Annotated in this window: 86 protein-coding genes and 1 pseudogene (2 of these 87 running past the window's edge); 39 read left to right on the top strand and 48 right to left on the bottom strand. The window is 41.3% G+C overall.

The window, feature by feature from the left end; translation table 11 throughout:
* From recJ to N7U62_RS18525, 3 genes are all read left to right on the top strand, one after another.
* A protein-coding gene (recJ, locus tag N7U62_RS18535) for a single-stranded-DNA-specific exonuclease RecJ (protein WP_264139587.1) crosses the window boundary here: on the top strand, nt 1-1,587 show its 3' portion. Its footprint begins 144 nt before the window's first position; the window shows 1,587 of its 1,731 coding nt (coding positions 145-1,731); its start codon lies off the left edge, out of view; its stop codon occupies nt 1,585-1,587.
* 65 nt (nt 1,588-1,652) lie between these two features.
* On the top strand, nt 1,653-2,384 hold the full coding sequence (gene lptB, locus N7U62_RS18530) for an LPS export ABC transporter ATP-binding protein (protein ID WP_264139586.1): 732 nt from the start codon (nt 1,653-1,655) through the stop codon (nt 2,382-2,384).
* A 6-nt stretch (nt 2,385-2,390) separates the two neighbouring features.
* Nucleotides 2,391-3,914, top strand: a complete 1,524-nt coding sequence (locus N7U62_RS18525) for a GH3 auxin-responsive promoter family protein (RefSeq protein ID WP_507173260.1) — start codon at nt 2,391-2,393, stop codon at nt 3,912-3,914.
* Here the strand turns inward: N7U62_RS18525 and N7U62_RS18520 are convergent, their stop codons facing one another.
* The 17 genes from N7U62_RS18520 to N7U62_RS18445 form a co-directional block, all read right to left on the bottom strand.
* Nucleotides 3,915-4,541, bottom strand: a complete 627-nt coding sequence (locus N7U62_RS18520; protein WP_264139584.1) for a hypothetical protein — start codon at nt 4,539-4,541, stop codon at nt 3,915-3,917.
* A gap of 1 nt (nt 4,542) precedes the next feature.
* Nucleotides 4,543-5,073, bottom strand: a complete 531-nt coding sequence (locus N7U62_RS18515; protein WP_264139582.1) for a hypothetical protein — start codon at nt 5,071-5,073, stop codon at nt 4,543-4,545.
* Nucleotides 5,074-5,077: 4 nt separating this feature from the next.
* On the bottom strand, nt 5,078-6,202 hold the full coding sequence (locus N7U62_RS18510; RefSeq protein ID WP_264139580.1) for a DUF4097 family beta strand repeat-containing protein: 1,125 nt from the start codon (nt 6,200-6,202) through the stop codon (nt 5,078-5,080).
* Nucleotides 6,195-6,698: a hypothetical protein gene (locus N7U62_RS18505; RefSeq protein ID WP_264139578.1), complete on the bottom strand. Its 504-nt coding sequence runs from the start codon at nt 6,696-6,698 to the stop codon at nt 6,195-6,197. Before N7U62_RS18505 ends, N7U62_RS18510 begins: the two co-directional genes overlap by 8 nt.
* Nucleotides 6,685-7,242 (bottom strand): RNA polymerase sigma factor, encoded by a 558-nt coding sequence (locus N7U62_RS18500; RefSeq protein ID WP_264139577.1) that lies wholly within the window; start codon nt 7,240-7,242, stop codon nt 6,685-6,687. The genes N7U62_RS18505 and N7U62_RS18500 overlap by 14 nt, the downstream gene beginning before the upstream one ends.
* Nucleotides 7,243-7,345: 103 nt before the next feature.
* A complete protein-coding gene (locus N7U62_RS18495) occupies nt 7,346-7,960 on the bottom strand; it encodes a class I SAM-dependent methyltransferase (RefSeq protein ID WP_264139575.1) in 615 nt (204 codons plus the stop codon).
* Nucleotides 7,957-8,793: a UbiA family prenyltransferase gene (locus N7U62_RS18490; RefSeq protein WP_264139574.1), complete on the bottom strand. Its 837-nt coding sequence runs from the start codon at nt 8,791-8,793 to the stop codon at nt 7,957-7,959. Before N7U62_RS18490 ends, N7U62_RS18495 begins: the two co-directional genes overlap by 4 nt.
* 68 nt (nt 8,794-8,861) lie before the next feature.
* Nucleotides 8,862-9,758: an ATP synthase F1 subunit gamma gene (gene atpG, locus N7U62_RS18485; protein ID WP_264139572.1), complete on the bottom strand. Its 897-nt coding sequence runs from the start codon at nt 9,756-9,758 to the stop codon at nt 8,862-8,864.
* Between the two features lie 9 nt (nt 9,759-9,767).
* Nucleotides 9,768-11,351 (bottom strand): F0F1 ATP synthase subunit alpha, encoded by a 1,584-nt coding sequence (gene atpA, locus N7U62_RS18480; RefSeq protein ID WP_264139571.1) that lies wholly within the window; start codon nt 11,349-11,351, stop codon nt 9,768-9,770.
* 41 nt (nt 11,352-11,392) lie between these two features.
* Nucleotides 11,393-11,950 carry an ATP synthase F1 subunit delta gene (gene atpH, locus N7U62_RS18475; protein ID WP_264139570.1) on the bottom strand — a complete coding sequence of 186 codons (558 nt, stop codon included), beginning with the start codon at nt 11,948-11,950 and terminating at the stop codon, nt 11,393-11,395.
* Between the two features lies 1 nt (nt 11,951).
* Nucleotides 11,952-12,446: a F0F1 ATP synthase subunit B gene (gene atpF, locus N7U62_RS18470; protein ID WP_264139568.1), complete on the bottom strand. Its 495-nt coding sequence runs from the start codon at nt 12,444-12,446 to the stop codon at nt 11,952-11,954.
* Nucleotides 12,447-12,519: 73 nt separating this feature from the next.
* On the bottom strand, nt 12,520-12,762 hold the full coding sequence (atpE, locus tag N7U62_RS18465; protein ID WP_099600625.1) for an ATP synthase F0 subunit C: 243 nt from the start codon (nt 12,760-12,762) through the stop codon (nt 12,520-12,522).
* Between the two features lie 32 nt (nt 12,763-12,794).
* Nucleotides 12,795-13,814 (bottom strand): F0F1 ATP synthase subunit A, encoded by a 1,020-nt coding sequence (atpB, locus tag N7U62_RS18460; RefSeq protein WP_264139566.1) that lies wholly within the window; start codon nt 13,812-13,814, stop codon nt 12,795-12,797.
* A 6-nt stretch (nt 13,815-13,820) separates the two neighbouring features.
* Entirely contained in the window at nt 13,821-14,198 is a 378-nt protein-coding gene (locus N7U62_RS18455; RefSeq protein ID WP_264139565.1) for a hypothetical protein, read from the bottom strand.
* A gap of 1 nt (nt 14,199) precedes the next feature.
* Nucleotides 14,200-14,487: an AtpZ/AtpI family protein gene (locus N7U62_RS23290; RefSeq protein ID WP_404818028.1), complete on the bottom strand. Its 288-nt coding sequence runs from the start codon at nt 14,485-14,487 to the stop codon at nt 14,200-14,202.
* The gene (locus N7U62_RS18450; protein WP_264139563.1) at nt 14,396-14,821 is read right to left on the bottom strand and encodes a bactofilin family protein; all 426 of its coding nucleotides are present in this window, start codon (nt 14,819-14,821) and stop codon (nt 14,396-14,398) included. Before N7U62_RS18450 ends, N7U62_RS23290 begins: the two co-directional genes overlap by 92 nt.
* Before the next feature lie 11 nt (nt 14,822-14,832).
* Nucleotides 14,833-15,534 (bottom strand): M23 family metallopeptidase, encoded by a 702-nt coding sequence (locus tag N7U62_RS18445; protein ID WP_264139561.1) that lies wholly within the window; start codon nt 15,532-15,534, stop codon nt 14,833-14,835.
* Nucleotides 15,535-15,808: 274 nt separating this feature from the next.
* On the opposite strand from N7U62_RS18445, the gene porW reads away from it, so the two are divergent.
* The 3 genes from porW to uvrC are packed head-to-tail and all read left to right on the top strand — an operon-like array spanning nt 15,809 to nt 22,519.
* Entirely contained in the window at nt 15,809-18,415 is a 2,607-nt protein-coding gene (gene porW / locus N7U62_RS18440) for a type IX secretion system periplasmic lipoprotein PorW/SprE (RefSeq protein WP_264139560.1), read from the top strand.
* Complete coding sequence (locus N7U62_RS18435; protein WP_264139559.1) at nt 18,412-20,694, top strand: transglycosylase domain-containing protein; 2,283 nt, start codon at nt 18,412-18,414, stop codon at nt 20,692-20,694. Before porW ends, N7U62_RS18435 begins: the two co-directional genes overlap by 4 nt.
* Nucleotides 20,695-20,707: 13 nt before the next feature.
* Entirely contained in the window at nt 20,708-22,519 is a 1,812-nt protein-coding gene (uvrC, locus tag N7U62_RS18430; RefSeq protein WP_264139558.1) for an excinuclease ABC subunit UvrC, read from the top strand.
* A 29-nt stretch (nt 22,520-22,548) separates the two neighbouring features.
* On the opposite strand, the gene porN is transcribed toward uvrC, so the two are convergent.
* The 9 genes from porN to N7U62_RS18385 form a co-directional block, all read right to left on the bottom strand.
* Nucleotides 22,549-23,415 (bottom strand): type IX secretion system ring subunit PorN/GldN, encoded by an 867-nt coding sequence (porN, locus tag N7U62_RS18425; protein WP_264139557.1) that lies wholly within the window; start codon nt 23,413-23,415, stop codon nt 22,549-22,551.
* 11 nt (nt 23,416-23,426) lie between these two features.
* Complete coding sequence (gene porM / locus N7U62_RS18420) at nt 23,427-25,013, bottom strand: type IX secretion system motor protein PorM/GldM (RefSeq protein ID WP_264139555.1); 1,587 nt, start codon at nt 25,011-25,013, stop codon at nt 23,427-23,429.
* 34 nt (nt 25,014-25,047) lie between these two features.
* Nucleotides 25,048-25,878: a type IX secretion system motor protein PorL/GldL gene (gene porL / locus N7U62_RS18415; protein ID WP_264139554.1), complete on the bottom strand. Its 831-nt coding sequence runs from the start codon at nt 25,876-25,878 to the stop codon at nt 25,048-25,050.
* A gap of 49 nt (nt 25,879-25,927) precedes the next feature.
* A complete protein-coding gene (gene porK, locus N7U62_RS18410) occupies nt 25,928-26,983 on the bottom strand; it encodes a T9SS ring complex lipoprotein PorK/GldK (RefSeq protein WP_264139553.1) in 1,056 nt (351 codons plus the stop codon).
* A 182-nt stretch (nt 26,984-27,165) separates the two neighbouring features.
* On the bottom strand, nt 27,166-28,137 hold the full coding sequence (locus N7U62_RS18405; protein WP_264139552.1) for a PorP/SprF family type IX secretion system membrane protein: 972 nt from the start codon (nt 28,135-28,137) through the stop codon (nt 27,166-27,168).
* 90 nt (nt 28,138-28,227) lie between these two features.
* Complete coding sequence (locus N7U62_RS18400; protein WP_264139551.1) at nt 28,228-29,013, bottom strand: uroporphyrinogen-III synthase; 786 nt, start codon at nt 29,011-29,013, stop codon at nt 28,228-28,230.
* 27 nt (nt 29,014-29,040) lie between these two features.
* A complete protein-coding gene (locus N7U62_RS18395; RefSeq protein WP_264139549.1) occupies nt 29,041-29,925 on the bottom strand; it encodes a DUF4271 domain-containing protein in 885 nt (294 codons plus the stop codon).
* A 235-nt stretch (nt 29,926-30,160) separates the two neighbouring features.
* Nucleotides 30,161-31,183 (bottom strand): glycosyltransferase family 4 protein, encoded by a 1,023-nt coding sequence (locus N7U62_RS18390; protein WP_264139548.1) that lies wholly within the window; start codon nt 31,181-31,183, stop codon nt 30,161-30,163.
* Nucleotides 31,184-31,227: 44 nt separating this feature from the next.
* The gene (locus N7U62_RS18385; protein ID WP_264139546.1) at nt 31,228-32,898 is read right to left on the bottom strand and encodes a BamA/TamA family outer membrane protein; all 1,671 of its coding nucleotides are present in this window, start codon (nt 32,896-32,898) and stop codon (nt 31,228-31,230) included.
* 20 nt (nt 32,899-32,918) lie between these two features.
* Here N7U62_RS18385 and hemW point away from each other — a divergent pair, with 20 nt between their 5' ends.
* The 7 genes from hemW (at nt 32,919) to N7U62_RS18350 (ending at nt 40,531) form a co-directional block, all read left to right on the top strand.
* The gene (gene hemW, locus N7U62_RS18380; protein WP_264139545.1) at nt 32,919-34,043 is read left to right on the top strand and encodes a radical SAM family heme chaperone HemW; all 1,125 of its coding nucleotides are present in this window, start codon (nt 32,919-32,921) and stop codon (nt 34,041-34,043) included.
* A gap of 84 nt (nt 34,044-34,127) precedes the next feature.
* Nucleotides 34,128-34,496: a hypothetical protein gene (locus tag N7U62_RS18375; protein ID WP_264139544.1), complete on the top strand. Its 369-nt coding sequence runs from the start codon at nt 34,128-34,130 to the stop codon at nt 34,494-34,496.
* Between the two features lie 403 nt (nt 34,497-34,899).
* Nucleotides 34,900-35,172, top strand: a complete 273-nt coding sequence (locus tag N7U62_RS18370) for a hypothetical protein (protein ID WP_264139543.1) — start codon at nt 34,900-34,902, stop codon at nt 35,170-35,172.
* 154 nt (nt 35,173-35,326) lie between these two features.
* Nucleotides 35,327-37,945, top strand: coding sequence for a TonB-dependent receptor (locus N7U62_RS18365; protein WP_264139542.1), 2,619 nt, complete (start codon nt 35,327-35,329; stop codon nt 37,943-37,945).
* 3 nt (nt 37,946-37,948) lie between these two features.
* The gene (locus tag N7U62_RS18360) at nt 37,949-39,073 is read left to right on the top strand and encodes a DUF4249 domain-containing protein (RefSeq protein WP_264139541.1); all 1,125 of its coding nucleotides are present in this window, start codon (nt 37,949-37,951) and stop codon (nt 39,071-39,073) included.
* Between the two features lie 15 nt (nt 39,074-39,088).
* Nucleotides 39,089-39,889, top strand: coding sequence for a dienelactone hydrolase family protein (locus tag N7U62_RS18355; RefSeq protein WP_264139540.1), 801 nt, complete (start codon nt 39,089-39,091; stop codon nt 39,887-39,889).
* Nucleotides 39,890-39,982: 93 nt separating this feature from the next.
* Nucleotides 39,983-40,531: a hypothetical protein gene (locus N7U62_RS18350; RefSeq protein WP_264139539.1), complete on the top strand. Its 549-nt coding sequence runs from the start codon at nt 39,983-39,985 to the stop codon at nt 40,529-40,531.
* On the opposite strand, the pseudogene N7U62_RS23285 reads toward N7U62_RS18350, so the two are convergent.
* Nucleotides 40,524-41,617: pseudogene (locus tag N7U62_RS23285) on the bottom strand (ISAs1 family transposase). The gene N7U62_RS18350 and the pseudogene N7U62_RS23285 sit on opposite strands and share 8 nt — an antisense overlap.
* A 42-nt stretch (nt 41,618-41,659) precedes the next feature.
* Here N7U62_RS23285 and N7U62_RS23280 point away from each other — a divergent pair.
* Entirely contained in the window at nt 41,660-42,025 is a 366-nt protein-coding gene (locus N7U62_RS23280) for a TlpA family protein disulfide reductase (protein WP_404818040.1), read from the top strand.
* A gap of 1,231 nt (nt 42,026-43,256) precedes the next feature.
* Here N7U62_RS23280 and N7U62_RS18335 read toward each other — a convergent pair.
* From N7U62_RS18335 to N7U62_RS18320, 4 genes are all read right to left on the bottom strand, one after another.
* The gene (locus N7U62_RS18335; protein ID WP_264139538.1) at nt 43,257-44,006 is read right to left on the bottom strand and encodes an immunity 49 family protein; all 750 of its coding nucleotides are present in this window, start codon (nt 44,004-44,006) and stop codon (nt 43,257-43,259) included.
* A gap of 7 nt (nt 44,007-44,013) precedes the next feature.
* The gene (locus N7U62_RS18330; RefSeq protein ID WP_264139537.1) at nt 44,014-44,406 is read right to left on the bottom strand and encodes a hypothetical protein; all 393 of its coding nucleotides are present in this window, start codon (nt 44,404-44,406) and stop codon (nt 44,014-44,016) included.
* A 160-nt stretch (nt 44,407-44,566) separates the two neighbouring features.
* Complete coding sequence (locus N7U62_RS18325; protein WP_264139536.1) at nt 44,567-45,061, bottom strand: transposase; 495 nt, start codon at nt 45,059-45,061, stop codon at nt 44,567-44,569.
* 258 nt (nt 45,062-45,319) lie between these two features.
* Nucleotides 45,320-45,859, bottom strand: a complete 540-nt coding sequence (locus N7U62_RS18320; RefSeq protein ID WP_264139535.1) for a hypothetical protein — start codon at nt 45,857-45,859, stop codon at nt 45,320-45,322.
* A gap of 487 nt (nt 45,860-46,346) precedes the next feature.
* On the opposite strand from N7U62_RS18320, the gene N7U62_RS18315 reads away from it, so the two are divergent.
* The 3 genes from N7U62_RS18315 to N7U62_RS18305 all read left to right on the top strand — a co-directional run bounded on the left by N7U62_RS18315 (nt 46,347) and on the right by N7U62_RS18305 (nt 49,121).
* Nucleotides 46,347-46,634, top strand: coding sequence for a YgaP family membrane protein (locus tag N7U62_RS18315; RefSeq protein ID WP_264139534.1), 288 nt, complete (start codon nt 46,347-46,349; stop codon nt 46,632-46,634).
* A 211-nt stretch (nt 46,635-46,845) separates the two neighbouring features.
* Complete coding sequence (locus tag N7U62_RS18310) at nt 46,846-48,447, top strand: MBL fold metallo-hydrolase (protein WP_264139533.1); 1,602 nt, start codon at nt 46,846-46,848, stop codon at nt 48,445-48,447.
* An 89-nt stretch (nt 48,448-48,536) separates the two neighbouring features.
* On the top strand, nt 48,537-49,121 hold the full coding sequence (locus N7U62_RS18305) for a Crp/Fnr family transcriptional regulator (protein WP_264139532.1): 585 nt from the start codon (nt 48,537-48,539) through the stop codon (nt 49,119-49,121).
* Nucleotides 49,122-49,247: 126 nt separating this feature from the next.
* Here N7U62_RS18305 and N7U62_RS18300 read toward each other — a convergent pair whose 3' ends face one another.
* Nucleotides 49,248-49,568, bottom strand: a complete 321-nt coding sequence (locus N7U62_RS18300) for a DUF6686 family protein (protein ID WP_264139531.1) — start codon at nt 49,566-49,568, stop codon at nt 49,248-49,250.
* Nucleotides 49,569-49,773: 205 nt separating this feature from the next.
* Between N7U62_RS18300 and N7U62_RS18295 the strand changes: the two genes are divergently transcribed.
* Together N7U62_RS18295 and N7U62_RS18290 are read left to right on the top strand one after the other, a co-directional pair.
* Nucleotides 49,774-50,376 carry a hypothetical protein gene (locus N7U62_RS18295; RefSeq protein WP_264139529.1) on the top strand — a complete coding sequence of 201 codons (603 nt, stop codon included), beginning with the start codon at nt 49,774-49,776 and terminating at the stop codon, nt 50,374-50,376.
* 132 nt (nt 50,377-50,508) lie between these two features.
* Nucleotides 50,509-51,669, top strand: coding sequence for an iron-containing alcohol dehydrogenase (locus tag N7U62_RS18290; protein ID WP_264139527.1), 1,161 nt, complete (start codon nt 50,509-50,511; stop codon nt 51,667-51,669).
* A 66-nt stretch (nt 51,670-51,735) separates the two neighbouring features.
* Here N7U62_RS18290 and N7U62_RS18285 read toward each other — a convergent pair whose 3' ends face one another.
* The gene (locus tag N7U62_RS18285; RefSeq protein ID WP_264139526.1) at nt 51,736-52,872 is read right to left on the bottom strand and encodes a lactonase family protein; all 1,137 of its coding nucleotides are present in this window, start codon (nt 52,870-52,872) and stop codon (nt 51,736-51,738) included.
* Nucleotides 52,873-53,032: 160 nt separating this feature from the next.
* Here N7U62_RS18285 and N7U62_RS18280 point away from each other — a divergent pair, with 160 nt between their 5' ends.
* The 4 genes from N7U62_RS18280 (at nt 53,033) to N7U62_RS18265 (ending at nt 58,890) form a co-directional block, all read left to right on the top strand.
* Entirely contained in the window at nt 53,033-53,473 is a 441-nt protein-coding gene (locus tag N7U62_RS18280; RefSeq protein WP_264139524.1) for a hypothetical protein, read from the top strand.
* Between the two features lie 9 nt (nt 53,474-53,482).
* A complete protein-coding gene (locus N7U62_RS18275; protein ID WP_264139523.1) occupies nt 53,483-56,215 on the top strand; it encodes an outer membrane beta-barrel protein in 2,733 nt (910 codons plus the stop codon).
* Between the two features lie 59 nt (nt 56,216-56,274).
* Nucleotides 56,275-57,681, top strand: coding sequence for a UvrB/UvrC motif-containing protein (locus tag N7U62_RS18270; protein ID WP_264139522.1), 1,407 nt, complete (start codon nt 56,275-56,277; stop codon nt 57,679-57,681).
* 114 nt (nt 57,682-57,795) lie between these two features.
* On the top strand, nt 57,796-58,890 hold the full coding sequence (locus N7U62_RS18265; RefSeq protein WP_264139521.1) for a porin: 1,095 nt from the start codon (nt 57,796-57,798) through the stop codon (nt 58,888-58,890).
* 3 nt (nt 58,891-58,893) lie between these two features.
* Here the strand turns inward: N7U62_RS18265 and N7U62_RS18260 are convergent, their stop codons facing one another.
* Together N7U62_RS18260 and N7U62_RS18255 are read right to left on the bottom strand one after the other, a co-directional pair.
* On the bottom strand, nt 58,894-62,256 hold the full coding sequence (locus N7U62_RS18260) for a methylmalonyl-CoA mutase family protein (protein WP_264139520.1): 3,363 nt from the start codon (nt 62,254-62,256) through the stop codon (nt 58,894-58,896).
* A 155-nt stretch (nt 62,257-62,411) separates the two neighbouring features.
* A complete protein-coding gene (locus tag N7U62_RS18255; RefSeq protein ID WP_264139519.1) occupies nt 62,412-63,650 on the bottom strand; it encodes an aspartyl protease family protein in 1,239 nt (412 codons plus the stop codon).
* Between the two features lie 185 nt (nt 63,651-63,835).
* Between N7U62_RS18255 and hemB the strand changes: the two genes are divergently transcribed.
* Nucleotides 63,836-64,810 carry a porphobilinogen synthase gene (gene hemB, locus N7U62_RS18250; RefSeq protein WP_264139518.1) on the top strand — a complete coding sequence of 325 codons (975 nt, stop codon included), beginning with the start codon at nt 63,836-63,838 and terminating at the stop codon, nt 64,808-64,810.
* A gap of 310 nt (nt 64,811-65,120) precedes the next feature.
* Here the strand turns inward: hemB and N7U62_RS18245 are convergent, their stop codons facing one another.
* The 3 genes from N7U62_RS18245 to N7U62_RS18235 all read right to left on the bottom strand — a co-directional run bounded on the left by N7U62_RS18245 (nt 65,121) and on the right by N7U62_RS18235 (nt 68,007).
* Nucleotides 65,121-65,339 (bottom strand): hypothetical protein, encoded by a 219-nt coding sequence (locus tag N7U62_RS18245; protein ID WP_264139517.1) that lies wholly within the window; start codon nt 65,337-65,339, stop codon nt 65,121-65,123.
* Between the two features lie 70 nt (nt 65,340-65,409).
* Nucleotides 65,410-66,321: a bile acid:sodium symporter family protein gene (locus N7U62_RS18240; protein WP_264139516.1), complete on the bottom strand. Its 912-nt coding sequence runs from the start codon at nt 66,319-66,321 to the stop codon at nt 65,410-65,412.
* A gap of 39 nt (nt 66,322-66,360) precedes the next feature.
* The gene (locus tag N7U62_RS18235) at nt 66,361-68,007 is read right to left on the bottom strand and encodes a S41 family peptidase (RefSeq protein ID WP_264139515.1); all 1,647 of its coding nucleotides are present in this window, start codon (nt 68,005-68,007) and stop codon (nt 66,361-66,363) included.
* A gap of 163 nt (nt 68,008-68,170) precedes the next feature.
* Here N7U62_RS18235 and N7U62_RS18230 point away from each other — a divergent pair, with 163 nt between their 5' ends.
* The gene (locus N7U62_RS18230; RefSeq protein WP_264139514.1) at nt 68,171-70,276 is read left to right on the top strand and encodes a PDC sensor domain-containing protein; all 2,106 of its coding nucleotides are present in this window, start codon (nt 68,171-68,173) and stop codon (nt 70,274-70,276) included.
* Here N7U62_RS18230 and N7U62_RS18225 read toward each other — a convergent pair.
* Nucleotides 70,267-71,106 carry an ion transporter gene (locus N7U62_RS18225; RefSeq protein ID WP_264139513.1) on the bottom strand — a complete coding sequence of 280 codons (840 nt, stop codon included), beginning with the start codon at nt 71,104-71,106 and terminating at the stop codon, nt 70,267-70,269. The two genes, N7U62_RS18230 and N7U62_RS18225, sit on opposite strands and share 10 nt — an antisense overlap.
* Before the next feature lie 219 nt (nt 71,107-71,325).
* Here N7U62_RS18225 and N7U62_RS18220 point away from each other — a divergent pair, with 219 nt between their 5' ends.
* Entirely contained in the window at nt 71,326-74,250 is a 2,925-nt protein-coding gene (locus N7U62_RS18220) for an FAD-binding and (Fe-S)-binding domain-containing protein (protein ID WP_264139512.1), read from the top strand.
* A gap of 1 nt (nt 74,251) precedes the next feature.
* On the opposite strand, the gene N7U62_RS18215 is transcribed toward N7U62_RS18220, so the two are convergent.
* Both N7U62_RS18215 and N7U62_RS18210 read right to left on the bottom strand, forming a co-directional pair.
* A complete protein-coding gene (locus tag N7U62_RS18215; protein WP_264139511.1) occupies nt 74,252-75,061 on the bottom strand; it encodes an arylamine N-acetyltransferase family protein in 810 nt (269 codons plus the stop codon).
* A gap of 31 nt (nt 75,062-75,092) precedes the next feature.
* Complete coding sequence (locus N7U62_RS18210) at nt 75,093-75,839, bottom strand: ion transporter (protein WP_264139510.1); 747 nt, start codon at nt 75,837-75,839, stop codon at nt 75,093-75,095.
* Between the two features lie 120 nt (nt 75,840-75,959).
* Between N7U62_RS18210 and N7U62_RS18205 the strand changes: the two genes are divergently transcribed.
* The 3 genes from N7U62_RS18205 (at nt 75,960) to N7U62_RS18195 (ending at nt 79,041) form a co-directional block, all read left to right on the top strand.
* A complete protein-coding gene (locus tag N7U62_RS18205; protein WP_264139509.1) occupies nt 75,960-76,871 on the top strand; it encodes an SDR family oxidoreductase in 912 nt (303 codons plus the stop codon).
* 119 nt (nt 76,872-76,990) lie between these two features.
* On the top strand, nt 76,991-78,433 hold the full coding sequence (gene rpoN, locus N7U62_RS18200) for an RNA polymerase factor sigma-54 (protein WP_264139508.1): 1,443 nt from the start codon (nt 76,991-76,993) through the stop codon (nt 78,431-78,433).
* Nucleotides 78,434-78,483: 50 nt separating this feature from the next.
* Nucleotides 78,484-79,041 carry a phosphatase PAP2 family protein gene (locus tag N7U62_RS18195; protein ID WP_264139507.1) on the top strand — a complete coding sequence of 186 codons (558 nt, stop codon included), beginning with the start codon at nt 78,484-78,486 and terminating at the stop codon, nt 79,039-79,041.
* Here N7U62_RS18195 and N7U62_RS18190 read toward each other — a convergent pair.
* From N7U62_RS18190 to N7U62_RS18170, 5 genes are all read right to left on the bottom strand, one after another.
* Nucleotides 79,038-79,760, bottom strand: coding sequence for a porin family protein (locus N7U62_RS18190; RefSeq protein ID WP_264139506.1), 723 nt, complete (start codon nt 79,758-79,760; stop codon nt 79,038-79,040). The two genes, N7U62_RS18195 and N7U62_RS18190, sit on opposite strands and share 4 nt — an antisense overlap.
* 93 nt (nt 79,761-79,853) lie before the next feature.
* Nucleotides 79,854-80,573 (bottom strand): tyrosine-protein phosphatase, encoded by a 720-nt coding sequence (locus tag N7U62_RS18185; protein ID WP_264139505.1) that lies wholly within the window; start codon nt 80,571-80,573, stop codon nt 79,854-79,856.
* A complete protein-coding gene (locus N7U62_RS18180; protein ID WP_264139504.1) occupies nt 80,573-82,960 on the bottom strand; it encodes a GumC family protein in 2,388 nt (795 codons plus the stop codon). Before N7U62_RS18180 ends, N7U62_RS18185 begins: the two co-directional genes overlap by 1 nt.
* Nucleotides 82,961-82,963: 3 nt before the next feature.
* On the bottom strand, nt 82,964-83,656 hold the full coding sequence (locus N7U62_RS18175) for a polysaccharide biosynthesis/export family protein (protein WP_264139503.1): 693 nt from the start codon (nt 83,654-83,656) through the stop codon (nt 82,964-82,966).
* 165 nt (nt 83,657-83,821) lie between these two features.
* Entirely contained in the window at nt 83,822-84,928 is a 1,107-nt protein-coding gene (locus tag N7U62_RS18170) for a glycosyltransferase family 4 protein (protein ID WP_264139501.1), read from the bottom strand.
* Nucleotides 84,929-85,002: 74 nt separating this feature from the next.
* Between N7U62_RS18170 and hflX the strand changes: the two genes are divergently transcribed.
* Nucleotides 85,003-86,169, top strand: a complete 1,167-nt coding sequence (gene hflX, locus N7U62_RS18165) for a GTPase HflX (RefSeq protein WP_264139500.1) — start codon at nt 85,003-85,005, stop codon at nt 86,167-86,169.
* Here the strand turns inward: hflX and N7U62_RS18160 are convergent.
* Nucleotides 86,166-86,747 (bottom strand): FISUMP domain-containing protein, encoded by a 582-nt coding sequence (locus tag N7U62_RS18160; RefSeq protein WP_264139499.1) that lies wholly within the window; start codon nt 86,745-86,747, stop codon nt 86,166-86,168. The genes hflX and N7U62_RS18160 overlap by 4 nt on opposite strands.
* Before the next feature lie 244 nt (nt 86,748-86,991).
* Here N7U62_RS18160 and N7U62_RS18155 point away from each other — a divergent pair, with 244 nt between their 5' ends.
* The 9 genes from N7U62_RS18155 (at nt 86,992) to rodA (ending at nt 96,318) form a co-directional block, all read left to right on the top strand.
* Nucleotides 86,992-87,678: a hypothetical protein gene (locus N7U62_RS18155; protein WP_264139498.1), complete on the top strand. Its 687-nt coding sequence runs from the start codon at nt 86,992-86,994 to the stop codon at nt 87,676-87,678.
* 7 nt (nt 87,679-87,685) lie between these two features.
* Nucleotides 87,686-88,558: a geranylgeranylglycerol-phosphate geranylgeranyltransferase gene (locus N7U62_RS18150; RefSeq protein ID WP_264139496.1), complete on the top strand. Its 873-nt coding sequence runs from the start codon at nt 87,686-87,688 to the stop codon at nt 88,556-88,558.
* A gap of 2 nt (nt 88,559-88,560) precedes the next feature.
* Nucleotides 88,561-89,142 carry a phosphoribosylglycinamide formyltransferase gene (gene purN, locus N7U62_RS18145; protein WP_264139495.1) on the top strand — a complete coding sequence of 194 codons (582 nt, stop codon included), beginning with the start codon at nt 88,561-88,563 and terminating at the stop codon, nt 89,140-89,142.
* A gap of 77 nt (nt 89,143-89,219) precedes the next feature.
* Nucleotides 89,220-90,746, top strand: a complete 1,527-nt coding sequence (gene purH, locus N7U62_RS18140; RefSeq protein WP_264139494.1) for a bifunctional phosphoribosylaminoimidazolecarboxamide formyltransferase/IMP cyclohydrolase — start codon at nt 89,220-89,222, stop codon at nt 90,744-90,746.
* A 104-nt stretch (nt 90,747-90,850) separates the two neighbouring features.
* Nucleotides 90,851-91,879, top strand: a complete 1,029-nt coding sequence (locus N7U62_RS18135) for a rod shape-determining protein (RefSeq protein ID WP_264139493.1) — start codon at nt 90,851-90,853, stop codon at nt 91,877-91,879.
* Between the two features lie 3 nt (nt 91,880-91,882).
* On the top strand, nt 91,883-92,752 hold the full coding sequence (mreC, locus tag N7U62_RS18130) for a rod shape-determining protein MreC (protein WP_264139492.1): 870 nt from the start codon (nt 91,883-91,885) through the stop codon (nt 92,750-92,752).
* Nucleotides 92,739-93,254, top strand: a complete 516-nt coding sequence (locus N7U62_RS18125) for a Rod shape-determining protein MreD (protein WP_264139491.1) — start codon at nt 92,739-92,741, stop codon at nt 93,252-93,254. The genes mreC and N7U62_RS18125 overlap by 14 nt, the downstream gene beginning before the upstream one ends.
* Nucleotides 93,255-93,256: 2 nt before the next feature.
* On the top strand, nt 93,257-95,056 hold the full coding sequence (locus N7U62_RS18120; protein WP_264139490.1) for a peptidoglycan D,D-transpeptidase FtsI family protein: 1,800 nt from the start codon (nt 93,257-93,259) through the stop codon (nt 95,054-95,056).
* Complete coding sequence (gene rodA / locus N7U62_RS18115; RefSeq protein WP_264139488.1) at nt 95,053-96,318, top strand: rod shape-determining protein RodA; 1,266 nt, start codon at nt 95,053-95,055, stop codon at nt 96,316-96,318. The genes N7U62_RS18120 and rodA overlap by 4 nt, the downstream gene beginning before the upstream one ends.
* A gap of 62 nt (nt 96,319-96,380) precedes the next feature.
* Here the strand turns inward: rodA and N7U62_RS18110 are convergent, their stop codons facing one another.
* Nucleotides 96,381-96,800 carry the end of a DUF8457 domain-containing protein gene (locus N7U62_RS18110; protein WP_264139487.1) on the bottom strand. It continues 777 nt past the right edge of the window, so the window shows 420 of its 1,197 coding nt (coding positions 778-1,197); its start codon lies beyond the right edge, outside the window; its stop codon occupies nt 96,381-96,383.

Below are 96,800 nucleotides of genomic sequence, written 5' to 3'. Positions count from 1 at the left end.
GGAATAGAAAGCTTTGATGAAGCTAAGGCTTTCTTCCGACCTGACCTAAGTCTTATTCATGATCCATTCGAAATGAAAAACATGGCCATCGCTGTTGAACGCTTGACACAGGCTATATATAATAATGAGAAGATCCTGATATATGGTGACTATGATGTGGATGGCACCACTTCGGTAGCTTTGACTTACAATTTTCTAAAAGAGTTTAGTTCTAATCTCTTTACCTATATACCTGACCGATATACTGAAGGCTATGGTGTTTCAAAAAAAGGAATCCAATGGGCCATCGACCATCGAGTCGATCTGATCATCACCTTGGACTGTGGGATCCGAGCTGTAGAGACTACCCAGATGGCAGTAGACGAACATATAGATGTAATCATATGTGACCACCATTTGCCTGGAAATGTTCTGCCTGCCGCTATTGCTATTTTGGATCCCAAACAAAAGGACTGTAGCTATTCATATAAGGAACTGTCTGGCTGTGGTATTGGGTTCAAGTTTTTACAAGGCTTTTGTATCCAAAATGGAATAGAAGAACAAAAGCTGCTCCGACACCTTGACTTGGTGGCTGTTAGTATTGCTTCGGACATCGTGCCAATTACAGGAGAAAACCGAATCCTTGCGCACTTTGGAATCAAGAAGCTGAATGTAGATCCTAGTCCGGGATTGCTAGCGCTCATGAACAAAGCTGGAATGCAAAGACCTGTCAATATTTCAAATGTTGTTTTTGGGATTGGGCCGAGAATCAATGCGGCTGGTAGGATCAGTCATGCCAGTGCAGCGCTCAACCTGTTGACCCAGGACAACGAAGCAGACGCCAAAGTCTTTGCTGAAAAGCTAAACCTGGAAAATGAGGAAAGGAAATCCTATGATGAATCAATCACTCAAGAGGCGCTTGCACTGATCCAGGAAGAAGGAGTGAATAAAAGTGCCAACGTACTATTCAAAAAAGACTGGCACAAGGGCATCATAGGAATAGTAGCCTCTCGATGCATCGAACACCACTATAAACCTACCATTGTACTAACTGAATCCAATCAAAAAATCACTGGCTCGGCCAGATCGGTAGATGGTTTTGATATATATACCGCAATAGAAGCATGTAGCGAACATCTCGAACAATTCGGCGGGCACCGATTTGCCGCTGGACTGACTATGAACAAGTCTCAATTAGGCGCTTTCAAAGATCTATTCGAAAAGCAAGTGGGTGCTACGATCACTGAAGAAGAAAAAGTACAAAAGATCATAATCGATAGAGAAGTGAAGTTGGGCGATATTGATTTCAAATTCAATAGCATTCTCAAGCAGATGGGGCCCTTCGGTCCAGAAAATATGCAACCTGTATTCGTTAGTCGTGGAGTGAAACTGCACGGTGATGCGCGGATACTAAAAGAGAAACATCTGAAACTGGCCGTGGTTCAAGAAGATAGCATGGTATTTGATGCCATAGGATTTGGTATGTTCCAATTGGAGTCTCTGACTAGTGACTCCTTTGATTTGGTATATACTGTAGAAGAAAACAATTTCAGAGGAGAGACCTCTTTGCAGCTGATGATCAAAGACATCAGAGAATGCCAGAACTGAACTCTGAATTGAAATTTTATCGTTAAAATTGCCATCAAATCAAAGCGGCACGAAGCAGGGAAAATATGCAACTCAGAGCTGAGAATTTAATCAAGAAGTACAAAAGCAGAACCGTAGTAAAAGGAATCTCGGTCACCGTAAACCAAGGCGAAATCGTGGGTCTGTTAGGACCAAACGGAGCAGGTAAAACGACTTCCTTTTATATGATCACGGGTCTGATCAAACCCAATGAGGGACATATCTATCTAGATGATCAGGAAATTACTGATCTGCCCATGTACAAACGTGCCAAACTAGGTGTAGGCTATTTGGCTCAAGAAGCCTCGGTGTTCAGAAAACTAACTGTGGAAGAAAACATCCTGTCCGTATTGGAGATGAGAAATATCCCAAAATCTGAACAAAAAGAAAAAACTGAATTTCTACTCGAGGAGTTTAGCCTCACCAAAGTAAGAAAGAATCTAGGCCAATCTCTGTCAGGTGGTGAAAGACGAAGAACCGAAATCGCACGTGCCCTGGCTATTGATCCACACTTTGTATTGCTCGATGAACCCTTTGCCGGTGTGGACCCCATTGCAGTAGAAGAAATTCAAAGCATCGTTGCTCAATTAAAAAGCAAGGATATTGGTATATTGATAACAGACCACAACGTAAACGAAACCTTATCGATCACGGATAGAGCTTACCTGATGTTCGAAGGGAAACTTCTCAAATCAGGCACAGCCGAAGATCTTGCTGCTGACGAACAGGTTCGTAGAGTTTACCTGGGTCGACATTTTGAATTGAAGAGGAAAATATAGCAGCCCTTGGAAATACTAAATTCTATTTTAACCTGGGTCATGAAAAAGCGGATTCACCAAATCGAGCTTTTCATGAAATATCCGCACGAAGTTCAGGAAGAGCTTCGCAACCGCCTGATCCATACCGCCAAAAAAACCGAATTCGGTAAAAAGCACAATTTCGAAGGTATCAAATCTGTTGAGCAATTCAGAAACGAAGTGCCAGTGCATACCTATGAGAAGCTATTCCCATATATAGAACGAAGGATGAAGGGGGAAGAAAAGTTGCTTTGGCCAACTGAAATCAAATGGTTTGCCAAATCCTCTGGCACAACCAATGCCAGAAGCAAGTTTATCCCTGTATCTACCGAAGCATTAGAAGAATGTCATTTCAAAGGCGGAAAGGATCTTATATCCATCTATGTAAACAACTATCCTGATAGTCGAATGTTTTCTGGAAAAGGTCTGGGCATCGGAGGAAGCCATCAAGTCAATGAACTAGATCCTACAGCCAGTTCCTACTATGGCGATGTGTCTGCAGTGATCATGGCCAATCTACCTATGTGGGCGCAGATCATCAGGACTCCCTCGCTAGATGTGGCACTAATGGACAACTGGGAAGAAAAAATCGAAAAGCTAGCGCAATCCACTTTGCACGAAAATGTAACTAGCATCTCAGGAGTACCGACATGGACGATACTTTTGATCCAACGCCTAATGGAAATCAAAGGGGTTGACAATATATTAGAAGTGTGGCCGAACCTTGAAGTGTTTTTTCACGGTGCGGTTTCATTTACTCCTTATCGCAACTTGTTCAAAGAATTGATCCCTTCGGATCAAATGAACTATGTCGAAACATACAACGCCTCGGAAGGATTCTTTGGGATACAAGATCAAAAGGATTCAGAAGAATTGCTCTTGATGCTGGACTATGGTATCTACTACGAATTCATTCCCTACGAGTACATGCATGAGGAAAACCCCATAGCCGTCGGTCTGGAAGATGTGGAATTGGGTAAAATCTATGCCATGCTCATTACAACGAATGCTGGCCTATGGAGATACAGCATTGGCGATACGATCAAATTTACTTCACTCAACCCATATCGAATCAAGATAGCAGGGCGGACCAAGCATTTCATCAATGCCTTTGGTGAAGAGCTAGTGGTTGAAAATGCAGAAACAGCAATCGCTGAGGCCTGTGACAAAACAGGCGCCATGATTGATAATTTTACTGCTGCCCCCATTCACTTTACTGAAAAAAGTGAAGGAGGTCATGAATGGATCATTGAATTCAAAAAGAAACCTGAAAGCCTGGACCGATTCATCAGCATTCTGGACGAAACTTTAAGACAGGTAAATTCTGACTATGATGCCAAACGATATAAAGATATGGCGTTAAAAATGCCGGTGGTTCATTGTGCTGAAACAGGTACTTTTTACAACTGGATGAAAAGAAGAGGTAAACTAGGTGGCCAGAACAAAGTACCTCGTCTGGCCAACAACCGCCAATATATCGATGATATCCTGGAGCTGATGGGCGTTCAATGATTAGAATCGACCCAACTGAATAGATAACATTCCATACAAATCGGAAAGATCCTCGTCTGTCACTGTATCTACCCCACTTCCAATCACAAAACGATAACCGGCTCCTACTGCGACCCTAAAATTGTGAGAAATATTCATTTCGATTTGGGCACAGGGATCTACGATAAAAAAACCTGACTGCTCCAAAGTGTAGGAGTTGTCATTGCTCCCACTCTGAAAAAAGTCTGTGTCATCCAAACGGATCTGACCACCTCCAATCAGGACTGGGAAATTCAAGTGAATGATTTCCTTGGGAAACAATTTATAACCTAGTAACAAACCCGCATATCCACCATTGAGTTCGAGATCAACCTGAGAAGCATTGGTCACCTTTGGATCAGTGACCCAACCATACGTACCCACTCCCAGGATTACATTTTTGTTGACCAAAATACCTCCATGCGCGCCTACCAAAAGTGAAAGTTGATCTACTGTGTTTCCTGTTTTAAAATCCAGACTGATAAAAGGGCTCAACTCATTGTCCTTATTTATCAAAGATTTGACCTCATCCTTATCGTCCACGTAGTTTTGAGCTGATGCCATGGACACAACTACAACCGAAAGTATTAATAGAATCGTTTTTTTCATCTTAAAAAATGTATTTAATGCCAATAGAACCATCCCAAAAATCTCCTTCCAATTTGGCAAAACCTATATAACTCAAATAGGGTTTCAAGTCCACATTGATTGAAAGAGGAACACTCAATATGCGGTATTCTATACCTACCACTCCATCAACCCCAATGGCAAAGTAATTTTCCTCAATATAATTGTAGTTCGTAGAGGTCGGGCTGATTACGGCCTTCTCTATTCGGTCATTTTTCTCATATCCACCATGACCTCCCATACCAGCATAAAAATAGAAGTTATCCAAAGTACCGACTCGCATGGGAATGTACTTTTGGGTCAGTACGGTGAGTTGGAGTCCCTGATTGCGGCCACTCAAAAGCAGCTCAACTGCCTGGTCTTCGGATACAAATTTTTTATAGGTGATAGCGGATGTTTCGCTAGCCAGTCGGACACCCGCCGAGCGGTTATATTCCTGTGCCAAAGCTCGCTCCGACATCAGGTAAAGTAATACTAGCAGCAACAACGCAGTTGGTTTGAAAGTAATCTTCATTGCCTCATTTATTTAATTTAGGGTCAATGACATAGACGAAAACATCGCCAGTCTCACTATGAACATTCACCGTACTTTGCTTTACATTTTGGTTGCCAATCTTTCCTTTTAAGGTGACGACTTTATCTTTTTCATCGATGACCGTACGATCAAGTTTCAATAAATTCTTAGACAGATACAGTTGCTCTTGTCTTCCGTACAAACTGATTTGCATATTGGCTCCCTGATCAAAGGTGAGATTGATGTCTCCAGATTCGCTATAGATATCCACATTCGAAAAGTTGGATTTTATTTTAGAAATAATGATCTCTCCATAGTTGAGTTTAAAACTGATGAAGCCATCCAGCTGTTCCATTTTGACATCAGAAAAACTCGCATCACCTCTGAACATCTGCACTTGATTGACAATTATTTTATCATTTCTGGATTCCATTTTCAAGCTTCCGGAGTTTTGAATATGAATTTCTGAAGAAGTGCTTTCCAAATCCAGATCTTCAACCTTTTCAAGTACCAAATCAGCGCTGCGCAAGACCATGAAGCCCTGCTGTATGCTTCTTATATTTGCCTTACCAAAACTCAAATCCATTCTGGTTAGTCCAGTAAAATTATGGGCTTTGAGGTCTCCATGGGCTAGATTGAATTTTGAACTACCGAGTGTCCCTCCGATATACACATCGCCAAATTTGTTTTCCAGATTGACTGTACTTCCTTCTGGTACATAGAGCTCATAGTCTATGTTCACCTTATTTCTATTAGTCAGGGTCATCGAATCATCCACCAGACTATTCCACTTCTCTCTGAACAAACCTGAATTTTTATCCAAATCAGTTTTCGCAGTAACGAACCCTCCGAAGTAATGGATATCTATGCTAACCCGATCCATCAACTTGCCGATTTCTTCGTTGTTTCGTTCGTAGGCTGTGATATCAACCTTAATCACAACAGAATCCTGATTCCATGTGTTGATGACTACCTTTCCGTATTTGTTTACGATATCCAGTGTGGTGTTTTCGGTGACCGAATAGGCGCTAAACATCGTTTTGGTTTGTTTCTGGAGGGGTTGAGCAGTAGCCTGCACCAATCCAAAAATCCATAAAACCAAGAAGAGAATTTGTCCTAAACTAGGCATCTACTTTTTTCTTCTTATCCTCCAGCTCTTCTAGTATGCGCTCGAGTACTTCCAACTTCACCTTATATGTGGCAATCATCGCGTTGATGACCTCTTCATTATCGGCGTTATCCTTGAGATCTTCTTTGAGTTCTACGAATGCCTGATCCAATACTTCCAAATCCTGAAAGATGGTTTGATCATTTTCAATCGCCGAAATCTGAGAAACCTTGATGTTGATTTTACTCTGATAATAGGTTTCCACTTCGCTTAGCTGAGATGAGGCATAATCATCGGACTGCTCGACAGGATATAAAACAAAAGCTACAACAGCCGCCAGCATACAAGCCGCAGCCCCTTTCCAAAGGTTTCCTAACCACTTGCTCCTTTTTTCCAAGGACTTCTCCTTCTTGTCCAAGCCAGAAACGATGTTTGCCCAACTATCCTGATCCAATTCGTACTGTTCAAACTCAGATCTGTTCTTCTCAATATGATCTTTCCAATCATCCTGTACCATAACTCTGATCTTTTTGTTCTTCCAAAATATTTCGAATTCTCGCTTTTGCCTTGCTAAACTGCGATTTGGATGCCGACTCAGTGATATTCAGAATCTGTCCAATTTCCTTATGATCATAACCTTCGAATAAATAAAGGTTCAATACTGCTCTATGTCCAGGCGCTAACTTTTCAATTGCCTCAAGCACCTGCTTTGCCTCCAGCTGAATGAGATCATCGTCATTCTCTATTTCTTCTACCACCTCAATTCCCTCTTCCAATGACAAGGCGAAAAGTTTCTTTTTTCGCATGGCATTCAGACACTTGTTGATGGTGATTCTCTTGATCCAGGCACTAAAGAAGCTGATGTCCTTTAACTTTTTTATCTGAATAAAAGCTTCCACGAAAGACTCCTGAAGCAAATCCTTGGCCTCATCTTCATCTACCATCATTCTTCGGCAGATGTTATACATGGCACTGGAATACAACGAATACAATTGATACTGAGCCTTTCGATCTCCTGTCTGGCATTTCCCTATGATTTCCTTGTGTATTTCGCGTTGCACTTTCTTTTAGTTTGCTTAGGTCTTGTAGTATAGACACTACGATTGAGTTAGGGTTTCCTTTTTAACGAAAATAGTTTCTTTTCGATGAAATCTATCTTAGAGATTAGATGTTAAAGGAAAATACAGATGAAAATATAAACCCTTTGTAAAAATCTGATGAAGAGGTTCGATGGAAACCAGCCATTTTCAATTCTGAATTGATCTCCTTTAGCTGCCTACTTTCTAAACTGGCTACCAGATGGAAAAAGCCATGCATCAATTGCGAGAACCAAGCATGCCATCTTTTATTAATCTGAAAATCTGCCACTAACAATACCCCATTTGGAGAGAGACAATTACTCACTTTCTTCAATAAAAATCTCAAATTGTCTATTTCGAAAAGATCAAAAATAAAGTTAGCAATCACTACATCGTATGATGCTTCAATATCCAAAGTAAGCACATCTTCAAGTACATAGTTGACATGGATATTTGAAAAGCTACGGCCTTTCGCGATTAGCATCATCTTTTCGGATAATTCTACGAAATCAACTGCTAGACTCATCTCCAAATCGTCCAAATAAGATAGAATCTGCCCAGAACCACCCCCAAGAACCAATACTCGACTCCCTGCTTTGATTTGATGAAGATGGGCTCTTTTGGCATCATCCAGTCTTCCCCAAAACACCAAACTTTTCAGCTGATCATAGATCGGCGCTATGGCATTGAAATTATTCAAAACAAGAAGATAAAACCGGGCAAGAAGAAAATGAAATCACCAATCAATCGATATCCTTCTTTGATTTGAAACCAGTCACGCCTCCAATACAAAACCAATAGTATAATGAACATTGAAAACATGACACCCAAATATGGAAACCACAAATCTGGCCCTGCAAGAAATAAGGAAACCCCAAATGAAATGAATAACAAAGCATACAATAACTGTAGGGCTCGTTTCAAATGTGACTCCCCAAAAATAGTAGCCCATGAACTGAACCCATCGGCTTGGTCTTTGTCCTTCTCATATAGGGATAGCAACAATAGGTTGGATAGTGCAAGCATGGTTAAAATCAGAAAAATCGACGAAGTAGGTAGTGAAAAAGCCAAACCTACAGACCAGGGGCCAATAAATATCCCAACTGAATAAAGCACTGCAATTAGTAACTCTTTGGCGATAAAAACCTTGAGCCACCAGGTCAAAAGAAGATAAAGCCCCACCAAACCCGCTACCACTATCCCCCAAAGCAGCGTGTCCGCTGGTAAATAAAAAACCAGCGCCAGGCTACAAAAGGCTACCGACAACAGTATGGTGAATAAAGTGCTCGCATACTTCCAATGAAATGCATGTCTTGGCATGGAAGGCTCTCCTTTAATCTTGCGGGCATCTAGTAGGTGATCAAGGGTATAAATCATCCAAACACAAAAGAATAGTGCCAGGGAAATAGTCCAGGGTAGCTCGACATCAAAAACATAAGCTATGGCGTTAGTCTGAATCACCGCACTCAAAGCAATGTCCAGAGATAGCCATGTGGCCTTCCTTAATAGTGATATGACTATAGAAAAAATCAAACGTAGTACAAAAAAAAGCCCTGTTCAGAATATGAACAGGGCTTTCAAGTTATTAAATATTATTTGAATTAAGAACCGCTTGCCAGTGCCTCAGCACCACCCACGATTTCCAAAATTTCTTTTGTAATCGCTGCCTGACGAGTTCTGTTATACGTCAACTTCAATTCCTTCAATAGTTCGCCTGCATTGTCAGTCGCCTGATCCATAGCAGTCATACGTGCACCGTGCTCAGAAGCATTTGATTCTAAAATGGCTTTGTAAAACTGAATTTTCAAAGACTTAGGAATCAATTCGCTTACCACATATTCAGCCGATGGCTCAAAGATATAATCTACGTCCTTTTTAGCTCCAGATTGCTCTTCATTCTCTTCAGCTTCCTGAACAGGCAAGAAATTCTCCGCTCTTAGAATCTGAGTTGCGACATTCTTGAACTCATTGTAGATCAAATCCACTTTGTCGTATGTTCCATCCTTGAAGGCAGCCATCACGTGCTCCGCTGCAGCTCTGGCTGTATCAAAAGATAAATCAGCAAACATGCCTTCGAATCCAGAAACTACTTGGTAGTTTCTTTTGGTGAAGTAATCATAGGCTTTCTTTCCAATCGGAAGAATGTGAACACCATTGTGCTTTTCTTCATATGAATACTTCTCCTTGATCGTGCTTATTGCTTTCTTAAACGCATTGTTGTTGAAAGCACCACACAGTCCTCTATCAGAAGAAACGACCACCAACAGCACATTCTCTACTTCTCTTACTTCACCGTAGGCGTTTTCAACATCACCTCCCAGTGCAGTAGATACGTTTTGCAATATCCCTGTCAGCTTTTGCGAATAAGGTCTCATCTGCGTAATGCGATCCTGCGCACGCTTCAACTTGGCAGCTGCCACCATTTTCATGGCGCTAGTAATCTGCTGTGTCGAAGTGATAGATTGTATCCTATTCTTTACTTCTTTTAAATTAGCCATTTAAGCTTCTTATTTTACTTCAAAACCTTTTGCTACTTCAGCAGCGATAGCGCCTACTTTTCCAGTCAATTCATCGTCGAATTTACCAGCAGCCAATTGATCGATCAGATCAGAATGCTGTGACTTCATTAAAGTAGTGAATTCCTTTTGATAAGCCTGTGCCTTATTTACAGGAACTTTATCCATGAAACCTTTGGTAGAAGCATAAATCAATGCTACCTGCTCACCTACTGGTATTGGAGAATACTGAGGTTGCTTCAAGATTTCCTGGTTTTTCTGACCTCTTTCGATCGTCAATTTAGTCGCTGTATCCAGGTCAGAACCAAATTTAGCAAAAGCCTCTAGTTCTCTAAATTGTGCCTGATCTAGTTTCAAAGTACCTGCTACTTTCCTCATTGATTTGATCTGAGCAGATCCCCCTACACGAGATACAGAGATACCTACGTTGATCGCTGGTCTGATACCTGAGTTAAACAGGTTAGTCTCAAGGAAGATCTGACCATCAGTAATCGAAATTACGTTGGTAGGAATATATGCAGAAACGTCACCCGCAGCAGTCTCGATGATCGGAAGGGCAGTCAAAGATCCACCACCTTTTACTTTTCCTTTCAATGATTCTGGCAAGTCGTTCATCGCCTGAGCAATGTCATCGTTTTCGTTCAACTTAGCCGCTCTCTCTAGCAATCTTGAGTGAAGATAGAATACATCACCTGGATATGCCTCACGTCCTGGAGGTCTTCTCAATAGAAGAGACACCTCACGGTAAGCTACTGCTTGCTTAGACAAGTCATCGTAAACCACCAATGCTGGACGCCCTGTGTCACGGAAGTATTCACCGATCGCAGCACCTGTAAAAGGAGCAAAGAACTGCATAGGAGCTGGATCAGAAGCAGAAGCGGCAACTACCACTGTATAATCCATAGCCCCAGCTTTATCCAATGCACTAACGATACCAGCCACTGTAGAAGCTTTTTGACCTATAGCTACATAGATACAAAATACAGGCTCTCCTTTTTCATAAAATTCTTTTTGATTGATGATCGTATCGATCGCAACGGCAGTCTTACCAGTCTGACGGTCACCGATGATCAACTCTCTTTGTCCTCTACCAATTGGAATCATCGAATCGATAGAAGTAATACCTGTTTGAAGTGGCTCATCTACAGGTTGTCTGTAGATTACCCCAGGTGCTTTTCTTTCCAATGGCATCTCGAACAATTCGCCAGAGATAGGACCTTTACCATCGATAGGGTTACCCAAAGTATCCACTACACGTCCGCATAGACCATCACCTGCTTTGATCGAAGCGATTTTTTTCGTTCTCTTTACAGTGTCACCTTCTTTTACTTGAGAAGATTCCCCTAAAAGTACCGCACCCACATTGTCTTCTTCCAGGTTCAAAACCATTGCCTTTAGGCCGTTTTCGAACTCTAAAAGCTCACCTGATTGTGCTTGGGTCAAACCGTAGATACGGGCTACACCGTCACCAATCTGGAGTACAGTTCCAATTTCCTCGAGTTCAGCTTCTGTTCTGAAGTCTGAGAGTTGTTCTCTCAATATTGCTGATACTTCGTCTGGTCTTACATCTGCCATTGTATTAATACGTTTATTATTCTTCTATTATTTGGGCCCAATCAGGCTTGACTTACAAAATTTCTTTGGCTGAATTTCAATTTCAGCTCTCTTAGTTTGCTACTGATACTATAATCGATCTGTCTGTCACCAATCTTCAATACGAACCCTCCAATGAGGTCTTCGTTGATTTTTTCGGTGAGCACTACTTCTTTGTTAGTGATCTTCTTCACGATAGCTTCTACTTCTTTTCTGATATCAGCAGAAATAGGAGCTACTGTAGTAATAGTAGACTCAATTATTCCTTTGTGCTCGTAGTATAGCTCAGTAAATGCCTTGGCAACTTCTGGCAAATAGCTTTCTCTCTTCTTGCGAGTCAAAAGTTTAAAAAATGCCAAAGTCATCTCATTGACTTTACCTTGAAATATCTTTTCCAAAATGGTTAGTTTCTTGCCGTGAACCACGATAGGATTTTTGATCATCAAGAACAGGTCGCGGCTCTCCTTGCAGACAGCAGTAAAGCTTTCCATGTCCTTTGCGATCTCTTCGAGGATTCCCTTTTCAGAAGCTAGCTCCAGCAGGGATTTGGCATATCTCGTGGCTATTCTGTGCTCTGACATATTAGCTTACTTTGATGTCCTTAATCAATTCCTGCACCAGGGTTTCCTGCGCTTTCTTATCTTCCAGATTTTTTCTCAATATCTTTTCTGCAATATCAAGAGATAGCGAAGCAACCAAGTCCTTCACCTCGGACAAAGCAGCATTCTTTTCAGAATTGATCAAAGCACGTGCATCCTCAGTCATTTTGGCTGTGATTTTAGCTGTCTCTTCTTTTGCTTCTTCCTTGATCTTCTTAGCGGCATCATTAGCAGCAGCTAGTATTTTGTCTCTCTCGGCTCTAGCCTCCTGAAGAAGGTATTCGTTGTCTGCCTTGAGTTGTGAGATTTCTTTCTTTGCATTTTCTGCAGCATCCAGAGAATCAGCGATGAAACCTTCGCGTGCTCTCAATGCATCAGTGATCGGTCTCCAAACGAATGCGGCCAACAAGCCCAATACGATAAGGAAAGTAATCGTCTGCCAAAAAATTAACCCTATACCTGGAGTAACTAATTCCATTTCTTTATATCTAATTTTATGATTCTAAAATTGAAAGTCTTCCCGGCTAACCCGGGAAGACTTATCATGCTTTTTACTTAAACGATATAAGTAGACAAACTACCACACCGAAAAGAGCAACACCTTCAATAAGAGCCGCTGCAATAATCATTGCAGTTTGAATCTTACCTCCAGCTTCAGGCTGTCTAGCGATTGATTCCATAGCAGAACCACCGATTTTACCAATACCTAATCCCGCGCCTATCGCAACAAGACCAGCACCGATACCAGCGCCCATAATTGCTAAGCTCATGTCCATTAACAAACTTGCTAACATAGTATTTATATTTAAATATTAAACATTCAATCTTAGTGGTGCGCTTCTTCTACTGCAGCCCCAAAGTACATCGCACTTAGTAGTGTGAAGACATAGGCTTGAAGAAGTGCAACAAATAGCTCCAAGAAGTTCATAAAGATCGCAAAAGCTACACTCACAGGTGCTACTGCCATACTCTCGAATATGAAAATCAAGCTAAACAAACTCAAGATGATAATGTGACCCGCCGTGATATTGGCAAAAAGTCTGACCATCAATGAGAATGGTTTCGTCAATATCCCTACCAACTCGATTGGGATAAGAATAATCAATACTGGCCAGGGCACACCCGGAGTTGCAAATATGTGCTTCCAGTAATATTTCTTAGTACTGAATAGTGTGATCAGCAATACGATGAATGCCAATACGAAAGTCACTGAGATGTTTCCTGTCAGGTTAGCACCCCCAGGCATCAGACCTAACAGGTTGTTGAACCAGATGAAGAAGAACAATGTCAACAAGAAAGGTAGAAACCTTCTGTGCTGCTTCTCTCCAATGTTAGGAATTGCGATTTCGTCACGAATGAAAATGATGATAGGCTCAAAAAATGACTGAATGCCTTTTGGCGCTCTTTTTGGATTCTTGTACCCTTTTGCCACAGTGAAGAAGACTGCTAATAACAAAAACGCACTTAAGAATAAAGACGCTACATTCTTGGTGATTGAGAAATCTAAAGGATGGCTACCATCTAAAGCTGCAATATGACCATGCTCCAGTTTGTAACCATTGTACTCAACCAAATTGTGCTCTTCGTCGTAAAAATTCGATGAAGAAAAAATCTCTAAACCATTGTCGGTATAAAGAATAACCGGCAAATACAAAGTACCATAGTGTCCATCGAAGAAATGCCAGATGTAATCATCTACTATGTGATGCGTAATCATCGCACCCGGATCGAAAGCCTCTCCTTCCCCTCCTTCTGCGGCAAAAACACCCGTAGATGTAACTAACAGTAATAATAAAGCTAATACTTTGACTTTTAGTAGCTTAGAAACAGCTATTATATTCTTCATTTACCCTTACTTCAAATTCGAGCGCAAGTTAGACAATACACTACTGATTTCAAACACTAAGTAACACAAATAGAGCACCGCAAAGTTGATTATGAACAAGCTACGGTCGGCAATCCCAATGAGAGCTACAGTGACCATCGCAAAGATGGCAATGAGCAGCCTGGCAGTCACTGCACCAAGCAAAACCAGGGTCTTATCCATATCCAAAGTTCGCTGCGCTACCTCTGACAAAACATGAATACCCAAGCTGACCACCCAAAAGAAAACGATAATCCAATGCAGGTAACCATGCAAAATCCCTGGCCCTACCCAGAGCCGTAGCAGCTGGTCTACCCCTAAAAGGAAAATTGAAAAAACTGAAATACGAATCAAGCCTCGTGTCATGTTACTCTTTTGGTAATTTTCTGATCAAATAAATAAGTGAGGATGTCACTCCTCCCATAGATAAGAAAATGGTGAAAATAGGATATTTCAATTCCAGCCATTCGTCTATTTTGATACCTCCCCAAACACCTAATAATATAAAGGCTAGCATTTCGAATGCTAGCCCAGAATATCTTAAATAATTGTAAGCAGGTTTCTTATTCGGCTTTTCTGATGGGAGATTTCCCTTCTGCTGCTTTGTCACCAATTCTGATTTCTTTGATCGTAACGCCCATTTTACATCCTCCATTGAAGGTAGCTCCTGACTCGACGATCAGTTTGTTGGTGATAATGTCACCACTTATCACTGCAGATGGCTTTAAAATTAAAAGTTCAGATACCTCTACCTTACCTGACACATTGCCGGCTATCTCGGCATTTTGAGCCAGGATATTTCCTTCGATATGAGAAGAATGGCCACATGCCGCTTTAGACTTAGTCTTGATGTTTCCGATGATCTTACCTTCTACACGAATATTGCCATAGGTCTCGATGTCCCCTGTTAGCACTGTCCCTTTGCCGATAATATTACTGGAATTACTCAATTCTTGTTCGTCTTTCATTTCTTGCTTGTTTGAAAACATAACAAATGGATTTAAAATCTAATGAATTCCTCCGGGTCGATGGGGTTTCCATCGTACCACAGTTCAAAATGCAAATGAGGCCCTGATGTCAGCTCTCCAGTATTACCTATAATGGATATGACCTCTCCCGCGGTTACAAAATTACCAACCTTTTTAAACAATTCCGAATTGTGCTTATACATCGAAATCAAATTCCCGCGATGTTGTATCGCAATGACATATCCTGAATCTTGCGTCCACGACGAAAACACAACGGTACCGTCTGCGACCGCCTTAATCGGCTCATCCTGCTTGGCCACAATATCTATGGCTAAATGATCCTCCTGTGGATCAAAACCATCCGAAATGATACCGTCCACAGGCTTGAAGAGATAAAAATCCTGCAGTTCTTGAGACAGTGCAGATGAAGCCGTCGGCAATTCAACATCTCGATTCTCAAATTCTTTTCTAAACTGGGAATCAATAGGATTTATTTTTTCATCTGATCTCACAATCTCTTTGATCTCACCAGACTCAATATTTTCAGAGCCTTCTACCTGATCAAATTGATCATCTTCACCACTGATTATTTTTTTTACATTGGCAATGAACTGCTCTTTTTTGTCTACTTCGATTTCCAATGAATCCACCTTCATAGACAACTCAATCACATCGCGAGTCGCCTGAAGCTGTGCATATCTGGGATCAAACCACTTTTCTAAAAGTGTCGTCATGAGATAAAAACTAATAACCGACAGCACCAAAAAAAGGGTAACTATAAAAAGTATGATCTTTGCATAGGTAAACGAGTAGGTTGTCTTCTCAGCGAAGTTTTCCTCATTCCTTACAATGAGCAAGTACTTAGTAGTAAGTCGATTTGATAAGGTTTTTTTGTTTTCCAATTAGCTGTACTTATTAATTTGCGGTAAAAATATATATTAATAGATACTTAGTATTGCAATCTTATATTAATTGCACCAGAGTGATAGTCCATTAGATTATAAAGCATTGAACAAATCCGTCTTCTTAATTATAATATCCTGCTGCATTCTTTTCTTCGCCTGTGCACCAGAGCGAAACAATGTCTTCAGCAATGCCTATCACAATACCACCGCCCACTACAACGCCTATTATATTGCTAAGGAAGACATCAAATCCATTGAAGAAACGATTCACGACAGTTACGAGTGGAATTACAATTTGACCTTACCCATCTTTCCTCCTTTCGATTCTGTGCTTGCCCAATCTTATAACGAGAAAATCGAGCATTGTATAGAAAAAGCCTCCCTGGCTATCCAGATTCACAAGGGCTCCAGTTGGGAAGATAATGCTTATATATTAGTAGGTAAAGCCCGTTTTTATAGTTTGGATTATGCCAATGCTATTGAAACTTTCAAATATGTAAATACGAAAGGAAAAGGAGACAATGAAAAGCACGAAGCGCTAGTCGATCTCATGCGGGCCTACATAGAAGTAAACGAACTGAACAATGCCATTGCCGTGTCAGATTACTTAAAACGTCAAGCCCTCAATCGAAAAAACCTGACTGATCTTTATTTGACAAGGGGTTATTATTATCAAGTGAGGGAAGATCTGGACAATATGGTGCAAAACCTGACCCAGGCAGTACCGCTGATGACAGATGGAAAAGAGGCCTCCCGTATCAACTTCATCATTGGTCAAACTTATCAGTCTTTAGGGTTCGAGGCAGAGGCTTATAATTATTACAAAGAAGCGCTCAAAAACAATCCTCCGTACGAACTGTCATTTTATACCAAATTGAACATGGCGCAAGTAAGCCGTCTGACTAAAAATACGGATATCAAAAAAGTCAGGAAGTACTTTAGAAAGCTACTAAAGGACAGAAAAAATCTGGAGTACAAAGACAAGATCTATTACGAAATGGCCAAGTTCGAAGTACGCCACAACAATCTGGAATTAGGCATGGACTATTATAACCTTTCGATCAGATCCAGTGTGAGCAACAATCGTCAAAAGGCACATAGCTATTGGGAGCTAGGAAAAATCTACTACGATAGTCTGGCAGAATACGAAACTGCCAAACTGTACTATGACAGTACGATGAGTGTGCTTCCACGTGACGAAGAAGAGTATGAAGCCATAGAGACACGTCAAAAAGTACTGGAAAATTTCGTGACCCAACTGGACATCATCCACACCAACGACAGTTTGATCAATCTCGCAGGGATGAATGACGCAGAGTTAGACCTATTCCTGGACGAATACATTGCCAGGGAAGAAGCGGCTGAAAAAGAACGTCAGGAACAAGAGAAAAAAAGACAAAGACAACAGGCAGCACTGGCCTCTCAGCAAATGAACGATCCATTTGGTAATCAGAGCGAACATAATTTTGGTAGTTCTAATTATGAAGGAACTTTATGGTATTTCTATAATCCAAGTGCCGTTTCAAAAGGTCGTGCTCAATTCCGTCAAGCTTGGGGAGACCGACCATTAGAGGATAATTGGAGAAGATCCAGCAAACCAGCCAACCTTTCTGAAGACATTGACAATCAATCTAATGAGACACAAACAGCCAACGTAAATCCTCCAGATAAAGAAGGTGAAAATTCCGATTCTGAGTTTAAAATCGACAAAAGTGAACTAATCGCCTCCATCCCTAAAACAGCTGAAGAGCAAAAGGTACTCCTTGATGAAATAGAAGAAGCCACCTATCAGCTGGGAAACATATATAATTTTGATCTTGAGGAACAGCAAAATGCCATTGACACTTTTAAAGAACTGATCAGAAGGTTCCCTGAAACTGAATATTTACATGAGGTATGGTATTTGCTTTATCTGATATGTCAGGATGTAGGCAATATGACTCAATCCAATTTCTATAAAAGTGAACTATTGAATAAGGCACCAGAAAGTATTTACGCCAAGTTGATTATCAATCCAAACTATAAAGCAGAATCGCAGATAGCCAGTGAGAAGCTTCAATTAATTTATAAGGATGCTTATTCGCAATATAGATTAGGCAATTATGAAGAAGCTCTTACGCTGATCAACGATGGCTTGGCTAAATATCCAGACAATGATTTTGTCGATAATATGAATTTGCTCAAAATCATCGTTCATGGTAAATCTGAATCGGTTTATCAATACGAATATGAGCTGAACAATTTCTTGAAAGAGTATTCTGAGAGTGAATTAGTCCCTTATGTAGACTCACTGGTTCACGCCTCTGAGCAATTCCAAATCAACCTTGTGAATAGTTCAAGAGCTAAGTTTGTAAAGAACTTTGACCAAACCCACTTCTTCGTATTTGTATATGAAACGGATCAGGAGCTTTCAGAAAAACTACCGGTATATTTCAAAGACCTGATAGAAAAAAACCAAATGGAGGTGAGTGTGGGTAATCTCATACTGGACGAAAAATATTCACTCATACTACTTTCGGAATTTGCTAACAAATCTGATGCAGTTGAATTCAATGAAATCGTAGACGAGCAAAAGCCAAGTGAAAAAATAAATAAGAGTGGCAAATTCTATAATTTCGTAATCACGAAAGAGAATTTCAACATTTTCTATCAAACCAAAGAATTAGACACCTACCTCACCTTTTATAGCAAAAACTATCCCTCAAAATGAATATCTATAGAATACTGATCTATGTAGTTTGGGCCATTGTATTAGCAGCCTTTGTAGGAGGATGTTCCACGATTTATGCCATTAAAAATGACTGGAATGGTTGGTTTGGTGGTCTACCTAGTCTTAAAAGCCTGGAGAGACCAGAAGAAGACTTGACTTCCATATTGTATTACGCCGATGGCGAAGAGCAGATAGGTAGTTATTTTAGACACAACAGAACAGCCGTAGGGTATAACGAACTGTCACAAGAACTCATCACTACCTTATTGGTTACCGAGGACATGCGCTTCACCAAACATGCCGGGATCGACCTAAGAGGGCTGTTAAGAGCCGCATCGGGTATTCTGACATTCCAATTCAAAGGGGGCGGTAGTACGCTGACTATGCAGCTAGCAGAAAATCTTTATGGAACTTCAACTGACAATCAGGGTTCTCTTTATTCTAACAGAAAGGTTGGTCAAATCATCACTAAACTCAAGGAGTGGATCATCGCCATTCAACTAGAGTCCTCCTATACCAAGGAAGAAATTCTAGCCATGTACCTCAACACGATAGAGTACGGTGACAACTCATTTGGAATCAAAGTTGCCTCAAAGACTTTCTTCAATAAACTCCCATCAGAAATTACTTATAAGGAGGCTGCCATATTGGTCAGTCTAATCAATGCTCCAACGCGATATAACCCGGTTCGAAATCCTGAAAACGCATTGGCAAAAAGAACAGAGGTACTTTACAACTTGTTCAAATACGGGAAAATTGATCGAGTATCTTATGACAGTCTAAAAGTCTCAGATTTTGGGCTACAATACAAAGTATCTGATCAAGACGAAGGACCTGCCTATTTCAAATTCGTCATTCGTCAGGATCTGATGAGATGGTGCAAAGAAAATGGATATGATCTTTTTGCAGATGGCCTCAGAATCTACACTACTATCGACAAGCGCATGCAGGAATATGCACAGCAGGCCGTTCGTGACCATATGGATACTCTTCAATATATTTTCAACAATCACCTTCAAGGAGATGCTCCATGGATCGATAAAAACGGAAAAGAAATATTGGATTTCGTAGATATGACCATCCAGCGAACGCCTAACTACAGACGATTGCGAGACAAATATGGTGAAGATTCTGATTCGTTAGAATACTATCTAAATGAACCCAAAAAGATGACTGTTTTCTCCTATCAAGGAGAAATTGACACCACCATGAGTTTGGTTGATTCATTGAAATATTACAATCAATTCCTGCAAGCAGGGTTCATGGCTATGGAGCCGCAGACAGGTCACATCAAAGCCTGGGTAGGCGGTATTGATCATAAATATTTCAAATATGATCACGTAAAACAGAGTAAAAGACAACCGGGTTCGACCTTCAAACCATTCGTCTATGCAGCCGCCATCGATTTAGGTTATACACCGTGCTACCCAGTAGTGGATGCGCCGGTTACCTGGGTACTAGAAGATCAGGAAAACCCAAGCTGGACCCCTCAGAATGCAGAAGGCACATACTCTGGAGAAACAATGACCATTCGTCAGGCCATGGCTAGATCGGTCAATTCTATCACTGCCAATATCATGCAAAAAATCAGCCCTCAAGCGGCTGTTGATATGGCTCATGCCTGCGGAATAGAAAGTGAATTAGCAGCCGTCCCATCACTGTGTCTCGGTGCAGGTGGAGATGTCTCCCTTTACGAATTAGTAGGTGCCTACTCCACTTTTGTGAATCAAGGAACCTGGACTGAGCCTTACTATATCACGAGAATAGAAGACAAAAACGGAATAGTCCTTGAGGATTTTGTTCCTAAAAGAAGAGAGGCCATAAGTGAAAAGACAGCTTATCTGATGCTGCACATGCTAAAAGGTGCGGTAGAAGAAACAGGAGGAACCGGTAGAGGCCTATCCTGGGAAGTGAAAAGCAACAACGACATAGGAGCCAAAACTGGCACCACTCAAAACGCCTCTGACGGTTGGTTCATGGGAGTAACTCACAATCTGGTAGCCGGAGCATGGGTAGGCGGTGAAAGCCGCTATGTGCACTTTAAGAACTGGGCCATGGGTCAGGGAGCCAGAACTGCTCGCCCGATTTGGGAAAAATTCATGTTGGACGTCTATGATGACCCTTTGATCGGCGTACAAAAAGGATACTTTAGAAAACCCGCACAACCTTTGGGAGTGGAGTTAGACTGTGACAGGTACAATGGCGTAGATACCGAAACCGATTCTCTAGGTGTCAATAATGTAGATATCGGAGAAGAATTCAACAATATGGAATTCTAAACCGGGAGGTTAAGTGACAGAGAAAGAGCAATTAAAAGAAAGTATTCGTCAACTCCCCCATGATCCGGGGGTTTACAAATACTTTAACAAGCACGATGACCTAATCTATGTAGGTAAAGCCAAGAATCTCAAAAAACGAGTCACAAGCTATTTCAACAAGCAAGCTGGCCTAAACCTAAAAACCCGAAAACTGGTAAAAGAAATAGAACGCATTGAATTCGTAGTGGTCAACACGGAGTTCGATGCCTTACTGCTAGAGAACAATCTTATCAAGGAAAACCAACCCAGGTTCAATATCCTACTTAAGGATGATAAGAGCTTTCCATTTATCTGTATCGGTAAGGAGCGGTTCCCCAAAATCTTTTCGACCCGCAGGCACGAGGCAAATGAAGGAGAATACTTTGGACCCTATACCAATGTAAAGGCCCTCAACAATGTGCTCGATTTAATCCAAAAGCTCTATAAAATACGAACTTGTAATTACGCCCTAACAGAAGACAATATCAGCGCAGGTAAGTTTAAAGTTTGCCTGGAGTATCACATTGGTAATTGTCTGGGCCCTTGCGAGGGGCTCCAGGATGAAGCGAACTACTTAGAGGAAATCGCCCAAGTCAGACACATTCTAAAAGGTAATCTTAAAACAGTGAAGGACTACTTTTTAGAAAAAATGAATTTAGCTGCTCAAGAGTTGAAATTTGAGGATGCTCAATTGTTTAAAAACAAAATCGAACTCCTAGATAAATTTCAGAGTAAGACAGTCATCGTTAACAAGAAATTGGGAAGGACCGATATCATTACCATTAGTTCCCATGAAAAAAAGGTATTTATCAACTACATGCATGTGGATGAGGGCATGATCAACATATCTCATTCTGTGGAAATCAAGAAAAAACTTGATGAAACAGATGAAGAAATATTACAATTGGTCTGTATGCAAATGAGAAATCAATTCGACAGCAATGCTCGAACTATCCTCACCAATCTCCCATTTGAACACTGGGAGGATCAGATCGAAATCAACGTACCCAAAATTGGTGACAAAAAAGCTCTAGTTGATCTTTCGTTTAAAAATGCACTGATCAAAAAGAAAGACTCCATCTCCCGTAGCGAACAGCAGCGTGATAAGAGCCAACGGGTAGTGAAACAATTACAAGAGGACCTAAGATTAGAAACAGCACCCAATCACATCGAGTGCTTCGACAATTCCAATATACAGGGAACCAACCCTGTAGCGTCCATGGTTTGCTTCAAAAAAGGTAAACCTGCCAAAAAGGACTACAGGCACTTTAAAATCAAAACAGTCATAGGCCCAGATGATTTCGGATCAATGCGCGAAATCGTGACACGTCGATATTCAAGACTTAAAGAAGAGGGTAAGAGTTTTCCAGACCTAATCATCGTCGATGGAGGTAAGGGCCAACTCAGTGCTGCATGTGACGCCTTAAAGAACATTGGCCTATATGGCCAAATACCCATTATTGGTATCGCCAAGAAACTAGAAGAAATCTACTACCCTGAAGATTCAGTACCGGTACACATTAGCAAAAAATCAGAATCTCTTAAACTAATACAACATTTAAGAGATGAGGCGCACAGATTTGCCATTACATTTCACAGGCAACTTAGAAGCAAGGGGCAGGTAGTATCAGCTCTGGATGAGATAAAGGGAATTGGAGAAAAGACCAAAACCATACTTCTCAAAGAGTATAAATCCTATAAGAAAGTTGCAGAAGCAAGTGAAAAGGAATTGGCTCAATTGATAGGCAGCTCAAAAGCATCCATTATCATAGCACACATAAAAAAAGGTTCTACCGAATCTCGATAGAACCTTTCTCTTATATAATCTTACAGGAATTAGAATTCCCAAAGTTCATTTTCAAAATCAACCAAATCATATTCGATTTGCTGAGAAGCAATGATACCATGTCTTCTTGTCTTATTGTAAATATCAACCACTCTCTCATCCGCAGGATTAGAGAACTTAGTGATATTTGAACTAAATAATCTCAAGTCAAAAGCATCCGCCATATTCTTATGCTCTGCAGTGTTCTGAGCGTTATACCAGATCGCTTCACCTGGCATACTTCTAAACAATGCAGTAAGATCTTTATATTTAAAAGAAGCTAATGGCTTCTCAAACATAGCAGGGTTCTTATCAGCAGGTAAGAAAATAGTCACAGCCAAAAGATCGAAATACATTCTAGATCTCACTCGATCAAAATACATTTCTTCTTTAATCTCTACAATAGAAAAATCTCTAGTTGCATATTCATTCACTGCTTCCACTTCTTCTTCCTGAGTGCTTTCCTCTTCGAATCCTCCTCCAAAGAAGTCATCGTCACTTTCAGCACCAAAACCCATGGCAATCTCCTCCTCAGTCAATCCTCCACCAGCTTCTTCTAGTTTCAAATTTTCTAAGAAAGTCTCCTTTGACATTCTGGTATTTACAGAATCATTGGTATATGGAAAAAGTAAACCAGCCTTAACCGCCTCGATAACGATGGTTGATAACTCACCATTTCGAGAGAAAAACGGTTGATTCTGCTTTTCCTCTAAATCAATTCTTCTCCAAATTGTCTTCTTAAACATTTTATAAGACTCATGAACAGGTCTTATAGCATCTGGATTGTACCCAGATGGCGTTTCCTGAGCCATAACTACTCCGGAAGTTGACGCCATTACTAAGACAATAAGGCTTAATACATAACAAAATTTCTTCATAACCTAATTGTTTAATTAATTCTAATCGTCAGAATCTTAGGGCCAAAGTTAGGGAAATCCTCAACATCACCTCTAAAGTTTCTTCTCTGTACTTTCTTCACTTCTATTACTAAAGCATCACCTGCACGTGCTTGAGAAGAAATGGCAGAAAGATTTACGTCTGGACCACTAGGTCTTACGCTTTGTACTGCTCTACCCGATCTTACTAGGGTAATCTCTGATTGAGCCACTCTAAACTTCGCATCCTTCGGCAAGAAAGAAGCAAAACTTTCATCTGGAACTGCAGCCAACTTAATTGAACGAGGACAACCTTTTGTACCTCTCTTCATGTCAACTTCACGTCCACCACTATAAACCGTTATTTCTGGTTTCGGTATTCTTTTTACTTTGAATGTTTCAGTACCAATTAAGTTTCCGCCACTAGAAACACTTAACGTTACTTTCGCAGACTTAGGTACAATAGTTACATCACCAATGTTAGAACCTTTGATGCTTTGACCGCCTTTAGCTCCAAAAACTGGGTTATATGCACTACCCAATGCTGGAACATTAACCGTCAACTCATTTCCACAATTCAAATACAGCGCTTGTACAGAAGCGGACTGAATTTGAATCACCGGCTTAGAAACAATGTAATCAATAGTATCAGTAAAGACAGTATCTCTTCCACCTGGCAATTTCACCTTGATAGCAGCGATATAACTCTTATTAGCCATACCATTTTTATCATAGCTACCAGCAGAAGCAGTAAATTCTACTTTACCCATTCCGTCAATAACTTCCATTTCATTGCCATCCCATGTCATTTCAGGTTTGATCCCTGAAGAAGATGCAGCAATAAACATATCAGCCACATATTTAGCACCAGCAGCTACTACCTTAGATTCTGGCTTCACCATAGGTACAATTCTGTCGAATTTCAAATCCTCTGCACCTACTTCCTTAGCCAAGTTTGTCAAAGCTTTAGTCTCTTCAGCCAACATGTCTGATTGCAACTGACTCAAAGAAGCCAATGCACCTACCATTGGGGTGTTGTGACCAAAGTTCAACTCAGCAAATCCCTTTTTATTTTGATTAGGATCATTCTTGAAAACTTCTATTTCATTAGCATCCTTTGCCAATTTAGAAATGGTAGAATCTCCTGTCATTTCTCTTAGATAAGCAGAATAAGAATTCAAAGTTTCCTTTAGGTCCTTTCCCTGCTCTTCATTGACAAACATCGCAGATGAAGCATCAATATCCTTCTGTCCTAAATAATTACCATTTTCATCAGTACCGCCAGTTCTTTTAACCAATTCTGCCTTGTACTCTTCTATGATATTATAGACTTCAGTAGTTCTCGAACGAACTTCCTTCGCCTTTTCTAAAACTGCTTGGTCCTTTTCTCTATTACCAGCATCAGCAACCGCTTTCTGAATTGAAGCTACCTTCTGTGAATTGGATCCACGGGTGTCTTCATTCGTAGCTTCGAATGCTTTATTTATAAAGATGAACTTCTCTAGTACACTATTACTTACCTGCAGTGCGAGCAATGCAGTCAGTACCAGGTACATCATACCGATCATCTTCTGTCTTGGTGTTTCCTTACCTCCAGCCATAATGTTTGCTTTTTAGGTTAAAAATGATCGTTTATTACTTAGACTGAGGTGCTCCTCCACCTCTCATAGCTGCCAACATATTACCATAGATGCTATTCAATGAGGTAATGTTGGTGTTCAGCTTAGTCATTCCAGATCTGAAGTTTTCAGTATCCTTAGCAGCCTCTGCCATTCCTTCCATTGCAGAAGTAACATTAGAGTAGAACTTGTTCATAGCTTTTACGTGGCTATTCGCATCTTTCAGCTCCATTTCATATACTGCATTCAATGCACCTAAATTCTTTGTAACATTCTGAACTTGCTTGTGGAACTCTGATGCATCTTTAGAAGCATCTGCCATAGCAGCCATAGATGTAGCAGTAGTAGCGTATGACTTGTTCATCTCAAGCAAAGATTTAGAAGCACTTTTTACATTCTGAGCGTATTCGTTAGTTGCTACAGCTGCGTCACTTAGGTTGGACATTTTCTTCGCCGACTCAGCCATATTTTTCATACCATCACCTAAACTCTTTATCAATTCTGGCCCGACCTTGGCATCTGCCAACATTTTATCCATTTGAGCAGAAGCACCTGTAGCAGCAGGAGCAACAGCAGCTCTAGGTTGCGCTTTAGGGCCATCATAATCATCCGCCAATTCTGGATATACCTTTGACCAATCTACTTCATTATGCTTTGGTTCAAATGCACTTAGGAAGAAGATGATTGCCTCAGTTGTCAATCCAATTCCCAGCATCTCACCAGCACCCGGCAAGTGAAGAATTTTAAACATAGCACCGACAATTACTACTGCAGCACCGATACCATATACTTTAGGCATTATTGTGGTAAATAATAGCTCTTTTAGTCCACCTTTTTTTGCGCTCATTGTTTTAAAGATTTTAGGTTATTAAATTCTTTGTTTGTTATTGTTAAGATTAAAATTCCGATCCACTAGATCTACCCAAATGTGTCATAGCACATCTGAAGCCTATCGATGCTCTAGATGAATCCTTGTACTCGTAAGTTCTTGTACCTGTTTCTAGATAGTATGCAATATCTTTCCAAGATCCTCCACGGATTACTTTCTTAGGTTCTTCTTCGTCGAAGTAAGTTGGGTTCAAATCCCATACTAATGGCATTGAAGCCGCATCAAATGCATCTTCACACCATTCAGCTACGTTTCCTGACATTTCGTAAAGACCATAGTCATTTGCAAAAAATGTAGCTACAGGAGAAGTATAAGCAAAACCATCATCAAAGTAGTTACCTCTACCTGGTTTGAAGTTTGCTAACAAACATCCCTTTTGGTTTCTGATGTATGGACCACCCCAAGGATACTTATTCATATCTCTACCGCCTCTTGCTGCATATTCCCATTCGGCTTCCGAAGGCAATCTGAAGTTAGGCATTGGGAACAACCCTCTGTCAGCTCTATAACTATTCAAGTGATCGGTTCTCCATTCACAAAAATATTTTGCAGCTTCCCAATCGACACCTACCACTGGATAGTTGTCAAATGCAGGGTGTGACCAGTAATAATCCATCAAAGGATCACCCATATGGTGAGTAAAATCTCTCACCCATACTGTAGAATCAGGAACCAAATCAGCCACTACGAAGCCCTCTGGAAGTTCTGCTTCAGAACCTTCAGTGATTTCTTCAGTAAATTGTCTGTATTCGTTGTTCGTGATTTCCGTATCGTCCATGTAGAATGGACCGATAGTAACCTGCTTGTTAAAGTTGATTTGAGTAGCAGCTACATCTTCATCAGCCTGTCCCATGTGGAAGGTTCCTGGAGGGATGGACACCATACCGAATGGTCTCACCATTTCCCATCCTTCTCGACCTTGGGCGCCTATTAGCTCTCCTCGGTCGTCATAACTATCACCTCCACCTCCAAATAGATTGAGCAAGCTACACCCCTGGCCTGCAATCAAAATACTAAGTAAAAGTAGATGTGATACAATTTTTCTAACACCTATATTATTCATAACACGAAATATTATATCCATACTTTATCCTAACAAGTATACACAAAATATATTGCATAATTCAAACCATAAATATAATGTTTCCAAAATAAGAAACACGAGATACAGTCTTTAAAATTATACTTTTATTGACAAATTAAAAATTTCATACCAATCGCAATGTTAAGCGGAAATAAGATCAATTAAAACCTAAACCTGGGCGTTCTTACTATTTTCTTACTCCTATCGTTCAATCCTGGCAGATTATAACGAACAAATAATTCGTGAGATGTGGCTTGTTTTGCCTCCTGTTCTACTAATATATAATCAAAAGAATACCCCACCGAAAGACTATTGTCCTGCAGAAAAGAATAGCCTAATAAAAGTGTCATTGATTCCATATCTCTGTAAGCTAAGCCTGCCCACATCTTGTTCTGATAGATGGCTCTGGCACTTATATCGTATGAAAAACCTGAAAGATTACTTTTCAATAGAACTGTTGGTTCCAAGCTCAACTTTTGAGTAAACTGATATTCGTATCTGGCAAACAAACTGAACAGCATATCCTGTAAATTGTCTCCATCACCATCTGAACTCTCAAAACCGAAATTGGTGTCCGGTTGAAGCAAATGATCTACGCCCACACCTACTAAAAAAAACTCTGTAGAATAAGCTATACTTCCTGCCAAGTCTACTCCTACATAGGACTCATCCCCTGTTGGGTTATTGATTAAATCCTCAGGATCAACCACCACCAACTTATTGTAATCCAACACCTTGTTAAAAACAGTAGGCCTTACTCCCAAGCTCCAACGCCCCCTGGGACGGTCCAAATGATATGCCAATGAAAACTGCACATAAGTATCTTTTCTTGGACCAAACTGGTCATAGACAAATGTTCCTCCCAAAGCCAAAGGCAACTTACCTAAATTCAAAGAAGTGGAATAATTAAGAAACTGAGTCGTAGGAGCTCCTCCCTGTTGATCAAAGGAGGGTTCATAGCCTGTCCATTGATTGCGACTAATTAAGGTAACACTCGACAATCCATCATAGGCAATGAGTGCAGGCACATAATAATATGGATTGAACATGTAGTGACTAAATACAGGATCTTGCTGTGCCCAAGCTTGACTTGTACCAAACAACACAAATAGAACCAATATCAGTTTTCTCATGTTCAAAAATGGGTTAAAACAAATAAGGAGTAATAATACAGAAAATACTGTAAAATTACTCCTTACGAAATAGTTTCTAAATGAGATGTCTTATACCTTATTCGCAGCTTTAATATAAAGCTCAATTGCACCTGTCATAGATGGCGCATTTGGTAAAGGTGCCTGAATATCAAGAATCAATCCAGCATCCGTTACTGCCTTGGAGGTTGTAGGACCAAATGCAGCAATTCTCGTTTCGTTTTGCTTGAAATCCGGGAAGTTAACCAACAGTGAGTTAATACCTGAAGGACTAAAGAAAGCGATGATATCATACTTCACATCATCCAGATCAGATAGGTCACTCGCAACTGTTTTGTAAATGATCGCTTCTGAGTACTCGTAACCATTCTCTTCTAGAAAACTTGGTATGTCCTCTTTTCTGATGTTCGAGCATGGGAAGATGAACTTCTCATTCTTATGCTTCTTCAAAATTTCGATCAGGTCATTTGCGGTACGCTCTCCTGTAAAGATTTTTCTCTTTCTAATTACGATATATTTCTGCAAGTAATTTGCAGTCTGCTCAGACACACAGAAATACTTCATGTCTGAAGGAATCTCAACTTTGCTCTCGTTGGCCAATCTAAAGAAGTGATCTACCGCATTTCTACTCGTAAATATCACTGCAGAATGAGCCAAAATATCAATTTTTTGCTTTCTGAACTCCTTGATATCTACAGGGTCAATTTGGATAAACGGTCTAAAATCTATTTTAAGATTGTACTTTTCAGCTAACTTAAAGTAGGGCGATTTTTCATCACTAGGCTTAGGTTGTGAAACCAAAATACTCGATACCTTCTTGAGTCTTGCCTTGTTTTCTGTCAATAAATCTTCACTCATTCTAATTGACCTTTATGTATAATTGGATTATCTAAATAGCGTTTTAATGAACATTATCAGAGGTATAAATTCTGAGCTGCAAAGGTAAGAAATTAAATGCATTTTCTTAACATTAAACGCGTTATTTAGGATCAAATACATCATTATCAATCGAATAGCCAATATACCCAACAAGAGCCAGCGAAAACCAATGAGAAGAATGTCCTGATAATTTTCGCCACTGATGAAAAGAATCAAACTCATGATAAAAACAAGAAAGGCTATTAAAAGTGACATTCTGAAATAGGCATAAAAATGCAACTCCGCATGTCGACGAAGGTTAAATATGCTTGAAACGATATTGACCAACGGAATCTTTAAGAATATCGATAAAAAAGCCAGCCCAAAAGCATAGAGCCCCCAAGTTAAAGTTCCTGCTTCGGCATCTATGAAGGGAAATCTCCCATCCAAACCTGAAAATGAATGCTTAATAAATAAATTGACAACAGCAGCCCCAATAAATAGGGCATACATCAACATAAACCCCAAGCTGGCAGGAGAAACAGGATCTTGAGCAGTGATGAGATCAAACTTTTGACGAACTCGAAAAGTCTTAACTAAAGCGAAATATTCTTTAAATAAGCGATATACCTGCGTTCTAAAAATAACCATAACCGCAAATACCAATAGAGAAGAAAGAATCATAAGGTCATCATTTCTACTTTCACGCACATCGATACCGCCTGCACTTGAATCGGTCAGGTACTTTCCTTTCCCTTCGGATATGATTTTAGTCTGAACATCTTTGCCCCTCCAATGGCTACTATATATCTGAACATTGACTTTACCAGAACTGTAAAGCCCCCTTAAACTGTCAACTGAATAGAGTAAGCTATCGGATATTGTAGTAACCTCAACAAGTGCTTGATCCATATATATGGAATAATGGGCCGGGCATACAATCAACAAAGTGGATCCGGAATATTGATTAAGGGGGAGGTCGAAGGTTATGGATTGAGTAGAAGAGGTACTCAGGTATGGCACCAGAATTTTGAGATTAGGTTCATGATTTTTCCATTCATGGCGAAAATCCTTAACCACATGAAAGGACTGAGCTTTTATACCAAAAGGAAGAATAAAAATTAAGATCAAACAAGGCAGCAGACTCCTAAACATTCTCGACTTTTTTCCTTTTTACTAGAAACTCCAAAATCAAACTGAAAATAATTGCGAATACTCCCAGACAGATCAACAATGTGGTATTGCCTAAAAAAGCATAATACTTAAGTAAAAATATGACTCCAATATTCAAACTGGCAAGAACAAACACTGTCTGGCTGTGACTCATGCCCAAATAGCCTAAGTAATGGTGAAGATGATTTCTATCTGGCATAAAAGGCGAGACACCATTATATACTCGAATAACAAAAACCCTGAGGGTATCGAATATCGGAATAAAAAGAATACCTAGTGCCATGGCAGGTGACGAAACCACCTCTCGCATTTCGATAAAATGGATGGCTAAGATTGAAACAATAAATCCACTGACTAAAGCCCCCGTGTCTCCCATAAACACCACTGCCTCTCCAAAATTATACCTAAGAAATCCAAGCATTCCGCCCGCCAAAGCGAAGGCCACAAAGGCATAGTTCATATCTCCAAAATAGTAGAAATAAGCCCCAAATGAAAAGCATATGATAATCACGATGGTTCCGGCTAGCCCATTGATACCGTCAATTAGATTGACTGCATTGGTGATGCAAAGGATAACGAGAAAAGTAAAGGCATAGCTGATACCAATTTCCAATTCGTATACCCCTAGTAGACCCTGAAAACTCGATATTCGAATATCCGCGTAGAACAGCACTATACCAGCAGCTAATACCTGCACAAAAAACTTCTTGAATACAGAAACTCCGTTGATGTCATCTTTTACACCTACAAAAAATATAATGAGACTGCCTGCGAGCAACTGCTGTATACCTGGAGACATCTGACCAAAAATCGCTACACCAGTCATAAAGCCGGCGAATATCCCTAGCCCCCCCAATCTAGGCGTATTAATGTCGTGATGTTTGCGAAAATCAGGCTCGTCGAGGATGCTTTTGCTGTGGGCGACATTGATGATCGTAGGGATCGAAAACATCGAAATAAGCATGGCCCAAAAAAATATCAGTAGCGATTCTATCATATGCCGGATTTGCCTGCCAAAGTAAGCGAATTAAAGATTGGTTTTCAAAATAATGCTGTATATCCAAAATGGATTTTTGATGAATCGAATGAAAAAGCTTCATTTCGTCTACGGCCCAGTCCATATAAGATCAAAAAACTACCTCCACTCGTGTCAAATTGCATACCTGCCCCGACACCAGTAGGCTCATCTCTGAAGGAACCTGATTCAATATCGTAGGCCATTAAAGCCTGATCGGCAAAAACGACTAAATAAGAACGTCGCTCCAGATAAAATCTCCATTCCAAACTGAACTGGGCATAACGGCTGGCATAAAATTCATTTTCATTGAATCCACGTACTGAGCGCAAACCACCTAGTCGAAAAAGATCATTGAGATAGAGAGGATCGCCCTGCAAATAACCTCCAGATAGAGCCCCATGCAGCACCATCCTTCGACCAATAGGATGAAAAGTGCGAAATGCCGCCTTCAACCGATATTGAGTGCCATTAATATTGCTGGCCGTATCGATTCTGGTTTCCTTCTGTCCCACTTTAGCCTCAAGTGCAAACGCCTGCCCCTCTCGAGGAAACTGTCGATTGTCCAATTGCCAAAAATCTATGCCAACACCATAGTAATCCAGACGGAAATTACCACTTTCTCCACTGGCGTCATTCAGCTCATTTCCTAGCTGATTTTCATAACTGGCGCGAATTCTTGCCTTGCCATTGAGGTAGTAATCAAATGCCAATGTAAGTGATCGATTAGAAAAAAGCGTGTCTTGCTTGAGCTGATCATAGGCCACATACAGATCCAAAGGCGTTCCCAAAAACACTGGGTGGAGATAAGAAGCATCTAGCATCTGAGAATTGTCTGTAAATTTCTCCCAATGCAGCTCGAACTGCTTGGCTGACTTGAAGAGATTTTTTAGGCTCAGGTTCAGTTCACCTGTCAACTGCACCTTGTCCCGGTTTTCATTGGCTGGCACCAATCCCAGAATCCCATCGAAATAATTCACCTTTTCGGCCTGAAGATCTAGCGCCAACTGGGCCTGCTGCAATCGAAAACTGCTGCTAATGGATTTTAAAGAAACTGCAGGCAGATTCTCCAACTTATCCTTGATACCCTGCACCTTGGATTCGTCGTAGTAGTGACCGTAGGGCATGCCCAGATAGCGACTCAAAAACTTAGCACTCAACACATCATCAGGCTTCACCAGCAGGGAATCATAAGTAATGAACATACCTGGATCGACCGAAAGGCGAAGGAACAACTGGTCATCCTGCAGATAGGACGAGTCGATAGACAAAGTAGCGAATGGGTAACCGTGGTTTTCGTACTGAGCGATGGTACGAGTCAATCGATCTTCTACTTGCTGGATACCGTGAGTTCGGCGAGGCATAAAGGATTTTTCTTCCAGCCCCTCCTCACCGGTAATTTCGAATTGCACCTGGTCATATCTCCTTCCCTGATAAAAATAAAAAGCCACCCTTTCCTCCTGCCAACTCACACTATCCAGAGAAGCCAGCCAATAACCCGACTCCCTCAGCTGCATGAGAATAGATTGGCTGTAGATAGTCCAGCTACTGGAATCTATCTCAACCTGCCGAGGCACAAAACGCTCCTCCAGCCCCTCCACTTGCACTTGAAGATTTTGTGCACAAAGCGAAAATGGCATTGCACTAAATCCACCCCACAGCAGCAACAGAAAGATGAAATGTCTATAGCTTAGCATTCAATTCTAATTTTTTCCTTTTGAGCGGTATCTATATCCATATTCCCTTTTGCAAGCAGGCCTGCTACTACTGCGATTTTCATTTCTCTACCAATATGCAAAATAAACAGCATATGGTAGAAGCGATGAAAAAAGAGCTGATTTTGCGAAAGGAATACTTGATCGATGACAAAATCGAAACGCTCTATTTCGGTGGGGGCACTCCCTCGCTTCTGGACCAGCCTGCTTTGACCTCTTTAATTGATACAGTCAAGACTCACTACCAGCTCGATCCTGAAGCAGAAATCACGCTGGAAGCCAATCCAGATGACCTGAGCATGGAAAAGCTAAAAGAATTAAAAGAACTGGGCATCAATCGCCTGAGCATTGGCATTCAGTCCTTTGATGATCAGATTCTCAGCTACTTTAATCGCGCGCATGACAGCCAGATGGCTAGACAATCGGTGGCAGATGCTCAGGAAGTCGGGATCGAAAACATCAGCATCGACCTGATCTTTGGCGTCCCAAATCAAAGTCTGGTACAGCTGAAAAAAGACCTAAAAAGTGCACTCGCCCTGCAAACTCCCCACATTTCCATCTATGGCCTGACGATAGAGGAAGACACAGTGTTTGGTCGCTGGGAACGCCAGAACAAGCTGACCCCACTAGACGAAGAGCTGGCCAGTCAGCATCTACAGCTGATCATGGATCGATTAGAAAACGCGGGGTACGAACAATACGAGATTTCCAACTTTAGCCTTCCCGGCTATCGCTCTCGCCACAACAGCTCCTACTGGGCAGGCACCCACTACCTGGGCATCGGGCCAGCCGCTCATTCTTACGATGGTGACAGTAGACAATTCAACATCGCCCACAATGCCAAATACCTCAAGGCACTAGCACAAGACACCTTCCCTGCTGAGAAAGAAATACTGAGTCGAGAGGAAAAAATCACCGAAATGATTTTGACTCAGCTCCGAAAAAAAGAGGGGTTGAGTTTAAAATCACTAAAAGGAGATTTAGGCTATGACCTGCACAAAGAAAGAGGGGCGAAACTGAAAGATTTTCAAGAAGAAGGGCTCACACTGTGTTTGGATGAAATTTTGACGCTAACCCAAAAGGGCAAATTGCTATGCGATTGGATCACCGAAGAGTTGATTCCCTAAATTAAATGACCATTGTCCGGCAGAATATTCATAAATTAACTCAATAATGATTAAAATTGTCTGAAGGGTAATAAGCCTGACTCCATGAACAAAGAAGAAAAGAAGGCCTTTATGCTATTAAAGTCGCTCATCTTCCACTACCACGGTCTGGATGAGGATGAGGAAAAGATTCTGAACGAATCTGCCGACGAGCTATCTGCGCACGAAGAACTGGAGTGGGCGAACGAATTTATTGCTCAGGATTTTATGTCAGCCTTTGAACGCTCTCGCGAGTTGCTCAACAACACCATCGGCAAATTGGACAAGCCCAAAAAGATCCAATACCTCTTCTCCGTCTGGGAAGACAACAACAAAAAAGGCTACCTCACTGAGATGGAGGCTACTGCGATGCTGAACCTCGCCAAAGAATGGGGCATCCAATCTGAACTGATGGAAAAGGTAAGAGAGGCTTAGCCATTTCTCCAAGAAGGGCACATCTAAATTCAGTTTGTTTCCGGCCTTGAATTAATTCCGTTAAAAAATTCAGCTTAATCATTATCAAAATTAAATCCACTGTTTGAGCGCAGCGAGTTTGGATTTAGTACGTGCTCAAAGCTGAATTTTAGGTATTAATTCACAGCCTCGTCCTTTTTTGTTTCGTTTTTTGGGACAGGCCAAAAAATGAAAATCCTCCCGAAAAACATACACACAACAAGGTGCCTCTTACATGCACCTCGAAAATATATCTGCCATTTCACAGAGTTTATCCCGTAGTTAGACCCACCAAACGAAAAATCCTTCATGGTCTTTCATTTCCTGCCACAGAGGTGATATCATTGCCGCTGTTTATTTTAAATACGCAACAACCAGATTAAATATGTTTAAATCATTAGGTAAGCTTTTCAAAGGAATCTTCGCGTCAGAACCAAAAGAACTGATCGTCAAGATCTCAAAAGAAAATGAGGAAGGGTTGTACAAGACCCTGGAGCTGGCCCAAAAATTCGAAGTAGAGAAAAAGAAATACGACGAAAAAATGGCCAAATTAGCTCAGAAAGAAGCAGAGAAAAAAGCCAAAGAAGAAGCCAAGGCGGCGGCCAAAAAAGCCAAAGAGGAAGCCAGGGCAGCCAGAAAATCAAAAAAAGCAGCTTGATCGAGCTGCTTTTTTTGATTAGCCAATTTATTATTATTCCTACAACTGATTATAAACCAATTCCTTATATTTAACCAATCTATTAATTGCATTAACTTCCCTAGCCTCTTTGAAAAGAATTGTTTTTGTTGTCTGCCTTATATTCCATCTGGGAATGGCACATTCTCAGAGTTTAAATTCGATTGTCATTGACTCAACTGCAAACGGAAAAGAAATCCAAGACTATTTAATACAAATTGAAAACGATTATCAGGTAGACTTCATATTCGATCAGCACAAACTGGGTAATTTCAGCATCAATGGTATCAAAGAACCAGTTAGGTTAATGAATTACCTAAATGTTTTTTATCAAGTTCTGGATATTAAAATCATTGAAGTCAATTCAAAAATAGCCTTGCTTTTACCCAACGACCTGATCAAGGGAGTCGATCCTAAAAATGGGTTTATAGCTATAAAATCTAACACCTCAAGCAAAGTCAATTTAAGTGGAGAAATTTTTGACATTGACTCCAACGATCCTCTTGTGGGCGCACAAGTCACGATTTTACCAGATAATATTGGAGGAGTAACTGATATCAATGGGGGATATTCCATTAGCTACCCCATTACGAAACCCTACCATCTCCTTCTAACGAAGTATATCGGTTATGATTCACATCTTCAGCTAGTGGCATATAGCAAATATGGAAATGGTAAAATGCCACGGACCATGATATACCCTACCTCAACCAAATTAGAAGATGTAATTGTTCATGGATATAGTGTTGATCGCAATGTGAGCGAAAACATTACCGGAGTTGAAAATATGGGAATAGAAAGTATTAAAACTCTGCCAACTTTCATGGGAGAAGTAGATCCCATAAAAGGATTGACGACTCTGCCAGGGGTAAGCACAGTGGGAGAACTTTCTGCAGGATTTAATGTTCGAGGAGGAAATTTAGGGCAAAATCTGATCAGACAAGATGGCGCCACGATTTACAACCCATCACACCTATTTGGCTATTACTCAGCTTTCAACTCAGACCTAGTTGACAATGTGACTTTGATCAAGGGAGGTGGAAATGCAAAGTATGGGTCACGCGTTTCATCCATCATGGATGTGTCTTTACGCAATGGAGAAACCAGAGACTTTCATGTCAATGGTGGTATTGGTATAATCTCTAGTCGATTATCAGTGGAAGGGCCTCTCATTAAAAACAGATCTTCTTTCATAGTAGGCGGCAGAATTTCCTATGCAGACTGGATTTTAAAAAGGTCCAATGACATAAAGCTCTCCCAGAGCTCTGTTGATTTTGGAGATCTTACGGCCAAATTGTTTCAGATGATTAATGAAAATAATTTCATTTCTGTATCTGCATATGGCAGTTTTGATAGCTTTTCACTGGCAAGTGATTCGCTTTTTACCTGGGGCAACAAGGCAATGTCTTTTAAATGGGGACACAACTTCAATAGCACAGCCAATTCCCAATTTATCTTCTCCACCAGTACCTACCATTCTCAATTAGAAAATAAGGATGAATTAGTGGGGTTCAAATACCAAAATGGAGTGTCTGGATACAACTTAAATTACAACGTTGAAAAAAAGTTTACTGAAGCCAAGCAAATGAACTTTGGTCTAGAAGCCAATTATTCAATAATAAACCCTGGAGAATCGAAAAACACTGTAGAAAGGAGCAATATATTGGAGTTTGACATAGATGACCATAAAACTCTTGAAACGTCAATTTTCGCTCAATATGACTGGGATCTGACTGGCCAATTTGCAATATCTGCTGGCATCAGGTACTCGCAGTTTTACCGATTTGGTAAAGGTCTGGTTTACGAGTTTAACTACAACTTGACTGATTCACAATTCCCAGAAAGAGTTGATTCTATTTTTTATGATACCAATGAATTAATTGACTTTCAGCATGGACTAGAACCTCGCATATCCTTAAGGTACAAGTTGAATGTCAACACCTCAATAAAAGCAAGTTATAACCGTACATTCCAATACATCCACCTGATATCAAATACGACCTCTTCTAGTCCTATAGACTATTGGTTGTCAGGAGGACCAAATCTAAAACCAGAAATCGGGGATCAATTTTCATTAGGTGTTTTTAAAAATTTCAGCGACAACTCCTATGAAGTCTCTGCAGAAGGTTATTATAAGCATATTCAAAATACTATTGATTATATTGAAGGAGCTGAGGTTAAATTAACTGAAGCTATAGAAGGCAGTTTAATTCAGGGAGATGGCTTTTCTTATGGAATAGAAGTACTAGCGAAAAAAAATACTGGTAATTGGAATGGCTGGCTTTCCTACACCTATTCCAGAAGCTTGCTTCAATTCAATTCGCCCTATGACATCCTGACTATCAATGATGGTGAATTGTACCCCTCTCAGTATGACCAACCACACAATCTTTCGATAGTTATGAACTGTAAGGTTAATAAAATTTTATCCATTTCCGCCAATTTCAGTTATGCCACAGGGCGGCCTATTACCATTCCCGTTTCCAAATTTTCCTATTCCTCTTACCCTACGGTCTTGAATTATTCTCAGCGTAATGAATTTAGAGTGCCTGATTATCACCGTCTAGATTTGTCTGCCACTCTAAAAGGTGAACATCCAAATAAAAGATTCCAAGGGGAATGGGTCCTTTCCATATTTAACGTTTATGGTAGAAACAACGTCTATGCTGTATTATTTGACGAATATGGCGGAGCTAGCAAGGTGTCTATAGTGGGCAGCATGTTTCCTTCCTTGTCTTATAATTTTAAGTTCTAGATCTTGAAGCGTTTTTTAACAATCATATTAATATTATCGGGCTGTATAGAACCTTTCGAGTTCAGTCGAAACAATGAGGATCCACAGTTGGTTGTTGAAGCTTTTGTGTCTGATTTGTCTTACACTGAAAGCCTGGATGCTCCTTCAAATGGTAGGTATTTTACTGTAAAGCTAAAAGTCACTCGTCCAGTAGGGCCAACAATCCAAAATCGAGTTGCTCCTTTTGCCGATATAAAACTGATTGATGACATGGATAATGTATGGTCCTATGTAGAAAATTTCAATGATTGGGGCACTTATGTTTTGTTAGACAAAGCATTCAAAGCTAGAATAGATAGAAGCTACAAACTTCAAATCACCATGCGAGATGGATTGATTTATGAATCTGACTGGGAGAAACTACCGAATACGGAATCCTGTGAAATAGAAGATATTTGGTTCAATGAAGATGAAAGAAAAGTATATGAATACCCGGCAGGTAAACAAACCATTGTAGATCAAAAAATCATAAACGTATCATCCTCTATTCCCATAAATTCAGAAAGAGATACCAGGTACATGAAATGGGTATATGCCCCCATGTGGATTTACGAGGCACCTCTGGCTAGTGGACCTTACAGCGACTATAAAACTTGCTGGATAACCAATGATCTTTACCTAAATGACTATGCACTTCAAGAGGATGCAGTCGGTGGATTTGATAAGGTTTTATTCACTATGCAAACCGAAAAAAACAATAGAATTTACAAGAATTTTTCTGTTCTGATCTATCAACAATATATCTCAAAAGATTATTTCTACTTCTGGAAACTGATGAAGGAACAATCAGATCCAAACGGAATATTTGATGCTCCTCCAGCCAATTTACCCTCTAATCTCGTTTGTGTCAATGACCCCTCTAAAAAACCCATAGGGTATTTTGGTGTGGTGAAAGAGAAAGCCAAAAGATGGTACTTTCATAAGGGAGAGCTCTCCTATTACATAGAAGATGATTTGAGAAAGGAATGTCTTGTAAAATACAACAGGCCAGATGATCCACCTGATTATGCCCCCGAATGCCTCAGCTGCCTCGCTTATACAAAAGGTGAGGCGACCCTGAATAGACCATCTTGGTGGATCGATAATTAATCCTAACTTATCCAAATGATGATAATTAAGAATTTATACTACATAGGGGTGCTATTGACACTAATCATATCTACTGGATGTGACGAAAGTGCCACTGAAGAAATAGCCAATTGGACCTGGTTAGATACTGCGGATTCTTTCAATGCCATTGACATTAGCCCTGGCACTGTATCAGATGTAGTTTTGGAGATTCCAGATGCTCCTTATGAATATTCCTTTAGAGTCATAAGCCCTAAAGTAATAGATGAAGAAAACGGAAACCCGCTGGTATTATCCCTACATGGTGGAGTAGGCGGAGCAAGCTGGGAGGCCCACAAAAGCACCCAATGTATCCAGCCAGCTTTAGAAAGTATCAATGCCTTTATCATTAGTCCAAATGCCGACCGGGTACAATGGTATGAATATTACAATCAAGAAAAAATTGTTAGAATCCTTAATCTAGCAATTAGAAATTGGCCCGTGGACCCAACTAAATTAGTCGTTACAGGCTTTAGTGATGGCGGAAACGGAACCTGGTTTTTTGCCGAGGCTTACCCTACTGCATTTTCAGCAGGCATCGCACTGGCCAGCTCCTACAATACATTAACAACGGATGGAGGAGCTCGAAAAATCGAAACCCCTTTATATGTTATTCATAGTACTACTGATGAACTTTTTCCTTTAGAGCAAACTCAGACTTGGGTTAGTGAAACTCAGACAGCAGGAAGTGATGTCACCTTTGTAGTTGCAGATGGATTGTCCCACTATCGTCCTTGTGATTACGATGATTACTTTGCAGATGCCGTTCTATGGCTTGAAAATGAAGTTTGGAATTAGCCTTGAACTATATGGATACAAGCTTCTCTCATACAAACCTTAGATTTTTAGTACATTAGTGAAAATCATTGATTACCCAAATCATTCATTCTCATGAAATTCAATCAGTTCAAATCCCGATTCCTGCCTCTCACTTTTTTCGCCTTGCTATTGATAGGAGTCTCCTGTAGCGAGACTCATCAGCTCAAAACCAAGCAGGCAGTATTCGAAGAGTCACTCTTCCTCAAGTATGAGCTAGTGAAATACAAACTGGTCAAACTGACCAGTATGAGTCGCAATCCAAGCATCGAAGGGTTGAACAGCCGATTTAGATATGCCAACCTGCCGGACAGCAGCTATCAGGGACAGATCGTGATCATAGATGCGAACAAAAATGACAAGTTCGAATATGACTCCATGGATTTTGTGGGGCTGACAAGCTTCGATAAAAAATTGAGACTGGAACCGATCTCTTCCATCCAAAGCAATCGACCTGTGATCGTTCGAATCGGGGGAAAGAATTTTGAAGTCACTTTCGACGAAAAGGGAGAACAAATCACGCTGACCGAAAGCAGCAAGGAGTATGACCTGGCCTTTCCCTACCAACTACCAAGCGAGGGAGCCAAAGCCCTGTCTGAGGCAGGGCTGTTGCATTCTAATTGATTAGTTTGTTTAGAGTCTCAATATCATTGGCTACCAGTCTGGTGGCCTTTGCTATTTGATTCATGCCTTGTTTTCTAAATATATTCATTGCACCATTTTTAAGCGTGGATATAATTGATGGAGCGTTGCCTAATCTGATTTTAGAGGCATCTTCTTTCATCGTTACATCTTTGGTCCAGTGTAGACTGTTTTCAATGTGCCAATGATTCCTTATCCCATAGTTGTATAATAATGCACTTCCATTCTTTATGCTGCTTAAATAATACGCGTTTTCTTCCCTGTAGCGTCCATTGACTTTTACTTCTCTTCTAATTTTGATGCCGTGTTGTGCACCAGTCCATTGTTTTTTTATTTCCTCTGGCAAATTGAACACTGTTACATCTCTATTTTCTATTCTTCCTTTGTTTCTCTCTAGCTGAGAATAATAACCTATAGGCTTTTCTTGGGCACACTTTTCGATGCTCTGGTAGAGTGTCTTTTGATTTTTCTTCACTCCAATTACATAATTATTTCCACTAGCTATAATCACTTCTACCGTTTTTTTTGACAATGAAGAGCATCCATAGTAAAGACCACATCTTTGAGATCCAGCATCTCTATTAATTGACGAACTACAGGTATTTCACTCTCTTTTGAGTTAATGACTTCTCCATTGGCTAATACCATTTTCTGTCTGGAAACGAATACGGTCACTAGATTGATGAAATTCTGATACGACTTTGAATAATCACTCATTGTACCACCGATGGCCTTGCCATCTACACTAAGCCACTCTCCAGACTCTATCGAAACATAGGCTTTACTCCACTGATAGAATTGATGAGAAAAGGAATCAAAATCCAATCCCATCAACACTCTTCGAATAGTATAAAAAGTCGGTAATCTGTCTTGTTTGGGCTGAAAAGTAGACAATAAGTTCTCTCTATTTCTTTCTATAAAATCTCCAATAGCACGATAACCATAGTAGCCGCTCATTACCGACATCAGCACGATGACCAGTACCAATTCCAGAGAATGTCGCTGACCCGCACCACGCCTGTGATCCTTCACTTTTCCTAAATACCAAATGATACTTTCTGATGCCATTTTTAATTTTCAAGTTAATCCATTTTTTAGAATGCAACAGCCCTGCTGTCTGAGGGGGCTCAACTACAAGCTACGGCCGGACAATACACTTATCTGCAGCTCTGGGGCAGCTGGTGCCAGCCTTGCCTGGACCAAACACCAAAAATCAAAGCACTACAAAATGATTTTGGCCAAAAACTCAACATCATAGGGGTCAACTATAAGGAAGAAAACGCAGAAGATGCCCAAAGTGCCATCTCCACAAACGATATGGACTGGGCACAGGTACAAGCGAATGAAGATTTGATAAAAAATCTAGGGAGCCCTGGTTTCGTTCCCTGTGGGATATTATTCGACGAGCAAGGACAACTGGTAAAATATGGCGTTTCGCCTGCAGAGGTCCGCACTCTTCTTAGTACCAGTCTGTAATTAGACATTACACCGACTCCCAAACATTAAAAAAGCCAGAGCTTAGACATTCTTAGCTCTGGCTTTTTCATTTGATCGATGGGATCTAATAGCACCTTCCGATCTGAAGGAAAACTCCATAGAACCTTCAGGCCATTGATTCAATGTCTCACTGTTTCTTACCCTTTCGTAACAAAACCCTTCCATTTAGTCACCATTTCTGTTCGGATTAGACATAAACATTGAGTCCCATTGAATTTTTATTGATCATTAGTGAATTTCTAATGAGACAATGGAACTTATTAGTGAGCTTGATTAAATTTTTAGTGAGACTTTGACACTTATCAGGTAGGGAAAATGAAATTCTAGTAGGGTATGCTACCTATTAAGTAGGGAATATGATATTTCAGTAGGCTTTAGAACCTATTGAGTAGGTTTTGAAACTTATTAAGTACACTTTGGAACCTGATTGTACGATTTACGAATGTCTTGGTCGTATTTTGAGAGGGTAGTCAAGGTGGCAATGATTTGACTTACATTCTGGATAACATTTTGCAGGTCATTTCGGGGAAATCTCTTACAAGGAACGTCATTACACGACGAAGGACGAGGTACGAGTCCGTAGATCGCACACCTTCCGGAGGACAGGGGTAATCTCCCAGCTACTAGCAGGAAACCCAATCCACCTGCCGGACTCATTCTATAGATTGATGGTCAACCCTCTGAATTTAGCAAAATTAACCCAACAAGTCTGGAGACTTGCAACCATCCATGCTTTCAAGTCACGCTGCGCTAAGACTTAAAAGAGCGGGGGGGGGTACATTCTTGATCCCTACTTGGAATTTCTTTTTTTCTTCCCCTCACTAAAAAACAATATCGATAAACCGAAAAATATGGCAACCAACAGAAATCGCCAACTACTCCCTTCCAATTTTGCTACTGCATATACCAACCCAGATGTCTTAGAAGATCCCAACTCTGAATAAGTTCTATCTCCTATCATGTGCGAAAACCACCTTAAAGCAACTGCAAAAGATAACAACATTGAGAAAACACTCATTACCATAAACTCCCACCAGCGTATTTTATATTCAGATTTCGCCATCATTTTTTATTTTTATCTTAACCCTGCATTACTCTCAACTATAATTTAATCACTAAGCGGTTAATACCGTCAAAAGAAAATCTTCCAGATATTGGCCCAGTAAAAATATCAACAAAACATTTGGTCTCTCTTTCCTTGCCCATAACCTTAATATTGCTTTAAAAACTCATATTCTTCCGCATAACTCTCATTTGGATTGATAGGCAACAGAGAGTTAGGAACCAAAGGGTTATCTATTACTACTTCTACCCCTTTAAGCCAGGCCAGTTTGGTATAACCAATGGCCGGATGCGATATAAACTCATTGACCAGCTCCATGTATTTATTGCGTTGCTTGTGTTTTTTTGGTGTCAACAACTCATTAATTGCTGCTTCACAACCCGGTTTATCCTTTTCGATCAAAGCTCTAAAAAAACGCACATCAGGCTGGATGGCAGTTTGTCCTTTCTTTTGACTTAGTGCATCCAAAATATCCACGTACCCATGATCTAGCCTATCTTTTATAGCCAACTGCATGGCATAAATAATAGATCCTTTTTTGGTGATCTTATCATAACCCGGATGAGCCAAATCCGCATACCGACGTATCAGTCCCCGATGATCACTTAAAAGGGCGTAAGATATGTGTGCCATTCCATATTCTAATATTCGATCATTGTAGTGGTTAATAAGATACTCGTCAAGCCTGCCACAAGTGTAAAAATGTATTTTTGTCTCTGTTAGTGAATCTTCTATAAAGTAGGATTTCAAGGCAAGCCTCTGATGATCATACCAAACAATTCCTGCCCCCCACTTTAAATCTTCATCACTGATTTGCTTAGAAAATGCTTGTAGCCAACCCTCTCGAACCGATTCATTTGATTTAATTGTTTCTATCAACCTTTCGTTTCGTTCCATACATTTTCTAAAATGAGCCTAACTTAAGTATATTAACGACACCATCATCTTTATTTACTACCGTCACATACTTAGAAATTTTAGACCGATTGGATTGCTTAGTAAGCATATCTGCTAATTTATCTCTTTCATTTCTTAAAACTGGATCAGTGATTTTTTTTGCCGAATCCCTAATTCTTGCCGCTACATTTTTAATCCAGTTATCACTCATTTGCTGTGGTAACTGAGTAGAAGTATTAGCTGCATTAACGGACACCCCACCAGAACTTCCCCACTGTTTGGCCTCTCCTATCACTATTTCAATAGGATCATCTACTGTACCCTTTATATACAACCCATCAAAACCATTGTTTGAGCCAGTCTTCCCATCTAATATAGTATACCCTGCATCTTCAAACAAAATATCTTGTATTTCCTCAGTTTTGCTACCTCCCTCTGGTCGTAGCGTCCGCTAAGACCCAAAACTACGAGAGCGTCCGCTCGATTACAGATAACATAGCTCTAATTCACCTTGTTCACCAGCATACTGTCTGGCACTACTCCACACCCAATCTTCTGCTTTAAAAACGAAGCCTGCTTCTAACGGATTGTTGTGTACACCCCCCTGCCGGATCGGGCAGGTACTCCAATCGTTGATCTATCATCTCATTGGTTGACAATTCTATTGGATGATTGTGTTGTTGCCACAACTGAAAATCTCCATTCCTTTTATTTTTCTTTCCCGCTCTTTCGAACATCCACAACAGCCACTCTCTACGACTTTCTGCATATGCCTTATCCTGCAAGATTTCCTTGATCTGTCTAGATGTGAAACTCTTTAAATCTCGAATTACATCTGAGAGCTCTCCTTCAGACACACTAATAATCAAATGAACGTGACTTGTCATGATGCAATAAGCATGTACTTGCAGATGCTTGTTTTCTTGACAATACTTCAGACTTGATAATATGGTTTCTTTGTAATAGTCTCGTATAAATATATTTATCCAGTTTACCACCGTAAACGTCACGCTATGAATCGAAAGCTGATCTCGTATGGCGTATTTTCTACCCATGTGTACAAGATAGTCACATCCTGTAAAACACCAACATCGGGCAGGCGCCCTTCTACATTTTGGGTCTTAGCGGACGCTACGACCAGGGGGAATTGACTTCTAAAAATTTACATCTGCCTTTTTTATCCACCCTGTGACAAGTCTGGTTCCTAAAAATTCAAACCTGAGCCAATCTCCTTTTTCTTCTAATATGGTAGGTACATCACCTGAAATCATAAACATTTTGGTAGGGACTTCAGGAGCAGAGTAAATAACACATTAATCAACTTTCACTTGGGCAGCCTTAGTATCCAGGTATTCTGAGATATAATTACGCTCCCGTTCTTTACCTGCTTCATAGAGGTAGCGAATGGCCTTACTGGGCAGCCTCTCCAGACGGCCATACTCTATCATATGGCGAGCTTGTATGTATAGCCCTTCACTGTCACAACCTTCGTAGTCTGGAGTAAGAAAATAATTTGAAGTAAATACACTATCTGGGCTCATATCACTTTCCAAAAGCTCCACATAGTACGGACCTTCAGGTTTTAAATCAGCATAGTTAACTCTACCTGTATCATTTGGGTCAAAATCCAAAAAACCGGCAAACAACTCCCTCACGCTAGGAGTATAGTTACCAACATTTTCCAAATAACCAATGGAAACTACCTTATAATCCTTTTGAACGGAGAATCCTTTTTGAATTGGTTCATCATAATATACCTTCCAAATTCCCTGCATACAGTTCAAAGGTTTTTCTTGAGCGCTGGCAAAAAATGGTATTAACCACACATTCAATAAAAGAAATGTTTTTTTCATAACTTCATTCTATTTAATAGCTTGATTAATAGCTATTGTCTTATTAATTCGATCAGGCCATCCGTTTGGTTCTCCTCTTCCCGCTCGGTCGCATTTCCGAATGCGACCACATCTTTATGGCATTTACAATGCCTTCATCGTAGCTCCACTTCCATTACCCTGCTAGTGAGAGCTTGTAGCTCGTACCTTCGTCATACCACAGTCAAATATAGTCTATCTCTAGTAGCCCTTTTATTCCAGCACAATCTATCGCACTGCTATTTTCCAAAGTTCTGGTTCACTCACAAAACCACTTTGAACTGGATCAAAATGCAGAGGTGATTTGTGGAATGTACGGCATAAGCTACAAGCTTGCTTCAGCGGGGTTTAGACAAAAAGGTTCAAAGTATAGGATTTGCCGAAAACAGACATTTACAACTGTATTTATACCTTTTATCAACTCCCAGTGTAAAACCCACGTTTTCCCGATCACACTATCAAACTGAACATGAACAAACTGATCGAATCCCTCACCTATAGCTTTGCTCAAAACATGAACGGCACTGACCGGGGCTTGAGACTAGTGGCAGGACTTTCAGAACCTCTTCTTTCACTCACAGGTGTCATTAGTGGTCCATTAGAAACCGTTTTGAATATTGCCGCCATGATCATGGTGGTATCAGGCTTTTCAGGCAAATGTTTCATCTACCATCTGACAGGAAAATGCTCACTGCCCACTCAACCCAAAAAAACTTCGCCATCTAAAGAGCTATGCACAACAAGCTCCTGCTCTTAAAAGAAGGATATAGGCCAGGAACTATCCTGTACAACCGACACTACCTCAAAACCCAGATGAGTCAATATCGACCATCTGGGTTTTCTGTTTTGATCCATACCTGAAAAAAACTATACTTTTTTCCTTAGTTAACCTATGTGAATGTTTCCCGATCTGGGGAAGAGCAGTTTTGTGTCATAATCATTATTCAAACGATCAAACACACAATAACATGTATCACATAGAAAGAACAAACCGACGAACAAAAAGCTCACTAACCCTATTCGCAGGCATCCTTTTGGGTATTGCTACGATATTCTCCGCTTGTGAGGAGGAAGATTTCGAATCCAAAAACATTGCGCTGCAGCAGGTAGTACAGGCCGTAGGAGGCGCTCAGGTCCTGGAGCAGATCACTCACATGGCTTACCAGGCCGAAGGGCAATTTATCGAGCCTCATCAGGAGGGCGAGGAGATCCAGTCTTACGATCATGTGTCTGCCACATTCAAATACAAGGCACTGACCTCCCTCAACCACAGACAGCTGCTCTACGAATGGACGCAGGAGTTTATCTACCCCTTTCCCTACAACGGTACATCGACAGTAATCATCGATGACCAAAACGGTTCCATAGAAGGAGCACATGGCCTGGGCAGTCGATTTTTTGGCTTTGATGCCGCCGCTGCTCTCTACTCTTCTCGTCTGGAGGCTATCCTGAAAACCGAAATCATGTCCAATCCACTAGAGTTGATCAAAGCACTGCAAAATGAACCCAAACAATCATCACTGGACCAGAGCTTCAGCCTGAGTCAGGGAGCAGACTTGCCTGAAATCAAAGTTCATATCGATGAGGAAACTCTGCTGCCAACCCATGCCTCTACTGTAGAAGCAGACTTTTTGTTAGGCAATGTGACTTTTGAGGTTCGATACTCTGATTGGAAAAAGGTCGAGAAGTCTGTCTACTACCCCACACAGCTGGACTACTACCTGGGTGATGACCTGATCAGAACGGAAACCCTGAGCGAAGTAAGTACCAACCCTAGCATAGACTCAGAGACTTTCGTACCTCACGCCGAGGGCAGCTATGACGAGGAGCAAGGCAGATATGGCATCTTATCTTCGCAGTGGTATCATAGAATGTTCTCCTTTGGATTCTCTCAGGATCTCCCAATGGACGAAGTACAAATCTCTGAAGTAGGCGCGAACGTTCATCTGATCTCTGGTGGTGCCGAACTGGCCTATGTCGTGCTGGCAGTGGAGACCGAAAACGGAATCGTACTGATAGAGCCCGCCTTGAACCCACGCAGATCACAGGCAGTAGCAGACAAGATCAAAGCTACTTTTCCCAATCAGGAAATCATAGCAGTAGCGGCTACCCATCACCACATGGATCACTTTGGTGGCTTCTCCTATTTTGCCGAACAAGGGGCCGACCTATACATAGGCGCCAGCGCTATACCATTCATAGAAGAGGTTCTTAGCGCAGATCACAGCTTGATGGGTCTTGATTTGCAAGACATCATGATCCATGGCATCTCACAAGCTTCAAGTATAGAAGGAGCTTTTCAGGCCCTCCCTCTTCAAACGCCACATACAGAGGACATGCTCGTATTCTATTTTGATGCGATCAAAGCGCTATATGTAGGCGACATATTCAATGCGGGTCTCTACTATGGGTACGATTACTACTCTGAAGGTACGCAAGACATCCTCCGCGAAAGAGCCCAATTACTGAGAGACTTCATCGCTGAGCAAGGAATAGAGGTAGAGACGCTCCTAACTGTACATGGTGGCAGTACTAATATCGAGGAACTGCACATGCTGGCTGACCGATAAGGGGTTAAGCATCTATAAATTCTGACAAAGAGGCTGCTGATGGGTAGCCTCTTTTTGTAATTTTGGGGTACACTAGCATGATTTAGACTATGTCCCAATTACTTTTTGATAACCTAAAATCAAAAACGAAAATCACCGAAGAGGAATTCGAACGATTCCAAAAATATCTCAAGACTCGTCGACTCGAAAAAAATGAAACCCTGCTCCGACGTGGCGAAACAGCCAAATACATGGCCTTCGTTCAGGAAGGGGTCATTTGCACCCTATCTATAGATGAAAAAGGTGAAAAGCATGTGATTCAGATCGGATTGCAAAATCATTGGATCACCGATCTGTTCAGTCTATTTGCCGGGGAGCCTAGCTCCTACGACATCATAGCCATAGAAACCAGTGAGGTCATACTGCTCAGTAGAGAGGCATTTGAAGAAGCCTGTTTTGAGATACCCACACTAGAGCGATTCTTTAGACTACTGATTCAAAACGGCTATGTAAGTACGCTCAAAAGGATCTCCAGAATCTACAGTACCAGCGCAGAGCAACGCTATCTAGATCTGGTCACTAATAACAGTGAAATCATTCATCAGATTCCGCAGCATTTGGTAGCCTCCTATCTGGGCATCAAGCCCCAGTCCCTGAGCCGCATCAGAAAACAACTGATGGAAAAGGACTTTTGAAAATTGAACCTGCCTTATGCATTAGCTAAAGCAGGAGTAAATAGTTATTAGGAATTGGTTTTGGTAAAATCGATTGAACTATTCCGAAAAGAAGATGTTCTCAATAACTCTAGTGCATTTTCCGGGTTAAATCAACTCCCTGACATCCAGCATCAATCTTGCTTGTTGGAGTAAGTCAGCTAATTGATTGAATTCCTGACGTGTGAGGTTCAGTTGAATATCAGGATGAGGTGTATTAAGTATGATACGCTCACTTCCATCAGGAAAAAGCATCAAGTGCCGATCCAGTGGTAGCGCCAAATACTGTTTGGTAAATTGGCGAAACTCTCGTAATTCAAACCCAATCATCAGATGATGATAATGAAGCCCTACTCGCTGACAATCTTCACACTGACTTACACAGTATTGAGGCCCTTGAGATAATATTATCGGTTTGCATTTGCTCATATCTAAAATGGAATCAATAGGATACAAACATCGATCGTAAAACCTTGCTAATCAATCGCTATGCCTAGTGAATCGAATCACTATGAGTAGGGATTTGCCAAAATCCATAACAAATGGGGCTTCAATTTTTTACTAGAAAAGCTTCTTCAATCAATGAATCATTTTGTAATTTGTATGCCATTAACAATTAATAAAAATCACATATATGAACCTTAGACTATTACTAATTGCTGCCCTGATGGTATTCGTAGGTAGTGCTAGCGCCCAGAAACTAAAAGTGAAATCTGGAAACGTTAAAGACTTATCTTCATTCAAATCATACAACATGGAGTATACCTACCATGAAGATTTGATGGTAGGGAAAAAAACAGAAGAAGAATATCTGGAAGAAAAGAGAACTGAAAAAAATGCCGATGAGGCTGGAACTGGGGATGCCTGGGTTGCCACCTGGAACGAAAACAAAGAAGGAGGTAAATTCTTCGAAAAGTTCGAAACACTTTTCAACGATCAATTAACCAAAGCAGGAGTGTCTGGAACAAGAGACAACGCTGATGCAGATTGTACTTTGAAAATGGACGTTTATTATTTGGATCCAGGATTCAACGTTGGGGTAATGAGAAGACCCGCATACGTAAGTATGACAGCTACCTTCGTCGCGGATGGACAGGAGATCGCAGTTATCGATCTGGAAATGGCTCCAGGACAAGGCGCAGGAGGCTATGATTTTGACGCTTCTTACAGAATTTCTGAATCATTTGAGAAAACAGGAAAAACACTAGGCGGATACCTAGACAAAAAAGTTTACTGATTTTTTCAGAACCAAAAATCTCAAACCCAGGCTTTAAAAGTCTGGGTTTTTTTATGACTCAGAAAAAACAAAAAATTATAGAAACCTTTGATGTGCAGATCAGTTCTAAAATGATAGATAACAAACCGAGATATGAGAAATTTTGAACTTTATAATCCAACTAATCTGGTCTTTGGAAAAGACCAAATCAAAAAAATATCGAACCTGATACCTGAAGGGAGCAAAGTATTGATGCTCTATGGTGGGGGCAGTATCAAAACCAATGGTGTCTACGAACAGGTAATAGCGGCTCTTTCAAAATTTGAAGTGATCGAGTTTGCAGGTATTGAGGCCAATCCAGAATACAGCACGCTCATCAAGGCACTGGATGTAATCAAAAAAGAAAAGATAGATTTTATGCTGGCTGTAGGGGGTGGCTCGGTAATCGACGGCACCAAGTTCTTATCTTCAGCAGCACTCTATGAAGGCGACAGTCCATGGGACATTCTCGCGAACAGAATCAGAACCACCAAAGGACTTCCCTTCGGCACGGTACTAACGCTGCCTGCCACAGGTAGCGAGATGAACAGTGGCGCGGTAGTCAGTCGCAAGGAAACCAATGAGAAGCTACCAATGGGTGGGCCAGGACTGTTTCCTCAATTTTCCATTTGTGATCCGTCAGTAGTGGCAAGCATCCCGGAACGTCAGTTGGCCAATGGGGTGGCCGATGCTTATACCCATGTACTAGAGCAATACATGACCTACCCCACTGAGGCACATCTGCAGGATCGCATTTCGGAATCCATTCTGCAGACGTTGATCGAAGTGGCTCCCAGGATCATGAAAGATCCGAGCAACTATGACGTAGCTGCCAATTTCATGTGGTGCTGTACCATGGCACTGAATGGTTTGATCCAAAAAGGGGTGCCGACGGATTGGTCAGTTCATATGATCGCTCATGAGATCACCGCCCACTATGGCGTAGACCATGCACGTACATTGGCTATCATTTTGCCTAGTGCCTACGAATATCAGTTTGACAAGAAGAAAGAAAAGCTGGCACAATATGCCGAGCGCGTTTGGAATATCTCTGAAGGAACTGTGGAAGAAAAGGCGAAAAAGGCCATTGAAAAAACCGAGTCATTCTATCAGTCGATGGGAATCCAAACTCGATTGAGTGAGTACACGGACGATTACCAGGGATTTGCCAGCAAAGCCGCCAAGAGTCTGGAGGCGCATGGTATGTCCAAGTTGGGCGAGCATGGTGACATCACACCTGATGTGGTTGAAAAAATCGTAGAGATGGCTTACTAGGAAAAAACTGGTAAAGGCTGTCTCAAAAGTTTCAAAAAAACAGAATTTTGAGACAGCCTCTTTCTTTTATTTTTCGAACACCAAACAAACAGGTTGTGAAAGCTGGATCTGCTGATCTGTAAAATGCAGCATCCCTGTTTTGTCATCACGTTTGAACACGGTGATATTGTCAGACTTTTTATTTGCCACCAACAAAAACTTATTGTCTGGAGACAAGGTGAAGTTTCTAGGCCAGTTTCCAAAAACGGACTCGGTCGCCACCATTTTCAATTTCCCATCTTCCTCAATTGAGAATATCGCAATGCTATTATGTCCACGGTTCGAGCCATAAAGGAATCTACCATCCTTAGACACATGGATATCGGCGCAGTAGCTTTCTCCTTCGTATCCCTCTGGGAGCGTACTTACTTTTTCTATCCTTTCGAAACTACCATCTTCCAAAACTTTAGCAGCTACAATGGTGCTGTTTAGCTCATTGATCACGTAGACAAAAGCTTTGCTAGGATGAAAATCCAAATGACGAGGTCCGTCTGCCGGATCCAATTGTAACGCGACTTTACCTTCTCCCATTCGTCCAGAATCCATCGGATAGTAGATCACCTGATCCGTGCCCAGGTCTACTGCATACAAATATTTGCCATCAGAAGAAAACTGCGAGAAGTGTGCATGTGGACCGGCTTGTCTATCCATATCGCCACCCTGTCCCTCGTGCTGTCGGGCAGTACCTGCCTCCCCAATCGTACCATCAGAATTGACTGGATAGGTAACTACGTTTCCACTCCCATAATTGGCCAAAGCCAGTGACTGATCCTCCGGGCTCAGCGCCACATAGCAAGGATTATCCCCCATGCTCTTTCGATGGCTTAGTTCAATCAGCTTTGATCGATCTTCATTCCATTCAAAAGCATAAACATCTCCATCTCCTACGGCATTGATAGCATAGACTTGTTCTCCATCACTGCTTTGAGCTAAATAAGATGGGTCAGTAGTTTCTACCAAAAGAGAGGTGTCAGAAAGCGCCCCTGTTTCAGGGTTGAACTTTACGCGATAGATTCCTTTGCTGTCTTTGCTGGTATAGGTCCCGACTATAATATTGACTAATTCCGTTGTTTCTACAGGTTGAGTGTTGGACATATCTTTCTTAGGGCTACTACAGGCGATCGCTACGACCAAGAGCAGCACAGGTATAATTTGAGTTTTCATTGGTTATCTATTTTGCCTACTAAGCTAAATAATCTTTCAAGAAGAAATGTCGGCTTTAGCTCAATGGATGTAGTTCGTAGACCAACTACCCCAGACTTCAAATTTTCATCATAATCGAACTCTAGTTTTACTTTTCCAAAAACTTCAAAAAAATATTCTTATGAGCGCAAGTTTGAGAATGAGTTATCATCTAAAGGGAAAAGAAAATATCATGAATAAACGAATCCTACTTTTTATCGCCTTTTTCGGCCTGGCCTTCCTCTCCATGGCACAACCCAGAATGAGTATGAAGGACCGAGTGATGAGGGAAAAACAAAATCTGTATGGCAAAATCGACAATCTATCAGAAGATCAAACCATGATCATCGATGGCATCTATGACGAATATGCTGTTTCGATGGAAGAAACCTTTGAAGAAATCCGAAAAACCAGAAACTGGGACGAAATGCGTACAAAAATGGAAGCATTGAATCTCGAAAAAGATGGCCTCATGTACGATATACTCAACAAAGAGCAGTATGCCATCTATGCTGAAATGACAGAAGCTCAGCGCAAAGAAATGGAAGAGAGAAGAAAACAAAGTCCCGCACCCAATCAATAATAATCGATCGTGAAAAAACTAATATTTATTGCCCTATTCATCCTACCGCACCTTTATTCTTTCGCTCAAGATGAAGCGGGAGTCAACGTATATGGACGTCTGGTAGACAGCTCCGATGGTTCGGTGTTGGTGGGGGCTACCGTTCAACTTTACAACCTTAAGGATTCCAGTCAATCCAAATATGTCATCGCAGATGTGGATGGTATTTTCCTGTTCCAAAAAGTGAACCGGGCTTTTTACAAATTGATTGTTCGGAGCATGGGCTACAAGCCCTATAGTCGCGTGATCCGTGTGATGGAAACCGAAATGAACCTGGGCAATGTACTGATCGACCCAGACTCAAAAATGCTGGATGAAATAAAGGTCGAAGCGGCCGTAGTAGCCATGGAGCAAAAAGGCGACACCACCCAGTACAATGCAGAAGCCTACAAAGTAAATCCTGATGCCAGCACATTGGATCTCGTGAGCAAGATGCCGGGTATAGTGATTGAAAATGGAGGAGTCACTGCCAATGGTGAAACTGTAGGACAGGTATTGCTTGACGGAAAAAGATTCTTTGGACAGGATCCCTTGCTTTCCCTCAATACTCTACCAGCTGATGTGGTAAAACGCGTGGAGGTTTTTGATCAAAAAAGTGAGCGCTCGCAGTTTACCGGTGTAGATGATGGCAACACGACCAAGACACTTAATGTGGTCACCAAGGAAGATCGAAGAAATGGTCAATTTGGGAAAGTATATGCCGGCTATGGCACAGACGAACGCTACAAAGCTGGTGCGAACCTGAATACCTTCAATGGAGATCGTAGAGTTACCGTCATAGGCATGACCAACAACATCAACCAGCAAAACTTCAGCGACGAAGATCTGGCAGAAGTAAGTGGCGGCCGTGGAGGTTTCAGACGCGGCGGAGGCAACCTTCTGGTAGGCGCTCAAAGTGGCATCACTCAAACCAATGCTATTGGTGTCAACTTTACGGATAATCTCGGAGACAAAGTAGACTTGGAAGGGAGCTATTTTTTCAATCAAAGCAATAACAGTAGAGATCAGACGACCAATCGAGAGATCTTCCGTGGAGACAGCCTGCAGTTCTACAACGAGCAACAGAATCAGGATACCGAAAACCTGAATCATCGCTTGAATGCACGACTGACTTATAACATTAACGACAACAATCAGATTCGTTTCAGACCCAGCATCAGTTATCAGGACAACCAAAGTCTGAATTATACGGTAGGTCTGACCCAGGATGAGGCTGGGAACAGAGTCAACCAAACAGAAAACAACTTCAAGAGTTCGAATCAATCCTACAATGTGGACAATTATTTGAGCTACATGCACAAATTTAAAAAGATCGGACGCAGTGCCTCAGTGGAACTAAGAACGAACTATCGAAACACAGATCGCGAAAACTACTATGAAGATGTAGCGCTCGACTCGATCACTCAATACCTGACTGACGAATCTGATTATACACTGAGTGCCGAACTCAGCTATGCTGAACCTGTGGGCAATACAAGTCAATTAGGCGTCTCATACGAAATCAGCTATCGCAACAGAGCATCTGACAAAAACAGTTATATAGTAGATCCAGAATCGGGAAACAAAACTTACAGCACGCTGCTATCCAATGAATTTACCAGTGGCTACACGGTGCACAAACCCGAGATCAATTTTAGTAATTCATCCTTCGGTAAGTTCTACCGGTTTGGTTTGGCTTACCAATACGCCGAGCTGAATAACCAGCAATATCAGCCTGAGACAGGCCAGTATCACAATGGTTTTTCTGCCCTTCTGCCATTTGCTATGGGTAGAGTCGAATTGGGCGACAAGGCGGATATGTTTATGATGTACAGAAGTAGCACCAGTGCCCCATCCATCAACCAGCTGCAAAATGTAATTGATAACAGTAACCCGCTCTTCATTTCTATGGGTAATCCAGAATTGGATCAGAGTTATTCGCATATGGCAATGGTGAGATTTAATCGTCCCAACCCGGACAACAACACGTCCATTTCCAATTTCACACGGGTACAGATGACTCACAATTTCATCACCAATTCGACTCGATATGCTGAAAAGGATTCTGTGTATACCAGCGGTGTAGTCGTTCAAAAAGGTGCACAAATCTCACAACCAATCAATTTGGATGGGTTTTGGACTGTAAATAACAACACCACGCACAGTATAATGATAGAAAAGCTGAAGTCAAATTTGAACACTTCTATTGGCTTCAACTACACAAGACTTCCGGGGCAAATAGAAGGCAAAAGCAACATCGCCCACCAGTATAATGGAAACTTCAAGCTGGGTGTAACCAGTAACATTAGTGAAAACTTTGACTTTAACATTTACTATCAAGTAGATGCTAATAGGGTTTACAACACCAGCAATGAAGATGCAAACACCTCCTACATGACACAAACTACAGGAGGTAAACTCAACTTGATTTTTGCTGGTGGCTTTGTGTTCAGAAATGACATCTACTACCAAAAGTACAATGGCTTGAGTGAAGCATCGGATAGTGAATATGTGCTTTGGAACATGAGTGTGGCTCGCAAATTCTTGAAAAATGATGCCATGGAAATAGAGCTATCGGTATTTGATTTGCTTGGACAAAACCAGAGTTTCTCACAAAACGTAACTTCCGCCTATGTTCAGGAAACGCGTACAGAAGTGCTCCAGCAATACTTTATGCTAACTGCAAGTTATCAACTCCGAAGGTTCAAGACTGACAAGAACTAATTGGCTTTGCGCTAGTCCTTCTTTATATTCGGTCTTGAATTAGATATTGAAGACCGAATATGAGAAAGATTATTACACTGTTATTTTTGATCACAGCGATTTCGACCTACACTTTCGCTCAAAAGTCGTTGATGGATTATTCCCTGTCAGAATTGGATCAGGCGAAAAAAGAGGCCGCCATGAACGAGGACTATGCCGGAGCGGCTAAATTCAAAAAAGCTTATGAATTAAGAACTGAACTGGATCGAGCCGTTCAAAATGAAGAGTATGGAAAGGCTGCAGATCTAAAAAATCAAATCTTATCACTTGAGGGAAAAGGAAACTCAAGCAGTACATCCAGACCTACACAGCAAAGCAGACCAAGCTATAGCAGCAGCTCCAGTAGCAGTGGCAACTACCCGACCATAGACTTTATCAACACTGTCATGATCTGGGACAAAAACTCTAATACAGTCAGAAACCTTGAATATGGCACTCCTGAAATGGTGACCAAGGCAGGAGGGTTTGCCTTCTATGCCTCTGCGACGAGTTTCTACAAGTTGAACGGACCTAAATCGAACGTGACGGTAAAAGAAGGAGATTCTTTCATCATCAAAGTGACGCCTGGCATGAACCCAAGAGAGTTGTTCAAGCTGGTCAACTTTGATCTTATCGGGGATGATTACAAGGAAAGGTACCTGCCAGCCTATACCTCTTCTACTGCTGCAGCACCCTTTAGTGCTACTTCCAACACCTCTCAAAATACCAAAAACTACAGAAACATAGAGTACAAAAAACTGAGTGATGAGTACTACGAAATCATCATAAAGGATGTTTTATTGGCTGGAGAGTATGCCTTTTATGGTCTGAACAAAATGTATGCCTTCAGTACGCCACAGATGTTTACCAACAGTGGGGCCGAACTTCCAAAGACTTCTTATTCCTTAGGTAGTATTTACACCGAACCAGTAATCGCCTGGTATGGCGTTGACTATAGTCTGTTTAGATATATCAACCCCAGCCTTATGGGTCAAGAGCTAAGCTCATTTCGGCTGATCTCATCATGGAAAGCACAATTTGATAAGGATCTAAACCTGGGAAGATTCGAGGCATGGCTAAGAAAGACACAACTGAATGTAGAAGATGAACTAGTCAAAGACTACTACAAGGCCATCCTGGAAAGCGAAAGCTGGATTGTGAGCAATGAACAGCGATTGGATGTGGAAAGAATCCAGAAGCACATAGAACTTTACCCTCCCGAAGGAAGTGGGTTGGGGCTCACTTATATTGTAGAAAATATCAATCAGCAAACCGAACGTATGAGTGGCTACTTTGTATGGTTCGATGTTGAAACGAAGGCCATCATTCATACCCAGGCAATCGAAGGCCGGGGTGGAGACACTGACAGCTGGGGGAAATACTATGAAGAAATCTTCACCCGATATATAGACTACCACTATAAATTGGAATGGAGAAAGTATCAATAATCTAAAGAAACGGGACGAGTGTCATAAAAAAACCTGTCAGAAAAAGCCAATGAGTTTCATTGGCTTTTTCTTTTGATTATTTTCATGTCAGACTTAACAAATGAAACATCCGACATGAATCCAAAATTTTCAAGCCTCCTCTTGATTGTGAGTCTTTTGGTCTCGCATATGGCCATTTCACAAGACACTCCCAATGATGATCTTCATATTACTGGCTTTATCGACACCTACTACAGTTATGATTTTTCCCAACCCAATACCAGCATTCGTCAGCCGTTTCTATTCAACCACAACCGACACAACGAATTCAATATCAACCTGGCTCTGATCCGCCTTGATTACGAAAAGCAGCGCTATCATGCTAGAATTGCACTACAGGCTGGAACCTATGCCCAAGACAACTATGCTGCCGAAGAAAACATGCTTCAGCGTCTCAATGAAGCCTATGTCGGACTTTCTTTGAATCGTGCTAATACGCTCTGGCTGGATGCGGGAGTGTTTTCCTCCCATCTCGGATTTGCCAGCGCGCTATCCATTGAAAATTTTACGCTGACCCGACCCCTGGTAGCCGAGAGCTCCCCCTATTTTCTCTCAGGAGCCAAGCTGAGCTATAGCCCCAATGACAGGTGGTTTCTCATGGCTGTAGCTACCAATGGTTGGCAAAGAATACAAAGGGTGCCTGGCAATAGTTTGATCTCAATGGGAACACAAGTTCAGTTTCTACCTAATGAGAACGTACTATTAAACTGGAGCACATTCATAGGCACCGAAGACCCCGATGAGACACGCAGAATGCGCTACTTCAACAATCTATACGCCACCTTTTCTTTATCAGAAAAACTGGACCTGATCACAGGGTTTGATTTTGGATGGCAGCAAACGGCCAAAAACAGCGACACTTATGACATGTGGTATGGACCTGTAGTCGTAGCGCATATGCAGTGGAATCAGCGATGGGCCACTGGCCTACGGGTGGAATACTTTGATGACGAAAATGAAATTGTAACTAGCTCGTCAGGGCCTGCAGGTTTTAAAACTACGGGTGTTTCACTCAATATGGACTACCAACCTGATAATAGAATCATGTGCAGAATCGAAGGGCGATATTTTCATAGTCCAGACGACCTATTTGATGACATTTCATCTTTGTCCAATCAAAACTTCTTCATGACCGCTTCAATCGCCATCCTATTTGACAAATCCTGGTAAACACTACATATTTCGACGATACTGCCCGCCTACTTTGTAGAGTGCTTCCGTGATCTGCCCCAAAGAGCAGGACTTTACAGTTTCCATCAGAGACTCGAAGATGTTGCCATTCTGAATGGCCACTTGCTGCAGTTCTTCCAGAGCCTTTTCCGAATTGTTACTATTAGCTTTATGCAGGTTCTGAAGCATTTCGATCTGGTATTCCTTCTCTTCTTTCGTTGCACGAATCACCTCACCGGGTGTCACGGTCGGAGAACCCTGTGATGAAAGGAAGGTGTTTACTCCTATGATAGGATACTCTCCCGAATGTTTCAAATGTTCGTAGTGTAGACTCTCTTCCTGAATTTTGCTGCGCTGGTACATGGTCTCCATGGCACCCAATACACCGCCTCGGTCTGTGATTCGATCAAACTCCGCCAGCACAGCCTCCTCTACCAAATCTGTCAACTCCTCGATGATGAACGACCCCTGCAGCGGGTTCTCGTTCTTGGCCAACCCCAACTCCTTGTTGATGATCAGTTGGATGGCCATCGCCCGTCTAACGGAAGCCTCTGTCGGCGTGGTAATGGCCTCATCGTAGGCATTGGTATGAAGCGAATTACAATTGTCGTAGATCGCATATAGTGCCTGAAGAGTCGTCCTGATGTCGTTGAAATCGATCTCCTGTGCATGCAAGGAGCGACCGCTCGTCTGTATATGATACTTCAACTTCTGAGAACGCTCATCTGCATTGTACTTCAGTTTCATGGCCTTGGCCCAGATTCTACGTGCCACTCTACCAATCACCGCATATTCTGGATCGATACCATTGGAAAAGAAAAAAGACAGATTAGGCGCAAAATCATTGACATCCATGCCTCTGGACACATAGTACTCCACGAAGGTAAAACCATTCGATAGCGTCAGTGCCAACTGAGTGATCGGATTAGCTCCTGCTTCGGCGATATGATACCCGGAGATAGAAACGGAATAAAAATTCTTTACGGCTTGATCTATGAAATACTGCTGTACGTCCCCCATTACTCGGAGAGAAAATTCTGTAGAAAAGATACAAGTATTCTGTGCCTGATCCTCCTTCAAAATATCGGCTTGCACGGTACCTCTTACTTTGGATAAAGTATCCTTTTTGATCTGCTGATAAATCTCCATAGGAAGCACCTGATTTCCGGTTACTCCCAATAGCATCAAGCCCAATCCATTGTTTCCTTCAGGTAGCTCTCCCTGGTATTGGGGTCTAATTTTGTCCTGATATAGGGCATTGATTTTTTGCTCTACCTCATCCTCCAGTCCATTTTCTTTGATGTACTTTTCGCACTGCTGATCTATTGCCGCATTCATAAAGAAAGCACAGATAGTAGCAGCAGGGCCATTGATGGTCATCGACACAGATGTCGTCGGGGCAGTCAGATCAAAACCAGAGTACAACTTCTTCGCATCATCCAGACAACAAATGTTCACCCCTGAGTTGCCAATTTTACCATAGATATCAGGACGAAAATCCGGATCTGCTCCATAAAGTGTCACAGAATCAAAAGCAGTCGATAGTCTAGCGGCTGGCAAACCCATCGATACATAATGAAAACGCCTGTTGGTTCTCTCTGGACCTCCCTCTCCAGCAAACATACGTGTAGGATCTTCTCCCTGACGCTTGAAAGGAAATACCCCAGCAGTATATGGAAATTCTCCCGGCACATTCTCCTGTAGAGACCATTTGAGTATATCCCCCCAGGCCTCATACCTCGGGAGCGATACTTTTGGTATTTTGGTCTTGGATAGAGAAAGGGTCTTCGTTTGTACTTTGATGTCCTTCCCTCTTACTTGATATATAAACTCGTCCGATTCGTAGTTGGCCTTTTTCGCATTCCATTCCTCCAGGAGTTTCTTGTTTCTAGGATCTAAATCAAGGCTTAACTTTTCGTAAAGTTCATCCAGATTCTCAATCAAAGACTGATCACTCGCTAGCTGGATGGTATTGTGCACACTGTAAAGATTCTGTGCAATTTCCTTTTGGCGATCCACCCACTGATCGTAATCACGAATGCCTTCCGAAATTTCGGACAAGTAACGAACGCGCTTAGGTGGTATGATATAGATTTTTTCAGATTGCTCTTCAGTCAATTGAATTTTGGGGCTGAAGTCAGCGGTCGATATTTTATCGATCGACTTCATGATCTGAGCATAGAGCTGATTCATCCCCGGATCATTGAACTGAGACGCTATAGTCCCAAAAACGGGCAGTTCCTCTTCTTTGGCATCCCAAAGCTGGTGATTGCGTTGGTATTGTTTCTTCACATCCCTCAGTGCATCCAGAGCCCCCCTCTTATCGAATTTATTCAGCGCAATAATGTCAGCAAAATCCAGCATATCGATTTTTTCCAGCTGGGTAGCGGCTCCATATTCTGGAGTCATGACATAAAGCGAAAGATCAGAGTGATCCGTAATCTCAGTGTCCGACTGACCAATTCCACTTGTCTCCAAAATGACCAAATCATATCCCGCCGCTTTCACAATGTCTACTGCTTCTTTGACATGCTTCGAAAGGGCCAGATTGGACTGTCTGGTAGCGAGAGATCTCATGTAGACCCTTGGATGGTCGATGGCATTCATACGGATGCGATCACCGAGTAGTGCTCCACCCGTTTTTCTCTTTGATGGATCCACCGAAATAATTGCTATGCGCTTATCCTCAAAATCCATCAAAAATCTGCGGACGAGTTCATCTACTAACGATGACTTTCCGGCCCCTCCAGTTCCAGTTATGCCGAGTACTGGTGATTTTACTTCTTTCCCTTTGGATAGTACACCGTCTAAAATTTCTCTATTCGTGTCAGCAAAATTTTCTGCAGCAGTGATCAAACGACTAATGGCCAAAGGCTCAACTGCTGACAATTCATTGGCTTCACCATTTAGACTTTGACCAATTGGGAAATCACAGGCCTCAATCATATCGTTGATCATCCCCTGCAATCCCATTTCACGTCCATCGTCGGGGCTGTAGATTCGTGATATGCCGTAATCATGGAGCTCCTTTATCTCTTCAGGTAGAATGGTTCCGCCTCCGCCTCCAAAAATTTTTATTTCTGGACGACCCTTTTCTCTGAGCAAATCATACATATACTTGAAATACTCCACATGTCCACCTTGGTAAGAAGTAATCGCAATGGCCTGCACATCCTCCTGTATGGCACAATTGACAATCTCATCCACGGAGCGATTGTGACCCAAATGAATGACCTCCACACCTGTGGCCTGAATAATGCGACGCATAATATTGATGGCCGCATCATGCCCATCAAAGAGGGAAGCAGCAGTAACTATTCGTATCGCATTTTGGGGAGAATATACCTGGATTGTCGGTGTGTTCATATCGCTCTAATAATTTCGCCAAAAGTAGAAAAAATAACTTTTTCGCTGATTCAAATTACGAGTTCCTCCCCAAAAAAAGCAGCTTCATAAAAATATTGAAAGGATTTGAACCAAGAGGAGAAATAAACAAGTGAGGATTTTCGCTAATTTTCGTACTAAATATAGCGCTGGAGTTTGAAGGAAGTTTTGAATTCAAATTGATCTCTGGTCACCTTCACTGTAATCCTTTTTCCCTCACGTGACCGTAGCATCGCACTGGCACCAGACAATTGCAAGGTTTCATAATTGAAACCATTGATGGTCTCGATTATATCATTGACCTTGATTCCCGCCAGATAGGCAGGTGAGTTCTTTCTTACGGCGCTTACTCTATATTGATCAAAGCCTTCTCCATGAGCCACTAGGGTCATTCCGCTCATGTCATACTCAAAGGGAGATGAGTATGATTGTCCCTTTTTTAGATAGAGAGTTCCAGAGAAATAGTCAAACACCACATTGAATCGAGACAAAAATTCGCTGCCCACAGTACCATTTCTACTACCACGCTTCACACCAGAACCGTAATCTCCCTCTAATGGGAAAGAAACAATCGGGTCATCAAATTCAAACTTGTTTACCTTGACCGTCTTGACTCTACCGAGCTTACCCTTGATTTCACCTCCTAAGCCTCTGCCTATGACTGAAGTAATATTAGAAGTGGGTAGAACGCTACGATCATCAGGATTATCAATTAACAAGGAGTGACTAGCACCAGTATCAATCATCAAGCTCATTTTGTTGGTTTCGCCGCGATTGTTTGTCACTGCCAGGTTGATATATGGCTTGGTGTTGTGAGTTCTCATTTCCACCTTTTTGTATCTTCTTCTGGGCTTATATTTTCTTGGCTCATGCAGTACTATATACTGATCATCGTAGTTGATTTCCACTATAAAGCGACTAAATATGTCATAACCAATGATTCCATAGACCTCAGCTCCCATAGATTCTCTTAAGCCCAAATAATCCTCCTCTAATACCAACAATGCCTGATTGATACCAGAATGCACACCTCCTGGCAATTCTAATTTGACATCCATAGCTACTCGAGCAGTGATTGAATCATTCTCTCCTGGCCCCTGAATGATAATCCTTCGGGCATACTCCAGACCAATCATATCAGCAATCAGCTTTTCAGTCAATATCGGGTACTGAACTCCTGTGTCTAGGATAAAATTGGCTGTAATAAACTCATTGATAACTACAGGAATGACTATAAGATTGTTGTGGGTTTTAAAATCAATTCGGACTCTTTTCGTGTTTTCTGGAAGGTCAAACCCGACTTGTTGGGCATAGGTGTACTGGATAGATAGTACTATCAACAGTGCAGATATCGCTATGCCAATCTTCTTCCTCATCGCTGTTCCTTTATCTTAAAACAATTTCCTATCGTTTTACCCTTATTAATTTAGTCATTATCGAGCAGCTATTCAATTTTAATTACTGATTATCAACGGTCTAGTATGCTGTAAGACGAAGGCAATGAATGCTAATGGTAGAATCAGGACTATTCTTTCTACTTTTGTTCCCAAATCGAAATCTCATGCTAAGAAGACCAAGAAGAAATCGTAAATCTGAAGTCATTAGAAACATGGTGGAAGAGACCCGTCTTTCTCCTAAAGACTTTATGTTCCCACTATTTTTACTGGAAGGGAAAAAAAGCAAAATAGAAGTTGAATCTATGCCAGGAATCTATCGCTTGAGCACAGATTTGATGAAAAAGGAAATGGAAGAATGCATGGAACTTGGGATAAAGGCATTCGATATTTTTCCGGTAGTGGCCGAAAAGCACAAAGACAAAATGGCCACCAAAAGCTATCAGGAAGATTTTTTCTATCTGGAGTCTCTTCAAGAATTGAAGGAGACCTTTCCGGAAGCATGTATCATGACAGATGTGGCCATGGATCCCTATTCGACAGATGGCCATGACGGTATCGTGGATGAAGATGGAAAAATTCTAAACGACGAAACGCTTGAGGTTTTGGGTGCCATGGCATTGGCACAGGCCGAAACGGGTATCGATATCATCGGGCCATCAGATATGATGGATGGTCGTGTGGAATATATCCGCGATGTACTCGACGATGCAGGCTATGAAGACACATCGATCATGTCTTACACAGCTAAGTATGCAAGTGCATTTTATGGTCCGTTCAGAGATGCACTGGACTCTGCTCCTAAATCTGGAGATAAAAAGACCTATCAGATGGACCCTGCTAATCTGCGCGAGGCTATGATAGAGGCCGAAATGGATGAAGAAGAAGGTGCTGATTTTTTGATGGTCAAACCGGCCTTGGCCTACCTGGATGTCATCAAATTGCTCCGAGACAATTTCGATTTGCCTATAGCCGCTTATAATGTGTCTGGTGAGTATGCTATGATCAAAGCTGCTGCTCAAAAAGGCTGGTTAGACGGAGATCGTGCCATGATGGAGGCCTTGCTCAGCATGAAGCGAGCAGGATCAAAAATCATCCTGACTTATTTTGCCAAGGAAGCCGCACAATTGCTAAAAGGATAAGTACAATCGCTTTAAAATAAAAACACTTCCCGGGATGGGAAGTGTCATTTCATTCATACAACCTGATCTTTCCGATTTAGCTGGGGATCTTGTCAGGTGGCTCTGTGGTAAGCCTTCTTTGTTTGTCTTAAAGACAATACAAGTATAGAGCAGCGAAATGACCCTAAAAACTTATTTCGATTGATGGCCCGTTAAGTCCGATCACTAGGTCAAAATACTAGTTGATTCCACGAACAAGAGCCTAGGATAGATGGATACCTAAAAATGATAGATGAATCGGGATATACGACCTACAAACAGTTAGAATCGATTAAATAAACTCGAAAATGTCGGTTTTTCGGATAGAATTGAGAAAACGCAATCTGGAAATGAGCTTTTGACGAAAAGCTCCATTGATATCATCAAAGCTGTCAAGAATGACGAAATTTTCTGACTGATTACTGTTTTTAATAATCGCCATGTATTCATTCTTGTCGCCAAACTGATATTCTTTCTCAGCAGGATTGTACCAAATAAACTCCGTTTTCATTCAATTGAATTGTAGCGTATATACAATATTAATCAATCTAAAAGCAAATGAGAAGAGCATCTATATAGAATTAATTAGCTGCAACCGGCTCGCGACCAGACCAATACCATGAAATCACCGCTCCCGACAAGAGATGCCAGACTCCCCACCAGGCGGCGATCAGTGCCATTCCGCCCAATCCGTTGAAGTATTCGAAAATAATGACAAGTGCTAAACCGGAATTTTGAATCCCTGTTTCGATAGTGATCGAACGCCTGTCTCGATCTGGCAAACCCGAATATTTGGACGTGAAAAAGCCGCTCGATAGTGCAATCAAATTGTGAAGCAAGACGATGAAAAGAATATTGAAGATATAATCCAAAAACTGCTGAAAATTAGCTTTGAGCGCAAATACCACAAAGCAGCCAAAGAGCACAATTGACAGCTTTTTGATAGGCTTGTAAATCTTTCCAGTCGTCATAGGGAAGCGCTTTCGGAAACTCATCCCAGCAATAAGGGGTATGACCAGTATCGTAAGCATGGTGATAATCACCTCCCAGATATCTAACCTGACCTTCTCCATGATTTCGGAAGTAGGCCCATACATGCTCGCCCAAAAGGCAAAATTGAGCGGAGTTATTATAAACGAGAATAATGAAGTGATGGCAGTGAGACTTACAGATAAAGCCACATTGGCTTTGGACAATGAGCTGTAAAAGTTAGACACATTCCCTCCAGGACATGAAGCCACGAGCATCATACCTAGTGCCATGCTTGGCGATGGCTTCACCAGTAACACCAACAAATAGGTAAAAAAAGGAAGCAGTAGCAGCTGAGAAGCCAAACCAATCAAAATGGGCTTGGGTGTTTTGAACAGCAATTTGAAACTCTGAAACTTCAACTCCAGAGCCACTCCGAACATGATAATGGCCAAAGAAATATTTAGCAACAGCAAGGAATCCTTGCTAAAATGCAAGACCACATGATCCAGAGACTCTTTCATAAATCGAAATTAAAAATCTAAGATAAGACGAAGAATAGACTATTTATGCAGGATACTTCGATATTTGTCCGGATCGTTGAGTGTCTCCATAGCTTTGATCACCTCTGGGTCTTTGCTGAGCGTAGCTTCCAAAACGCCTTGATTGAGATAATATCTTCTGATAATCTCTAATTCGAGTTGATGCTTTATTTCCTTCTTGAAGGTGGTCAACCCATTGGCCTTCAACTTATGTATCTCATCATCAATTCTAGAAATTTCGTCCGTTAGCTGTGCATAAACCTTGTCTTCTTCGGCTGCCTGAGCCAGCAAATCTACTGCTCCTTCAATCTTAGATTTATTTTCAAAATCCTTTTTTCTGACCCAAGAGGCAAAAGCTTCATACTCCTGATCACTCAATTTGAATTCTGTAGCTGGCGAGATCGCTTCATGAGCATAATAGTAATCCGTCGCATAGTCGAACAGCAAACCGCTTTTGGCCAAATTTTCTATGTAAGAAGATTTATTAGGTTTCTTCACCTTGATATCTGGATCGACACCTCCACCGTCATAGACTATCCTGTTGCTAGAGGTAAAAAAAGCCTCTTTCAATGAATCAGGAATCTCTGTAGCCTGGCCGTTTATATCTTTGTGCTGATAGTCCAATGCCTGAATGCACCTTCCACTTGGAATATAATATTTTGCCGTGGTAACTTTCAATTGCGAATTGTAGGACAAAGGTCTAGTCACCTGTACCAATCCTTTTCCGAAAGATTTTTGCCCAACAATGACACCACGATCATAGTCCTGAATTACCCCTGAGACAATTTCCGAAGCGGATGCACTGTTGTTGTCAATAATCACAGCAAGTGGAATCCCTAAATCTAAAGGCTCCTTCTCAGCTACATAAGTCATACTTTGGGCCTCCGTTTTGCCTCGGGTTTCCACAATTTTTGATCCCTTCGGCACAAACAGATTACAAATATCTACGGCCTCATTCAACAATCCTCCAGGATTTCCGCGTAGATCAAAGACAATATATTCGGCACCCTGATTTTTCAGATCCTTTACACTAGACTCCACATCTTCAGCAGCAGTACGGGTAAATTCTGTCAACTTGAAATAGCCAATATTACCAGGCAGCAATGTTTTGTAGGCGATGTTCGGGATCGTGATTTTCTTTCTTTGTACTTGCAGATCGAGGTACTCGCCCTTATTTCTTTTCACACCAACCAGAACATCCGTGCCAGATTGGCCCTTAATCAGCTTGCCCAGGTCTTCGTCACTCATGCCTACCACAGATCTACCATCAATCTTCACTATCTCATCTCCAATTTTGATTCCCGCTTCTTGAGCTGGCGATTCCTCATATAGGTTCAATACCAAATGGCGATTGCCAATTCTGTTGGACAAAATCCCAATACCACCATACTGGCCTGTAGCATTGGTTCTAAAATCTTCGATATCATCCTCTGGGATGTAAACAGTATAAGGATCCAATTTTTCCAGCATGGCATCTATGCTGGTGTTTATTAGAGTATTTGGGTTCACTTCATCTACATAATACTTATTGACTTCAGAGTATAAAGTAGAGTAAATGTCAAGGTTCTTTGCCATCTCAAAGTATCTTTCGTCATTTGAGAATGACCATACTCCAAAGGCGACTATTGGTAGAAGAAAAAGAAATATGATTTTGTTTCGTCTTTTCATTATTCAGATTTTGAATCCTCCATTAACAAAAGTAGGATATTATTTTTTAGTCTACGGAAAATAGATGTCTTCCTGACATGCAATATCAACTTTCCTTGTGCATTTAGCTCATTTAATCCTATCTTAAACAGTCAAATCAACTGCCATTGCAATTAATCCTTTTATGAAATCTAAACTGATCGTCCTACTTCTTATTGGCATTTTCGGTCTCATTTCTGTTTACTTCATTTATGGTTACTGGAGTTCGAAAAACGAACGTGTGAACAAGAGTATTACAGAAGGTAATAAAGCAATCAAAACAGTTACCAACGACTTGGACTCTATTTTGAACAATGTGACCAATAGAGGACAAAGAATAAAGGATTTGGTTTCTACACATTCCCTATCACAAGAGGAAATCGTTGAGTTAGTGAAAAAAGAAAGTAGGGACAGTTATTACATTCAGGGAATCACGATCGCCTATGGTCATCAATTGAGCGAAGAGGATTCTCTTTTTGATTTTGCTCCCTTTTATGACAAGCGCCGTGGACGTGTTATTTTTTTGGAGAACCGCTATGACTACACCATAGATTCTATTGAATCGAACCATTGGTTTACTGTTCCATTCAATTCCAAAAAAACCATCTGGTCAGAACCTTATCTAGCCACGGCGGCCAACTTGGTGGTTGCAGATTATGGCATACCTTTTTATGATGCAGAAAACACTCAGGTTGCAGGGGTTATTTCCCTTACTCTAGATTTGAAAAAAATAGCCGACCGTATTGACTCATTGGTATTGGGACATACGGGCATGGGCATGTTGGTATCGAAAGAAGGTAGTTTTATAGCTCACCCTTACCCTGAATTTATTCTGGAACAAACGCTTAATGAGGTAGCAGAGGACATAGGTATTCAATCAGATCTAGATAAAATCTACAGTAGTAAATCGGGTCAATTATCCTATTCCAGGACATCCGGACAGAGTGGCTACACCTTCTTTGCCACTATACCTCACTGCGAATGGAAAGCCCTTATCGTTTTCAACACCTCTGACTTATTGGGGAACACGGTCGCTACAGAAAGAAAAATTGTTTATGTAGGATTAAGCCTAAGCACCTTACTTTTCCTGTTTTTCGTCTACTACTTATTGGGAGCCGAGCTAACCATAACCAGAAAACTCTGGCTGGGATCTATCGCATCTTCTTTACTGATTGTAGTCAATATAGTTTTGATGTGGAACATTAATCTCTCTAATACTACTTTCAGACTAGATGAGAACGAGATAAATATCGAAACTAGGACAGAACTTGAGGGATTCGTGAGGAAAGAAAATCAAAAAGCCAGAACACTGGGCATGGATCAACTCATTCCTGTACAAACAGGCATCTTCATTGAAGAATTTGAGTTTTTGGACTCTTACACCGTAGCTATTAGAGGCCAGGTATGGCAAAAATGGCCTGTACATTTAGGCAAATTTTTCGACGCAGGTTTCCGGTTTCCTCAGGAGGCTCTTACAGGATTAAAAAAACTTGAAAAAATTTCAATTGAGGAGGAAAAAAAGTACACCAAGCATGTCTGGGCCTTCCGGCTTAATTTAAAGATGGGACTGGACTACTCCAGGTATCCATTTGATGTTCGAGATATCAATATTGAGATCATGTATCCTGATCCGGAATCTGGTATTCTTCTAGTCCCTGATTTGGAAAGCTATTCTGATACGGCTCCTCATAGCAAACCTGGGATCAATAGTGACATCTACTTCCGAGATTCTAAGCTTGTTGCTTCCAATTTCTCCTTTGAGATAGTCAATTTTCAAGAGCATTTTGGTCACCAAAGATTCAAAGGGCTCAACTCCTACCCGATTATGAATTTTAACATCAATCTCAAAAGAAGATTATTAAATGTGATGGTTACCAATATCATCCCAATACTGGTGGTCGCCTCTATGATCTTTTTGATCTTCTATAGTACCACCAGAGACAAGGAGGACAAATCTGGAGTGAGCATGATGGGAGTAGTACAAAGTTGTGCGGGTTTCTTTTTTGTGCTTTTAGTAGCCCACATAGACCTAAGGAGGAGATTGAGCACACCTGAACTGACCTATATTGAAACCTTTTATTTGACGATGTACGTCATCATGGCAATTCTGGCCATTAACGTAGTTACTTTCACCAAAACTGACAGGTATCCGTGGCTACTATACAAGGACAATCTTATAGTAAAAATTTCTTACTGGCCTGTGCTCCTGTTTTCTTGGATGTTCATTACCCAAATCATTTTTTACTTTTGATCCGAGAATTTGATTTGACTACCGCAATTGAGACAGTAGTTAGAATGAGAAGGCAGTCCTCTGGTGCCACAATTATGGCAAACCGCCGCATTTCGTACATTTTCGCCTCGAATGATTTCGTTGGTCACGATACCTGTAGGCACCGCAATGATGGCATAACCAATGATCATCAGAGCAGAAGCTAATGTTTGCCCCATCCATGTAGCAGGAGCGATATCTCCATATCCTACAGTAGTGATGGTCACTATTGACCAGTAGATGCTCTTAGGAATACTCGTAAAACCATTTTTACCTCCTTCCAACATGTACATGAGCGTACCAATGATGACGACTAGACAAAGTACCGTCCCTAGAAAAACGATGATTTTGTGTCTGCTACTCCAAAGTGCGGATCCCAACTGCTGAGCTCCACCCATGAAGTGCGTCAATTTCAAAATCCTGAAAACACGAATCAAACGTATCGACCTGATGACGGAAAGCGCATGTGTCCCATCAATAAATATTCCTAAATAAGTAGGAATCAACGACAACAAATCGATGATACCCATGAAACTGAATATGTATTGTATAGGTCTCGGAGAAGAGATAATCCTGGCTATATACTCTAGCGAAAAAAGAAAGGTGAAAATCCATTCAACTACCTTCAGCTCATAATCAAATCGAGCATCGATCTCGGGAACGCTCTCCAGCATCACTTCCATCACACTCATCAAAATGGCTATCAGCAAAAAAACATCGAACAGTTTGCCGCCCGCAGTTTCGTATCCAAAAATAATCTCATGGATCTTCTGTTGCCAGTTACTCAAATGTGATACCTCTTCCTTTTTCATAATTTGAATCAAATTAAAAGCAATCTCCTCAGAATTAAGACTAGTCCGTATATTTCTTCTTAGATCACCTCATCTTCCTGCTTGCCACTCAGATATAATTTTGATAAAATCATTGTCAATAGCAGTGATTATTTCGATATCCTCAACATATCGACATATCTTTTGGTTTTGTCATAAGGAAATTATCAAGATTAACCCTAATGTCATATTTTTGCCGCCATGGAAAAAGCATTGGAGAAGTTGGCTGAACAGCTGAATGGAGATTTATTTTGGGACGAAACGTTAAGAACTGTGTACGCCACGGATGCCTCCGCTTATAGAGAACTTCCTCTTGCGGTAGCTATGCCAAAAGACAAGTCAGACATTCTTCAGCTGATCCAATTTGCTAATGAAAACAATACCTCACTGATTCCAAGAACTGCTGGCACCTCATTGGCCGGACAGGTGGTTGGCGCAGGAATAGTCGTGGATGTATCTAAGTATTTCAATCAAATACTCGAAGTAAATCCAGAGGAAAACTGGGTCAGGCTACAACCAGGCGTCATTCGCGATGATTTGAACCGACACATCAAATCTGAAGGCATGTTTTATGGCCCAGAGACATCTACTGCCAACCGAGCCATGATTGGGGGTATGGTTGGAAACAATTCTTGTGGCTCTAACTCGGTCGTTTACGGTAGTGCCAGAGAACATTTGTTGGAAGTGACTGGTTTTTTATCTGATGGTAGCGAAGTGACTTTCGGTACTTTGACCCAGGAGGAATTCAATCAAAAGAAAGAAGAAAGCAGTCTAGAAGGGCAGATATACAAGCAAATCCACGATCTGTTGCAACCAGAAGAAGTGCGAGCTGAAATAGCCAAGGAATTTCCAAAACCCAGTATCCCAAGAAGAAACACAGGATATGCGGTTGACCTATTGGCCATCAACCAACCCTTCGAGCCTCAAGGAGAAGAATTTAATTTCTGTAAGCTGATCGCCGGTTCGGAAGGCACCTTGCTTTTCATTACCGAAATCAAAGTCAATACACTTCCCCTACCTCCCAAGGACAAGGCACTGGTTTGTATCCATTGTAACGACATACATGAATCGCTACTTGCCAACCTAGTAGGGATTAAATATGAACCTCATGCCAGTGAGCTAATCGACAACATCATCCTGGAATGCACGAAAGAGAACATCGAGCAGCAGAAAAATCGCTTTTTCGTAGAAGGTGACCCAGGAGCTATTCTGGTAGTAGAATTAGCTGCTGAACATGATGAGGCCCTTGACAAAAAGTGCGAGGCAATGATTGCGGAGCTGAAAAAAGAAAAGCTGGGCTACCACTACCCTGTGTTGAAAGGTGGAGACATCGGAAAAATATGGACTCTTAGAAAAGCGGGACTCGGTTTGCTGGCCAACATCCCCGGAGATGCCAAAGCCCAGCCAGTGATAGAAGACACTGCTGTGGATGTTCAGGATTTGCCAGAATACATCCGTGAATTCAACGAAACGCTGAAAAAATATAACCTGAGCTGTGTACATTATGCGCATGCCGGTTCTGGAGAGTTGCATTTGAGACCTGTGCTCAATATGAAGACCGAAGAAGGTCACCGCATGTTTAGAGTCGTGGCAGAAGAAATCTCTCGATTAGTCAAAAAATATAAAGGATCACTCAGTGGCGAACATGGTGATGGACGTCTGAGAGGGGAGTTCATCAAAGAACAGATCGGTGAGAAAAACTATGAGGTAGTTAAAGAGATCAAAAAGATTTGGGATCCAAAAGGCATTTTCAATCCGGGAAAAATCACCGACACGCCCAAAATGGATGAATGTCTGAGGTATGAGCCCAACCAACCCGATCCTGAAATCAAAACCTACTTCAACTGGGATAAAAGCCAAGGCGTATTACGTGCTGCAGAGCTCTGCAATGGATCAGGTGACTGTCGTAAATCTGAAGGCAGTGGCGGTACCATGTGCCCAAGCTACATGGCCACTCGCAATGAGAAGGACACTACACGTGCGCGCGCCAATATCTTAAGAGAGGTATTGACCCATTCGGACAAGATCAACAAGTTCGATAGTGAAAAGATCAAGGAGGTACTAGATCTCTGTCTATCCTGTAAAGGCTGTAAATCAGAATGCCCATCCAACGTGGACATGGCGAGACTAAAAGCCGAATTCGAGCAGCAGTACTATGATGCCAACGGCATGCCTCTATCCAAACGGATGATGGGAGAATATGCCCTCAACATGAAATTGGCTTCCATGGTGCCATGGGCCTACAATGCCATCTTCAAAGGTTCATTGACAGGCAAAATCGGCAAGTCACTGATGGGTGTACACGAAAATCGCTCTATGCCTTTGATGCCAGGCACGACCATGGAATCCTGGTTCAAAAAGAATCGCAGCAAGCTCAAGAATCAAAAATCGGATAAGAAGCTCTATCTCTTCTTTGACGAATTCACCAATTATCTCGATGCGGAAATTGGTATCACTGCTATCAAACTACTAGACGCATTGGGTTATCAGGTAATACACCCAGAACTAGAGCAGTCCGGCCGTGCCTTGATCTCTAAAGGGATGGTCAAAAAGGCAAAAAAATATGCCAATATTAATATTGAAAAGCTACATGGCACCATCAGCACAGCTGAGCCATTGGTAGGACTAGAACCATCGACTATTCTGACTCTCAGGGACGAGTATCCAGATCTATGCAATAGTGATTTGATCTCTAAAGCCAAAGAGGTTGCTGATGCTTGTCTGACTCTTGAAGAATTTATCGTAAGGGAAGTTCGCCGTGGCAGCATCGATCCTTCTCAGTTTACTACAGAGGGGAAAAAGCTGAAAGTTCATGGTCACTGTCACCAAAAGGCCTTGTCCTCATTGAAAACACTGGAAGAGACCCTGTCGATACCTGCCAACTATGAGGTAGAGATGATTCCATCGGGCTGCTGTGGCATGGCGGGATCCTTCGGATACGAAAAGGAGCATTTTGATACCTCGATGAAGGTAGGAGAACTCGTATTATTTCCAGCGGTAAGAAATGCTGACAAAGAGACGATCATCTCAGCACCAGGTACCAGCTGCCGTCATCAAATCAAAGATGGTACAGGCAAGCATGCCTTGCACCCGGTGGAGGTACTTTACAGCGCTCTGATCAAATAGTCTAACGGCTCTTTCTATATAGAATACCAAAGTGCTGGTGTAGAAGCACCTGAAACTCGTCATGATTGAGAATGGGTGTTTCTATCTTCTGCCCCAGTTGCACTCGTGTCATTTTTTCATCTGAGAGAGTAAGGCGGCCATCTGGTTTGGCTATGGTGATTACCTTCTTTTGGGTGAAATGAGAAGAGGGATTGTGCTGATGAAAATGGCACATATCTATAAATTCAATCCATTGGCGCTCCTTTTTTGTAAAAAGATATAGTTCAGTAAAAGTGATTGAATCTTCCGATCTAGATAAGATGTAATCTCCTTCTGCATTTTTATCAATCCTGTAATAAAGGTTGTAGTCCATCTGCACTTCTCCCACGTGCATCACTTTTGGAGAAAGGAAAGAATCTCCAAAACCCACATCGCAGAGATAAGATTTATGATCCAGATGAACCAAAATAGCTGCGTGGTCCATTTCTCTGCCATAGTTACCCTCACTATACACCCGTGCTGAAATAAGCTGCGCATCAAAACCAATCGCCTTCAACAGCAAGCAAAATATGCCGTTGAGCTCATAGCAAAACCCTCCCCTTTTCTTGATTATCACTTTTTGCAGCACCCTTTTTGCATCCAAAATGATCTCATTGCCTAAGTGAATATCCAGATTCTCGAAAGGCACATGCATCATATGGTTTCTATGCAACAAGCGCAAGTATCTCAAGGATGGCAAGCGCTCATAGGGACTTTTGATCCTTTGCAGATATCTCTGAATTACCGTTTCTGGCAATGTGGGTTTAGACGAATGTGCAGAACAAAGAGACATGCTACAATTTATAACTAAAACAGATGAAGGTCTACTTCAAATTGTCGAGCTTTTCGTTCATCCGATCAATTTTGGCCTCCAAAGAATCTACTTTATCCTTCAATTCATAGATGCTTTCCTGAATATCCTCATCCTCAATAAAGTAATCCGTGATGGTACCTGTCAGAGTAGAGAACAGAATCATGCCCAATAAAATCAATGCCACACTTAAAAATTTACCTTCTACTGTGACCGGTGGAATATCCTGCAAAAACCCAACGGTGATTGTAGTAATAGTAGTCCACCAAAGGCTATCTCCCAGATCATTGATATGAGGATTGGCATTTCTTTCGAGATGGTAAAAACTCAGTGTGAACATCATAATGATCACCACACTTACCATTATCAGGTTTTTGAAAGTATTGAAAGAACTTCGCTGATTAAAAAACGAAAGGATGTACTTAGCAGAACGAACCACACGAAGAATCCGAATAATTCTAAAAACTCTTCCTGCCCTTAACACTCCCACCATAGGTATCGAGGAGACTAAATCTATCCAGTGCACCCTGAAATATTTCCAACGATCCTCTGCGCGATAAATACCAGTAAAAAAATCATAAAGAAAGAGCAAACAGATAACAAAATCGATCCATTCTAAAATAGTAGCCATCTGCTCCGTATAATCCACTACTGAACTGACATATAATTCTATCACCACATAGATGGACAGAAACAATAGTAGGGTTTGGAAACTGTTAGGCTTTAGATTGGAGCCGTTGTTTTGCTCTTTTTCTTGCATGTGACTCAATAGATTTTAATTGTTCTGATTTGACTATTTCGACGAAGATAGAAAAATATTTTTATCTAAGTTTACCCTCTGAAATTCCTCAAAATTATTAACCAAAACCAAGCTTATAACATGAAAATTTTAATCACGGGTGCCAATGGATTGCTAGGTCAAAAACTCGTACAATTACTGCTAAAAAAAGGGGAGCAAATCGTCGCTACCTCACATGGGGAAAGCAGATTAGATTACCTAACTGGAGATTTCACTTATGCGCAAATGGACATCTGTAATCGTCAACAGGTTTTGGATGTAGTGACTCAGCATCAACCCGATGTGGTAGTCAATACAGCAGCAATGACGAATGTGGATCAATGCGAAACAGAACAAGAAGCCTGCAGGCAGCTCAATGTCGAAGCTGTAAAATATTTAGTTGAGGCTTGTAAGGCTACAGATGCATTTTTAGTTCACTTATCAACTGATTTCATATTCGACGGAGAGGCGGGTCCATACAAGGAAACAGACATGGCCAATCCAGTTAGTTTCTATGGCCAAAGCAAACTAGACGCTGAACGGGTAGTTCAATCGAGTGACATCAATTGGTCCATTCTACGTACGGTACTTGTATATGGCATTACCCCAGGCATGAGTCGTTCCAACATTATTCTTTGGGTTAAGAAAAGTCTGGAAGAAGGTAAAGAATTAAAAATCGTGGATGATCAATGGCGCACACCAACCCTGGCTGAAGATCTGGCTATGGGCTGCTACCTTAGCGCTGTCCATCAGAAAAAAGGAATCTTCAATATTTCTGGCAAAGATCTATTGACGCCCTATGACATGGCCATGAAAACCTGCGATTTTTTTAATCTGGATAAATCTCTGATTACGAAAGTCGATGGCAGCACCTTTTCTCAGACCGCTAAAAGACCTCCCAAGACCGGATTCATCCTTGATAAAGCCAGAACTGAGCTAGGATATGAACCAGTTAGTTTTGAGGAAGGAATCAAAATCCTGGATCAGCAGGTTCAGATTCTTGCCGAACAATAAGGCTTGTCAATCGTTTTTGGCATCATTATCGCTAAGCAAAAAAAATACTACTTTCCATTCTTCGATATATATTAGGAGAATAGAATAAATTTGGTTGAACTAATTAAAGAAACTTCTTCATGCAAAAGCTCGGATTAATTCAATCCCTCGGACAAAAGTTATCCCCTCAGCAGATCCAATTCATCAAGTTGCTGCAGGTGCCTACTGCTGAGTTAGAAGCAAGAATAAAAGAAGAACTGGAAGTAAACCCTGCTCTCGAAGAAGGCAGAGAAGAAGAAGAGGACAGCCGCAGCACGGAGCAGGATACCGCAGACGATAATGACACCAGCAATGATGAGCTGAATGTAGATGACTATCTGCAAGAGGACGATTATGCGGGATACAAAATGCAAGGGGATGGCAACTATCCGGAAGAGGATAGGGAGATGCCCATCTCATCTGGCAGCTCACTGCAAGAACAGCTGATCGTTCAACTTGGGTTTCTGAAGTTAGACGAAACACAAGAGATCATCGGCAAACAACTGATTGGCAGTATAGAATCGGATGGCTACATTCGACGTGATTTGGAAGCCATCATGAATGATTTGGCATTTTCTCAAAATATAGATACCACGCTCGACGAGCTGGAAGAAATACTCAGAAAAATACAAACTTTCGATCCTGCTGGTATTGCCGCTAGATCTTTGCAAGAATGCCTTCAGATCCAGTTGGAGAAAAAAGAAGTACATGGAGAAGAAATCGACCTTGCGCTCAAGATAGTAAGTCAGTGCTTCGACGAGTTCACCAAAAAGCACTATGACAAAATAGAAAAGAAATTGGGTATAAGTAGCGAACAACTAAAAGACGCTGTTCAGACCATCACCAGACTCAATCCCAAACCAGGAGGTAGCTCTGATAGTCTGGTTCGTATTCAGTATCTACTTCCCGACTTCATCCTGACCAATAATGATGGCAAACTGGAATTGACTCTCAATTCTAAGAATGCACCAGAGTTAAAAGTCAGTCGCTCATATGCGGATATGTTTCAATCCTACCAAAAGAGTGATAAAAAAGACAAGAAGCTAAAAGAAACGGTATCATTTGTCAAACAAAAACTAGATGCCGCTAAATGGTTTATTGATGCAGTCAAACAAAGACAGCAAACTTTGCTGAATACTATGAATGCGATCATAAAGTATCAGTACGATTTCTTTTTGGATGGGGACGAATCAAAGTTGAAGCCCATGATTTTGAAGGATATTGCCGAAATCATAGGCATGGATATCTCAACTATCTCCAGGGTAGCCAATAGCAAATCTATTCAGACTGAATTTGGCATTTTCCCATTGAAATATTTCTTTTCTGAAGGCATTGCTACTGATTCGGGAGAGGATGTCAGTAGTAGGGAGGTGAAGCAAAAGCTGAAAAAATTCATCGAAGAAGAAGACAAAGCCAAACCACTGTCTGATGACAAGCTGGAGAAACTTTTGAAAGCAGAAGGATATAGCATCGCTCGACGTACGGTAGCCAAGTACAGAGAACAAATGAATTTGCCAGTAGCACGTTTACGCAAAGAACTGTAGTGGGAGACAAAATCAGCCAAATCATATCCCACGTTTTTCATCCATTGTTGATGCCTACATTCACGTTTTTAGTCTTGTATGCATTCAGTCCTGAATTGATTCTACCACTTTCCTGGATCTCTTTACCGTTCCTTTTCATCACTACTTTTATCATCCCTATCATCAGTATCTCCATACTGAGAGTATCAGGATCGATCAGCAGTCTAAAGATGGAAAACCGTGAAGAAAGAATTGTCCCCTTTGTCTTTATTACTCTTTTTTATGGGATGACAACCTACTTATTTATTTTCAAAGTAGGAGTCAATGAGTTGGTCACCGTCGTATTTGTATCAACAACACTTTTGATTGTAATTTTGACGGTTATTACTTCGGTTTTCAAGATCAGTATTCATGCAGCAGGTATGAGCGGAGTGTGTGGATACCTACTTTGCCTATGCTGGAAAAATCCCGGTAGCGACCTCCTTTACCCTTTTATTGTATTGGTTGTCCTTGCTGGATGCGTGATGGCAGCCAGGCTACACCTGAATGCTCATCGACCTGTGGAAATATTAGCAGGTAGCCTTATTGGGTTGACTACCTGTTTCTCAGCTTTGTATTGGTTTGCTTAAAGACCGGTAATTGAAATCCCTACAGTAGACATCATAGTCTCGCCCGTACCGTCAAACCCACTGTCCTTAAAGACTGGGTTAAAATAGTATTTGTAGAAGAAGGCAAATTGACCCCAACCCAATCGAGCATGAGCCCCAAGTCTGAATTTTGGGGTGTCTAAGAAATCAGCATCACCTTTTGATTTGACCTTATACTTTTCTCCTCCATCCTCATATTTTACCTTGAGCTTGGTTTCATAGGTAAAGGCCGCAACAGGCCCCAAGCCGATAAAAGGAGAAGTTCTATCTGAATTACCAGAAAAATTGTAACGAATCTCTATTGGAATTTCAATATTCGATATAGCCACTTGAGCTTTGATTACATCTGCATTTTCTGGTATTAATACCACAGGATTGTCCGGATCAATAGCATAAAAATTGGCATTCTTAGATCCTATTTTATCGAAGCTCATACCTATAGCTGGTCTTACTTCTAATTTTTCGGTTACATCTAGTGGATGCACAAAGTACACTGCAAAAGACTTTGATCTAAACCAATGTGTCTGATCCCAGTGCGAAGGCTTATTGGTCAAAAGATTGAACCCAAAATCAATCATCAGCTCTCCAGGCAATTCTGGAGTGCGTTTCACTACTTCCTCACTTAACTGTGCCGATGCATTGAAATTGATCGTTAGGAGCATCGTAACTATACCCAACAAGATTGTGATTTTGTTCTTCATTTGCTTGAATTAAAGCCTGTTATTTTTCGACTGGCAAAGATAGATTAATTTTGAAATTATAAGGTTTACGCACATGATATCTCAGCCCTGCGTCTATAATGTTTGATTGAGCAGTGGTAGTTGCCCGAGTTTCTTAAAATATTTCGTTTTTGAAGCTTTTTTCAATAATTCGACATGCCTCATGTGATGAACATCCGACCCTATCATATCTACCCATCCTTTTTTAACCATCGCCTCCGCTGTCTTTTTAGCGAGAGGGGAGTAATGTCCTGTAAAGGATGAAGCATTGACTTGAAGTCTCACCCCCATGTCTCTAAACCTCTCCAAAATTCGAATATCCTCTTGCACATAATCATAGCGCTCTGGATGAGCCAATATAGGTTCAAGACCCCGAGCCTTCAATTTAAAGAACACCTCCTCCAGATACATGGGTTTATTGATAAAGCCCGTTTCCACTAAAATATACTTCCCACCAAAACTCAATAATTCAGCACCAGATTCGACTTGCTTTACAAACCAGTCATCCACAAAGTACTCTGCCCCAGCCTCGACCGACAGGTCCATATTTTGCTCTTTTATTTTGGCATTTAGCACTTCAACTTTTTCTCTGATGAGCTCTGGAGAATTGGGGTAATAGTCAGAAATAATATGTGGAGTCGTGATGGCTTTTTTAATCCCTAGTTCTTTCAACTCGGCCAGAATACTCAAAGACTCTTCCCAGCTTTTCACTCCATCGTCGATACCAGGGATAAGATGCGAATGGACATCTGTAGTATACGGAAGATTTTTCTGTCGATGGATTAAGCCAAACATCAGGACTTCTTAGAAAATATTCTTTTCAATTTGGAAGAGCTCTGACTGGCTTCTTCATAGTAGCCCGAACCCTTTCCATAGCCGTAACCATAGCCATAGCTACCCTTGCTACTGGCCGCATTGAATATGACCGAAAGGTTGTCAAACCCATTGCTTTTGATCAATCGATGTATGGATTTAAGGTAGGACTTTTTAGAATAATCCGATCTCACTACATAGACTGGAAGGTCACATTTTTTCATGACCAAAATACCATCTGTAACCAAACCAACAGGAGGTGTGTCCAACATGACAATGTCAAATTCCTGCTTCAGCTCTTCCAGCATTTTATCAAAATTTTCACCCAAGATCAGCTCCGAAGGGTTCGGAGGGGTAGGGCCTGCACCAATAAAAGAAAGGTTTTCAACCTCAGTCTTTTTCAAACAATCCTTCACCGAATCCTTGTTGATTAAGATCGTGCTAACCCCCCTATTCTCAGCCTCAGAATTGAATGCCAAGTGGACTTTTGGTTTCCTCATGTCCAAATCAACCACCACTACCTTCAGTCCAGTGTAGGCAAAAATAGCGCCCAAGTTCACTGCCACGAATGTTTTTCCTTCGCCACTCACTGTTGAGGTAATTGAAATCAATTTCCGACCATTACCTGTATTCATAAACTCCATATTGGTACGGATGGAACGCAAGGCCTCACTGATAGAGGATTTAGGATTTCGAGAAACAACTAAACTAGATACTTGCAGTTTCTCTGATACAAACTTAGGAACAACACCCAGTAGAGGTGCAATTAATAGCCTCTCTAATTCTTTTGAATTAGAAATCTTATCGTCCAGTAAATAAGAAACAGCAATGAAAAGAAAAGAAAACAACAAACTAGCCACAGCACTGGCGCCATAGACAAGCATTTTCTTGGGTTCAACAGGGGCTGATGGACTAGATGCTGGAGACAATATCACAAAATTCGTAACTGTACCGGCTCGAGCAATTTCCAATTCTATTTTACTCTCTATGAGAGAAAAGTAAAATTCTTCCTGCAAAGAATAGAGCCTTCGGTTTTTGTTGAATGAGGTACCCATCGATGGAAGTTGAGCAAAACTACTTTCCAAGGTTCTTCGCTTTTTACTAACCTCAACTTGGCTTTCCGCCAGGTTCTCCTTCATGGCTGACAATTGATCCAAAGCAGATGATTTGGCTATTTCGATTTGGCTGTTCAACCGTTGGATTATCTGCGTGTTTTCATTGTAACTCTCCAATTTCAGAGCTCTTTCATCCTTCAGCTCATTGTAATCCTCGATCACCTGTACCATTGGTTTTGGTAGCTCAATCATATTGATCGTTCGATCAGCTTTGAGCTGCTTGATAGCGAGATCTACTACGCCAATTTGATTTTGTATGTTGAACCTTTGCGAATCCAATTGATTCAGAATCTTGATCGTATAATTCAGATCTTGGGACAGATCCGTTGTTCGATTCTGAATGGTAAAACGCTCAAAATACTGTTCGAAAGCCTCCAAATCCTTTTGCGTCTTGTCCATCTGATTCTGGAGAAATGCAATCTTTTGCTCAACCGCCTGATTCTTGGCAGACTTGGTATAATTAAGATAAATGGTGTCTATCGCCTGTACTAAACTTTTGGCCTTAACCTGATTATAATCAGTCAGTGATACCTTGATCGTGTTAGCATTGAAATTGACAGGTTCTACTTCTATATGATTCTGAAAATAGTCAATCAATGCTTCTCTACTATTCAGAACAAAGTAAAAGTCAACCAGATTTTTCTGCTCCTCAAAATATTTAGTTTTTGAAAAATATAGCTTAACAAAGCTGAATGCTATGGTATCATTGAAATTGCACTTTTTTCTATAGTTGATCCCCAAATAATCAAAATCAAGTACAAAACTTTTATCATTCTGAATTTCAATATTAAGCGCTCTGTCTCGAATTCCTGGTTCTAATATTTCAAAATCTACCTTGAAAGGGCTATTGCCATATCGTTCATCATACAAATGACTTCTGCCAGGATGATAATAGGACACTTCCATTCCTACCGCATCCACCACCTTGCTGGCAAAAAGCCGTGATTTCAGGATTTCTATTTCACCAGCCAGTCCTTTAATGTCATTTTCTAGAGGATTTTGAATTCCCAAAATCCCTGCTTCACTCTTTATGTCCAGCTTAAGTATGGATTCTGAATTATAAAGGGGCTTTGTATATCGGATGTACAAATAAGAACCCGCATTGATCAAAAAGATAATCAGAACCACCCAAATGATGTTATTCAAAAACACATTTTGGAGTTTCTCAAAATCAATGCTACTTAGAGGATCACTACTCTCTTGTGGTCCATCGGTAGGTGAATGAGGTGCAGTATGATAATTCTTAAAATTCACCACCTAAAAATTTTGAAGTACTAAGATGAGTGCCAAAGTACTACTCATTAAACTCAATAGCGGTGCGATATCCCTAGTGACCTCAAGCCAAGGTCTTCTCCATGGCTCTACATAAACAATGTCCCCAGGCTCCATGTTCAGCATAGTGCCTTGCATTCCTGCAAGACTGCTTAAGTTAATTTGATATACTTCGGGATTGGTCAAATCACCTCTAATGATTTTTATATTTTGTGCCTTTGCGCCCATGTCTAGACCACCAGCCATAGCCAGCACCTCTATCAGGCTCATGTTTTCATTGATTAGAGGTACGATCTGACCTCCCAAGGCTCCTAAAAGGACAACTCTCTTGTTTGTATAACTTAACTTGACGAATGAGTCCTTGTAGTAAGCATTGTACTCGACCTCCAATAGAGTTTCTGCTTGATTTAGAGTCAAACTATCTAGTTCTATTTGGCCCACTATAGGCAACTTCACAGTCCCATCCTGCTGCACCAAATATTTGAAATCTTGCTGAGCGCGTCTTTGGTTACCCATGTTTTGCTGTAGCTCAAAATTAGGGTCGATTATTCGCTCACCTTTGTTGGTAAAGACATCTATGGTGAGGTAATCATTTTTTTGAATGACATAATTGCGCTCGGCCTGCATGACCGCCGTAGAAAGTTCGGTTTCGGTAAATCCCTTGCCGAGTTTGAACATTATGTCTTGCTTATAAACCTTGCAAGAACTCAAAAATACGACTAGGACTAGTAATAAGCTTCTATCCAAATGCTTGTTCACGAGTGTGTTATTAGCAAATAATTATTAAAGCGCTGGTTTGGCAAATATGGTGTAAGATAATGAGAATGGCTATTTCTCTAGTACCTATTCTAGAATATTGGCTGTGACTTCCAAATACTTATTGATGATCAACTGCTCATCGAACTTAGAAGCTACATACTGCCTACCATTCTTTCCCAATTTCATCAACTCTTCAGGAGGAAGTTCAATCATTTTCTGCATTTTCCTTGCCAAATCTCGCCAATCCATCACTCGACATAGATAGCCATTTCGGCCATCTTCTACCACCTCTCTACATCCTGGCACATCAGTGGTCACGATCGGCCTGCTCATTGCTGCCGCCTCCAACAAGGTTTTTGGGGTTCCCTCCCTATAGGAAGGCAGGACCACACAGGTTGATTCATCTATTAGCTGTTTGACACTATCGCTGGTTCCTAAATACTCAATGGTATCGTCATCGATAAACTCCTGAAGATATTTTTTTGCAACACCCCTTGCATGCTTTTCATCCAGTTGCCCTAACAGTTGAAAAACAACTTCTGGATATTCTCTTTTTAAGTTTCTAGCGGCTAATAAATATTCCTCGACCCCCTTATCCAAAATCAACCTTGCGATCATTAAAAAGCGAAAGGGCTTGTTAGATATTTCACTTTTTGATTGGAATGATTGAAGGTCGATACCCGAACCAGGCAGCAAGTCGGTTCTCAAATGTGGTAACTTGATTTGAGTCAAAAAATCAGCTTTGTCATCCTTGTTTTGAAAAAACACCAGGTCAGCTTTTTGAAAAGCCAGTTTATATAGGAGCTTAGCAATTCTTGAAGTTAGACCCCTATTTAAAAAAACGGTGCCCAAACCGCTTACATTATTGACCACAGGAATCCCCAATGATCGGGCAGCCAAAGAACCATAAATATTCGGTTTGACTGTATATTGATAGATGATGTCCGGCTTGACATCCGCATATATCCTCCTGAGATCCAAAAACAAATGAAAATCTCGAAAAGGATTCGAACCTGTTTGGTGCATTTGAACCGGGCGAAACTCACATCCCATTTGGACCAGGCTGTCGGAGTATTCATCCTGAGGGGCTACAGCGATCACCTGATATCCCTTTGCCAACAAACCTTTGATCAGGCCCGAACGGAAATTAAAAATATTCCAGGAAGTATTGATACAAATGACAACTCGCATACTGAGCGTAAAGGATTTCTTGTAAAACTATAGTAAATCAAGATAATTGATGAATTTTGCATAAAATTCAAGGAATGGGTGATTATTATCTAACAGAAAAAGAAATTGAAAGAGCGGTGCTAGTTGCACTTTCTCCACAGAAACAATCCGACGAAAAAACCCAGGAGTATCTGGATGAATTGGAATTTCTGGCGAGTACTCTGGATATCGAAACTTCTAAAACTTTCATCCAAAAGCTGGACAAGCCAGATGTTCGATCTTTTGTAGGAAAGGGAAAATTAGAAGAAATAATGACCTACGTCAAAGATCAGGAAATCGACATAGTCATATTCGACGATGATCTTACTCCATCACAAATCCGCAACTTAGAAAGAGACTTAAAGGTCAAAATCTATGACCGAAGTTTATTAATTCTGGATATTTTCCTGAAGAGAGCAAAAACTGCTCAGGCCAAAACACAGGTTGAATTGGCAAGATATGAATACTTGATGCCGCGATTGACACGTATGTGGACTCACCTCGAACGTCAGCGAGGGGGAACTGGTACACGTGGAGGTGCCGGTGAAAAAGAGATCGAGACTGACCGCCGAATGATTCGAGATCAGATCAGCGTTCTCAAAAAGAAACTAGAGAAAATCGACAAACAAGGAGCTACAAGACGAAAATCAAGAACGAATGTAGTTCGAGTCGCACTAGTAGGATATACGAATGTCGGCAAGTCCACTATCATGCGAATCCTTAGCAAGGAAGACATTTATGCCAAGAATGAACTTTTTGCGACGGTAGATTCTACTGTGCGCAAGGTGGTGATTAATACAGTTCCATTCCTATTATCAGATACGGTTGGGTTCATTAGAAAATTACCTCACAACCTCATCGAGTCATTTAAGTCAACTCTGGATGAAGTGCGCGAAGCGGATATCCTTCTACATGTAGTAGATATTTCTCACCCATCTTTTGAAGAGCACATGCAGGTAGTAAATGAGACACTGGAAGAACTGGGAGCGGGCGATAAAGAAACAATCGTGGTTTATAACAAGATTGATCAATTAGGCTCACCAGAAGAGGGGGATTTTGAATTTACGGCTGGTATAGATACGACTGCTTCGAGCAAAACGAATATTTTTATCTCGGCAGTGAAAAAGAAAAATATCGGGGAATTCAGAAGGGTGCTCTTTGAGAAAGTCAAAAAGCACCACTTGAAAATATATCCTAATTATTTGGCGCCAGAATTTTATTAATAATCCTTAACGCATCTGCAACTGTTCTTGTTAGAGGCTTTGATTACATCGTGAGACACTTCATCATAGTCTGCATATAGAGAAATCAAACCAGCCGTTCTTTTATCTCCTAATTCAGCATCCCAAAGGTGTGCTGTTTTACCGATATCACTGAACTGCCCTTCTGTATTAGAGAAACCTCCCATAAGAATATTCAAGTTAGTACTGCCACCTTCTTTCAGTGCCTTACCCGCTTGTTTATAGCCTCCAAAACCGATCATTAGTTCTTGCCATTCTAGCTGTGTAGATAGATGCCAGCCTTCTGGACAAGCTGTCTTAGCAGAAACCCAATCGTACAAACGACCATACTTGCCGCAATATGCCGGATAGTTTTTGTAACATACCGACCCTTCTAATTCATAATTAAGGTTCTCTGCCATCCATATTCTTTCTATATAGATTCCTCCCTCAAGTTCAATTTGCAAGTTCACCACTTTATACTCCGTACCATCCCTTGGATCAGTAAACGTACTTACCTCCTGAGCATAAGTAGATAGTGCACAAGCAACTACGATAAGCAACAGTAACAATTTTTTCATATGGATTGAATTAAGTTCTTGTTTTGGTATTCTATCAATTCTTAAAGTTTAGACACGCCTTAATAAAACGTATCTTGCTCAAAAATATAAAAAAATCCAGCAATCAATGGAGATTTTGCACAATCTTGATTGATCCTTTAAATTTATCGAAACATTTAACTAGATTCTACACGTGATTTTGTGAAACCATCTATTTTATCACTTATCTAAGATTTTACAGCATAATCACCAAACATTTCAGCCAATGTCAGAACAGAGCGAATACATTTTTAATCCTGTCATAGCTTTGATAGCAGTCGGGATAACCCTGGTCGTAATGTATTTTGTAACGCATGATACATCTGATCCTGCAGATCAACTTGAGCTCAAATCAGACAAGGTGATTATATATTCTAGTCCAGAACTTAAGAAGGAATTCTTATCAGAGGATACAGAACAAGACTATATAATTGAGGAACCTAATACAGAGGAAAACCCATTCCTACCACTGTTTAGCAAAGAAGAACCAGAAGAGAAACCTGAGGATACCCAAAAATCTGACTCTCTGTTTTTCGCGGCTCTGATGGCACAATCCCCAAAATACGATCACCCGGTAAAACACACCATCATAAGATACTATACCAAAGACAAAGACAAAAACCGCGTGTTCAACCTTCAGAACTATGGCTTTTATATCCACGAACGTCCCTCACCTTTACAGAGCACACATACATCTAACATGATTCATGTTGGCGACTCTGTGACCAATCAGGACGTTTTACTGGTTGGGTATCAGCTCATCAAATCAGGAATGGATATCAAAGACATCTCTTTTAGCCGAGAGCATGCTGGGTGGAAATCCAATGCCATAGAAATAGGCACTGACACCACTATAATGGACAAGAAACCCATGACCCTAAAAGACCTAAAAATGGATTGGGGCCAAATGTAATCAACCAATGGAGGGAAAATCCTACTTCCGACTGCTGAAAGAAGCACTTAAGCTTAGTCGGGTCAATAATCTTATCATCATTTTTTTTACGCAATATGCGGCTACTATTTTCATTCTCAACAATGACAAACCGGTCAGCGATGTACTGCTAGATCCGAGATTATTTGCTTTAGTGCTAGGAACCATGATCATAGCGGCCAGTGGTTATTATATCAATGACTACTATGACATCAAAATCGATCTGATCAACAAACCTGACAAAGTGATAGTCGGGCGCAACATTAGAAGAAGACCTGTGATGTTCGCACATGTTGCCATGAACTTGATAGGGGTGCTCTTAGGTGCATGGGTGTCTCTCTATTTAGGTGTCATCAATTTGATATGCGCCGTACTCCTATGGTGGTATTCTAACCAGCTCAAGAAGCTTCCCTTCATAGGTAATTTGGTCGTAGCACTAATGACTTCTACAACCCTTCTGGTATTGTCCTTATACTTTGGGTCACTGAACTTGTTGCTTTTCGTCTATGCATTTTTTGCTTTTGGGATCACCCTGATTCGAGAAATCATCAAGGATATAGAAGACATGGAAGGGGATGCCAGTTTTGGAGGAGTAACACTACCTATAGCCTTAGGTACCAGAAAAACCAAATGGATACTCTACGGACTTAACCTATTATTTTTCATCTCTTTGGGCTACTTTCTATTTCGACTTCATCATTTTGAAATGAATGTCTATTTTGGATTAATGATGATTCCATATGCGCATTTCATATGGAAATTAATTCACGCAGACACAAAAATTGCCTTCACCCGCTTGAGTAATTATTCTAAGTGGCTTATTGTTGCAGGCATATTCAGTATGGTCATTCTCGAATTTTAATCATGAGCAAAATCAAACTTGCCATATTCGCCTCTGGCAGTGGCACCAACGCAGAACAAATCTCGAAGCACTTTGCTCAACACAATGAGGTGGAAGTGTCATTGATTCTTTCTAATAAAAAGAAAGCATTTGTACTCGAGCGGGCCAAAAACCTAGGAATAGAAAGCCATACATTTGACCGCCCTACCTTTTATGAGAGTGAAGAAGTACTGGAATTACTCAAAAAGAATCAAATAGACTTTATCATATTAGCGGGCTTTTTGTGGTTAGTTCCTCCCTATTTGATTCAGGCTTATAGAGACAAAATGATCAACGTTCATCCTGCGCTACTTCCCAAATTCGGAGGCAAGGGGATGTATGGAGACAAGGTACATCAAGCAGTAATCGCCCAGCAAGAAGAAGAAAGTGGCATCACCATCCATTTGGTAGATGAGATCTATGACAATGGCAAAATCCTACGTCAGGCTTCAGTACAGATAGACCCGTCCGATGACCCAGAATCTCTAGCTCAAAAGATCCATGCCCTGGAATACGAACATTTTCCAAAAGCCATAGAGGAATATGTATTGAGCTATAAAGCTTAAGGGAATCTTTAGCATCAAAACTGTACTTCTCTCAATTAAATAAGTAGTTTTGCAGCTTATTTTTTACGCAGAGAAAAATGGGTTCAAAAAAAATTAAGTCCGCACTAATTTCCGTCTTTCACAAAGACAATCTTGATGGCCTGGTAAAGGTTTTAGCAGAAAACGATGTTCAACTTTATAGCACTGGTGGAACGCAAAAATTCATCGAAGACATGGGTATCTCAGTTACTCCTGTCGAAGAGATCACCGACTATCCTTCTATCTTTTCTGGAAGAGTAAAAACTTTGCATCCAAAGATTTTTGGTGGCATCCTGAACCGTCGAGACAATGAGAGCGACAAACAAGAAAAGGCTACTCACAACATACCAGACATTGATTTGGTGGTAGTAGACCTCTACCCATTCGAAGCGACAGTAGCCAGCGGTGCTTCAGAAGAGGACATTATTGAAAAAATCGACATTGGAGGGATTTCTTTGATTCGCGGTGCGGCGAAGAATTTCAATGATGTGTTGATCGTGTCTTCCATGGAGCAATATCAGGAAGCAATCGACATGCTGTCCTCACAAAATGGCGAAACAACTTTAGAGCAAAGAAAAAGATTTGCCACCAAGGCATTCGACATCTCCTCTCACTACGACAGTGCCATCTTCAACTACTTTAACCAAGGTGGGCAGGAAGAGGTATTCAAACAAAGCATCAGACAAGCCAGCCCACTTCGCTATGGTGAAAACCCACACCAGGAAGGGGCATTTTTCGGTGACTTAACCGAGCTGTTTGATAAACTGAATGGAAAAGAGCTGTCTTACAACAATCTGGTAGACGTAGACGCTGCGGTCAACTTGATCAGAGAGTTTGAAGGAGAAACGGCTTTTGCCATCATCAAGCACACCAATGCCTGCGGAGTAGCCAAAGGTGCCAACGTGAAAGAAGCTTACTTGAGAGCCCTTTCCTCTGACAATATATCAGCGTTTGGAGGTATCCTGGTGACTAATGAAAAAATCGATGCGGATGCAGCTGAAGAGATAAACAAATTGTTTTGTGAAGTCCTGATCGCGCCTGACTATGATGCTGACGCTTTAGAATTATTAAAATCTAAAAAGAACAGAATCATTCTTAAAATTAAACCAGTTGCTACTGTTCAGAAACAATTCAAGACTTTGCTGAATGGCGTGATCATGCAGGATGCAGATTTGAAAACAGACGCTGCTGAGGATCTAAAGACCGTGACGAAAAAAGCGCCAAGTCAGGAAGAAATCGATGCGATGCTATTTGCTTCTAAGGTTTGTAAGCATACTAAATCTAACACCGTTGTTTTCGCCAACAATGAAATGATGCTGGCCAGCGGGACTGGTCAAACTTCAAGAGTTGATGCCCTGAATCAGGCCGTAGAAAAAGCAGCAAGTTTTGGGATGGATCTAAAAGGAGCAGTGATGGCGTCAGATGCATTTTTCCCCTTCCCGGACTGTGTAGAATTGGCAGACAAAGCGGGAATTACAGCAGTGATTCAACCAGGAGGGTCCATCAAAGATCAGTTGTCGATTGACTACTGTGATGAGCATGGATTGGCGATGGTAATGACGGGAACTCGCCACTTTAAGCATTAATAAAAACAAAAAAAATATTCGTATATGAATATTGTTGATTGGGAGTTTTTTTGTGCGTAATTTGTGCGCTTCCAGTCTACAGAATATTTGAGAGAGAAATCAGTATGGGATTTTTAGATTTGTTTTCGAGTGACATTGCCATTGACCTTGGCACAGCCAACACCTTGATCATCAGTAAAGATCAAGTCGTAGTTGACGAACCCTCTATCATCGCGATTGATAAGGCTAAGAACAAAGTTCTGGCCATCGGACGCGAGGCTATGCAGATGCATGAGAAAACCCACGAGAGTATTCGCACCATTCGACCATTGAAAGATGGTGTGATCGCTGATTTCCAGGCGGCCGAGTCTATGATTCGCGGTATGATCAAAATGATCGACAAGAACAAAAAAAGACTCTTCCCTGTTTCTCACCGAATGATCATTTGTATTCCTTCTGGAATTACAGAGGTTGAAAAAAGAGCCGTTCGTGACTCTGCAGAGCATGCTGGAGCCAAAGAAGTCTATATGATCCACGAGCCTATCGCTGCGGCTATCGGTATTGGTATCGATATTGAAAGACCGGTAGGTAGTATGATTGTAGATATCGGAGGGGGTACCACAGAGATTGCCGTGATCGCTTTATCAGGGATTGTTTGTGATCAGTCGATTCGAGTGGCTGGAGATGCCTTCAACAAGGATATCCTTGACTACATGAGACGTCAGCACAATCTTTTGATTGGTGAACGTACTGCTGAAAAAGTAAAAATCAATGTAGGTTCTGCTTTGACAGAATTAGATGAAGGGCCTGAAGATTTTGATATCAGAGGACGTGACTTGATGACTGGCATTCCTAAGGTGATCAAGCTTTCCTATTCAGAAGTAGCTTTTGCGATTGACAAATCTGTTTCTAAGATAGAAGAAGCAGTATTGAAGGCACTTGAAATTGCTCCTCCAGAATTGTCAGCTGATATATATGACAATGGTATTTACCTAACTGGTGGTGGTGCTCTTTTAAGAGGACTGGATAAACGTCTTGGTCTCAAGACTAAACTCCCAATCCATATTGCCGAGGATCCATTGAAGGCCGTAGTACGTGGTACCGGAGAAGCGCTAAAAAACATCGAATTGTACAAAGCAGTATTAATGCAATAGTACATGAATCGACTGCTTCAGTTTCTATTCAAGTATAGAACACTACTGGTGTTCATCGTCTTGGAGGGATTCTGTTTTTGGATCATTGTCAAAAGCAATAGCTATCACAGCACCAAGTACTTTACTTCCTCCAACCGGTTAGCAGCATCTATTCTCAATCTTTCTGACAATGTGGGCGGATATTTTTCTCTCACTGAAAAAAACAAATTGCTTGCTGAAGAAAATGCGCGTCTGAGACAACGTATTTTATTGCTGAGTGACAGCAGTGATCTCGCGACTCTCACAGCTCCAGATAGCTTGAGGAGTTTGGTGTTAGACACACTGGATTCCATCAATTTCTCAGATGGCATACATGCTAGAATAATAGACAACTCCGTTTTCCTCCGAAACAATTACCTCACAATCAACAAAGGGGCTGAAGATGGGGTCTTCCCCAAAATGGGTGTCATAGGTCCTGATGGGATCGTGGGACAAGTAAAATACGTTTCGGATCATTACGCGACAGTAGTTTCTATACTACACAGTCGATCTTTGATTTCGGCTAAGCATGCCATATCCAACGGTCTTTGTACGATTCAATGGAATGGAGAGAGTCCCGAAGAAGCAGATATCGCTTACTTTCCACGACATATTAGATTAAATATCGGAGATTCTATTCTCACCTCAGGATACAATTCTATCTTTCCTGAAGGTGAACTCGTAGGTATTGTCAATCATGTTCATTTGGATGATGCTGCCACATTCTATGAAGCTAAAATCAAACTCGCAACTGATTTTTATAGATTGAAGCATGTGTATCTACTACGCCAACCTGACAAAGCAGAAATCGATTCACTCACCATAAAAACAATGGAGGAAGATGGGCAGATTTAAGTTTTTAGAAGGTTTAATCAGCGTCATATTCTTGATACTTGGTCAAGTATTGCTTTTTAAGCATATGGTCTTGTTTGACACAGCATTTTGCTTTGCCTATCTCATGATCTTTCTTCTGATCCCAATAGATACAGGCACTATTGTACAGTTGGTATTAGCCTTTGTGGTAGGGTTAATTGTTGACGTATTTTACAACACTTTAGGTATTCATGCTGCGGCCTGCCTGGGCTTTGTGTTCCTCAAAATCTACTGGTCAGAAATCATGACGCCTAGCGGAGGATATGATACTGGAGCCAAAATCAATGTGAGATACCAGGGTTTAAGGTTATTTCTGATGTACACTTATCCATTGGTATTGCTACATAGTTTGTTGATCTTCTTTATCGAAGCTTCGGGCTTTGACATGTTTTGGCGTACGATGGGGATTGCTTTCTATAGCTCTCTGTTCACGATGGTGATGATCCTTATTATTCAATATTTGTTTTATCGTAAGATCAGATAAGTATGTATGATGATAGAAGATATATCATCAGAATAGCCATTGTTTTGGTAGCCATGATCTTTTTGGTCAAGCTTTTTTTTATTCAAATTTTGGATGAAAATTATAAAGCAGCTGCTGAAAACAACATCATTCATAAAGTAGTCGATTATCCATACCGAGGGTTGATCTATGATCGCAACCATCAGCTGATCGTGCACAATGAACCGATCTTCGATCTAATGGTGATCCCAAAAGAAGTGCACCTACCAGATACGGCAGCTTTTTGCGAGCTCTTTCAAATCACACGAGAGGAGTTTGATGAAAAAATGGACAAGGCCAAACGGTACTCATACATTCAGCCTTCTCAGTTTGCTAAACAAATATCAAATGAATGGTTCGCCTCTATTGCTGACCAGATGGCAGGAATCAGAGGTTTCTATCCAAAAGCACGGACGATTAGAGGCTATGACTATGAAAATTTGAGCAACGCCCTGGGCTACATCGGCGAGATCAACCAAAGACAACTAAGAGCCGACACTACTGACTATTACAAACAGGGGGACTATTTGGGCATCACAGGCATCGAATCCAGCTATGAAGAAGAGCTAAGAGGCAAGCGTGGCGTGCAGTACAAAATGGTAAATGTAAGAGGAGTGGATCAGGGCTCATTCAAAGATGGAAAACTCGATACGCTGTCCGTGCCAGGACAAGACCTCACTTTATCCATTGACCTCAAACTCCAACAATATGCCGAAAAATTGATGGAAGGAAAGATTGGCAGTGTGGTTGCCATAGAACCTTCTACTGGAGAAATACTGGCTTTTGTATCCGCCCCCTCATACAACCCAAGTTTACTAAGTGGTCGCGATTTTGGAAAAAACTTTGAGCTACTGACTCAGGATAGTTTGAAACCTCTTTTTAATAGACCCTTGATGGCTATGTATCCTCCCGGATCTATTTTTAAAATAGTGCAGGCTCTGATCGCATTGGAGGAAGGAGTTGTTGGCGCCAAAGAACAAGTCTATTGTGATCATAGCCTGATAGGGGATCACGCACCTCAGGGATATTACGATGTTAGAAAAGGGATCATGTTTTCTTCCAACAACTACTTCGTAAAAGTATTCCGAAGAATCATCAACCAAAATCCAGAGCTGAGTCAATTCGAACAAGCGCCTATTGGTATGGATACCTGGGCCGAATACATGCATAATTTTGGATTAGGCAGACCATTAGGAGTCGACATCCCAAATGAAAAATCAGGTCTCGTTCCTAGCACCGAACTTTACAACCGTATCTATGGAACCGGCAGATGGAAAGTCTCCAACCTTCATTCACTGGCGATAGGACAGGGAGAAACCCTTTTGAATCCTATCCAAATGGCTAATCTGGCAGCTATCATGGCCAACCGCGGGCATTATTATAGACCCCATATAGTTAAGGCCACTGGTAGTTCTAATTACATCGACCCGTACTATACCGAAAGACAGGAATCAGGAATCAGTGCGGAGCATTTTCCAGTCGTGATTCAGGGGATGCAGGATGCCTTATATGGTACTGCAGGTCGCGCGATCATTCAGGACATTGAAATTTGTGGTAAGACGGGTACCGTACAAAACCCACATGGTGAAGACCACTCTACCTTCATGGCTTTTGCCCCAAAGGACAATCCACAGATTGCCATTTCGGTTTATGTAGAAAATGCAGGATGGGGTGGGCGAGCTGCCGCATCTATTTCCAGTTTGTGTATAGAATCGTACATTAGAGGAGAAGTCAAAAGAAAATGGCTCGAAGACTATGTACTTAAAGGAGAATTCTTCGATTGAGAAAGGATAGTATACTAGATAGAATCGATTGGACAGTGGTCCTGCTTTATTTCGCCATGGTGATCCTTGGTTGGATCAATATCTATGCGGCGGTATACGAAGAGGAAATTGCTTCCGAAATGCTCTCCCTCACATACAATCCTGGCAAGCAGCTGATATGGATTGGCACATCGATTTTGATCATTTTCGGAGTAGTCAGTTTGGATTACAAATTCTTCGATTCCTTTGCCTACATCATTTATGGCGTCATGATACTCTTGTTGATCGCCGTACTTCTATTTGGTCGTGAAGTCGCGGGATCCACCTCATGGTTCCAAATAGGGAGTTTTCGTTTTCAGCCCTCGGAGTTTACCAAATTTGCCACGGCGCTGGCATTGGCCAAATACCTCGGGGATATCCATGTCAAAATGGAAAATCCTAAGACCCAATTGATCGCGGCAGGAATTATGTTTTTGCCTATGATTCTCATTGTTCTGCAGGGGGATTTAGGTTCTGCGATGGTCTTTGCTGCTTTTTCTATCATTCTGTTCAGGGAAGGTATTTCTCCGATTTATTTTATCGTAGGGATTGGTCTTGTGATTCTCTTCGTCCTCACACTACTGGTGAGCAAGATGATTATTTTCATTGTCTCAGGAGTGATCTGTCTGGTCATCATTGGGGCCTCTGTAAAGCACCCTAAAAGAATCATTATCACCATACTGGTAGCTTTGGCCATATTCGCTACCGTCACCAGTGTCGACTTCCTGATGCAAAATGTCTTGAAGCCTCACCAAAGAACGCGTGTAGTTTCACTCGTCAATCCAGACGCTGATCCCTTAGGTGCCGGCTGGAACGTCACTCAATCCAAAATTGCGATCGGTTCAGGTGGTTTTTTTGGCAAGGGATTTTTAGAAGGTACTCAAACCAAATTCGATTTTGTACCTGAGCAAAGTACAGACTTCATCTTTTGTACCCTCGGAGAAGAACAAGGCTGGCTCGGTAGCTTCATTATGATCACACTCTTTGTGATTTTTCTGATTCGTGTTTCCATTATTGCGGAGAGGCAAAAAACAAAATTTGCCAGAATATATGGCTATGGCGTGCTTTCTGTCATCTTCTTTCACTTTGCGGTTAACATCGCGATGACTATCGGTTTGTTTCCTGTGATCGGGATTCCACTGCCTTTCTTCAGCTATGGGGGATCTTCGCTTTGGTCATTTACTGCACTTCTTTTCATCCTGTTAGGACTGGATGCGAACAGGATGCAAGTACTGATGCGCTAAGGCTCAGACACAAAAAAAGCGAGTACATTGACTCGCTTTCCTTGTTTCTTTTCTAACCTGATTTATCTAAACCTCTTGAAAATTACCTTCAGAAGTTCCTTCACTTCATCCGAATTCATGTCCCAGGTGTACTTCTTAGCATAGCTCTGAACCAATAATTCAACTGAAGCATCAAAAGACTTGCTGGTTTCCATCTGATACAAAGCTTTCTCGTAATCCTTCTCATTGCCCTCGAACAGATCGTTGACAAACATGTATCGTTGATTGATACTGATCGAGCGAGTCAGCTCCTCGGTAGGTTTCGACTCCAGCTGAGATGCAATGGTTTCTTTCTCCTCGAAGCGTTGGTTCAAAGTCTGAATGTCCTCTCCAGCAAATTGCTCATTTAGATTAGGAGAAGAAGGGTTCGTGCTCGCTATTTTCTTAGCCAAAGGTTCTGTTTTCTTCCTTGGAGCTACTTCAGGCTCAAACTGCTCGTTCAT

The sequence above is a fragment of the Reichenbachiella ulvae genome (assembly GCF_025833875.1).
Taxonomy (GTDB): Bacteria; Bacteroidota; Bacteroidia; order Cytophagales; family Cyclobacteriaceae; genus Reichenbachiella; species Reichenbachiella ulvae.
Note: the sequence above shows the minus strand (reverse complement) of the source record. Positions and strands in the feature narration are given on the sequence as shown.

What these genes read in the sequence shown, in the direction of transcription:
- lptB (WP_264139586.1), top strand. Translation starts at nt 1,653, where the DNA reads ATGCAACTCAGAGCTGAGAATTTAATCAAGAAGTACAAAAGCAGAACC.
- N7U62_RS18520 (WP_264139584.1), bottom strand. Translation starts at nt 4,541, where the DNA reads ATGAAAAAAACGATTCTATTAATACTTTCGGTTGTAGTTGTGTCCATG.
- N7U62_RS18515 (WP_264139582.1), bottom strand. Translation starts at nt 5,073, where the DNA reads ATGAAGATTACTTTCAAACCAACTGCGTTGTTGCTGCTAGTATTACTT.
- N7U62_RS18510 (WP_264139580.1), bottom strand. Translation starts at nt 6,202, where the DNA reads ATGCCTAGTTTAGGACAAATTCTCTTCTTGGTTTTATGGATTTTTGGA.
- N7U62_RS18505 (WP_264139578.1), bottom strand. Translation starts at nt 6,698, where the DNA reads ATGGTACAGGATGATTGGAAAGATCATATTGAGAAGAACAGATCTGAG.
- atpG (WP_264139572.1), bottom strand. Translation starts at nt 9,758, where the DNA reads ATGGCTAATTTAAAAGAAGTAAAGAATAGGATACAATCTATCACTTCG.
- atpA (WP_264139571.1), bottom strand. Translation starts at nt 11,351, where the DNA reads ATGGCAGATGTAAGACCAGACGAAGTATCAGCAATATTGAGAGAACAA.
- atpH (WP_264139570.1), bottom strand. Translation starts at nt 11,950, where the DNA reads ATGTCAGAGCACAGAATAGCCACGAGATATGCCAAATCCCTGCTGGAG.
- atpF (WP_264139568.1), bottom strand. Translation starts at nt 12,446, where the DNA reads ATGGAATTAGTTACTCCAGGTATAGGGTTAATTTTTTGGCAGACGATT.
- atpE (WP_099600625.1), bottom strand. Translation starts at nt 12,762, where the DNA reads ATGTTAGCAAGTTTGTTAATGGACATGAGCTTAGCAATTATGGGCGCT.
- atpB (WP_264139566.1), bottom strand. Translation starts at nt 13,814, where the DNA reads ATGAAGAATATAATAGCTGTTTCTAAGCTACTAAAAGTCAAAGTATTA.
- N7U62_RS18455 (WP_264139565.1), bottom strand. Translation starts at nt 14,198, where the DNA reads ATGACACGAGGCTTGATTCGTATTTCAGTTTTTTCAATTTTCCTTTTA.
- N7U62_RS23290 (WP_404818028.1), bottom strand. Translation starts at nt 14,487, where the DNA reads ATGGAGGATGTAAAATGGGCGTTACGATCAAAGAAATCAGAATTGGTG.
- N7U62_RS18450 (WP_264139563.1), bottom strand. Translation starts at nt 14,821, where the DNA reads ATGTTTTCAAACAAGCAAGAAATGAAAGACGAACAAGAATTGAGTAAT.
- N7U62_RS18445 (WP_264139561.1), bottom strand. Translation starts at nt 15,534, where the DNA reads ATGACGACACTTTTAGAAAAGTGGTTTGATCCCAGATATGCACAGCTT.
- N7U62_RS18435 (WP_264139559.1), top strand. Translation starts at nt 18,412, where the DNA reads ATGAATATCTATAGAATACTGATCTATGTAGTTTGGGCCATTGTATTA.
- porN (WP_264139557.1), bottom strand. Translation starts at nt 23,415, where the DNA reads ATGAAGAAATTTTGTTATGTATTAAGCCTTATTGTCTTAGTAATGGCG.
- porM (WP_264139555.1), bottom strand. Translation starts at nt 25,013, where the DNA reads ATGGCTGGAGGTAAGGAAACACCAAGACAGAAGATGATCGGTATGATG.
- porL (WP_264139554.1), bottom strand. Translation starts at nt 25,878, where the DNA reads ATGAGCGCAAAAAAAGGTGGACTAAAAGAGCTATTATTTACCACAATA.
- porK (WP_264139553.1), bottom strand. Translation starts at nt 26,983, where the DNA reads ATGAATAATATAGGTGTTAGAAAAATTGTATCACATCTACTTTTACTT.
- N7U62_RS18405 (WP_264139552.1), bottom strand. Translation starts at nt 28,137, where the DNA reads ATGAGAAAACTGATATTGGTTCTATTTGTGTTGTTTGGTACAAGTCAA.
- N7U62_RS18400 (WP_264139551.1), bottom strand. Translation starts at nt 29,013, where the DNA reads ATGAGTGAAGATTTATTGACAGAAAACAAGGCAAGACTCAAGAAGGTA.
- N7U62_RS18395 (WP_264139549.1), bottom strand. Translation starts at nt 29,925, where the DNA reads ATGGATCAAGCACTTGTTGAGGTTACTACAATATCCGATAGCTTACTC.
- N7U62_RS18390 (WP_264139548.1), bottom strand. Translation starts at nt 31,183, where the DNA reads ATGATAGAATCGCTACTGATATTTTTTTGGGCCATGCTTATTTCGATG.
- N7U62_RS18385 (WP_264139546.1), bottom strand. Translation starts at nt 32,898, where the DNA reads ATGCTAAGCTATAGACATTTCATCTTTCTGTTGCTGCTGTGGGGTGGA.
- N7U62_RS18375 (WP_264139544.1), top strand. Translation starts at nt 34,128, where the DNA reads ATGAACAAAGAAGAAAAGAAGGCCTTTATGCTATTAAAGTCGCTCATC.
- N7U62_RS18370 (WP_264139543.1), top strand. Translation starts at nt 34,900, where the DNA reads ATGTTTAAATCATTAGGTAAGCTTTTCAAAGGAATCTTCGCGTCAGAA.
- N7U62_RS18365 (WP_264139542.1), top strand. Translation starts at nt 35,327, where the DNA reads ATGGCACATTCTCAGAGTTTAAATTCGATTGTCATTGACTCAACTGCA.
- N7U62_RS18355 (WP_264139540.1), top strand. Translation starts at nt 39,089, where the DNA reads ATGATGATAATTAAGAATTTATACTACATAGGGGTGCTATTGACACTA.
- N7U62_RS18350 (WP_264139539.1), top strand. Translation starts at nt 39,983, where the DNA reads ATGAAATTCAATCAGTTCAAATCCCGATTCCTGCCTCTCACTTTTTTC.
- N7U62_RS18335 (WP_264139538.1), bottom strand. Translation starts at nt 44,006, where the DNA reads ATGGAACGAAACGAAAGGTTGATAGAAACAATTAAATCAAATGAATCG.
- N7U62_RS18325 (WP_264139536.1), bottom strand. Translation starts at nt 45,061, where the DNA reads ATGGGTAGAAAATACGCCATACGAGATCAGCTTTCGATTCATAGCGTG.
- N7U62_RS18320 (WP_264139535.1), bottom strand. Translation starts at nt 45,859, where the DNA reads ATGAAAAAAACATTTCTTTTATTGAATGTGTGGTTAATACCATTTTTT.
- N7U62_RS18315 (WP_264139534.1), top strand. Translation starts at nt 46,347, where the DNA reads ATGAACAAACTGATCGAATCCCTCACCTATAGCTTTGCTCAAAACATG.
- N7U62_RS18310 (WP_264139533.1), top strand. Translation starts at nt 46,846, where the DNA reads ATGTATCACATAGAAAGAACAAACCGACGAACAAAAAGCTCACTAACC.
- N7U62_RS18305 (WP_264139532.1), top strand. Translation starts at nt 48,537, where the DNA reads ATGTCCCAATTACTTTTTGATAACCTAAAATCAAAAACGAAAATCACC.
- N7U62_RS18300 (WP_264139531.1), bottom strand. Translation starts at nt 49,568, where the DNA reads ATGAGCAAATGCAAACCGATAATATTATCTCAAGGGCCTCAATACTGT.
- N7U62_RS18295 (WP_264139529.1), top strand. Translation starts at nt 49,774, where the DNA reads ATGAACCTTAGACTATTACTAATTGCTGCCCTGATGGTATTCGTAGGT.
- N7U62_RS18290 (WP_264139527.1), top strand. Translation starts at nt 50,509, where the DNA reads ATGAGAAATTTTGAACTTTATAATCCAACTAATCTGGTCTTTGGAAAA.
- N7U62_RS18285 (WP_264139526.1), bottom strand. Translation starts at nt 52,872, where the DNA reads ATGAAAACTCAAATTATACCTGTGCTGCTCTTGGTCGTAGCGATCGCC.
- N7U62_RS18280 (WP_264139524.1), top strand. Translation starts at nt 53,033, where the DNA reads ATGAGCGCAAGTTTGAGAATGAGTTATCATCTAAAGGGAAAAGAAAAT.
- N7U62_RS18270 (WP_264139522.1), top strand. Translation starts at nt 56,275, where the DNA reads ATGAGAAAGATTATTACACTGTTATTTTTGATCACAGCGATTTCGACC.
- N7U62_RS18265 (WP_264139521.1), top strand. Translation starts at nt 57,796, where the DNA reads ATGAATCCAAAATTTTCAAGCCTCCTCTTGATTGTGAGTCTTTTGGTC.
- N7U62_RS18260 (WP_264139520.1), bottom strand. Translation starts at nt 62,256, where the DNA reads ATGAACACACCGACAATCCAGGTATATTCTCCCCAAAATGCGATACGA.
- N7U62_RS18255 (WP_264139519.1), bottom strand. Translation starts at nt 63,650, where the DNA reads ATGAGGAAGAAGATTGGCATAGCGATATCTGCACTGTTGATAGTACTA.
- hemB (WP_264139518.1), top strand. Translation starts at nt 63,836, where the DNA reads ATGCTAAGAAGACCAAGAAGAAATCGTAAATCTGAAGTCATTAGAAAC.
- N7U62_RS18245 (WP_264139517.1), bottom strand. Translation starts at nt 65,339, where the DNA reads ATGAAAACGGAGTTTATTTGGTACAATCCTGCTGAGAAAGAATATCAG.
- N7U62_RS18240 (WP_264139516.1), bottom strand. Translation starts at nt 66,321, where the DNA reads ATGAAAGAGTCTCTGGATCATGTGGTCTTGCATTTTAGCAAGGATTCC.
- N7U62_RS18235 (WP_264139515.1), bottom strand. Translation starts at nt 68,007, where the DNA reads ATGAAAAGACGAAACAAAATCATATTTCTTTTTCTTCTACCAATAGTC.
- N7U62_RS18230 (WP_264139514.1), top strand. Translation starts at nt 68,171, where the DNA reads ATGAAATCTAAACTGATCGTCCTACTTCTTATTGGCATTTTCGGTCTC.
- N7U62_RS18225 (WP_264139513.1), bottom strand. Translation starts at nt 71,106, where the DNA reads ATGAAAAAGGAAGAGGTATCACATTTGAGTAACTGGCAACAGAAGATC.
- N7U62_RS18220 (WP_264139512.1), top strand. Translation starts at nt 71,326, where the DNA reads ATGGAAAAAGCATTGGAGAAGTTGGCTGAACAGCTGAATGGAGATTTA.
- N7U62_RS18215 (WP_264139511.1), bottom strand. Translation starts at nt 75,061, where the DNA reads ATGTCTCTTTGTTCTGCACATTCGTCTAAACCCACATTGCCAGAAACG.
- N7U62_RS18210 (WP_264139510.1), bottom strand. Translation starts at nt 75,839, where the DNA reads ATGCAAGAAAAAGAGCAAAACAACGGCTCCAATCTAAAGCCTAACAGT.
- N7U62_RS18205 (WP_264139509.1), top strand. Translation starts at nt 75,960, where the DNA reads ATGAAAATTTTAATCACGGGTGCCAATGGATTGCTAGGTCAAAAACTC.
- rpoN (WP_264139508.1), top strand. Translation starts at nt 76,991, where the DNA reads ATGCAAAAGCTCGGATTAATTCAATCCCTCGGACAAAAGTTATCCCCT.
- N7U62_RS18195 (WP_264139507.1), top strand. Translation starts at nt 78,484, where the DNA reads ATGCCTACATTCACGTTTTTAGTCTTGTATGCATTCAGTCCTGAATTG.
- N7U62_RS18190 (WP_264139506.1), bottom strand. Translation starts at nt 79,760, where the DNA reads ATGAAGAACAAAATCACAATCTTGTTGGGTATAGTTACGATGCTCCTA.
- N7U62_RS18185 (WP_264139505.1), bottom strand. Translation starts at nt 80,573, where the DNA reads ATGTTTGGCTTAATCCATCGACAGAAAAATCTTCCGTATACTACAGAT.
- N7U62_RS18175 (WP_264139503.1), bottom strand. Translation starts at nt 83,656, where the DNA reads ATGTTCAAACTCGGCAAGGGATTTACCGAAACCGAACTTTCTACGGCG.
- N7U62_RS18170 (WP_264139501.1), bottom strand. Translation starts at nt 84,928, where the DNA reads ATGCGAGTTGTCATTTGTATCAATACTTCCTGGAATATTTTTAATTTC.
- hflX (WP_264139500.1), top strand. Translation starts at nt 85,003, where the DNA reads ATGGGTGATTATTATCTAACAGAAAAAGAAATTGAAAGAGCGGTGCTA.
- N7U62_RS18160 (WP_264139499.1), bottom strand. Translation starts at nt 86,747, where the DNA reads ATGAAAAAATTGTTACTGTTGCTTATCGTAGTTGCTTGTGCACTATCT.
- N7U62_RS18155 (WP_264139498.1), top strand. Translation starts at nt 86,992, where the DNA reads ATGTCAGAACAGAGCGAATACATTTTTAATCCTGTCATAGCTTTGATA.
- N7U62_RS18150 (WP_264139496.1), top strand. Translation starts at nt 87,686, where the DNA reads ATGGAGGGAAAATCCTACTTCCGACTGCTGAAAGAAGCACTTAAGCTT.
- purN (WP_264139495.1), top strand. Translation starts at nt 88,561, where the DNA reads ATGAGCAAAATCAAACTTGCCATATTCGCCTCTGGCAGTGGCACCAAC.
- purH (WP_264139494.1), top strand. Translation starts at nt 89,220, where the DNA reads ATGGGTTCAAAAAAAATTAAGTCCGCACTAATTTCCGTCTTTCACAAA.
- N7U62_RS18135 (WP_264139493.1), top strand. Translation starts at nt 90,851, where the DNA reads ATGGGATTTTTAGATTTGTTTTCGAGTGACATTGCCATTGACCTTGGC.
- mreC (WP_264139492.1), top strand. Translation starts at nt 91,883, where the DNA reads ATGAATCGACTGCTTCAGTTTCTATTCAAGTATAGAACACTACTGGTG.
- N7U62_RS18125 (WP_264139491.1), top strand. Translation starts at nt 92,739, where the DNA reads ATGGGCAGATTTAAGTTTTTAGAAGGTTTAATCAGCGTCATATTCTTG.
- N7U62_RS18120 (WP_264139490.1), top strand. Translation starts at nt 93,257, where the DNA reads ATGTATGATGATAGAAGATATATCATCAGAATAGCCATTGTTTTGGTA.